This is a genomic window from Cellulosilyticum sp. I15G10I2 (genome assembly GCF_900095725.1).
Lineage (GTDB): Bacteria > Bacillota > Clostridia > Lachnospirales > Cellulosilyticaceae > FMMP01.
Genome location: NZ_FMMP01000014.1, coordinates 1 through 81,516, shown reverse-complemented (window position 1 = coordinate 81,516; position 81,516 = coordinate 1). Strand labels below are relative to the sequence as shown.

The following is an 81,516-nucleotide window of genomic DNA, read 5'->3' as shown; positions in this document are numbered from 1 at the left end:
CACGCGTTACTCACCCGTCCGCCACTAACTAAGAGAGCAAGCTCTCTTAGTCCGTTCGACTTGCATGTGTTAAGCACGCCGCCAGCGTTCATCCTGAGCCAGGATCAAACTCTCATATAAAAGTTTGCCCTACAACTGTTACGTTGTATTTGACTTAATTACTTGTACTTTTAAAGAACATTACTATTCTTTAAGCACTTGATTCGAACTTGCAATGAAACTTAGTATAAGTTTCTATGTGAAGCTCTATGAACTTTGTATAAAGTTCTATTGAATCGACTGGTTTTATGGTTACTATTTTATTTTCAAAGTTCAAACTTTTTTAACCCTTTGAGCTAAATTGGCGGAGAAGGAGGGATTCGAACCCTCGCGCCGCTACTAACGACCTACTCCCTTTCCAGGGGAGCCCCTTCGACCACTTGGGTACTTCTCCTTAGTGCTTCTCCACTTTTTTAAGCTTTCTCAGATTAAAAAACGGAGAGAGTGGGATTCGAACCCACGGAACGCTCTCACGTTCGCCGGTTTTCAAGACCGGTGCCTTAAACCAACTCGACCATCTCTCCACACTATAATATTAGTTAGCTTGCGCCGACCTAATATATTTTATACTACACTTTTCAGCTTGTCAATAACTTTTTTCTATTTAAGAAGCAAGTTTTTGTTGCCCGCCGTAGTGCTTATTTAATATACCATAGCATTTGTCATAGGTCAACACTTTTTTTCAGTTTTTTTAAATTTCCTACATTCTTTATGTTTTTGTAGTTTAATCACTTATCATCATCTAAATTCATTTAAAATAGCTTCTGCAATAATGAGATCTTCTGCTGTTGTCACCTTTATATTTGTATATTCTCCTTGTGTAATATACACCTCTTTTCCAAGTGCTTCTACAATCATACTATCATCTGTTACTTGTAAATGATTAGCCTTAGCATGTTGATAAGCCTTCATTAATAACTCAAAAGAAAAAATTTGCGGTGTCTGTACAGCCCACAGAGTATCTCTGTTAGGTGTTTGCTCTACTTGATGCGTTTTTGTATCACATATTTTGATTGTATCTTTTACAGGAACAGCTACAATGCTGGCTCCAGTTTCCTTTGCCTTTTTAAGGCAATTAAGTATTACTTTTTTTGAAATAAAAGGACGGGCTCCATCATGAATCATAACATAGTTTGTATCTCTATCTACTTTAAGTAATCCATTATATACAGAATCCTGTCTTTCACTGCCTCCTGCTGCTATCTTTTTAACTTTATTGAGATCATAGCGTATAACTATATTTTCCTGCACATAGTCTATATCTTCTTCCGCTACGACCAGAATTATCTCATTTATAAACTCACAATTTTCAAATGCTTCTATAGTATGTGCTAAAATTTCCTTTTCTTTTAATAAAATATATTGTTTCTTTATGGCTAGTCCCATGCGTTTACCGCTTCCACCAGCCACTATAACTACCGATACCTTATCCATGTATTTTTCCCCTTATACCTTGTAAATTTATGCACTTATAAACTTGTTCTAATAGTTTATCATTATTTATACACAATTAACAGATTGATTTGCTAAAAGTATATCCAAATCTTTCTAATTATGATAATGTAGAATAAGCTCTAAGTATGTTTTAGAGTAATTTGCACATATTTATACTATACATTTTTATTTAAGGAGAACGAATATATGACAAAAAATAAGTACGGACTTTTTACTTGCATCGCCATGATTGTTGGGGTAGTTATCGGATCAGGCATATTCTTTAAAAGTGATAATATTTTAGTCGCTACTGGAGGCAGCATTGTCTTAGGTGTCTTAGTCTTTTGTATTGCCGCCATTAGTATTATTTTTGGAAGTCTAACAATCGCAGAGCTTGCTGCTCGCAATGACAAAGCAGGCGGCATTATTACCTATGCTGAAGATTGTTATAATCCTTCAGTTGCCTGTGCTTTTGGATGGTTTCATACCTTTTTATACTATCCTACGCTTACAGCTGTTATCTCTTGGGTAGCTGGCATCTATATTTGTATTCTTTTTAATATAGAAGGAACTCTAGAAATGCAGACGTTGATAGGACTTGGAGTTCTTGGTGTTCTTTATATAACTAACTTAGTTTCATCAAGACTTGGCGGGTACTTTCAAAACGCGTCTACTATTATAAAACTTATCCCTCTTATTCTCATAGGCATCTTAGGATTAGTGTTTGGAAATCCTAGCAGTTTATCACAAGGTGATGTTTCTAATATGAGTTCTACAGGATGGATCGCTGCAATTATTCCTATTATTTTTGCATTTGATGGCTGGATTGTTGCTACTTCTATTTCCCACGAGGTTAAGGATGCGAAAAAAAATATTCCTCTTGCACTTATTTTTTCCCCTTTACTTATTCTAGTAATCTATATTTTATATTTTGTGGGGATAAGCGTATTAATAGGTACAGATAATTTAATGAGCATGGGTGATGCGCACGTTGACCTTGCGGCAAATCAACTTTTTGGTTCTTTTGGTGCTAAACTTATTTTAGTGTTTGTTGTTATTTCTGTCATGGGTACTGTCAATGGTCTTATTATGGGACTGACTCGCATGCCCTATGCCCTTGCTATAAGAAATATGTTTCCTTATTCTAGTAAAGTTAGTACGGTAAATAAGCAGCTTGGCATTCCAGTTGTATCATCTCTCGTGACCTTAGCTATTGTTTTATTTTGGTTTATAGTACATTATGTAACTCAAAAAAATAATCTACTTCCTAACTCTGATATATCAGAAATATCTATTACACTAAACTATGTAGGTTATGTTATTCTATACATTCAGGTATTTAGATACGGCCTTTCTGGCGAAATAAAAGGTTTTTGGCGCAGTAAAGCAAATCCTGTATTTGCTACACTAGGTTCTCTTATTATACTCATAGTAGGTATGAGAAGCTCACTATTCTGGCTATATGCCCTTTTATGTGGCTTAGTTGTTTTAGCAGCTTTCGCCTTTTGGAAAAGAACAAACAAGTAGTTTCTTAATTATATTCGATAAACGAACTGCCCCCTGTCTATGTGAGATGGGGCAGTTCATTTTTTTAGATGTTTTTCTTCTAAATATTTCCCAAACTTACTTTGCTTAGATACTTTCTTGCTGCATCCTCTGCTTGTTTCATAAAGACTAGATCAGTAGGAGGATTTTCAAGTTTATATCTAGGAAAATATCTCGAAAGATGCAAAGGTATTTCATAACTCACACTGTTTAAAAACTTTGCGATTTCTCCTACTTCTTCTAACGTGTCGTTTTCTCCGCTTACCAATAATGTTGTGACTTCAACATGACAAGCTTTTGCAGCTATCTCAATAGTTTTTAGAACTGGATTTAAACTTCCCCCACAAAGACGTTTATAATATTTAGCATTGAAACTTTTTAAATCAATATTCATGGCGTCTACATAAGGAAGAAGTTTTTTTAACGGCGCTTCACTTATATAGCCATTACTTACAATGACTACAGCTTTACTTGGATCTGTTTCTTTTAAAAGCTTTGCACAATCATAAACATATTCATACCAGATACTTGGCTCATTGTAAGTAAAAGCAATACCTGTATTTTCTTTAGTTGTAATTATTGTCTCTACTAAGTTTTCTTTAGGCACAAAATCACTTTTGGCTTTATATTGAGAAACGCTATAGTTCTGACAAAAATCGCAAGTGAAGTTGCACCCAAAGCTTCCTACAGATAAAATCTGAGTTCCTGATCTAAAATAATGGAGCGGCTTTTTTTCTATAGGATCTAAAGAGATAGAAGTGATCTCTCCATAATTAATAGTAAAAAGTTGATCGTTTTCATGAGTTCTTACCCTGCACTTTCCAAACTGTCCTTTTTCAATGATACAATGATGAGGACATAAGTAACAGTGTATTTTATCTTTACGTTTTTCATAAAATAATGCCTCTGTTTTCATCTTAGTTATCCTCTAGTTACTCCTCTTTATGACGTATCACTTGGAATCTTTGCAACATATATTCCTCATAAGGCTTTATCCCTGCTTTCTCTAAAGCAATCTCTAATTGTTTTTCTACCGTATTAACCCCTTCTAAATTTGGAAGCAGCACCCCTGTTTTACCACGGCTTCGTACAATAACACCGTATTCCCTAGCGTTTAGCTCTTCTTTAGAACAATTCTCCGGTTCTGTTAAAACATCCACTGAAAAACCAATCTCTAAAAGTTCCTCTTTTTCTACTTGATTAAACCTAGGATCATGCACCCCTGCTTGTATGGCATTGCGCCTAATCTCTTCTGCAATATTTTCCGTTGTTGGAAATATAGTTCCGATGCACCCACGCAGTTCCCCATGCTTTTTTAGAGATACAAAAACCCCTCTCTTCATACTTTTCATTTCATCTGTGATATAATTTGGAAGCTTCTCTTGAACTTTATCTAAGTTTAAATAAGATGTAAGACTTTCTCTGGCGAGTCTTACATAAGGATCCCTTTGATTTTGCTTTTTTTCATAATTTCCGTTTTTCACTGCTTCTAACTCTCTGAGCTTAGAAGCATCTTCTGCCACAACATTCATCTTCATCACACCATAACCTACGCCAAAAGTTCCCTCGTAACTTAAAAGTTCTCCCTGAAATCTTCTTCCTTCAAGAGTTCCTAATAAAATGGCTATAGAGCGCCTGCCGCACTCTCCGGCATTGCATATGAGCTCCTTATCCATGCCAAAAACCCCCATTACATTTCCCTCTTGTAAATGGCGAACAAATTCTGTATCAAACTTCTCACCAAAAGGGCTGTATTCATAGGGACCTTCTTCTTTTAGCTTATGAGATAAATCTCCGCTTGCAATCAAAACCGCCTCTTCCTTTAACGCTTCACAAGCTTTTTGAATAACCATTCCAAACCGATACAAATCTATATCACCGAGCGTTGCATAAGTAATGTGTACAAGTTTATAGGTCTTATAGTATGTGTTAATAAAGTATAGCGGCACCATCGTCCCATGGTCTAAAAAGACCGAACTTTTATACTCCCTTAAAAGAGAATCTGTAGCTAGTACAACTGGGATATCTTCTGCACTTGCAAGTTCATAGATTTTATGGGTTAGGATTTTATTTATCTCAAGTTTCATAGCAACCTCAGATGCCCCAAACTTTTTGAGATCTCCACCTATTTCCTCCTCATAGCTGAGTGCAATAGCATTTTGAAACATTGTCCCATGCGGTGTGACAAGTATTATCGTAGCAGGTGCTTTCTGTGCAATTTCTTTTCCTATAGCTTGTAAACTCATACTGGTACAGCTAATCTTTTGTTCCTCACCTTTTCCTACTTCTGGAAGTACAATAGGCGGATGGGGCATCAAATAAAAACCTTGTAAACTCAAAACACTCACCTCTCTATCATCTTTACACGCAATCTCTTAATTAGTCTTACCTTTTTTAAAGATTAAATTCTTAAAAACAGCACACACTTCTTATCCTTTAAGTAATTTTCTAGTTAATTCCATAAAAACCTCCATGGCGGGTGAAAGCCACTTATCCTTATGGTAAATCATTAAAGTAAATATGTCGAAATCCGATCCTGTCCAATGTAAATTCTTCAAAGTTCCTGCTGAGAGTTCTTGTTCCACTGTCATCTGCGGCAACAGTGAAATACCAAGTCCGCTGATCACACATTTTTTTATCGTCTCAATGCTACCTATTTCTAAAGTTGAACCTAACTGAACTTCCGCCTGTGCAAGTTGTCCTTCGAATAAACAGCGATAGCAAGCATCTTTTTCAATAAGAATCAAATGTTCTCCTTCTAGGTCACTTGGACTAATATGCTCATGATCACTTAGAGGATGATTCATCGCCACAACAAGCGTTATGTTTTCTGGTTTTAAGCTCTCAATAACAAGATCCTTAATTGTTATTCGATTGTCCATTAAAAGCGCTATGTCTACTACATTATTCCTCGCCCAGTTAAAAATATCAGCACAACTTCCAAGCTTTAAAACAATCTCCACCTCAGGGTACCGTCTGCGATACTCCTGTAGAATTTTTGGCAGACGATAGATACAAATCGATTCTGGCGCTCCGATAATTAACGTTCCTTTCGGAAGATCTGATCCTGTTATAACAGCTTTTGCTTCCTCTTCAAGCTTTAAAATCTGCTCGGCATATGCTAATAGTTTTTCCCCAGGTTTTGTTAAAAAAATTCTTCGCCCTATTCTTTCAAAAAGTTTTACTTGCAATTCTTCTTCCAGCAAACGTATTTGAGCACTAATACTTGACTGTGCGTAATTAAGAAGCTCTGATGCCTTGGTAAAACTATGGGCCTCGGCAACAATGCGAAAGGTTTTTAATTGTTGTAACTCCATCTTAATTATCCTCCCATCAAAAAAAACGATTGATTTAATCAAAACTATCGTCTGCAACGTTTTTTCTTTCATGATACAATTTGTTTAACGAATAAGCAAGAGTACATAAAAAAGGAGGATTTGTCTTATTCACAGGAAAAGTGGATGTTGGTCACTTGGCGAAAAGTTAGGTAAGTCATTCTATATAGGAAAAGATTTTAGGAAAGGGTGTGATAAATAGTGAAAAATAATATTAAAAAGAACAGTAAAAACTATTTTGACCAGATAGCAAGCAGTTGGGACCAAATGAGACAGGGGTTTTTCTCTGAAGCTTTAAGGGATAAAGTATTCTCTCTATCCAATATTCAACCTGGAACATTAGCAGTAGATGTTGGTGCTGGAACTGGCTTTATGACAGGAGGCTTACTTGGCCTGGGCGCCCAGGTTATTGCTGTTGATCAATCTTTAGCAATGCTTGAAGAATTAGATAAAAAATTTAATTATAATGCCAATATTGATTGCCTCGTTGGCGAATCAGAAAAGCTTCCTATAGCTGATAATAAAGCAGATTACGTTTTTGCTAATATGTATTTACATCATGTTAAGACTCCTAGAAAAGCTATTTTAGAAATGGTCAGAATTCTTAAATCAGGCGGTAAACTAATCCTTACTGATTTAGATGCCCATAACTTTCACTTCCTTAGAGAAGAACACCAAGATCGTTGGATGGGATTTGAGCGCAGTTCAGTTCAAGAGTGGTTCTTATCTGCAGGATTAAATGAAGTATGGGTAAACTGCATTGGTGAGAATTGCTGTGCCAGCTCCCTAAGCCATAATGAGGAGGCGTGTATTAGCATTTTTATAGCTTGCGGCGTAAAGATATAATAAACAGCATTATATATACTTGTAGTCGTATATTATTAAAGAAGGAAGTCATCCATGTGACTTCCTTCTTTAATATTTTTTAGATATCAATAGACAAAAAATCTAAGCATTTTCATTTTCGTTCAAAACTTAAGCAATCTGTTTCACTGTAGTGCTCTGCTTCCTTTAAGCTCCCCACTTCTATCTCTTGCAATGTACAATGTCTCTTTGCATGATACGCACACGTATTAACTTCACACAAAATAACATCTGTTTCTCCTTTAGATACTTCCTCGTGGGCTAAATTACTAAACTCTGACTGTTCCTGGTAGGTTTCACAACAAGTTGCTTCTGTTATTTGTGCACCAATTCCTCCTATATTAAGGACATGAGCACCACATATTTTTTCTTGATTATAATAACATGAACGTACGCTGCAGTTTATTCTAGGCATTTTATTCTCCTCCTTTTCTTACTACATACACGTTATTATAACTTAGCTAGATTTATTTTATACTTACTCTCCTATAATTAAACTCCTATAAATATATGAAGTCCAAACTATAAAGCTACTTAAACGCTGCGACTTTATAATTATCTGAAGTCTTCCATATATTTTTCGGCTTCTTTTGGCTCCCACTTTCTATCTACTAGGGCATCCCCTTCTTTTAAGTAACTTATTTTATCCATAAAAGTATCTTTCTCTTCTCGGTAAAGCACACCTATGGGTATGCCATGATCTCCCCACTCCATAGCTTTCTTCATTGCTTCTATTTTATTGGTTGGATCGTAGTCTGAGGTGTCTAAACGATAAACCCTATCCTTATACCATCTAAAATTATTAATATGATTAAATACAACGCAAGGCTGAAGCACATCGATGAGAGCGTAGCCTTTGTAGTTAATAGCTTCTTTTAAAATATTCACAAGATGCTCTTTATCTCCTGAAAAAGATCTTGCAACAAATCCACAGCCAGCAGCAATTGCAAGCAGCAGCGTTTGTAAAGGTTCCATTTTATTGCCATCGAACTGCATACTAGTCTTTTGACCTTTTGCAGTAGTAGGCGATGCCTGCCCCTTGGTCAGGCCATATATTTGATTTAAGTGTACAACATGTGTAATATCAACATTTCTTCTCACCCCATGGATAAGATGATTGCCTCCCTCCCCATAAGTATCACCATCACCTGAGTGTATAATGACCTTCAAATCCTTATTGGCTATCTTTATTCCCTGAGCCGGGGGAACAGCTCTGCCATGCAGTCCATTAAACCCATTAGCATTAATATAATGAGGGGTTTTAGCTGCCTGACCTATGCCAGAAACTATAACGACTTGATGGGGTTTTAGTTCAAGTTCTGCAAGTGTTTGTTTGAGTGCTGGAAGAATACTATGATTTCCGCAGCCTGGGCACCAAGACACTTCATCTTGTGAATCATATATCTTTATATCTAACATTTACAGCACCTCCTTTTTTACTCTTGTGTACACTGTATGCGCACACATCTGCCTGCCGTCATAATTTAATAGGCTATGATCCATAAAAATACCTGTCTCTTGTCTTATGAGTCTTGCAAGCTGTCCTTTATAATTCATCTCAATATTGATTAGTTTTTTTGCATGCTCCGAATATTTTTTTAATAGTTTGATTGGAAGCGGGTATATATCTCCAAAAACAAGCGCTCCAACTGAGATGTTTTCTTTTTGAAGCAGCTGTGTGGCTTCTCTTATAGGGCCATACATAGACCCCCATCCTATAAGCAAAATTTCTGGCGTCTCAGATCCAAAATAATCCGGTTCCTCCATCTCAGATTGTATTAACTTAAGTTTTTTCATCCGTTTATTCATCATCGCTGTACGTACTTCCGCAGATTCAGTTATATGTCCATATTCATTGTGCTCATCACTATCTATAAGGACTACAGCGCCATCTATTTTCCCAGGTATAATTCTAGAAGAAACGCCGCTCTCAGCTCGCTGATACCGCTTATAAGTATCATCCCCCAATGTCTCTTTACTTGCAAAATACCTATCAATACTTACTCTATTAAAGTCATAAGGTGGTATTGTTTGTGTTGCATCAGCCAGATATTCATCGGTAAGTATAATAACCTGTATCTGATATTTATCCGCAATATTCAAAGCTCTTGCCGTTTGGTAAAAAGCATCTTCTGCATTTTTTACTGCAAGCACCATCTTAGGATATTCTCCATGTCCTGAGAACATTACAAAGTCCAAGTCTCCTTGTTCTGTACGGGTGGGAAGCCCCGTTGCAGGCCCTGGTCTTTGAGAATCAACGACAACAATTGGTATTTCAGTGATCCCTTGAAGACTCATCGCTTCTACCATAAGAGCGTAGCCGCCTCCAGAAGTCCCAGTCATCGATCTTACCCCCGCATAGGAAGCACCTAAAACCATATTAATGGCTGAAATCTCATCTTCTACTTGTTCAACTACTATCTTAGCATCACCCTGCCGCTTAGAAAGTTCTGTCATAATACTTGTTGCTGGCGTCATAGGATAGGACGCATAAAACCCTACTCCACCCGCCAGTGCTCCAAGCGCAATGGCACTATTTGCATTAATAAGAATATGATTGTCTTTTTCTGGCTTATCAAGCTCAAACTTCTTTTGGACGTAATCAAAACCTTTTTTAAAAGCCTTAAAATTAGACTCTGCTGTCTCTTTATCAAATTTTTCATTAAATATTTCCATCACGCCATCAACTGATTCTCCAAAAAGTTTAAGTAATGCACCCGCTGCTACTGATCCTGCCGCTCTTTGATTATTAGTCTCTTTTGCAAACTTTGCCATGGGGATATGTATTAACTTGTTGTTATTTATTTCTATAGCTTCATCGCATATAATCACACCCCCTTCACTAAGTCTCTCTACATGCAACTTGGCAGTCTCTTTATCTAGTGCAATAATAACATCTAAAGCTGGCCAATGTGAGTTTATATATTCTGTGCCAAATCTAATTTGAATAAAATTATGGCCACCGCGAATTCTCGACATATAGTCCTTATGAGAATGAATAAAATAACCCTTACGCTTTAATAATTTTTCTATTAATATACTGAGAGTATCCATTCCTTGACCTGCAGCCCCTCCAATTAAAACATTATATTTCATCCCAACACCCCACTTAGAAGATTTTAATACACAATACGTATTACAAGTATCCTACGTATATAATAAAATGTATTCCACAAGAGGCTTAGTTTATCCCAAATTAATTTTTTCTTTTAGCTATTCTTAAACACATAACTTGGACATTGTTAAAAATATATGCTTTAACTACATACATTTTCAAAAATAAAAAAGGAGTTCCAAATACCCCTGTATGTTTTAAGGTTATTTGCAGAACTCCTTACATTTATAAAATACTACTTTTAAAAGACATAATATATTCTGGTTCATTGGTTTCTTCATTTAGCTGCTCATGTTTAAAAACAAATCCAACTTTTTTATAGAAATGAACAGCTTTTTTATTTTCTTTATAGACTGCTAATGTTAACGTCTCATATTTCCCCTTGACATATTCAATTAATTTCCTTCCAATTCCATCTCCCTGAGCGTCTCTAACCACAAACAATGCGCCTATATATGCTCCACTCAATATACTAATAAATCCTTTTATTTCACTGCCCTCAGAATACACATAAGTTTCAGCAAGTGGCAGATACTTTTCTTTAACAATTTTATAACTTTTTAACCAATATTCTTCTGATATAAATTTGTGCGCTTCAATAGTTGCTTCTTTCCAAATCTCCATAATTCTATCGACTTCATGTTCATTTGTTTTTATTCTTCTTATCATAATAAATTGCCTCTTATTTTTAATTTAAAAACTTAATCGCTATACTACACATTTTTATTCCTTATTCAATAAAATATTATTTTAAATCAGTAGCTTCTATTAATACTTATAATTTTTTCTAATCATTCTAAACAACCAACTCGCAGCCACTACCCCTAATATATCTGCCGCTAAATCCCTAAATTCAAAAGATCTAGCGTCTGCAAAAAGCTGCAAAACTTCTGTTAGAAGACCAAAGGCTGATATCCCTATCAGGGCATAAATAAAATCAGGCAGCTTCTTCTTATACCTGTTGTACTCAAAGTAAAAACAAAAGGTCAATACAGCAAACATACCGAAGTGAACTAACTTATCAAGCCCTGGTATCCCTGGATGTGGTACTGCTCCCCCAGGCATAAGTATTCCAATTAGAATAAATATTGTCGAAGCCAGCGTTAACTTGTAATATTTTATAATCCTCATTCTGCTCTCCTTAATTTCTATCTTTCTCCATAAATTTAGTACCCTCTAAGCTTTAAGCACCTTAGCAAAGATCATTCTGCCTGCCGACGTCTGAAGCACTGTACTCACTATAATGCCAATTGTAGATCCTACATATTTTTTGCCGCCTTCTACGACTATCATAGTACCATCACTCAAATAAGCAAGCCCTTGTTCTTGTTCTTTACCTTCTTTGACAATAGTAACTGTCATTTCTTCATTTGGAAGCAGTATTGGTTTGACTGCATTTGCTAAATCATTGATATTAAGAATTTGAACTTTTTGAAGTTTGGCTACTTTATTAAGATTAAAATCATTAGTGACTACTTTGCCTTGAATTTGCTTAGCTAATTTTAATAGTTTACTATCTACTTCATCTAAATCACTATAATCAATATCTAACACTTCAACGGGAATATCTTTTATTCCCTTAATCTCATTTAATATATCAAGCCCTCTTCTTCCTCTGTTTCTTTTAAGTGAGTCAGAAGAATCCGCTATATGCCTTAACTCATCCAGTACAAAAGAAGGTATAATGACTTTCCCTTCTATAAATCCTGTCATCATAATATCTAAAATTCTTCCGTCAATAATAACACTGGTATCTAAGATCTTGGGGTGAGATTGAGATAATATTTCTCCCTTTTTACTCGTCCACCCTTTAATTTCTTCTTTCTTGAGATGCACGAGATAAATACCAAAACAGCCAAGGCCTAAATAGAGCAGCACAACGAACACTTGCGTTATTTCTTTAGTCTTATCCACTATGAATGCTGTACTTACAAGATTAGCAACTGCCAGACCAATGGTCAGACCACTAATATACATCAGAATTTCCTGCATAGGATATTTATTTAATGCTTTCTCCAATTTAACATAGACAATATGAGCTACTGGAATACTTAATGTAAAAAACATAAGTGCAAAAACAATTATAAATACAATAAGTTCTTTATTAACATATAAATTATTAAGTATGCCGCTCACTTGACTTGGTATAACTTTCATGTTTTCCATTTCAGTAATTCCAAGTCCAATAATCCCTGCTATTAGTCCTGAAAATAAGATTCTTATAATCTTTTTCATTTTGTCCTCCTTTTCGGATATTATTTTTTACCAAGAGGCAGATTTGGCACAGCATTAAGATCCATCCCAGCTCTCTTTCCATCTAAATATTCATAATAAGCTGCACAGCCTATCATTGCTGCATTATCTGTACAAAGTAGTATTTCCGGGTAATATAGGGTAATACCATTATCTTGACAGGCCTCAAGCATTGCCGCTCTAAGTCCCTTATTTGCTGCTACCCCTCCTGCAAGTGCAACTTTATTGATTTGCTTTTCTTTCGCTAACTGAATTGATTTTGTAACCAGTACATCCACTACACTTGACTGAAATGCTGCTGCTACATCTTCTGTATTAAGCGTTTCATTTTTCATATTACAGCCATTAATATAGTTAAGTACAGCTGATTTTACCCCACTAAAACTAAAGTCATATCCCACGTCGAGCATTGCCCTTGGGAATTTAATTGCATCTTTATTCCCTTCTTTCGCAAGCTTGTCTACCTTGGGTCCGCCCGGATAAGATAGCCCTATTGCTCTTGCTACTTTATCATAAGCCTCGCCAGCTGCATCATCCCTTGTTCTGCCTATAATCTCATAACTTGTATAATCTTTAACCATTATAAGATGTGTATGTCCACCTGATACTACCAGACATACAAAAGGTGGCTTAAGCTCTGGATGTGCAATGTAATTAGCAGCAATATGCCCCTCTATATGATGTACTGGAACTAAGGGCTTATCTTTTGCAAAAGCTATCGCTTTAGCTGCAACCACCCCTACAAGTAACGCTCCCACTAAGCCTGGCCCATACGTTACGCCTATTACGTCTATCTCATCTAAAGAGACTTCAGCTGCTTCTAATGCTTCATTAATAACTAAATTTATTTTTTCTACATGCATCCTTGAAGCAATCTCCGGTACTACTCCACCGTATTTTTCATGCAGGTCTATTTGAGTAGAAATAATATTAGATAAAACTTCCCTGCCATTTTGTACCACTGCTGCTGCTGTCTCATCACAAGAAGTCTCAATAGCCAGTACTTTTATGTTATTCATCTTTATACGCCTCCAACTCTTTACTATCTATTTGCGAATCATTCCAACCAGTAATTTTCCATCCCTCAGATGTGTTTTCTAGACTATATATTCTGGTGATATCACCACTATTAATATAATAAAGCACTTTAACTTGTGCCATATTCTCATTATCTAAGTAGATCACTTCCTCAATTTTACTTTCTAAGAGCTTAACCATTTTAATTTGATTTTCTTCTTTTTCCAGTAAAATAGTCTCTGCCTGACTTTCTTTGCTGTTTAATGATAGAATATCCTCACTATATAGATTTCTTATGGTATCACTATAAAGGTCTACATACTCGTCCTGCATTTTTTGGCTATACAAATAACTCATAATTTTATTATGCAGTTCAATGAGTTCTTTGGGTGAACCAGGATAATTTTCCGCTATGTTGTTACGGTCCTTTTGAAGTTCACTGAGTATATCTATATTTCGGCTTTCTCGACTTAAATCTGACTTGCGATTACTTACTATAAAGAAAAAAGAGGCACATAAGGCGATCATAAATAATACCAACAACATCTTCTTCATATCTATCCCCCGCTTCTTATCTTAGCATTCTTCTTCAAATTCTAATGTAGTAGTCATTCTATCATATCCAGCGACTGTATTTGCAAATATTTCTTTAATACCTTCTATATTAATATAAGGGCCTATTAACGCCGGGCTAAAATGTGTAAGCCATAATTTTTTAACGTTGGACACACTCGCAAGCCTAGCTGCTTCACTTCCTAACATGTGTTTATGTTTTTTAACCTGATCCAAATACTCATCTTGTATATACATCGCTTCACAAACAAATAAATCTGCACCTTCTATGAACTCTTCTAGTTCACTAATCGGCCTGCAATCTGTACAGTAAGACACTTTTAAACCTTTTCGTGCATCTCCCAGTACCATGTCCGGCGTATAAACTACTTGCTCAAGCGTAATGGTCTGTCCTTGCTGCAACTTTTTCCAATATTTCTGAGGAACATTATTCTGCTTTGCTTTTTCTACAATAAACTTAGGATTTCTTTTATTCTCAATCGTATAAGCAAAGCACCTGACATTATGCGGAACTGGAAGGATACTTATCCAAAATTCACCTATCTGAATACTTTGTTTTTCATAAGGAAGCTCCATGAGTACCAGTTCAAACGCAATATCTCTGCAGATACAAGTAAGTCCATCTACTATCTTTTTGAGTCCAGGAGGGCCAATGATAGTTAAGGGTTCTTTTCTGCCTGAATTACCAATTGTGAGAAGAAGCCCCGGAAGGCCCGTTACATGATCGCCATGATAATGTGTTAAACATATAATATCAATTGTTTTATATCCCCATCCAAGCATCCGCATGGTCACTTGAGTGCCTTCTCCGCAATCTATCAAAAGTTTTCTTCCATTATATCTTGCTAAAAGAGATGTTAAATACCTCTCAGGCAGCGGAAGCATACCACCTGTTCCTAACAAACAAACATCTAACATATTCACTTTCCTTTCTATATGCTTTTATTATAGCCTTTTATAGTCATTGTTACAATCCTATCCCCTACTTTATCCAAAGTAAGTTTATTTTAAAATTGCTCCCTAGTCTTTATTGACAATTATTCTCATTTAAGCTATACTAATAGTGAATTTATAAAGTATTTCGGGGGACTTAAATATGTCAAAAACATTGTGTGACCTACCAATTGGTTCAACTGGCATCATTGCTAATATTACGGCACCATTTCCTATGAAACAACGTTTTATGGATATGGGACTTGTAAAAGGCACTTCTGTTTATATTGAAAAACTAGCACCTCTTGGAAATCCTATTCAAATTTCATTCAAAGGATATAGTTTGTGCGTTCGTAAAGAAGATGCTAAATATATCTTGATTGCATAAAAACTTGGAGGTTCGTATGAACAGGCGTATTACAATCGCTTTAGCCGGAAACCCTAATATAGGAAAAACTACGTTATTTAATGAACTCACTGGTTCAAGATATACGGTCGGGAACTGGGCGGGCGTAACTGTTGAAAAAAAAGAGTCATTATTCACCTATAAAAATACTGAAATTAACCTTGTAGACTTACCTGGAACTTATAGTCTATCAGCTTTTTCTCTTGATGAAAGTATTGCACGTGATTATATTGTTGCAGAAAATCCTGATGTTATTTTAAATCTAGTAGATGCTTCTAATTTAGAAAGAAATTTATATCTTACCCTGCAGCTTTTAGAACTTGGCAAACCTGTAGTTCTAGCGTTGAATATGATGGATATGGCAGCTGAAAAAGGGATACATATTGATATTATAAAGCTATCTTCTTTACTTGGTATCCCCATCGTTCCTATTATAGCTTCTAAAAAAACTGGCATTAACGAGCTACTAGATCAGTTAACACATCCTCTACATAGCCGCTTAATCCCTACATATAAAATTTTATATTCCGGCCTCATAGAGAGCCGCATAACTCATATTACACACTTACTTAAAGACGTATCTTTAAATGTTTCACCAAGATGGATTGCCCTTAAGATACTTGAAGGTGATATGGGTATTTTGAGTTTATTACCAAAGGAATTGCAAGTTCAAATTGCTGATTACACACAAAATGTTATATCCGAACATATACGGCCATTTATAACAGATAAAAAGTATGAATCTATCGCTGATATCATTTCAAAAACCACGACAGTTACTTTATCTACAGCGCCTTCTGTTACATATAAAATTGATCAGATTGTAACAAGTAAATGGCTGGGTATACCTATTTTTGTTGCTGTTATGTTTATCATTTTCTACTTTACTTTTAACTTAGTTGGCAATCCTTTAGCTGGTGTTCTAGAGATAGTTTTTAGTTATATTACTGAATCTTGTGCAGGCCTACTTGTTATTCTAGGTGTAACACCAGGACTGAAGGCTCTTATAGTGGATGGTATTCTTAGTGGTGTTTTTGGCGTACTTACATTTTTACCAAATATTGCATGTTTATTCATTGCGCTGACTATTTTAGAAGATACAGGTTATATGGCAAGAGTCGCCTTTATTATGGATGAGCTAATGAAGAAAATCGGATTAAATGGTAAATCTATTATCCCTATGCTGCTTGGATTTGGATGTAATGTGCCTGCTATTATGGGTACCCGTACCATAGAAAACGAAGAAGATCGTTTCACCTCTATTTTAATTAATCCATTTTTCTCTTGCAGTGCAAGGCTGCCTATTTTTACATTGTTCGCCTCTGCGTTTTTCCCAGGGAAAGAAGCAGTTGTTATTTTTTCTCTTTATTTTCTTGGCATTATAGTTGCTACTTTAGTTGCTTTTATCTTTAAAAAAACACTCTTTAAATCGGATGGTATCCCCTTTATCATGGAACTCCCCTCTTACCATATGCCTTCATTTAGACATATTGCAAGTCAAGTCTGGGAGAAGGTACAAGGGTTTTTGATTAAAGCTGGAACAATTATTTTTGTCGCATCTGTTGTATTATGGTTTATCCTTAACTTTAACTTCAACGGTCCAAGTGAAATGACTAGTAGCCTTGGTGCTATGATAGGAAAAGCAATTGCTCCTATTTTTGCGCCTCTTGGCTTTGGCAACTGGCAGGCTGCATTGTCCCTTATTGCAGGTATTGTAGGAAAAGAAATTGTCGTTTCTAATATGGCTATTGTCTATGGACTTGGTGGCAGTGATCATCTCAGTGGCTTCCAAGCTGCTCTTACAAATACTTTTACACCTCTAAGCGCCTATAGCTTCTTAGTTTTTACACTTTTATACGTGCCTTGCATAGGTACTTTGGGCGCTGTCAAACGAGAAACGAATAGCTATAGATGGGTTGCATTTTCAGCAGCTTACCAAGTAGTGATTGCTTGGCTTGTTTCTTTTATAATAATGAACCTAGGCCTTTTAATAAGAGCATAACAAAAAAACACTTAAACTTAAGTGTTTTTTTGTTATGCTCTTATTTATTTACATAATTCAGCGTGGTAAGCTTCGTTTAATAACTTTAATTCTTCTTCTGAATAAAAATATACATCTTCTATATAAACGTCTTCAACTGGAACGATAAAACTCTCTATCCAATTATCATAACATTTTTCGCAAATATTAAATGAATGCGTTGTTAAGTCTTTAGAAGAAAAGTATCCCCATGATTTTTCAATATGCAAATAGTCCGTATGTGTGTCAACAATTGCGGTTTTAGCAATCTCCTTACCACAACAATTACAGAAGATTTTATCCTCATCCTCTACCCCCGCTGTCTTGTGATTATTCAATCCCGGCCACCCCCTCCGCATAATTTACGGTTTCTAACTTGTAACCTATACAAGGTTGTCTTATGACTTCTTCTATAAAGTCCTGATAACACCTCTAGACTAGGCGTAATCCCTGCCTTTATTATAAGCGTTTGTCCTATATAAGTATATAGGTAAATTTTATGTAATGCCTATCTGCTCATACCTTCTTTTTAATCAGCCGCCTTTAAATGCTAGTCCTAGTAGTATTATATTAACCACTCTAACTTTTAATGCCTCATATTTAATAGAAGATATGAAGGATCTTAAATTTTTGGCATAATTTTATAAGCTTTGGTTATAATAATTTAGAGATAATTATGATTCCTCCCCATTAAATTGTCTCACAAACCCCAATATTAATAGATAGATATGCATATGGTAATGTTTTAAAGCGATAGACTCCCTATCGCTTCTTTTTTATGCACTATCTGTATATAAAAAGATCCCACTCAAGTTATTTTATAAGCTTGAGTGGAATCTTTTGTATATTGGCGCTTAAATTATATAAGCTGTTTTTCCTTTAATTCGCTAAGTACTTTTTGATTATACGTTCTAAATTCAATTGTTCCTCGCTCGCGATCCCCCGGAATACTAGGGCTATAGGCTATATACTCCTGTAATACATCTAATTTTTCCTCTCTGCCATCATTATAAATACGCACATGTGCATGCCCATTTCTGGTATGTATTCCATAATATTCCAAAAACATACCTCTTTCATCTTCCTCTACTACAAATTTAATAGTCCACCCCGCCTTAGGTATAGCTTTATTATTTCCTATAAAAACATCTGCTTCATCAATAGTTATATGCCAAGGTTCAAAGGTTTTAGAAAAGACTTCTTTTATCTTACACATATCTTCCCCTCCAAACTTTCTTATTAATCTCTTCTGGGAGATTCCTTATTATATTATCAAATTGATTATACATACGTTCACTCCTTAATAAGATTTCAATATATATAACTAGTATTTTATTTAACAGCTATTTATATGCAAAAAAGTAGTGCTAAACATTCGTTTTAGAACTACTTTTTTGATAACACATTATTCCATTTCTGTAATAGAAGGCAGATTGTTTAGGTTATTAGATTCATCGTCATCTGGCAAAGACCTGATATATTCATTGCCACTCTTAGATACAGATACGCCAACATTTGAAAGCTCGCCTTCTTTTGCAAGCAAAATAGCTTCTTGAACTGTTACTTTTTCTCCTGAAGATAAAACATAGCCTATAACCTTATTATCCTGCTTAATGAACTTTGTTATTTGTTTTGCATCTGCCCCGCCTTTTGATACAACTTGGTTAATATTATGGGGAAGAATACCTGAATTAAAGGTGTTTTGATTTTCATTCTTCAATATTATCACTCCTTATAAATTTTATACCTTAAAATTAGTATTTTATATAAGGAGGATTTATATGCAGAAATAATAAAAACATAGTTTATTTATTGTCCTAATTTTTCTTCTATAAAACTTGCTAATTTTTTAGCCTCTTCTTCTATAATCTCTTTATCCTTACCTTCTATCATAACCCTAACCAGCGGTTCTGTTCCTGATGGTCTTATAAGGACTCTTCCTTCTCCTTTAAACTTTTCTTCTAAAGCTTCAATTGCCTCTTGAATCTCTAAATCTTCAAGATAAGCATGTTTATTTTCATTTTTCACATGCGCATTAATAAGAACTTGTGGAAAAACATCCATACATCTTTTAAGCTCTGATAAAGACTTGCCGGTCTTTTTCATCACATATAGAAGCTGAATAGCTGTAACTAGTCCATCTCCAGTAGTATTATAATCTAACAAAATAACATGGCCTGATTGTTCTCCCCCTAGATTATAGTTATGTTTAAGCATTTTTTCTAGAACATATCTATCCCCTACTCTAGTCTGAATAAGGTTAATATCTTGTTCTTTACTCATTACACTAAGACCTAAATTACTCATTACAGTTGCCACAATGGTATCTCTCTTTAATCTGCCACCTTTTTTCATATCAAGACCAATGATGCTGAGTATTTGATCACCGTCAATCATCTCTCCATTTTCGTCTACAGCAAGGCAGCGGTCCGCATCACCATCAAAAGCAATACCTACCTCCATACCACGACCAACAACTTGATTTTGAAGATCTTCCATATGTGTTGAACCACAAAGCCTATTGATATTGACACCATTTGGCTTATAATGAATAACTTCCACATCCGCACCCAACCGCTTAAGTGCAATAGGGGCTACCTCAAATGCTGCCCCATTAGCACAGTCTATAAGTACCTTAAGGCCCTTTAAATCTCCTGGAATCGTACTACATACAAAATCAATATATTTTCCTATAACATCATGATCCATATCCCACGTTCCTACTTCTTCTCCTGTTGGCAGAGGAATATTATCACTTCTTGTTAGAATAAGATTTTCTATTTCATCTTCTAACTCATCACGCAGCTTATAGCCTTCTGAATTAAAAAATTTAATGCCATTAAATTCTAAAGGATTATGAGATGCTGAGATCATAACGCCTGCATCTGCTCCAAGTTCTCTTGTTAAATAAGATACGGCTGGTGTTGGCACAACCCCTATAGATATTGCTTTAGCACCAACTGAACATATTCCTGCTACAAGAGCTGCTTCCAACATTGTTCCTGATATGCGCGTATCTCGGGCAACAATAATTTTGGGCTGCTTTTTAGTTTCTTTGGTTAAAACATAGGCGCCAGCTTGCCCTACTTGAAAAGCTAATTTACCTGTAAGCTCCGTATTTGCAACGCCACGTACACCATCTGTTCCAAATAATTTTCCCATCTTAGTTTCCTTCACTTCCTTTAAGTTGTTTTTACTTTACACATTATAATTATAAACGGATTTCCAACTGCTTACAATGTTTTAATCTGCACATAACATAGCTGCCCCTATGAGGCCTGCATCATTTCCAAGCTTTGCTGTTTTAATCTGCGTTTTAAAATCCCCTCCGAAGATATTCTCTTTTACTTTTTCAGTAAGCGGTATAACGAGGTTATCTTCTTGCTTCGAAACGCCTCCTCCTAGCAGTATAACTTGTGGCTTAAACACATTTACAGCATTGGCGATGCCAATTGCTAAGTAAGCTATATACTCATCTATTACTTCTATTCCAACCTGGTCTCCCATTTGTGCTGCATCAAAAGGAATTTTCGCATTCATTTTACTCATATCCCCGTCTACTAACTTATAAAGTTCTGATTCTTTATGTGCTTCGGCTTTTTCTTTTGCAAGATTAATAAGCCCTGTTGCTGAGGCATAAGACTCTAAACAACCTTTATTACCGCAGCTGCAAAGTTTCCCATCCTTTACAATAATTTGATGACCTATTTCTGCACCGCCTGGGAAATAGCCACTGAAGATCTTACCATTTATAATGATTCCACCCCCAACACCTGTTCCAAGTGTAAAGATCATTGCATCACTGCATCCTTTTGCCGCTCCTGCTACTACTTCTCCCAGAGCTGCACAATCTGCATCATTAGCTATACATGCTTTATAACCTATTCGACTATTTATATAGCTGACTGCATCAAAGTCTTTCACTTTTAAATTGTTCGCATAAACAATAATACCGTTTTTACTATCTATTAATCCAGGGGAACCGATACCAACGCCTTGAAGATTTTCACTATTTAATTGAAACTCACTTATAAGCATTTCACACATTTCTATAATATCATTAAATATTTCTTCGATCGTACGCTCTTTTAAAGTAGGCCTATTGTGTGATTTAATAATATTTCCCTCTTCGTCTACTAAACCTACTACAATATTTGTTCCGCCTAAATCTACACCTATATATTTCATCCCATGAGCTCCTTTTAATTATTTTTATAGGATCATCTTCTCTATAAGCTTATGATCCTCCCTGCTTTATATTTTAATACATATTCTTCTATTTGTCCCTATGTATTTTGGTGTTTTATTGTTCTATTTTTTATGATTTTAGACAAAAAAATAAGTGTCAAAGATTAGTCTCTACAAAAACTTTACATCAAAACTTGTAGAAATACTCTTTGACACTCTATAAATTTACATCTTTGCCTTACACTCTCTATGCTTCTGGCTGTATCTCACCTTCTGGCTCGGCCACTTCTTCATTAATATTAATAAGGCGTATATTAATATTAATTGGGTTATTAACAATTGTGAAATTATTAGGGACTGTTAATTCTAAAGGTAAAGTATATTCCCCTTCTGTAAGCCCTACTACATTAATTCTAGCTGTAACATCCTTAAATGTTAATGCTAAAAGTTCTTCCGCTGTAGCGCTTAGGATCATTTCCACTGAGTCTGTTAAAACTTCATATCCTAACCCTTCATCCATTCCTATAACCGTAAGATTAAGTTCATTAGTTGGTATCGTGTAAGAATAAGAATTTTCCTTCTTAATTTCTACTGTAACATTAATTTTATTATCAATATTGTCGATATATTGTACGCCTTTTGGAAGAATGAGCTCCGTTTTTACAACACTTGTTTGTATAATATCATTAAGCTGTATTTCTTTAAGGCGTATCTTTTGTACTGCATCTACCAACTCTGCTTTACCTACTATTGTAATTTGTTTTGGTGTGACAATCGTATTAGTATGCACATAACCTTTGGGCAGAGTCCCTGCAAATGTGGCTTCTAGAGGCACTGTTTTTTTCTTCCCTATTGGGAGTTTTACTTCTACAAGCTGTGGCAGCTTCTTAAGGCCATGTATCTCTTCTCCTTGATCATCATATACCTTAACTGGGACTGTTTGTATAAGCTCATCTTCTGAGAAATTTTCAATATTTATTTCTATTATTGCTTGTTTGATTCGTTCTACATCAGATTTAGCTCCTCCAATCTCAATCACATTTGGACTAATTATTGGCGTTAACGCAGTATACTCGCTGTTATTATTACCTGTTATTGTATACTGTATGGGTGTTGAAACAGTCTTTTCCTTTTCAAGTATAATATTGCTGATATCATATCTCATACCAAGAACACTAATGCCTTCAACGCCACCAAAAGAAACTGCATATTTGGCTATATTTTGAATAGAGTCTGCCGAAAGATCATTCATATAGTGAGATAAATCTAAAGTCACTGATATAAGGGTATTATCTATCTTAAGCTTATCTGTTTGAAGTCTAGGCCCTTTTATTCTTACAAGAAATCTTTGATTTTTGATTTCTTCTTGATTCTTAAGCACAAAACCTTTTTCAGCAAGCTGTGGTAAACCTTTAATAATAATAGATGTCACTCTAACTTCTTCTGGTTGCATAGGATTTTGTGTGTTAATAACAAAAAGCCACAAAATGGAAGCTAATACTAAAGAAGTAATCTTCCATGGAAGATTCTTAGTAAAAAATTTATTCATTTTTTTGCTTTCCTTTCCAGATTCCTTTCTTTTTATCAGAACGTTTTTTTCTTCTTGTAGACATTAATATCTTTTTAATAATCTCCATGTCCAAACCTCTTCTTATTTTTCCGTTTTTCACATAAGAGATAACGCCCGTCTCTTCTGACACTACGAGTACAATAGCATCCGTTACTTCTGAAATACCTATAGCTGCTCTGTGCCTTGTACCTAAATCTTTACTAATTTCCATACTATCAGTAAGAGGTAAAAAACAAGTGGCTGCTGCTATTCTGTTATTTTTTATAATAATAGCACCATCATGAAGTGGTGTATTCTTCTCAAATATATTAATAAGCAGCTGGCTGGTAATAATTGCATCTATGCTGATCCCTGTTCTTTCAACATCTCCCAGCTTTGCGTCTTGTTCTATCACTATAAGTGCACCTGTTTTATATTTAGACATATGAACACATGACTTAGCAATAGCATCTATTGTTTCATCGGTCATGCCTTCTATCATATTATCTGATGTAACCAAAAGAGAGTCGAAAACTCTACCTCTCCCAATCTGTTCTAGCGCCCGCCTAAGCTCTGGCTGAAACACAACTAGTATCGCAATGGTTCCTACTGTTATAGTATTAGATATTACCCACCATAAGGTATGTAGTTGTAATACATAAGAAAGAATGGCTATTACAAGAACAATAACTACACCTTTAAACAGGGTCCAAGTTCTGGTATCCTTGATCCATACGAGTACAATATACATAAGATAAGCCACAGCCAAAATATCTAATACATCTTTTATATCAAGGTAGGGAATATTTACAAATGCTATTTTATCAAGAGCTTCTTTTATGACTTCCACCTAACAAAACTCCTTTATTATTTATTTCTATTTTATTATATCATGTTTTATGTATGAGGTATATGAACTCCTCAAATATTTTATGATATTTGTCTAAAGACATGTAATTGCCAATACAAGCAAGACGCCCTTTCCTATTTCAAAACAAAAGAGGCCTAAGGCCTCTTATTAATCGTCTATACTTCTCTCTTGATCCCTATACATGGTTGGCATCGAGATATTACTCATATAATCTTTATGCTCTACTTTAGTATTATAGATTCTTTTTATTTTTTTATGATTAGTATTAATAAAAAGTTTAGGTACTACTTTAACATAATAATAATTGTCCTCGTCCTCAAAACTTACAATCTCTGCTCTTTGATAATCTAGTACCTTAGAAAAAAATTGAGTCGGTATTGCGATAAATGCAATGATAAGGGTAGTCATTAAGATTCTCCCCATACTTATATCAATATTTAAAAACACCATTGCTAAAACAAAACCTGCTAAATGCATTATAAGACCAATTCCAATTGCGAGGTAAGGCGCATAATCAATAGACTGTTTTCTTATTATGTAGACGATTGAAAAGACACTAAAAAACACTACTATTGTGCAAAGCATTGTTTTGTCTCCAATAATATCTGCTATGCCACCCTCAGTTAAATTTGTAAAAATACTTAATATATCGTCTTTAGTAGCAGCATGTGATTGTATAATAAGTGAGAACTGCGGCAAGGCAAACCATATAAATGTTCCAATAATAATAGCTATGATCGACACATAACTTCCAAATAATCCTGCTATCACAGGCAACAGTCCTTCAAGTCCAATATTAAAACACATCATGGCTGCAATAATAAGTAAGCTTTCCTTTGGAAAAAGCCTCATAAATAATAGATAGAGAACCCATAAAAACACAAAAGAGACAATCCCTAATACTAGATTTACCATAGCGACATAGACAGGTGTTAATAAGACAAAACCGAGTACCATCCATTTTTCTGGTAAGAATGTCCCCAGTAATGCTAAAAACAGCACTACTTCTACTTTATTAAACACCCCAATATAGCCAACTGAAGATCCGATCATCGTTATAACACTAAATACTATAATAAATTTTAAAAGCATCAAAATAACTGTTTCATATTGTTTATAAATTTTAATAAGGTTTTGTCTTATGATAAGAAGTGTCTCATTCAGTTTCATGGCATGCCCTCTCTTCATTCGCTTTATCTTGCTCATAAGCATCTAATTGTTTAAGTAAATCATCATAACCCCTTAATCTTTTTTGTGACAACGCATATCTGTTACCATATACCGCGGTAGATATCATTGTGTAAATAATAAGAACGATAAGCCACGGCATTAAATAAGGACTAATATATAGTTTTATAAAACTCATTATAGAATCTGGAAAAACTACGTTATGATTAATATTTTTCATAATATCCAATATGGCAAATAACATAGCAGCGATAGTCACACTTATTCTTGTCTTGAAGTTATTAACATAAATATAATCTTCTAAATAATAACTATTACGTCTTCTATCTTCCTTGATATATTTTTTTTCATATATAGCCAATTTTGTCATAAGAATGATTTTATCTTGATCAATCAAAAGACCACATCCTTCACTTATCCTCTAATCCTGTTTGCGTATATTTCCCTGCTGCATTCCAAAAAATCCATTCACTAAGTCCTGCATCATAGGCACCTTTTATCTGCTGCTCAATTTGCTCTTTCCCATATACTAAATAAGGTTTTGAACTTGACATTGTAAAATCTTGGAGCCATGGCCTTATAATAGCCCTTCTCTCTTCTCTTGGAATCTTCTTTATTTCATCTTGAGCAAATTCCATTGATCTTAATATTATACCATAAGCGTCAAGATGTGGATACTCTATTCCAAAAGTTCCCTTTGCATAGTGGGAAGGATAAACCATTGGACAAATATAATCAAGGTGTTTACTTAGTTCCTTAAAGTCTTGTCCAACAATATCTGAATCAATCTTACTTGTTATGATCGCTCCAAATACATCCGCTGATACATAGACGCCATAGGCACTTAAATGCTCATACATATATTTTACAAAGGCCGTAATAATTTCTGTCTTTGAGATATTCTCACTTAATATAACAGTTTGTTCATTCATTGATTCATGAAATCTTACATAGTCAAATTGTATTTCTTTAAACCCCATCTGAATAGCTTCTTCGCATATTTGCAGCAAGTATTCCCAGTTTCTCTTATCATAAGGATTCAACCATGTCTCACTCGCTTTGTTTGTATAGGTATTACCCGTTTTATCTTTAACTGCTCTATCTGGAAATTTAGGGGCTGCTACACTATCTTTAAAAGCTACTATTCTGGCTATAGGATAAATGTCTTCCTCATAGAGCCTATTCATTATAAATCTCATATCCTTTATCGGAGGATTTTCTAAAACACATCCCATTTCTATTAGCTTAGGGTTAGTACTATTAAACGTCAAATACCCTTTATCATTTTTAACGTCAATAATAAAAGCATTAACACTTGTATTATTGACAAGGCTAATATATTCTTCATATTGATTGACTCTGCTTGCGGGTATATAAATACCTTTAACAATCTTCGGTGACCTATAAAGGTCATATTTTATATCTGTTCCATCAAAATAGAAATTTTCTGTAATTTCCCCATTTTCTTCTGCTTTAGCAAAAGTTACTTTAGATATTTCACTGATTGTTTCACTCATTTTTCCGCTTAAAATAAAAGTTATTGCAATACACACAAGAACAACAGCTAGTATAAGGAATTTTACCTTCATGTTTTTTTTCTTCTTGTAATAATAGTAACTATTTGTCGGTCGAATCTTATATTTTTTCATAATTTTAAGCACTCCTACCTATATGCTATTTATTATATCATATAAAAAATAAAGTGACGATTATTGATTATGCTCTAATATTATATGTAGTCATTGTGAAGTTTTAAGATTATTCTTATTATATACATTATAGCCTCTTTTCAATTTAATATACAAGAGCATAAAAAAATCACCTTTAATTTTATAAAGGTGATCTTAAGCAGTGTCCTATTTTATTTATTCACTTAAAGGTTTCATAGTTGGAAAATCCTACTGATTTTTTTATAGCTCTTTGCAACTATTCATATCCCTATTTCTAGATGTTCTTTTTTATTCTCCATCTTAGAACTCTATGCTACTCTTTATAAGTAGTCGTATATCTGTCGTAAGATGGTCGTAACTTAGATAATGTCAGCTTGACCAATCTTCTGTGAATTAAAATAATCTTCGAAGTTAATCAACTCTGTACGCTTAAAATCCTTTGTAGCTTCTGCATAAATATCCATTGTAGTCTCTGAATCAGCGTGTCCCAGAATATCCTGCATTGCCTTTATATTCACTCCTGCTTCACACATCCTTGTAGTAAACGTATGCCGTAATGAGTGATTACTGAATCTAGGGAGTGTAACTGCACTCTGCTTCCTGTTATCTAACACATCATAATTGCAATCTCGAATAATTCTTCTTAATGCCTTATTGAGCGTTCCTTGATGCTGTACACCACCAAAACGATTGATGAAAATAAAATCCGTATATCCATCTACAACCGTATTACATTTCAATCCACATTCTTCTTGATACTGTTTTTCTAAAAGAAATGCTTCTTTTACCTTTGGTAACATAGGTATTATTCTCTTTCCAGCTTCTGTCTTTGGTGTATTGATAGCGAATGAACAGCCTTCCTCTTTCCCTCTGCTATAATATACAAGGGTATGATTAATACTTATCATTTCATCCTCTAAATCAATGTCACACCAGCGCAAACCAGTAATTTCTCCTACTCTCATTCCAGTCCATAACAAGACTATGAAAATAGGATACCACCTATGATATTGACCTTGTTTCTGTAAAAAGGCTTCAAATAATTCTTGTTCCGGTACTGTCAGAGCTTTCTTTTTCTCCGAATCGTTATTATGAGCCTTTTTGAGTTCTTTCAATGCATTGTCAGATGGATTATATCTTAAATAATCATCTTCAACCCCTAGCTCTAATACTTGATGCATTACTGTATGAATATTATCTATTGTTGCTGTCTTTAAATGCTGCGCATCTGCCAGATGATTATAAAATGCTCTTACATCTGTTCTTTTTAATTCAGCAATTTTAGTATATCCAAAATCTGGTTCAACAAATTGTGTGTACATATATTTATAGTTTTGAAAAGTATTATCTTTCAACCCTCTTTTAAGTTGCACCCACAAGTTGTATAGGTCATTAATTGTTAAGTCCTTTTTGTCTACCCTGATACCATCTAATGCATCTCGTAAAACATCAACTTCCTTATCTCGAAGCTCTTCAAGCGTCTTTGCGTAAATGGAGTGACGCTTTCCTCTTTTATCTCTCCATTTATATTCAAATGTTCCATTTGAACGCTGATATTCACCTTCTTTTAAAACTCTTTTTTTATTATCTTTGCGTCTCTCTACTGCCATGATAATTCTCCTTTCATAACTATAAAGAGAACACGCTCAACTATATTATAGTTCTGACATGTTTTCATTGTCCATAACAAAATCACATCCATTATTTATATCGAATACTGCTTATCTATGTATTCATCTAATTTTTTACGTTTAATCAACCGCTTACTCCCACACCAGAGAACAAACGAACAATTTTTATTATCAGCAATTTTTCTTAATCTGTTTATCCCAATGCCAGAATATGCAGATGCTTCCTCTAATGTCAGGTTTGCTTTTTCCCATATAGGAATTTCACGTTTTATAATATTCACTCCTTTCATCATAGATTAATTAAAATGGCATTTTCTCCTGTTCATTTTTTCTTAAATTATGAAAATCTGCATCTCGTTTCAGGTATTCATTGACAGAGGAATACACCTTTATGTCTCCTGTGTGTTCATAATGCATCACTTTGTGTATTCGTCTTAAAAATGCTTGCCATGATTCCTTATCCTCTCTCTGTGCTTCTGAGTATTGCTTTTCCAAAGTCCAATTAGAAACAATAAAGACTTTGTTATAACATGCGTATTTGTTTGAATATCTACTTGGAAGTTCTATTGGATATATATCACAATATAAAAGCATTTCTTTCAATTTGAGAGAGGAACGAAATTCATCAAATGCTATTACAGGTTGACAATTATAACTATCAAAAGGATGTGCATAATCTGTCACTCTATATACATTGGCGTATCCATTCTGTTCTAATACCCCACGTGTCTTTCCTGTTCCAGTAGCTCCACTAATATATATCACTTCCAAGTCAAGACGCACTGTTTCTTTGAACCTCTCTGTTAATATTGTAGTACGCACTTTATCCAACTTGTCTATTTGGAGAATATAATCCTGATTTATAGCAAGAATCTCTGCATTTGTCATATCATCTAATACCATCTGATATAATTCTGACATATCATTTCTTTTGCCTTTACTATCTGGTGGCTGTGTTCCATATTCCTCAAAAGAACCTTCTATTTTTGTTTCTTGCTTTAAACTGTTTGCTTCCCATTTACCTTCTTTTTTGATATATAGCACGTTATCTGAAACAGTACCTTTCACTTTTTCTATGTGAGCTTCTGGCAAGTATTTTTTTATCATCGAAAATCGAACTCTTGATGAAAATACCACAAAAACATGACTATGAAATAGCGAACCCTGCTCATCCGAAAGGCACATATAATTTAATGTTTTAAAATTAGTTTTGAAGATTTCAAATATCCGTTGATGCGTGTAACCTTTTTCTAAAGGAGCATTAATTGTCAATTGATATTTAAAAGCCTGCGTATCTATGATTAATCAACTCCTTTTTGTGCATTTTGTTCCATATTGTGAACATACTGCAAACCCTTGTGTTTTCTAATGTTCCATGTATTTGTGCACTGTTGGGTAATACTAACCAACAGTGCGGATGCTTGCGGCTCCGCCGCCGCACCGCTTTTGGTATTATCCTCTTGTCAAAGCATCAATGCATATAGCTTTCAATTTGTCCTCATTTCTAATAACAGGTACTTTTATAAATCGCAAACCTGAGCCTTGTAATAGTACAACCCCTTCACCAGTACCAAACTGTCTATTCCCCACTTTCTCGATTAATTCTTTTGGCATGAGCATGGAGTATACGCTTTCAATAGCTGCTCCTATTACGATGATCACGCCAAAATTCAATCTTGAGCCAGTTGGGAAGGCTGTTGCATCCGGACGCTGGCAAGCAATAATGAGCCTCACGGCTAGAGAGCGTCCAAGCATAAGTATTTCTGAAACCTTGTGCATTACCGCTTCCGCCTTTTTCTTTTCTGTACCGAGTAACGCCAATATATTAGCCATATACTCATCCCAAATGAGTGTAACAGGGGTTCGTAATTTGTCCTCACCAGATTGTCTTTTGTGAAGGATATTGTAAACTATTTCCAAGGCTTCTATCGTCCTATCATACGGATAGTATCTCGGACAATCTCGCAGGTAAGCAAATGTGTCATCTTGCTTAAAGTCCGAGAAGTAACAGACCGAATCATCTCCACCTTGAAGGCATATTCTCGCAAAATACTGGTTAGTTAGATAGCTCTTCCCAGAGCCTGACATACCAGCGATTAAGGTCTGGCTGTTAGTCCTTGTAGACGCATCTGTAACCACAGGTATTCTATCGCCATACCCATACCATGCATCATAATCATATCCAATCAACAGCTCATCAGAAGATGTCATCGTATAACACTTCTTTCTTTGCATTTGCTCGTCCTTTGGCAGATTTCATTACAATTCTATTTCCATTGTATTCCCCGCCATACTCCAAGTCAGCAACAAAATGAATGTTCATTATGTCTGATATCGCTTCTTTCTTTTGTTGCCAGCGTTCCATCGGGATAGTAGTATAAAACTCTCTGACAATTACATTTTTACCCTTTAACTTTTTCTTATAGATAAGTATCGGTGCTTCGTTTTTCACATCTCGCCTATCACTAAAGGCGCGAAAAACATTTGCTTCATCTTTTCTGGCAGTAATTTCTCCTAAACCTTGTATAATTCCTACAGCTATGAATATAGGGACCACTATTATAAAAAACATGATGCTTCCATTAAAAATTGGTGCTAATAGTTCTGGAACATCAACCCCCATTTCAAACAGTTGTTTCAATTTGACTAGCCCCCAAATACCTGCTCCTAGTAACAGCCATAGTGTATTGATTATTGGGTAATTTATTAATTGCCCCATGCCAAGGGTTAATCTGTACCACTGTCGTTTTCTGTTATACCGAATCTGGTTATACTTTATGTTGTCCATTACAACCCTCCTTAAAAATAAGCAAAGGGATGGATGCTAAACCAGCCCTTTGCCCCTCTTAAAACTTATAGTGATTATGCCTTAAAGATTGCTTCGACTTTGCCCTTCATGTTAAAGCTAAGCTCGAGCGTATCGTTAAGCTTTACATCCTTCGGAAGAGTAGTTCCTTCTTTTAAGAACAGCTTGCCGGCTTTAAGACCAGTTACATTCTCATCTTCATAAACAATAAAAAGATTCTTACCAGTTATGGTTTCGCCTTTATCATTCTGAAAATTCAAATCCTGAATTCCAACAAATTTTGCTTTCATTGCTCTTGTCCTCCTTTCTACCAACCTGTCATGAATTACTGGCTATATTTCAAGTGGCCTCTTGATTTAGTCTTATTATAAGGTGTATAATGTCATACATCCACGACATAGTTGCGACAGATAACTTTAATTCAAAGAAGGAATATGTGATATATGTATAACAAATTTAAGTTTGGAGAACGAATTAGTAATTTACGAAAAGAGCGATGGAAGTTATATAAAAACCATATAAATAACAATCCAAATCCCTATGAAAAATATTCATTTTGCGGAACTCAAGAAACTTTAGCAGAAGCCTTAGAAGTCGAAAGGAGAGCAATAAGCGGATGGGAGACTGGTGCAACATCCCCATCTTTAGAAAATCTTGTTAATCTATGCGAGAAGCTCGACTGTGATGTTGATTATCTACTTGGAGCTGATAAATTACCAGACATAAGTCCAATATCATTAGCATCACACTATTCTGGTATATCCACCCCAATTATCAAATACGGATTAGAAAACCCAGATTATCTCGATTGCCTGAACTTTTTTATGAACCCTGACAACTGCTCAGCTTTATTTAACGATATTACATTAACAACATGGAGTGAATACTTAAACAATCGTATACTTGATGAAATCTATGACCCTTTGAAGACTTTGATTTGTAATACATTTCAGCGTTATCAAGCCTTCACACCTTTTAAAGATTATTGTTCAGATGGTTTCAAAGAAGAACTCGCTATTGCTTTACCTAAATCTCAGATGTTTTTCTCACAACAAAAACTAGGTACTGGCATAAATATTAAAGCTTGCATTAGTGCCGATATCTATATAAATTTGAAGTTGTCACCAAAAAACGAATCCAGTTATGATACTCTTTTGAATTTCTTGTCTAGAGAAGTATATGATGCACTTTACACAAAAGCACTTATTGAATTTCAAAAAGATAATCTAGGGAAATCTTTTGTTAATTTGTTTAATAGATATTTAGATGATTAACAAAAAAGGAAATGGAGCTGATTTGTTTCAGATCCATTTCCCTTTTTATTCTTCAATAGGCTTCCAATCATCACTATTCATGACATTCTCATCCTACTATTATTATTTTATTCCTCTATGATTTTGTACTCCTTACTTAGAGGACCATTAAAAAGTTCTTTTGCAGAACTACCAGTAAATTTTTCAATAGCGGTCTGAACAGCTGGCTTCATCAAATCCAAATATCTGCATACTCCACCTTTTCCATCGGTAACTGCCTGTACTGAACCAAACATGTCTGGATGGTCTTTTATGTATGCAATATATCCTTTCAGTTTAGCCACGCTATCACCAAGCCAATCTCCATGTGGGTCAACAATCATACGTACTACATTCCCATTTCCAATCTGCTGGAAGAAAATGAAATCTGGATACATAGGTTCCAACTTACCATTAATTATGTATGGAATTGCAAGAGATGCATTCAAGTTTCTTGCTTGATTTCTGTACCACGCTACATTTAAAGGTTTAGCCAACTCAGTTCTAAGAACCTTTTGTTCCAAAGGATTCAGGTTATGATACGACCAACCCATCTCGTCACTAATGATATGTTTTTCATATGCATCATATTCTTTATTCTGACGTGTGATACTTGCCCGAACGCTAAGATTACGTTCAATATATGGCTTTGTATTACCTTCAATAGCATCCCATCGTTCTCTATGTTCATCTGACACAGCATATCGATGTGGACCATATAAGCTAAGCAATTCTTCTGTCTTATTCTCTGCCCATATTTCCATTGCCTGAACAATTTCCATACAATATCCCACGGCAGCTATGCGACCAATTGCCTGAACATCAGAATCATATTCATCTTCTTTACGCTTATTGATATAATATTTAATCAAATCAGAAGCTCCTGCAAATACACTAACAGCATGCTTATAGTATGCTACCAATCTATCAGCATCATTCTCAACAAGCTCCTCTTTATCTTCGAATTCTTCTCCTGTCAATGGGTCAACTCGTTTTACCGTAACAGTTGTATTTTTGATATCTCCAAGAGAACGCTTAAATTCTGCTGGATGCTTTTTAATTTCACCCTCGATATTATTGTAGAATTCTTCCTGAATCTGACTTTCCAAGTCTGAATCCTCATCCATATCAGATGTAATAATATCAATACAATCCCACAAATCTAAGAAATGATTTGGCTTATCATGACGCACTTGTCTAGTAATGATTCCTTCGAAGCTTGATTTAATGACATCGCTATCTACCTTTGGAATTCGTGCTAAAGCGTCAGTCAATTCCTGTTCAGTTTCTTCGATATCATCAATATTCACAACAAAATCATCTTCTGTATTTACAGCAAATTCTGTTCCAGAAACAACATCTACTGGATTTTCACCATATGTTGATGGCTCACAAATTATACTAACACCTGTAACATCGAATGTAGTAGATACACCTGTTGTAGCAGATGTAGATGTACCTGCAGCTTGTAATTTTGACAGCTTCTTTTCGACTGTTTTCTTCGCTTCACCGAAGAATTTTACATCTGCTGGATTTTTAATAATTGTTGTTCCTGGCAAAGCAACGTTATCTTCTTTTAATCGTTCCACTACAGATTCTATTGTACTTGAATCATACTCAGGAAGATAACACGCTACGGTATTTAATTCTTCCATTGTAGGAACACGTCTTGCCAATGGTGTACGAATCATACGACCAATCAGCTGTGCAATATATGTAGAATCAGTTCGCTTACGTCTTGAATAAATAACCTCTGCACGAGGGCAATCCCAACCCGTTGAAATTGCATCCTTTGCAAAAACAACTCGAATATTAGTACGTTCCTCTACTTCTTCTGGTTTCACATACGGAATCTTTCCTGCAGTGGTAACAATATCCTCATGTTCACCAAATACGTTTGCAAAACAATCAGAAATATCAAGCCATGGAAGAGTCTTATGAATCTGAGCACACAAAGCAGTCAAGGTATCCGTTGTAACCTTATCCTCAACCTGTACAACCATTAATGGAATAACTACTGGCAGAACATCCTTATCCTTCTCTGTACAGTAATCTTTCCACTTCTTTGATGATTCTGCTAATTTCACACATGCCTGTGTTAAATCCTGATGTTTTGTGTCAGCAGCTTTCTTCGGAGTACGAAGTTCAATCGTATCCTTGATAAGACCAGAATCTCTTACTGCGGATACTGGAACATCAACAGATGCTTTCATATCACGATTCTTACGTCCTTGCATTGCATTATTGAATCGTTCTGGAGTAGCTGAAATACCAACTACGCAAGGCATTGGTTTATTCACTCCATCCTGACCATCAATGATAATGCTGTAAATAGTCTTATTAGCACTATCTGAAGTTCCTTTATCATTTCCTGAGCCAAGACCTCTATGTGCTTCATCAATGAACAGATACAAATGAATATCCGAATCATCAATTGTATCGTTCAATACATCATAAAATGAACGTCCACCCTCAGCTTCATTTGACAATTTCTTGCCCTTACCAAGTAACTGTCTATTCAAGAAATAAATGTGTCCAGGCATCAATTTGCTATGATTCTTTGCAAAATCTGGTCCAATAGCTTCCATAGCAGTTGCCCCATTAAGCAAATCAGTTGCTGCATCAAATCTCTTCATAGTCTGTTCATTCAAGCTCGGACTATCAGACAGCCATAAGATTACAGCTCTATCATCTCCCGCATATGTTTCATTACCATAAAATAATCCCTCTGCAACAGCAGCCGAAATAACCGTTTTGCCTGCACCAGTCGGAGCAGTCAACGCTACAGCAGAAAGTGAACCATCTGCTTCATAGCTACGTTGCATGGATTCCATCTTATTCAAAAGAGATTTCACTGCATCCTCCTGAAAACCCTTCAACCCATATTTCATCAGTCTAACCCTCCTTCACCACAAATCTCAAATGTTCTCAGGAATGTCTCGTACAATCTATGTACTTCCACTCCTGGTAGACGTTTACACATATTTGAATAACGTCTCTGGTCATCTGTAACCACAAACACTGTCTTAATTGATTGCGTTTTCTTCACTTTCTCACAGAACTTTGAAGCCTGACCGTAGTCAAAAAGTACTCCGTAGAAATCTGTGGTTAAATAGCTCTTACCAATACGCTTAATAATCGGTCCCTGGCATCCTGCCTGCATCCAAAGAATCGGAGCAATTGCATCAAATGCTCTATCAAGGCGAATAGGCCATGCAGATTCGTATGTCAATTCGCAAAATACGGCATTCGCTTTGAATCCATCTGATATAGGCATGTCATACCCCAAATCAATATCCTTTGATGGTTTACCATAATTTCCTGTCAATGGTTTACCATTCACATCATGACCTTCGATACTACATACTGTTCGAGGCCATGTAACATAATTTGCAATACCATATTTTTCCCATTCAGGGTCTGAAGGACGAAGCCCTTTTTCTGTGTATTTCTTCTCTTCTTCCTCAGATACTTCATTATTTGTTATACAGACACAGCGTCTTTTGCCACCGTCTTCAGCGTTAAGAAGATTCACAGCATGAAGGGTTGTTCCTGACCCAGCAAAAAAATCAACAACAAGAGCGTTTGTATGGTTTTCCAGATAAAACTTCAAAACATCGTGCACCGCATATAACGATTTTGGATAATCAAAACGTGTCCCTATCATACTGTTTAATATGTTGGTACCATATGTTTCCGCATTGTGTGTGCGCATATTCCAAACTCTTTTTGGTGGAGTAGTTCCTTTCTCTATATATTTTGCAATAATTGAACCATCTGTGTTTTTTCCTATAATTGTGGCTTTACCATTCTCAATATCTTCTATTGTTCCAGATGCTAAATAATATACAGTTCCTGTTTTGTTATCTTTATTCCAGTTTTTTATACGAAGATAACCTTTTTTCCAACTAGTTCGAGCTTGTTCTGGAATCAAACTCCACAATCGTTCATCTCCATCTTTGCTTAATGGCCACAATGCTGTACATCCTTCTGGCACAAATACTGTATTTCTATCTATACCCGCTTTAACAACATCTCCTATTTCGTGTATTGTTCCATCGTCATTATTTACATATACAGGATAAAACTGATTTGGACGAGATAAACGTTTTGCTTGTGGTGCTCTTCTTCTAAATCCAAGCCATTCTATTTCTCTATCAGCTTCCTTTTTTACTTTTTCATCAAGCATGTTAACAAGCTGTTGCTGAACAGTAGCTATTCCAAATTGAAGAATAAATATGTATTCTTCTACTCTTGAGAACTGTCCTGCTCGAACAACTCCTTTAGCACTAATTACACTTGTAATCATTTGTATGTTTGCTTCAGGGAAAATCTGCTCTAACAAGAGAGCTAAGCGAGCATATTCTTTCTCATCAATCGTAACAATCAACACAGAATCTTTAGGATTCAGCAGCTGCTTCGCCAGTTTCAGACGACGTTCCATGAAAGCAAGCCACTTGCTGTGCTTGTACTGGTCGTCATCTGAAACATAATTGTTGTTGTATTTCCAGCTGCGGTTTCGGTTATTGTACGGCGGGTCAATATAGATGCAATCCACCTTGCCTGCGTAAGCGTAGGTCAATGCTTCCAGCGCATGATAATTTTCCGAATTAATTACCATATGATACGGGTCATCAGGATTGCCTCTCTCCACACGGTCAATTTCTTTCAAACCTGGATAAATTACATCTCGATAACTTACAAGAACTGCAATATCTTCAATTTCAACCTCTTTTATTTCAACATCATACTCAAGAGTTGCCTTACCTTCTTTGATTGCTTTTACAACCCACGGAATCTTATTTTCATCAGCCTCTTCATTGCCACGTTTAGGAAGAATATTCACGGTATCACCAGGAATCGGTTCTTTCTTGTACAATCTAATCGCTTCTGGCAAATTACGTTCAAACACAAGACCATATGAATGGTCCTTCACATATTTCTGAATCTGACGAGCAAGTTCAGGATTTAACTTTGCTACCTCAGAAATGATTTCATTAATATTAGCCATATTACCTATACCTCCTTCTCCATATTTTCTGCAATAACCCTTGTAGCCTCTTTAAGGGCGGTTCTTCGTATAAATTCACTATACGAAGCATATTCTTCTAACTTTGCCGCCTTTTTTAGCTCTTCAACTTCTTCACTCACACGAATACTCATAGATATTGTTTTATTCATATTAGTTTCCTTCTGTAAGTAATTATATCTACAATTCGCTACATCCTCAACACATTTCTCCATAATTAAGTTATAAAAAAAGAACTCCTAATCAATTTAGAAGTTCTTTTAAGCATGTTCTCTTTAATTGGTCGCAAATCAGTCGTAATTTCCGACTCCTAATGACTCAAACCATTGATTTTACTATACTTATTCACTAAGTGGCTTCATTGTTGGAAATAATAAAACATCTCTTATAGAATAGGAATTAGTAAGAAGCATAACTAATCGGTCAACCCCTATACCAAGTCCACCTGTTGGGGGCATACCATACTCAAGGGCATTTAAAAAATCTTCATCGATTGCGTTGGCTTCGTCATCTCCGGCTGCACGCAGTTCTTCTTGGTGCATAAAACGACCTCTTTGGTCAACCGGATCGTTAAGCTCTGAGAAGGCATTTGCGTGCTCACGGCCTACTATAAAGAGTTCAAATCTTTCTGTGTAATCAGGATTTGAAGGTTTGCGTTTTGAAAGCGGTGATATCTCCACTGGATGATCCATAATGAATGTCGGCTGAATCAGGTGTTCTTCAACGTACTTTTCAAAAAAGAGGTTTAAGATATCTCCTTTGCCATGATGATTTTCATAATTAATATGATGCTCTTTCGCAAGTGATTTTGCAGCTTCTAGATCAGCTACTTCATCAAAATCAACGCTTGCATACTTTTTAACCGCATCTACCATTGTAAGTCTTTCAAATGGCTTTTCAAGGTCAATAGTTATGCCATTATATTCAACAACAGCTGTTCCTATTACTTTCATCGCTGCGTGTCTAATAACCTCTTCTGTGAGATTCATAATGTCATGATAATCTGCATAGGCTTCATATAATTCAAGGATTGTAAACTCTGGATTGTGTCTTACAGACATACCTTCATTACGAAAAACACGTCCTATTTCATAGACCCTGTCAAATCCACCTACAATAAGGCGTTTTAACTTAAGCTCAGGTGCAACACGCATGTACATATCAATATCTAATGCATTATGATGCGTTATAAACGGGCGCGCTGCCGCCCCACCTGCAATAGAATGAAGAACAGGCGTCTCAACTTCAATATACCCTCTATTATCTAAGAAATTTCTCATTTCTCTTATAATCAAACTACGTTTAATAAAAGTATCCTTTACTTCAGGATTAACAATCAGATCCACATAACGCTGACGATATCTAAGTTCTGTATCTTTTAAACCATGATACTTTTCTGGCAATACTTTTAAGCTTTTAGATAAAAGTGTTACTTCCTTAGCTCTTATAGAAATTTCACCTTTTTGTGTTCTGAATATAAGTCCCTTTATCCCTACTATATCACCTATATCATATCTTTTAAATTCTGCGTAGGCTTCCTCGCCTAGCTCATCTTTTCTTACATAAGACTGAATTTTACCCTCTTTATCTTGAATATGAATAAAAGATGCTTTACCCATATCACGTTTGGCCATCAGACGCCCAGCCACTGCTGTTTCAGAGTTTTCTAATGTTTCAAAGTTTTTATGGATCTGCTCGCTATATCCTGTTACTTCAAATTTTGTAATTTGAAAAGGATCTTTACCTTTCGCCTGAAGCTCTCTTAATTTCTCGTATCTTACTTTGATCTGTTCATTAAGATTTTCTTCATTGTGTACTTCATTTTGTTTTTCCATATTATCAGACAACCTGATTCCTCCTCTAACCTTGCTAAGCCTTAGTTTGAAATTTCTAATATCTTATATTTATCTATACCATATGCAGTTTCTACTTCTACTTCTACTCCTACTTTATGATTTAAAAGAGCTTCTCCCACTGGAGACTCATTAGATATTTTGCCATTTGCCGGATCAGCTTCTGTAGAGCCTACTATTAAATATTCTACTTCTTCTTCAAAAGAGTAATCATAAAGTCTTACTCTATAACCTGGCTTTACAACATCTATCTTAACATCTTCTGCATCAATAACAACTGCATTTTTAAGCATATTTTCAAGTTCTGCTATTCTCGATTCTATCTCAGCTTGTTCTTCTTTTGCTGCATCATATTCTGCGTTTTCTGATAAGTCCCCTTGTGCTCTTGCTTCCTTAAGCTTCTCAGCTACATCGTTACGACGAACTGTCTTTAAGTTTTCTAGTTCTGCTTCTAATGTCTTTATCCCCTCGTATGTGAGTAATACCTTTTTGCTTGCCATTTTGTTACTCCCTTTCCTAAAGTATAGACTATTTTTATATGTTTCTAGTAAAAACTATGTTTATCTCATTGACTATATTTTATAATTTAACAATTATAACCTACACTACTTGTATTGTCAACTTACACTCTAAAATAATATAGGAGTACTTATATATTGCCTTTAGTTGAGTAAGGATATACAAGTTGCTCTTTGGTTAAAAATGGTGTCTCAAACTTTCTAAAATCTTTTCTATATCTGCATAACTTTCTACAGTGGTCAAAGCTCTTCTTATATGCGCAGCACCATGAACACCTTTAATATAAGAAGTAAGATGCGATCTCATTTCTCTTATGCCTGTATAGTTTCCTTTATAGTCTATGAGCATCTTAGCATGTTTTAGAATAACTTCTATTCTTTCATCAAATGACGGTTCTTCAAGTAACTTACCTGTCTCTAAATAGTGTAGTATTCTTTTAAATAACCAAGGATTCCCTTGTGCTGCTCTGCCTATCATCAGGGCATCACACTTTGTATAATCCAGCATACGCTTAGCATCTTCTGGTGTTTTAACATCTCCATTGCCTATGACAGGAATCGTTATGTTTGCTTTAATCTGTTTAATAATATCCCAATCAGCAACGCCACTGTAAAATTGTTCTCTTGTTCTCCCATGTACTGTGATAGCACTCGCACCTGCCTCGGCTGCTATTTTAGCTACTTCTACAGCATTAACCGTGTTTTCATCAAATCCTTTTCTTATTTTAACTGTAAGTGGTTTATCTAACTGGCGTACAACCTTATAAATAATATCACCTATTAGTTCTGGTGTTTTCATAAGTGCTGAACCTTCACCATTCTTAGTAATCTTAGGTGCAGGACATCCCATATTAATATCAATAAAGTCTACATCACTTTTAGCAACCTCTTTTGCTGTTTTAGCTAAAATGTCAGGATCACTTCCAAAAAGCTGTGCGCCTATCGGATGTTCTTTTGGGTCAATATATAGTAAGTCATTTGTTTTCTCATTTTTATACAGCAACCCTTTTGCACTTACCATTTCTGTATATACCATACCACATCCAAACTCTTTGCAAATGAGTCTAAAAGGAAGGTCTGTAACACCTGCCATAGGTGCTAAAAATACATTGTTAGGAGTTGTTACATTCCCAAATTTCATTTGTAATCATCCTATCTGTTTTTTTGATAAATAAGTTCTAGCCCTTTTAGAGTTAATAACCCATCATAGTGATCTATTACATTTGTACCATCTTGTATGACTTTTGCAAGCCCTCCCGTAGCGATAATCTTAAGCTGCGGGCAGTTCATTTCTTCTTTTGCCTTATTAACAATGTATTCTACCTGCCCTATATAGCCATACACAAGGCCTGTTTGCATACTCGTAATAGTATTTTTTGAGTCTAAGATTCCCTTTGTTTTTTTTATTTCGATATGAGGAAGCTGCGCTGCACTTCTCCAAAGTGCATCTGCACAAATGCGCATCCCCGGCGAGGTGATGCCCGCTATAAACTCCCCTTTTTCATTTACAATATCATAGGTAGTAGCTGTCCCAAAGTCAATGACCATACAAGGTCCTCCATATAATTCATAGGAGGCTACAGAATTAACGATTCTATCAGCGCCTACCTCCCTTGGATTATCTGTTCTTATAGAAATCCCAGTCTTTAAGCCAGGTCCTATTATAAGCGGTTTTTTATTAAAATATTTTTTGATACTATTGGTAAGTGAATACATAATATCAGGAACAACTGAAGAAATAACAACAGCCTCTATGTCTTGGGGCGTTATACTTTTTTGTCTTAATAGTTCAATCATAGTAATACCATATTCATCGGATGTTCTAGGGATTTGAGTAGTTAATCTATAACTGCCTTTGAGGTGTCCGTCTTCCATAGCGCCAACAACTATATTTGTATTACCAACATCGATTACTAATATCATCTTTATTCCTTCTTTCGTAAATTTTCTTAATCTCTCAAGCATATATATCTCAAAAAGCAGACACTAAAAGTGTCTGCTAAATCTCAATATCTTAATTTCTTCAGCGCATATACAATTGGCGGAACAATAAGCCCTGTTCCTATAGCTTCAACTAAGCCGCTTGTTGATACGATTGTTACCACAAGTGCTACAACTTCTTGTAATTTATCCGGAAATGCAAAGGTTGTAGCAATAGTAAGCGCACCTAATGTAAGAATAGTATTTGTAAGTGAACCTGCTATACTCCCCATAATATAAGCTATAGTATCTTTTTGAGATACATCCTTAATCCATCTATACATATAATATGCTGCAACTCCTATAAAGACTCTTGGTAAGATTGATACTAAAGGATTTCTAAAAAGTTGATCCAGCCACCCTGGTGCCGTAAGCGCTCTTATAAAACTTATTGTCCCCATTACAGTTCCGAGTGCAATTCCTTTTTTAGGTCCTAGTATCATAGCTCCTACGATTACAGGTATATGTATGGTACTCGCAGATATAGGCCCTAAAGGAATAAGTCCTATCGGGGTATAAGCTAGTAACACAATAATCCCACTGAGCATACCTAAAACGGTTAAATCTTTTACACTAACTTTTTTACTTTCCATATTTACACGCTCCTCGTTCTCATTCTCCCCTATTAGGAGATACAAGACATTTTTTTTGCGTCTTAATTATAAAACACGTAGAAGAATTTTTCAAGAAAAACCGTGTAAAAAATATTCTCAGCATAGCTATTCTTCAAGTAGTTGTGCTGCAAACCCTTTGCCCTCACTGCCATATTTATTTTCAATAACTCCCAATATTTCTTCACATGTATTTTTTTTTGCTTTTAAGATCACAATATCTCTTACAATCTGCCCATTTTGTGTACGATAAATCATATACCACATTTTGAGTGACTTTAGAAGTTCAGCTTCTTCTAATTGAAAGTTTTTAATTTCTAATGCCGCTCCTATATCATCATAAAACATAGGGTCTTCATTACGCTCTTCTATGAAGATCTCTCCATCTTTATTAAAGCCTAAGCTAATAATACAATTTGTACTTTCTGCAATAGCTGATAACTTACTAAGTACTTCTTCTTTTATTCCTGCAGGTAGATCTTGGTATTCTTCATTTAAATAATATTTTTGTACATAAGGTGATACTGATACCACTATATCTTTTTCCATAAATATTTCCTTTCTTATTTACATTATTTAACTATCCTATCCTTATCTATACCTTCACTTATAGATTATATATACCCATATATCCCTCTTACCGAGACTTCACCGCTAAAAATAGTCTTTTCATTATTATCACTATCTATAACGACTAAGGCGCCATCTTCTGCAATATCTTTTGCATAGGCGATATATTTCCCCTCAGAAGTTACTACTTGAATATCATGATGGAGTGTAATACAATTTTTTCTATATCTTTTTAAAAAACCAGCTATGCTTTTTTCATCTTTATAATGCATATAATCGGCCTCAAATAAGTGAAGAAATTCCTTAACAATATATCTGCGCAAATAAGTTTTACCACTCTCTAGATAGAGTGACGTTGCATGCGGAAGTTCTCCTTCAAAACTTTTTATATTGACATTAACACCTATACCCAAAATAATATGATTAATGCCATCCATTTCTGCACTCATTTCAGCAAGAATACCGCATACTTTTTTTCCGTTAATAACAATATCATTAGGCCACTTTATTTTACAGTCTAGCCCCGTAACCCTCCTAATAGCTTCACACATATTAAGCCCTGCAAGAAGTGTCAACTGACTTGCTTGTCCAGGTATAATATGAGGTCTTAAAATCAAGCTCATCCATATGCCTGTTCCACTTGGCGAATCCCAAGTTTTACCCAACCTGCCTTTTCCCATAAGCTGTTTATCAGCCATGATAAGTGTTCCTTCTGCGGCCCCTTCTCTAGCAAGAGTCTTTGCCACCTCATTGGTAGAATCAACCTTTTCATAATAGTGTATGTCTTTCCCCAACAGCTTAGTATTTATGATACTTGCTATTTCTGACTGTGTAATCACATCAGGCGTGGCAATAAGCCGGTATCCTCTTTTGGTAATGGATTCTATATGATAGCCATCTTCCTTAAGCTTATTAATATTTTTCCAAACCCCTGCTCTTGTAACCCCTAATTTACTGCTAATTTCTTCTCCAGATACATACTGATCTTGTCCTTTTAAAAAAGCAAGTACTTTCTCTTTCATAGTCCACCTCTTTAAAATGATATGTTAAATGATTAAAAAGCCGAAAGTAGGCTTCGGCTTTTTAATCATTTATTATTCTTCTGTTCCTTCTGACTTAGGTACAGTATTTTCTTCTACTTCAAAATCAAAAATATTAAGTTCTTCTAAATTTTCAGTATCGATCTCTTCACCCTTCATAATCTTTCTGAATTCTTTACCTGTAAGTTTTTCTTTTTTAAGAAGGATTTCAGAGGCCTTATGGAGTATATCCATATTGAGTTCAAGTATTTCTTTAGCTCTGCTATAGCACTTTTCTATAAGTGTTTTTATGTGTCTGTCGATCTGCGTTGCAATATCTTCACTATAATTACGTGTATGATTAAAGTCTCTTCCTAAGAAAACTTCTTCTTGCTCATCTCCAAATTTCATTGGACCAAGTTCACTCATACCATATTTTGTAACCATATCACGGGCAATATGTGTCGCACGTTCAATGTCGTTTGAAGCCCCTGTTGTGATATCTCCAATGACTAATTCTTCTGCTGCACGTCCGCCTAATAGAGATACAATTTCATCTACCATTTTTGTCTTTGTCATATACATTCTGTCTTCTTTAGGTATAGGCATTGTATAACCGCCTGCAAAACCAGTTGGAATTATTGAAATACTATGGACAGAGTCTAAGCTATCTAAAACTTCATGTATAAGTGCATGCCCTATTTCATGGAAAGCTGTAATACGTTTTTCTTTTTCTGTAATGACATGACTCTTCTTTTCTGTCCCTACAGTAATCTTAATAAACGCTTTTTGAACTTCTTCCATATCAATAGCTCGTTTTTTATGTCTAGCCGTAAGGAGAGCTGCTTCATTCATAAGATTAGCAAGGTCTGCCCCTGTAAAGCCTGATGTAGTTCTTGCAATTGTATCAAGATCTACATCTTCTTGCAGCGGTTTGCCTTTTGCATGTACTTTTAAAATCGCACTACGCCCTTTAATATCTGGTCTTCCAACTACAATCTGTCTGTCAAAACGTCCTGGTCTAAGGAGCGCTGGATCAAGAACGTCTGCACGGTTAGTTGCTGCAAGAATAATAACCCCTTCATTTGCACCAAAACCATCCATTTCAACTAAAAGCTGATTAAGGGTTTGTTCTCTTTCATCATGGCCTCCGCCAAGTCCAGCTCCACGTTTTCTACCTACAGCATCTATCTCATCTATAAACACAATAGATGGTGCATTTTTTTTCGCTTGCTCAAATAAATCTCTTACACGGGATGCTCCCACCCCTACAAACATTTCCACAAAATCAGACCCCGATATACTAAAGAATGGCACACCGGCTTCACCTGCTACTGCTTTTGCAAGAAGTGTCTTACCTGTCCCTGGAGGTCCTACAAGAAGCATTCCTTTTGGAATCTTAGCACCCACTTGAATATAACGATTTTGGTTTTTAAGGAAGTCAACGACCTCCGCCACCTCTTCTTTTTCTTCATCTAGACCTGCAACATCCTTAAACGTAATACTTCCTTTTTCATCTATTGTCATTTTGGCCTTACTTTTACCAAAAGACATGATCCGGCCGCCGCCACCGCCGCCACCTTGCATCTGCTGAATAAAAAATATCATAATAAAAATAAACATTCCGACTATGAGTATAATCTGCATAATAGGCAAAAATAAACTCGGCTGCGGATATTTTGTTTCATAGATTAATGCACTTCTAACATCGTCTGCCAAGCTATGATAAAAGGTCATAAATTCTTGCTGTACAACTGGAACAGTTGTTGTCTGCCCATCTTTATAAACTACCTTAGCATGACCTGCACTGCCATCTGAAAGTTCTATAGTTATTCTTTCTACTTGTTTACCTTTAATATCCTCGATGACTTGCCCATAGGACTTCGCATTTATATTTTGAGATACATTTCTATTTGTTCCATAAAAAACTGCTATAAATAATACAGCAACTATAATGAGGTACAGATAGGTTCCCTTAAATGTCTTTTTCAAATTTTATTTCCTCCTTCCCTTTTATTCTATTCTCTGTTAACTGCAATATAAGGTATATTTCTATAATATTGCTTGTAGTCAAGACCGTATCCAATAACAAATTCATTTTCAATTGTAAAACCTGTATATTGTACATCAACATTGGTCTGTCTTTGCTCAACTTTATCAAGCAACGTACATATCTTAATGCTTTGTGGTCCTCTTTCCCTTAAAATACTTTTAATGTATCTAAGTGTTCTTCCTGAATCAATAATATCTTCAACAATTAAGACATGTTTTCCTTCAATGGGCTCATCTAAATCTTTTAAAATTTTAACTACCCCACTGCTTTTATATTCATCTCCATAACTTGATACTACCATAAATTCCATTTTAATAGGCACTTGTATGTGTTTAACAAGATCTGTCATAAACATAACACCGCCCTTAAGTATGCACAAAACAATGATTTCTTGCCCTTCATAATCCTTTGTAATCTGCGCTCCAAGTTCTTTAATGCGTTTTTGTAACTCATCTTCTGATATGAGCGTTTCTAATTTTAACATGGTCCCTCCTGTAACTAATTGAAAATTATTTTTATTTCTAGTACCTGTTTAGTGGCTTCAGTGACATAGTAATTAGCACTTAATCTACTCCCAATAATCCATATAATTTCTTCTCCATCTGCTATAAGCGGTATACTATCTCTCTGAGTTTTAGGAACTTTATCGTCTATAAAAAACTTCTTAAGTTTTTTAGTTCCTTCCTTAGTGGCAATATAATCATGCGGTAATCTTGTACGCATCTCCAATCCAGCCTTTATTTTACCATAATCAATATACTTAGTATACATTTTTTCATTTTTTTGGTTAATTGATTCTTTTTTAACTACTGTAAGTATAACAGTTCCTCTAGCTTCTGGCACTTCTTTTATACCTAGATCAAGAGGATATCTATAAGAAACATCTTCGGACTCTTTATACCCTATAATTAACTCCTCATATTCTTTATATGCCACAATATTGTGCGGGAGACAAATCTTCTTACCACTTTGCAAATCGCAAAGTCCAATGATACTCTCCAAATGCTTTAAAGTAATATCTTTGACAATAGTATTTAATGCTTCAAGGGCTAATAAAATAACTCTTCTCTGAACATACTTATGATACTCTTGAAACTGTGTTAAATTTATGGATATGTTCCCCTTAGACTTTACAGCGCACTTTTCAAATAGTCCATGGGTATGCATCTTAAGAAACGCTTCGCCTTCACGATATAACTCACTATGTTCCCCGAGCAGATTAACAATATTAGGATTAATATTTTGTTCTATATAGGGTATGCACTCTAACCGCACTTTATTTCGTGTATAAATAGTCATAAAGTTTGTATGATCATCTTTATAACTTATACCATGATATAAACAGTAGGCTTCAATTTCTGTTCTTTTAAGACATAGGAGCGGCCTAATAATATTATCTCTCTGAGGGGGTATACCTCCTAAACCATTTATATCTGTTCCTCTTAAGAACCGCATAATCAAAGTCTCAGCCTGATCATTTTTATTATGTGCTGTTACTATTTTACTACAATGATTTGATAAAGATATAAAGAAATTATATCTTTCTATTCTTCCTGCTTCTTCTTCTGATATCCCGTGCGCTCTCGCCAACTGCTTAATGTTACAATTATGTCTATAGTACGGAAGCTCCCACTTCTTACATATCTCTTCAACAAATAATGCATCACGCTCTGCTTCATCACGTATGCCATGATGTATATGCGCTACTTTTATTTGGATATTATAATAACTTTGGTACCTATGCAGAAAGTGAAGTAACATCATAGAATCTGCACCGCCTGATACACCTACTACTAAATTATCCCCATTTTGTATAAGGTTATACTTACGTATAAAATTTCTCACTTTATTTTCTATAGCCTTCAACATTCTAATCTCCTCATACCTCCACTCAAATTCTACTGCTTAAAATATCCTTTTAATAAATTCATCTCTCCATTATAATATAAATTAGGTTTAAGCACTATCTAATTATTTAAAAATTCACTAATAAGAAAGGGTGGTTACTATGCCATATATTGATTCAAAAGTTACAACCCCGCTTACAGAACAAAAAAAAGAAATACTTAAACAAGAGCTTGGAAAGATTATTACACTTATTCCAGGCAAGAGCGAAAATTATTTGATGCTAGGCTTTGAAGATAATTATTCTCTATACTTCAAGGGTATGAAATTAGATTTTGGTGCTTTTATTGAAGTAAAGATCTTTGGTGCTGCTCCTAAAGCTGCACTAGATAAAGTTACACAAGAAATATGTGCGCTCTATTTACGCGAGCTTGACATTCCATCTGACTGTATTTACATTAAATATGAAGAAGTTTCTGCATGGGGATTTGACGGCCGCAATTTTTAAATAAACATAGCTACTGCTAAAGCAATAATCCCAACCCCACAGATAATCAAAGAGATATTAAAAAATTTATCAATCTTTTGGGCCATGATATTGCCCTTTTTTTTATGTGCAGTTTTTCTCTCCATTTCTTTATAAACATAAGGCATGGGATTTTTTTTAAGATGATTTTCTACTATATGCTCTGCATATAAAAATAAATTATCTGGCATATAAGGTTTCTTACTCTCTTTTAATATAAAAATTGCTTTTTCATACCAATCACTGTTTTCACCATCTATTGTAATTTGTTTTTTCATCTTATTCTCCTTAGCATATTAATAATTAGACATTTGCCAAATCACAACAACTTTATTCATTCTCTAAGGACTTTTACTGAATATATTATATTAAAATAGATAAACTATATAGGTATATTCATTTAGAACAATTCTATTTATATACTTTATTAACTTAAGGAGGTTTTATTTATGCCTGATTTAAGATGTCATGTTGATAGTTGTGCCTATCATCAAGATAATTATTGCTCTGCTGGCCGTATCAGCGTAGATGGCAAAAGAGCATCTGATCCTGATGCTACATGCTGCAATACATTTATCCCGCAATCAGCCCAAAACAGCATGTCTTATGAACCTACTCCCCATATGAGTGTTCAATGTGATGCAGTTAAATGTAAGTACAACTCTGATTACGTGTGCGAAGCATCTAGCATTCAAATTTCGGGTGAAAATGCTTGTCACGATTCCGGTGACACATTGTGCGCAACTTTTCATGAAAAATAATAGTTAATAAAAAACCAAAAGATACGCTTTAAGGGTTTAAGCCTTAAAGCATATCTTTTAATTTTTTTGCCATATCCTCGCGACAATAATGGTCATATCATCATTTTCTGCATTACCTAATAAGTCTCTGCTTTTCTTCATAAGATATTCAGCCATATATGAAGGATTATTCGTATTAGCCTCTAGTATAAAATGTTTAAAAGTATCTTCTTTTCCCAAAAGTTCATTCTCTCCTTGCAGCATTCCATCTGTAACCATAATAATTACATCTCCATCTTTAAGCTGCTTTTTACAAACTTCTATATCTACATCATTGAGTATCCCTATCGGCAATGTACTTGCTTGTATCGTCATTACTTCATTATTTCTCAGAATAAAACTAGTTGCTGCCCCTAATTTTAGAAATTCTGCAACACCCGTATATTCATCAATAAGTGTAATATCCATCGTTGAAAAATTTTCAATATCTGATTTAAGGACAAGGACTGAATTAATAATTTTAACAGCAAGATCATTTTTAAATCCTGAGTCCATAAAGTTTTCCAAAAGTTCTATAGTCGCTGTGCTTTCTTCAGATGCCAGCTTACCGCTTCCCATACCATCTGCAAGTGCAAGTAAATACTTCCCTTCTTCAACTTCCATGCAACTGTAAACATCCCCTGATATCTCCCCTTTTGCATGAAATGCGGCCCCCGCAGCTACGCCATATGATTTAGTCACTTTGAACTTAAAGTACAGGTATTTTTCTTGTTCATTACATTCTAATCTTTCTGTTTCAACCTTAACATCAAGTGCCTTATTAATGGCTTTTTTAATACCCTCTTTTATCTCCATATCATTCTTATAATAAGGGGTATACACATGTATTTCTTCTTTTCTTCCATTGTTCTCAAGCACCATAATATCTTTCGTTTTAATACCGTTGCTATGAAGTATTTCTTTAATGAAGTTTTCATCTTCTTTATTGAAATAGAACTCTTTTTCTATATCTACACAAAGCTTTGAAATACTTTCAGCAATAGCTTCAAATTGTTGACCTACAAGACTCCTACTCTCTACAAATCTATTTTTCCACATAAGGTTTTGTTTAAATAAATCTAATTTAAAACTTAGGGTACAAGCAAAACTTTCTGCATTAGGACAAGCCTTCTTAAAACTCTCAGGTATATCCCCTATCTTTAATTGACCTTTTTGCTCTATCAAATCCAACATTTTATAAGCATTTTGATACGTTTTATCAATATAATCCCTCCAGCAAAATTCCTTCATAGAACAATTTTGGCACATTTTTTCTCCGGTATCTTCTATGATATGATTAATATCTTTTTCATCTAGGAACACTTTCTTATCAGATATTTTTTCAAAAGTATGACTCAAATTATAAAAAGCTCTAGAAAATTGGCTTAATTTCTCAGTAATAATCTTCTGTACTCTCATAAGATGTTTCTCTTCTTCTTTTGATGATTCACAGGCAAACCAAGCTGCGATACCAAAATATCTTTTAGGTATTAATATACTTATTATATACGCTGTAAGATATGCTCCAAATATCTGCATATCAATGATGCGATTATTAAATAAAGCAAAACCCAATAATAGTCCTATCCCTGTTGCAAATATAACACCCATTCTGCCTAGTGTAGCGAAGATCGTACCTGTAAGTACTGCCAATGTATAGATGGCAACAAAATGAGGGGGCATATACCCTATAATAACTAACAATGTACTCATGACCAACGTCATAGTTACACCTATATTCGTTCCCCCAAGATACGTGATTGCAATAATGATTACAAAGGTAATAACATCTCTAAAGTAAATACGTGTAAACAGCGGGACTTGTATGTAGAAATCAACTAACCCACCAAGAACACATGCTGCAAAAAAAGCCATGCTAATATTTTCTTTTTGAGTAAGCTGTACTGTTCTATTCTTACTAATGATTTCTGCACTACAGCATAAAATAACAACTAAACCTATACTAATAACCGCTTCTAATAATCCTGTTAATACATCAAATACTTTAAAACCGTTAATAATGACTAATAGCGTATTAATACAAAAAATTGCGCCACATGTAATAATAGCTTGATTTCTTAATGTAAATTTTGTACCGCTCATATACATATAACCTCTGAATAAAACAATGAGTATAATAATAAATAAATATTTAAGTATGTGTGTATCAAATACCCCCAAAGAAATAAGACCTATCAAACTCATAATACTTGTCCACTTTCTAAGTGTTTTATCAAAATATACTGCACCTATATAACACACACTTAAAGTATAAAACGTGTCAAACACAATAATTCTGCTTAGAAAAAAACCTATAATACAAAGCATGACTTGTGCCCACTTAATCATTTTTAAGTTTTCAAATAACTTCTCTCTCTTTTCTTCTTTTGTACGAATCAACATAATCTCTCCCTTCCACAGTAATATTAATTATACAAAGAGAGAGTTTATATTTTTGTAAATATATGGAAATATTTCAAAAAACTTTGCGACAATATACTTTGATTTCATAAACCTATATTTATTTATTTCCTAGGAAAAACAAGTATCCTTCTTCATTTTCACAACTTATTGTCGAAAACCATTATTTATGGGTTATTCCTTATACATTATTCTTTAGATCTTTTTTCTATAGCCAATATACTGCCAGCGCCTACAATAATATAAAGCCAGCCCGAGATAACAATTACTGATACAATAAGTTGCCCAAACCAATTGTAGGCCGAAATATCACCATATCCTACAGTAAAAAAAGTAATTATTGTAAAGTAAATAACTGAGGATAATCCCATATGTCTTCCTTTCACATGATATCTAATACACTGTGGATCCAGGGCTATAGCCCAGTAAACCATATTAACAATATTAAGCAAGAGAATAATGAGCCATGAAACTACCATAAATACTTTAAAACGGTTAAAATTTCTAATCCCCTTTTTATCAAAATCCTTATAGACAATGTATTTTTCTATATTTTTATAAATAGCTATGTAGTTCATAACAATAACTAAGGCATCAAATATAAGAAGACTTATCTGACCAATAACTAAGGCAAGCTTAGTCAAGTTGTTTGTATAAAGCAGTCTCGTATCAGAAAAAAAAAGCATTTTAGTAATAAATATACAGATAACAGGCAGCCAGATCAAATTACTCTCAGACCTTTTGAGATCTTTATTATCAAAAAAATTTTGAGTAAAATAATTGATAATAATAATAATCAGAGTAGGGATAAGAATAATTCCGACATAGATAAGGGCTTTTCCTATAGCAGACAATAACCCTATATGAATCATTTTATCTAAAACAGAGTGATATAAGTCTATGTAAATACTTAAAATAATAATAAGTCCACTGATAATTACTAATGCATAGAGATACCTATCAGGTAAATTTTTCTTTAGGGATATAATATATTGCTTAATAAAATAACTTACTGCATTATAAAGCTGTGTACTATTTAAAATCCATATAAAAGTAAATAAAATGAAAATGAACAATACCGCTATAACAATGATATAAAAACCTATAGTAAAAGTTTTATCATTTTCTCCATTTAACATTTTTAGTATTTCTTGTACTATACTAAGCATCTAATCCCTCCGACTCAAATAACATCCCTATGGCATATTATTCTTATACTGTCCAAGTTATACCTATCAAAAATATCTAGGCGCACACAAAAAGAGCCAGCACAACTTTGAGTTATACCAGCTCTTAATGTATTAAAATTATAATCAAATGGTCGCTATAGGGCTCGAACCTATGACCCTCTGCTTGTAAGGCAGATGCTCTCCCAGCTGAGCTAAGCGACCAGATGGTAGCGGAAAAGGGATTTGAACCCCCGACACCACGGGTATGAACCGTGTGCTCTAGCCAACTGAGCTATTCCGCCGTACTGCTTGTAATCTCAAGCACTTTTGTATTATAGCTTATAGCTTGTCATAATGCAAGTGTTTTTTTACTATTTTTTTATAACTTCTAATGATTTTTATTTTTTCCTTTTTTATGGAGAAATTCTTCAAATTTTTCCTTGTATTTAATCTTTTATTTTACTCATACTATTTCTATAAGATAAATAATCTAAAACCCATAATAATATTCTCTATGCAAAAAATATTCTTATGGTTATTTTTTATCTTAAAAAACAAATGAATTTAGCGCTACCTCGCACTTACTTGGTGATATATAACAGTATCACAACGGCGCATCCTTTTAATAAATAGATAAACATTATGGATATATTTATAATGTTTATCTATTTTATTAGCTAAAGATATTTAATGTTACTTTTAGATTTCAAGTGTATTACCCTTAAGCATCTTATTATAACAACTGCATCTTTTTTAACCTATTTAATATTTGCTCATTATAACGTTCAAATTCTTTTGTGCCTCTTTCTCTATCCCCTGGTACATTTGGCCTATAGGCTATATATTCTTGTAATACATCAAGTATTTGTTCCTGTCCATCATTATAAATACGCCCATGCATATGAATATTCCTTGAGTTCATCCCATAGTACTCTAAAAATATCCCCCTTTCATCCTCGTCTACAACAAACTTAATCGTCCAATCTTTTTGTGGAATCTTTTTTTTATTTCCTACAAATACATCTGCTTCATCAATAGTTATGCTGCATGTCTCAAACTTTTTACTAAATACCTCTTTAATTCTACACATCTATATCCCTCATCCTCTCCTTTAAAATAACCAAATTTATTATATGCAGCATTATGCTGTATATTCATAAAAATTATTATACTTATTGGATATATTTAAAAATCGTATGTTAGGATATATCTAACTATCTTTCACCTTTTTAATTATGCACAATACACAAATTAATATTTTTTCAAATAAAAAAGGACTATAGCCCAAGCTATAATCCTTTTTTATACAACTCTTTTTACGCACTTTTACCGCAGCAGGTTTTATACTTTTTACCACTTCCACATGGGCAAGGGTCATTTCTGCCTATCTTTTCTTTTCTAACAATTGGTTTTGCACCTAAACTTGTATCTTCGTGATTCGTAGCTATTGGTTCTGCTACTCTCTCTCTCTTGATTTCTTTATTCACAATAATCCTTACATGATAAAGTGCTCTTACTGTTTCTTCTTGTATATTTTCTATCATCTCTTCAAAAATATCAAAACTTAAGAAACGGTATTCCACAAGTGGATCTCTTTGTCCATATGCCTGCAAATTAATCCCTTGCTTCATTTGTTCCATATTATCTAAATGATCCATCCATTTCTGGTCAATAACTCTAAGAAGTAATACACGTTCGATTTCTCTAAGCTGCTCACCAATTTCAAGTTCCTTTTGTTCATATAATTTCTCTGCTTTTTCACTTAGAAGTTCTTTTAAGCTTTCTACTGTAAGGTTTTCTTGCTCTTCTTTAGTAAATGAAACTGCTTCAAAAGGAATAATACTGCGAAGATGTTCCATCATACTTGCAAGATCCCACTCTTCTGCATATTCAATACCATTAGTACAATTATCAACAGCCTTACTCACTACTTCTTTAGCCATATCAACTACTTTATTACGTAGATTTTCATTTTTAAGCACTTTAAAACGTTCACCATATATAATCTCACGTTGCTCATTCATTATTTTATCATATTCTAATAAATGTTTACGAACAGAGAAGTTATTGCTCTCTACTTTTGTCTGAGCACGTTCTATAGCACGGGTCAGAATTTTATGTTCAATAGGTTCATCATCTGGAATACCTAATGCATCAAACATTTTAAGTGTTGCTTCTGGTGTAAACAGTCTCATGAGATCATCTTCAAGTGCTAAATAAAATCTTGATGCACCTGGATCTCCTTGACGGCCTGAACGTCCACGAAGCTGGTTATCAATACGTCTTGACTCATGGCGCTCTGTACCAATTATTTTAAGCCCGCCAAGTTCTTGCACGCCTTCTTCAAGCTTAATATCTGTTCCGCGTCCTGCCATGTTAGTCGCTATCGTAACAGCTCCTTTTTTACCTGCCTCAGAAACGATTTCAGCCTCTTTAGCATGGTATTTAGCATTAAGCACTTGATGTTTTACGCCTTCTCTTTTAAGCAGCTTACTTAAAAGCTCAGATGTATCAATGGTTACTGTACCCACAAGAACCGGCTGTCCTTTTTCATTGCATTCCTTAATATCCTGAATAACAGCATCAAATTTTGCAGCCTCTGTTTTATAAACAATATCAGCATGATCTACACGTTTAATAGGTTTATTGGTTGGTATAACAATAACATCCATCCCATAAATATCTCTAAATTCATGTTCTTCTGTTAATGCTGTACCTGTCATCCCTGATTTCTTAGTGTATTTATTGAAATAGTTTTGGAAGGTAATCGTTGCAAGAGTCTGACTTTCTTTTTTAACTTCTACACCTTCTTTAGCCTCAATAGCTTGGTGAAGACCATCTGAATATCTTCGGCCATCCATTAGACGTCCTGTGAATTCATCTACAATGATAATTTCACCTTCCTCACTTACTATATAATCTTTTTCTCTATGCATAAGATTATGCGCTTTAAGTGCTATTGTAATATGGTGCTGAATATCCATCTGATCCGGATCAGCTAGATTTTCTATACCAAAGTATTGTTCTGCTTTTTTTACACCTTCTGCTGTCAGTGTAACTGTCTTTTGCTTCTCATCAACTACAAAATCGCCTTCTTCTTCGATTTCTTCACGCATTAAAGTAGACATAGCCGTTTCTTCACCTAGCAGTCTTCCTTTTTTTAATCTGCGTACAAAAATATCAGCTGCTTTATAAAGATGTGTGGACTTAGAACCTGCGCCCGAAATAATAAGCGGAGTTCTTGCTTCATCTATAAGCACAGAGTCAACCTCGTCAATAACAGCATAGTGAAGGTCTCTTTGTACCATTTCTTCTGCATATAAAACCATATTGTCACGTAAATAATCAAAACCATATTCATTATTTGTTCCATAGGTAATGTCACAGTTATAAGCTTCTCTTCTGTCTGCATTTTCCATATTACTTAATATGCAGCCTACGCTTAGTCCTAAAAACGTATACAGTTGTCCCATCCACTCCGAGTCACGTTTTGCAAGGTAGTCGTTAACTGTAACAACATGTACGCCTTTGCCTTCTAAAGCATTAAGATATACAGGCAGTGTCGCAACTAATGTTTTACCTTCACCTGTTCTCATTTCTGCAATACGTCCATTATGCAGAATAACCCCACCAACTAATTGTACTCTAAAGTGTTTCATATTAAGTACACGGTATCCCGCTTCTCTACACACAGCATAAGCTTCTGGTAAAATATCATCTAATGTTTCACCTTTTTCAAGGCGTTCTTTAAACTCAATAGTTTTCGCTTTAAGTTCATCATCTGTTAATTTCTGCATTGCTTCATCGTAAGATTCTATCTGATTGACAATAGGTTCTATTCTTTTTAATTCTCTTTCGGAATGACTTCCAAAAATCTTCTCAAGTAACTTCAACCTTTTCACCCTCTTCTTATATTTAAACACTCTCTATACTTAGCTATTATTCTAGTTATATATGTAAACACTATCATTAAGTATAGCAAATATTCAAGTTTATTACAACCATACACATTATCCAATTATGCCCACAATAGCATAAAACAATGTATACCAATATTAATGTTTTATTTTTGCAGTATTTTTTACGCTGCGGCTTTAGTTGCACAAGAAATTGAAGTTAAAAACATATCAAACTATCATGTCTTATTGTACACATATATGATAAATAATATATGTAGAAAACTCAATATATTATATTAACCTTTTGTCATATACCTTAATTAGCCTTCTGTAGCAAATAAAAAAAGAGTATTGGCAAGGTTGCTTATAAAAGCGAAACCTCTCCAATACTCTTTTACATTTATTCTATCAATCTAAAGTTGGTTCTATAAGACCATATGTTCCATTTCTTCTCTTATAAACTACATTTACCTCTTCTGTATCTGCATCTAGATATACGAAGAAATTATGTCCTACAAGCTCCATTTGCATAACTGCTTCTTCAGCATCCATAGGCTTAATAGCAAATTTCTTTCTTTTATCTATTTTTATAGCGTCCTCAGCTTCATCAGTTAGATGCATAAATGCTGGTGTAAAACTTGGTGCATTATTTCTATGCTTAGATCTTAATTTATTTTTGAATTTATTAACTTGTTTTTCAATGATAGCTACTGCATCATCAATAATATTGTACATATTCTTGCCTTCTACTTCTGCACGTAGTACAGAACCATTAAAAGGAATTGTTATTTCAATAACATGACTCAATTTTTCTACTATGAGTGTAACTTGAGCTTCTACATTGTCACTAAAATATTTATCAAGCTTATTAAGTTTTTCTACAACTGCATTTTCGAGTGCTGCTGTAAGGTCAATATTTTTGCCAGTAATGTTATGTTTCATCTCTCTCTCTCCTTTCAGCCAAATCACATGTCTTTTGATGACTTGACTATACTTATATTATTCGATAAAAAAAACAAATATCCTTCTTAATATTAGAAAAAAAAACTATTTTTATTACTGATTTTTAAAAATTGTTGTTAATAAATGATTATACTTATTTAAAAGAATAAGAAATATTGGTACCCCAACTAGGGTTATAACTGTAAACTCTCCTGCTGCTACCTCTAGTATCGTTAGTAAAAGCGGCAGGTTAAACATTTTATGCAGCAGATATCCTATTATTAACCCATTAAATACCGTAGGCCACAAAGAAGCTATAAGTAATCCTATCTTACTTTTTTTAGTCACTTTGCCTGTTATAGCAATAGCAATAACACTAATAAACGTAGCTGGCGTACCTATAAGTGCATCCGGCAACCCATTTGGTCCTAATAAATTTGCAAGAAAACATCCAAGTGTTAGTCCCCCAATATAGGTTGGATCAAAAAAGGCTAAAAGTGTCATAATCTCTGATACCCTAAACTGAATGTTTCCATAGCTCATAAAAGCAAGTCCTAATGTAAACACTGTATAAATGGCTGCTACTGCAGCTGTTTTTACAATAATTTTAGTTGTAATTTTCATAATATCCTCCTTGTGATTATTGTGCATATTACTGTTTCCCATTATACTCCTGTTTGAAAAATGAGTTTCACTCTTTTTTTCCACATAATAAAAAAGTCGCAGGATAAATTCCTACGACAAATAGACTTCTTCTAGTTTATTACACGCTTTCTAAATACCTTATAAAGTAATATGTATTGTATTATTTTCTTCTATAAATAGATTTAGCTTAACACATAGGCTCATATATAAACTATGTTTGAATTTAATAAGTATATTTATAACTGATAAATACCAGCGAGGTAGTCAGGGGATGTTTTTTGACTCGACTCGGGTTTGGCTGTGGGTAGGCGGGAGAGGCAAAAAATATCCCCTGGCTGCCAAGCGGCCCTCAATAAAATACTTAATTATAAATCCTAGCAAATATCTAAGTTTATTAACAGAAAATAATCTTTTATAAGACTATGTAAATCAACTTTTTTATTCACCGTAGTTTTATTTAAAGACAGGAGGTTCACGAACTGTCTATATGCAATTTTCCTTTTTCATTATATAGATCCTTATATACTTTTGCAAGCTGTTTATTTTATGCTTTTACAGTTGCTCTTATATGCATGTATTCTGCGAGTACAACACTTCCAAATATAAGTACTGCACCTACTATAATATTAATCGTAACAACTTCTTTTAGAAAAAGGACAGAAAAAACAATTCCAAAAACCGACTCTGTACACAATATTAGTGCAGCTCTTGATGATGAGGTATACTTTTGACCTATGGTTTGGAATAAAAATGCAATAAATGTACTAAACACACCTAAGTATATAATTGGAACAGCCATTTCCATAGTTACTTGCGCCGGTGGTTTTTCAAAGATAAAGGCACAAATAAAGCCCAAAATACAACATACTATCATTTGAAGAACAGCTAATATAATAAGATCATCTTTTTTTGAATAATGTCCCAAAGCTGTAATATGGGCTGCAAAAGCAACTGCACACATTACACCTAATATTTCGCCTATCCCTAAACTTAACCCCGTATCCTTTGTAAGATTCAAAAAGCCAAAACCTATTACAGCTATAAATCCTGCTATAACATTATAGCTTTTAATATGTTCTCTATAAACTATATACACTAAAAAAGGGACTACAAGCACATTAAGTGCTGTTAAAAAAGCAAGCTTACCTATATTTAAGTAAAGAGCTGCTGTTGTTTGAAAAGTAAATCCCAAAAATAAAAAAGCTCCTATTATTCCTCCTGCTAGTAAATCACTTAACTTAACTTTTCTTATTTTTTTCCAAAAAACAATCAGAAGCATTATAGAAGCTATCGCAAATCTAAATCCTATCATATAAAAAGGTGTAATGGTCTCCAATGACTTTTGAACTCCAATAAATCCGCCTCCCCAAACAAGAGCTGTAATAACAAGTAATAAATCTCCAATCCAAGCAGGTATCTTTCTTGTATTATTCATAGTTCCCCCTGTAAACTTTCTACTACACTTAATTTTTAAATTTTCGTATTGATTGACAGTATAACATAATCGCTTTGTTTACTGCAATGTATTCCTATGCACGTATCTTTTAACATAATAATAAACTGTCATACTAAATATCCTAATGACATTTAGTATGACAGCTCTTTAGCTCAATGCATAGCGTTTAAATGTATCTATTCAATGTTTCTATAAAATGTCTTCTAAACGTGGAATAGCTTGTATGGCACCATAGCTTTCTGTCGTTTTAGCGCCTACTTTATTCGCTACAGCAATAATCTCTTTCATTTTTTTAATATTTGCCAAAGTATCTTTTGGATTTTTTTCTTCCGCTATTTGTGCTAGGACTGCCCCTATATAAGCATCCCCCGCTCCTGTAGCGTCAACCATCTTAACAGGTACACTCGGCACAATCACTTTCTCTTTATGAATAGATAGTATTGAACCATCTTTTCCTTTGGTGATCGTTACGACTTTTGCTCCAAGATCATGCAGCTTATCTATCATCTTTATTTCATCGTCTTCTTCTGTAATAAGGTTTGCTTCCTCTAAAGATACTTTGATAATATCTGATACTTTTATAACTTCCTTACATCTTTCTCTAAATAAGCTTGGGTTCTCCCCAAAAAGAGCTTCTCTAAAATTAGGATCAAAAGAAATGACTTTATTATTTTTGAGTGCATAATCTGTAAAAGCTAAATACGTTTTATAAAGTTCTCCGCCGAGTAGTGCTGTGGCACTTCCTAGATGAATAATGGTGCTTTCACTAAAATCTTCAAAGAAAATATCTTCCACTTTTAAATTTTCATCTGCACCCCGCATAAACTCGAAATCTCTTTCGCCGTCTGCTGTTAATGATACAAATGCAAGGGTTGTGTTATATTTATCATCTTCCAGACAATATTTAGTCTCTACCCCTAAGTTTTCTACCATGTCATGTAAAAATCTTCCGAAACTATCTTTTCCTACTTTACCTACAAAAGCCGCCGTGGACCCTAGCTTTACAATAGCTGCACATACGTTAGCCGGAGCACCTCCTGCTTTTTTTATAAAGTGTTCGCCATCTTGAAGTTTTGTATCCCTATCATCACACACAAAATCAATTAACAACTCCCCTGGGCAAATAATCTTAGCCATATCCCATTCTCCTTTGCATCTTTTAATCTTTTTTACAATGTTGTTTCTCTATATTATATCATAATTTCTAAGATTTCTATTTATCATTTTATATCTATTTATTTGAATATCCTCTTCTATTTCGTCAAGTTAGTTATTGTTATTAAAATGTTTTTCCACTTCGTCTAATAATTTAAAATCCGTAAAATCAAAATGAAGAGGCGTTAAGGTAACATATCCTTGTGATAAATAATAGAGATCTGAATCTTCTTCCTCTATTTTGTTTCTTGTTCCCTTTACAGTATAAACCTTATCATCTTTTTCTTCTACTAACACATATTCTGTTTGATACGTAGATTTTCCAAGTCGGCATACCTTTAATCCTTTAATTGCATCTTCATTTATGTGAGGAATATTTAAATTAAGTACTACATTTTTTCTTAGATGCGTATGATAAGCGCAATCAATGATTTTACTTGTCCACCTCGCAGCTTTTTCATATGTTTCATCTTCTTTCTCCCAATCCACTTCCATTGAAACAGCAATTGAAGGAATGTTATAAATAGCACCTTCGATTGCTGCTGATACTGTTCCTGAATACAATATATCTGTTCCGCAATTTAGTCCTCTATTGATGCCTGATAATACTAAATCTATGTTTTTGCCGAGTAAAGATACCCCTATCTGTGTACAGTCAGCTGGTGTGCCGACTACGCTATAAGCTTTACACGCCAGTGCATCTAGCTTTTCTTCCCTTACTCTTATAGGTTCGTGAATGGAAATAGAATGACTCGATGCACTCTTTTGCTCTCTTGGAGCAACAATCAGAACCTCGTGTTTTTTAGCCATCTCTTTAGCTAACACTTGTATCCCTCTTGCATGAATACCATCATCATTAGTTATTAATATTCTCATACGGCCTCCTAGTATTTGTTTTAAAGCTTAATATCTCTTATTAATTATATGAAATAATTTGCCATTTTTATAAGTTAATTATAACATAGTATTGATAATATGTGAGCGTAATATTCTACTAAGTTACACTAAAAAACTCCTATAACCTTCTATGTATAAGAGTTTTAAAATTTATTAACTGTTCTATCATCTCAGTAAGATTATCACTTAAACTCTTTAGAAGCGTATAAACTTACACTTACACTATAGGATATAATATATAATAACATACTTACTAACAGCAACACTAAACTCATCTTATAAGTTAAATTTTGTTCGATAAAAACTTGTGTTCTAGTTAAATTTTCTCCGCCTAATACTCCTACTGCTGCAAATGAACTCACATAAAGTATAAACATAATATACTTCATTTTTATTGTTTCAAAATACATAATTAACGGCAGGATAATCGCATGGTAGGTTAGTGCAATTACAAACAGCATACACATTACACTGGCTGTAAAACTCATAGAATTCTTCCAACTGTCTGTTTCTTGAATGGCAATAGATAATGCAGCCCCTAACATCGTTAGTATAATACTTGCAGCTATATAAATCAGTGCTGTTACATATTTACAAGTACAAAGCTCTTTTCTATTTATAGGTAAGGACATATTGAATAAATGCATTTTATTTTTTTCCTCATATGCAAAAACCGCATATGTAAGTAAATACCCCATCATCAGAGGAACACCAAAAGCAAATACCACATTACTTATTGGAATTACAACTGAAAATATGATTGCTAAAAAAATTAACTTTCTTAAAGAAGTATAAAGGTAAATTAAGTCTTTTTTAACCAACAAACCTACTTTATGCATTCTATTGTACTCCCTTCTTTTCTGATAAAAATAACATGATCTCTTCAATAGTTGGGGTAACATACTTGACTTCTTCTCCAAAAATCTCCTGTATATGTTTTCTACCCACTGCAAGCGCTTCAAATCCTAGACTAGTTTTTCTAAAACCAATTAAGTGCTTTTTAGTATCCTTTTCTAGTAAGCTCTTAGGACCTTTTACGATACAATACTCTGTGACGAGTTGTTGTTTTTCCTGGTTAAGCATAATCTTTCCCTCTTTAATATAAACAATATAGTCAGCTGCTTTTTCGAGGTCTGTGGTAATGTGCGTTGAGTAAAAAACGGAGACCTCTTCATTTTGCATATGTTCCATAAGAATATCTAAAATTTCATTTCTAACCACAGGATCTAGATTAACTGTTGGTTCATCAAGCAATATAAGTTTTGGTCTGTGCGAAAGCGCCATAATAAGCGCAAATTGTTTTTTCTGCCCTGCCGATAGATCTGTATATTTTTTATTGAGATCTATCGCAAAAGACCTAATATATCTATTATATAACGTTTCATCCCAAGTTTTATAAAAAGGTGCAAGCATACGTTTAATGTCTTTTAATCGACTTTCCTCCGGATAGCCCATAGGATCTCCAACATAGCCAATATGTTCTTTAACTAAATCACTTTTCTCTCTTGTATCCATCCCCAAAACTTGGATTTTCCCCTGATCAGCTATCAGCATATCCATAATAAGTCGGATTGTTGTTGTCTTCCCAGCTCCATTTTCTCCAACAAACCCTGTAATATACCCTTGCTTAATATCTAAACTAGGTATATCTAATTTAAAATTCCCTAGCTGCTTTTTTACATGGTTAAATTCTATCGCATACATCTTTTTAAACCTCCCCATAGATTAGTTCTAATCTCTCTTCTAGTTCTTCTAAAGTCATACCTATATTTTTAGCTGAAATAATAAGTTCTTCTAATTTGTTTTCAATCTGGCTCATTTGTATTTCCTTTAATCTTTCCATATTATTAAGAGATACATAGCTCCCTTTGCCTGGTGCTGTCTGTACAAATTCTTCTTTCTCTAATTCTTCATAGGCTCTTTTGACTGTAATAATGCTTACTTTAAGTTCTTTTGCCATCATTCTAATAGAGGGCAGTATTTCTCCCTGCTGGAGCTTGCCATTTAAAATCATATGCTTTATCTGACTTATAATTTGCTCATAGAGCGGAATAGCCGTATCATTAGTGATAATAATATCCATTTTTCATCTCCTCGTGCCATAAGTCTATTGCCTTACCTCTAAACACTGTATCTAGTCTGTATATATTTTATATACACAGATATTACACCCTTGAGACACGTGTGTCAATATAATTTTAAATATTTTGGTCAAACACACACTCTTGTGAAACAGGAAAGTATGATCCCCCGCAAGCAAGACGCACTTTCCTATTTCAAAATAAAAAGATGTCCTATAGCATAGACTTTTTAATTAAGTCTATGCTATAGGACATCTCCTACTCTGCTCCTGTATTTTCTTTATCCCATTCATCAAATTGTCTCATAACTTCATCATAAGTATCTAAACAAATTTGCGGAAGCTTTTGTCCACTCATTTTTTCAAAGTCCATTCCAGCTTGCTTAAAGCCTTGCTTAACAGCATCTTTAAGTATGCCTATTTTTTCTGGATCATTCTCCCCTAGAGCTTTAGCCATCTTCATGATTCTTGCAGCTACTGCACCTATGCTATAGGCACCACCTTCTTCAATAGCTTTTTTAGCTTCTTCTGGCGTAGTAGCAAGAGGTGGAATTCCTTCTTCTAAGCTGCCAAAAATCTCTCTTATAATGTTTTGGCTACCCTCTGACATGCCATAAGCATTGGCTTGATTACTAAGATTAGCTTGTATCATCTTTTTAAGCATTTCTTTCTGACTCTGAGCTTGTTCTTCTTTTAAAACTTTAATCTGCTCTGAAGTCAGTTTTTTAATTTTACCATAAATAGGCTTTTTCTCAGTCTCCTCGGATTTTACAAACTTATCTTCATTATTTTTATTAAGTTCTTCAGTTTCTTTTTTTGATTGTGATGTAGCTCTAGTTTTTTCATAATTTGATATGTAGTCATGGGTTGCTGTTGTGATTTTCATATTCATCCTCCTATTCTTTAAGTCTATTAAATTTATTAAACAACTTAAAATATGTATAAGAATATTTTTAGATCTATTTAAATGTATTTCGGCAGATTGAAATGAAAAATAAGAGCAAATAAAAAAACTTTTCTTAAGTAGCCATCTCTTTTTAAAGATAGAAAACTTACGAAAAGTTTTTATAAGTAGCTGAATGCATTTGATATCTATAGCACCTTGCTTAAAAATGCCTTTGTTCTTTCTTCTCTTGGATTATCGAAGATATCTCTTGGGTTACCTTCTTCTATGATTCTGCCCTCATCCATAAAGAGGAGCCTTGTTCCAACTTCTTTTGCAAATCCCATCTCATGGGTTACAATCATCATCGTCATCCCTTCATGTACAAGTTCTTTAATAACTTCAAGCACTTCTTTAACCATCTCTGGGTCTAGGGCCGAAGTTGGCTCGTCAAAAAGCATGACTTCTGGGTTCATAGCAAGAGACCTTGCAATAGCAATTCTTTGTTTTTGTCCGCCCGAAAGCCTATTTGGATATTCATCAGCTTTTTCCCTAAGTCCTACTTTATCAAGAAGTCTATAAGCAATCTTACTCGCTTCTTCTTTTGACATGTTTTTAAGCTTTATAGGTGCCAAAGTGATGTTTTCCAAAACTGTCATATGCGGAAAGAGATTAAAGTGTTGAAATACCATGCCTACTTTTTGACGCACTTCATTTATATTTGTCTTTGGCGCAGTAATATCAATATTATCTATTAAAATTTGTCCGCTTGTCGGTGCTTCCATAAGATTAACACATCTTAAATAAGTAGATTTACCTGAACCCGAGGGACCTATAATAACAACTACCTCTCCCTTATCGACATAATCAGTAATCCCCTTAAGTACCTGAAGGTCCCCGAAGCTTTTATATAAATTATTTATTTTAATCATCTTTCTGCCTCCTTAATTACTGATGTTAATTTTCTTTTCTACCCTACGCATAATCATTGTAAAGACTCCTGTAAGCAGCAAGTAGCAAGCTGCAACAATAAGTAAAGACTGGGTAACATTAAAGGTACGGCTTATCATAATATTACCTGATTTCATAAGATCAACGCCACCTATAAAGCTGATAATCGCAGTTTCTTTGATAAGAATAATAAACTCGCTTACAAAAGCCGGTAGCATTTGCTTAAAAGCCTGTGGCATAATGATATAACGCATAGTTTCTGTATATTTAAACCCTAAAGAACGCCCAGCTTCCATTTGTCCTTTATCAATCCCTTGTATACCAGCTCTTATAAGCTCAGACATATAAGCCCCGCTGTTAACGCCAAAGGCAATCCCACCAACAACAATTCTAGGTAAACCTGAATTCGCAAATATTACACTCCACATAAATATTATTTGCACAACTGCTGGTGTCCCTCTAATAATATCTATATAGATTTTAGCTATTCTTTTTAAGAGCTTCTCAAGCCATTTCAGTTCTTTAGGAAACTGACTGATTTGTACACTGGCAATAATTATACCAATTAACATACCAACAACTAAAGCAATAGCTGTTAATCCTAATGTCCATAGCATCCCGTTAAATACAAGTATATAAAATCGTTGTTCCATAAATATCCTATAAAAATCTAATGTTTTTTGCAATATTTCTTCCTCCTTATGGTGATTCATCTAGGTCCCTTATCTATTATATTGTCAAACGCACAATTAATCCAGTATTTCTAGTATTTTCTTTATGCAAAAAAGGCTAAAGCATACACCTTAACCTTTTTTATTTAAAAAAATATTTTTTTCTTTTAAACGAACTCTATTCTGCTTATTCTATTTTAAGATTTATGCCTATTCTTCAACATCAAAGAATTTTTCGAATATCTTATCATATTCTCCATTTTGTTTAAGTTCCTCAATTACACTGTTAATTAAGTCAAGAAGCTCTTTATCTCCTTTTCTTACTGCAATCGCATACTCTTCTTCTGTAAATGGTGCATCTAATACTTTAATATCATCTTGACCTTCAACAAGTCTTTTGGCTGGTTCTGCATCGATAACAACAGCATCAACTTTGCCATTTTTAAGCTCCATCACTGCAAGAGGTGCTTTATCAAATTGAAGAACTTCTACCCCATCTGTACCGCTTACAAATAAATCCCCTGTTGTTCCAAGCTGTACCCCAACTTTTTTACCTACTAAGTCATCTGCTGTTTGGATACTTCCATCATCAGCTTTAACAATAATCACTTGCTTAGATGTAAAATATGGATTAGAGAAATCTACTTGTGTTTTTCTCTCTTCTGTTACACTCATACCTGCTGCAATAAAATCCATTTGGTTGTTATTAAGTCCTACAATAAGTGTTCCAAATTCCATATCTTCTATTTTTAACTCTTTCCCAGCCTTAGCAGCTATGGCTTTTGCAATTTCCACGTCGAATCCAACGATTTCACTACCTTCACGGTATTCAAAAGGTTCAAACTCTGCATTGGTTCCCATTACAATATATTTACCGCCATCTGCCGGTGCTTTAGGTTGTTCTGAAGCTGTATTATTGTTGCCTGCTTGAGGCGTACTATTACCAGCACATCCTGCGAGCATACTCATAGAAAGCATTCCAGTCCCTATAAAAGTTAATACTTTTAATAATTTATTTTTTTTCATTTATATTTCCTCCTAATATTTTAATTCTTTAATCATATCACTATGCATAATTATACATTAAAGCGAATTTATAGTCAATAAGTTTTTTTTGTTACTTTTTGTAGCTTTATAGGAGATAATTTCTGGATGCTTTGATACATATAAAAAATGATATTTTTATCCTTTTTATCCTCACGTTTATCACCATTCTATTAACATAAATATCTCATAATTGATTTTAAATCTGTGGATAGTGTGTATAACTTTGTGTATAAGTTGAAAATACGTACAAGTACTTGAGTGGTTCTGTGGATAATATGTTTGTTATGTTACTAATTTAACATATTTATGTCAAAAGAAGTCTTATTCATTTTACATATAATTCCATTAAATACTTTAGTTGTAAATTGATAACTATTAATAAAAATACATTATTTATAGTTAATATTCTTTTAAAAAATTGTTACTCTCTAAATCTCATAATCTACAACTACTCTTTTTATTGCAACTTGTCTAACTAAGTTATCAGCTACTTCTAAGTGTTTCGGATGCTGTTGATAACGCCCAAGTGCCTCTTTATCCTCTAAAACTGAATACAGTGCTATATCATAAGCCATATCCCCTGGATTAAAATTAAAGCCTACTTCTAGATCAATAAGCCCTTCAATTTGTCCCTTAAGCGCTTCTAACTGTTGTTTCATTTTGATTAAAATATCTTGTTTCTTACCATGCTCGTCGTGGTCAGCAACTTGCCACATTACAATATGTTTTACCATTATATCTCTCCTTTTTTTGATACTATAAGTCTAATAGTATCCATTTTCCTATCATTATATCACACCCCTATGAATATTCTAAGTCACAATATATTCATTTATAACTCATTTGCCCCTTGTTACCTCTTTTTTTTGAATTTCTTTCATATACTCAACTATAAGTTCATCTAGACATCTGCTTATAAATAGTTTTTCTTCATGTTTTTTAATGTCATCAGCCATTAGGCATACTTCATTTAAAATTTCTCTTAAGTCATCAATGCACTTATTAAGCCTTTCTAGTTTGGTATATCCCATATCTTTTTTATCCATATCTAACCCCCTCTTTCTAAATAGCATAATGAAATTAAGGTGCTCATATTAAGGATTAGTCTTCTTTAATGATATTATTTGGTCTTTTCTTTTTTGCCCTATATAATTTTTCATCAACACTTGCAATCAGTTCATCAATTGTAATCATTTTATCATAGGTTACAGTTACACCAAAGCTTGATGTTATACTCACTTTAATCTCCCCATATTCAAAGTGCGTATTTTCTATATGTCTTCTTATTTTTTCTACAGTTTTATAAGCCTTATCAATGGGAGTATTATTTAAAACTATTAAAAATGTTTCTCCGCTATATCTTCCTACCCAATCTTTCGAATGATCTATTGAGCTTCTAATAACCTCTGCAAAATCTTTTAAAACCTTTTCCCCTATTCCCTGTCCATAAATATCCTTAACATATTTAAGGTTGTCGATAGTCGTCATAATAACTGATAAGGGCAACTTTTTATTTAAGTGAGTATTAATATCTACTATCAATCTTTCATTAATATACCGTTTATTAAAAGTCCCTGTAATTTCATCTTTAATGAACTTTTCCGTCATTCCATTTAAGATCTGGGTTATAGTATCAACAGCTTGTGTATTAGCTTTTAGAAAATTAGACTCTTGGGATATGTTTTTTATTATTTCTAAGATATAATGATGCTTTTGTAAATTGATAGGCACTGCAATAAGTAATAATATATTTTCATCCTTAAATTCTAACCTTACGCAGGTATCTTTTTCATAATATGCTCTCATAGCAATACAGTTATCACAAAAAGTATCTTTTTTCCAAAAACTATAGCAGCTTCCTTCAATTTCTTTGTATTCATTTTCTTCTATAATAATGCTTTTCTTGTTAATAGGATCAACTAGTCTTAATATATCATAAAGATCTGTAAACATTGAAAAACTTTCTTTAATATCATCAATAATTTCCATCCTACATCATCCCTTCCTTTTACGTTAAGTGATTAGCATGTATTTATCACTTAATGTGCTTTCAAAAAGCTCGTTGTATTATATTTTTCTATTTAGAAAAGGTGCTATGTAATTTTTTAGTCTCTTTATTTTGCAGATCTATTGCTGCAAAACACTATCTATTTGCTTCTCCCTATCTATATTATAGTATATTTTATTACACTATAATACATTTTTATCAACTACTTGCAATTTAATTAGCATGTTTTTATAGAAAAATTTGGGCTGTAGCTTACAATTCAAATTATCTTATTTCACAAGAAAGTGTGCAAAAAACGCACACGCTTGTGAAACAGGAAAGTTTGGTCCCTTGCAAGCAAGACGCACTTTCCTATTTCATAAAAAATAAGACAATAATAAAGTAGGATTTTAAAAAAATAACCCTTTTTATTATTGTCTTATTTTATTCCTGATCTACTCAGCACACGCTTATTGCTTTGCTCTATTCATAGTTTAAGTATTATATTTCAGTCCTGTTAGACTAAAAAGCAACCCCTGCTGTTAGAATAATATTAGGATAAGGCGTAAACTCCCCTGTTCTAACTGCAAACTTAACTTGTTTAGTCATTTCTTTAAACTGAGTATGTGGCATCCTTTCAAACTTTAAGCCATTCAATTTTTCACTGATATATTGATTTAAAATTGGATTGTTTTCTAAAATCTCCTCTGCCAAATAGTAAAATTCAACCTCCGTTTCTTCGAGCACCGCATCTAATACTTGTTTAAAAGTTGGCACGCCGCCAATGACCGCTAAATCAACCATTGGAATCCCCTTAGGTATAGGCATGCCTGCATCGCCAATAAGAAACATATCTTTATGCCCAAGTGCCGCAATATATGCAGCTAACTGACTATTTAAAATCCCCTTCTTCTTCATAAACGTCTCCCCTTATATTTTATTTGTTTTCGTTACGTTGCTGAAGTGCCATTTTAGCCTGAAGGTTGCGCTGAAACTGGTCAATAATAACGGCAAAGATAATAACTAATCCCTTAATAACCATCTGCCAGAACTCAGACACCCCACACATAACCATCCCATCATTAATGACTCCTATTACAAAGGCCCCTACAATGGTCCCCCCTATGGTTCCAATCCCGCCGGCCATTGAAGTACCCCCAAGTACTGCTGCAGCAATCGCATTCATTTCCCACGACTCACCTGTTGCAGGATGAGCAGCTATAAGCTGTGAAGCAGCTATAAGTCCTACTACGGCAGAACATACACCTGAGAAAATATAAACTAAAATTTTGACCCTATTCACTTTAACGCCAGATAGTTTGGCTGCTTTTTCATTACCTCCTATAGAAAAAACATGCCATCCAAAAGGTGTTTTCTTTAAAACAATTCCTGCTAATACTGCAATAACTGCTAAAATAATTGCCCCAATAGGAACATTAAAAACATTTCTGCCTAGTACTTCAAACCCTGTATTTCCAAGAACCTCTTTCCCTACAATATTTGAAAAGGTTTTTCCACCTGAACGCAGCATGGCTGCTCCTCTCGCTACGTACATAATACCGAGTGTTGCAATAAAAGGGGCTACTTTAAACCGAGTGATTAAGAAGCCATTAAGAGATCCAATTAAAGCACCACATATAACGGTAATCAAAATAATAGCTGGGACATTAAAATATAAGGTATATCCAAACATAGATAGGCCTTCATTAATAAGGCCTCCTGCTATCATACCACTTAGACCTACAACTGCACCTACCGATAGATCTATTCCTCCCGTAATAATAACATAGGTCATCCCAATGCTTAAGATACCGTATATGGCAACATGCTTTGCAATAAGCAGTAAATTAGCTGTAGTTAAAAATGCAGGACTTGCAAAACTAAAAAATATCGTAAGTAGAATTAAAACGATAAAGGTTCTTCCTTTTAAAAGAAGCATACCGAGTGAAGTATTCGAGTTGGTTTTCTTTGATAATGCTATATTCGTCATCATTCATTTCTCCTTTTTAATCATATTAGGCCCCTTGGCATATACCGTGTCCTTTATAAGAAGCTAATACCAAATTGTCTTCTGTCACATCTTGATTAATGAGTTCTGCGGTTTTAACACCATTAGATAGCACTAAAATTCTATCTGCAATTGCTATTATTTCTTTGAGTTCTGAAGAAATAACAATAATAGATAAGCCTCTTTCCGCATATTGATTAATAATATCAAAAACTTCTGTTTTAGCACCTATATCAATCCCTCTACTTGGCTCATCAAGAAGAAGAATTTTGGGATTTGTTAAAATGCCTTTTCCGATAACTACCTTTTGTTGGTTGCCTCCTGAAAGTGAAAGAATAGGTAGGTCTTTATTGGGTGCTTTAATATGTATATCTTTAATTTGTTCATAAATGCTTGTATCTTCTTTTTTCTTATTAATAAAGATACCTTTAACATAGTTCTTCAAACTAGAAAGGGTAATATTTTTACCAATACTCATAGTCTGAACAAGCCCTTCCCTTTGCCTATCCTCTGGAACTAAAGCAAAACCTCTGTCTATTTGTTCAGAGATTGTGTTTATATCTATTATTTCTCCCTGTAGAGTAACTTCACCTGTATGTTCTGGCCTAAGCCCCATAAGACACTCAAAAACCTCTGTACGCCCAGCACCCATAAGTCCATAAATACCAAGAATTTCTCCTTGTTTTAGGTTGAAGCTTAGATTATTCAATAAGTAGCCCCCCCCTCTTTTAGGAAGCTTTAAATTTTTAACATCTAAAACTACTTCTTGACTGTCCCAATCTATATGTCTTAGCTTCTTAGGATAAGATTTACCTTCTCCTGTCATTTGTTTTACAATCCAAGGGATATCTATATCAGGCACCTCTGCTTCAGCTACAATTTTACCATCTCTTAAGATAGTTACATAATCTCCGATTCTCATAATTTCTTCTAAACGATGGGAAATATAAACAATAGAAATTCCTTCTTCTTTTAACTCCCTCATAATCTTAAATAAAACTTCTACCTCCTGTTCACTAAGTGACGATGTTGGTTCATCCATAATTAAAATCTTAAGATCGTCCTGAATAAGATTTCTAGCAATCTCAATCATCTGTTGCTGTCCTACTCTAAGATCTCCCACCAAAGTATTTGCATTTATAGGGTGTTCAAGCCTTGCAAGAATCTTATCTGTCAGTTCAATATGTGTTTTATTATCAATACAAAATTTAGCTTTTGTTTTTTCATTAGCCATAAATATATTTTGATAGACTGTTAGATTAGGAAATAAACTTAATTCTTGATGTATGATACCAATACCATGGGCTCTTGCCTCTATAGTATCTTTAAATGAGATTTCCTTATCACCCATAAATATTTTGCCTGATGATGGCGCTTCGATCCCTGCAATAATTTTCATAAGAGTAGACTTTCCCGCACCATTTTCTCCGATCAATACCGTAACTTTTCCTGTTTTTATTTCAAAAGAAACATTGTCTAAGGCTTTTGTGCCAGGATAAATCTGATCAATATCTTTTGCAACTAAACAAACCTCAGGCTTTGTTATATTTTTAGTTTGACTTTTCATCATGCTACCTCCTTTCTTTTATTGCCTAGTTCTATTTAACTGTCATTAAAACAGGTGTAATAATAAGTTCCTCATTTTTACTGAATGTAAAACATCCTACAAATTCAATTTGTTTTCCTGTTAGTGAGGTAACATCCATGTCTCCGTATACAGTTTCTTTGATCTTTCCGTGAATACTGGTTGAAACAGCAGCATAATCTACTTGATTTTTATAATCGTTAAATTTAATGATATCTAGAGAATCCCTTACTGCTGTTCCTTTAAATACTGTACCTGTCTGAAGTTTAATAACCTCAGCTCCAGTATACCCATCAACAGAAATGAGCATATATCCAGCTGCTGATTCTGTAAATACAGAGTCAACCCGTGCAAGTCCCTTAACTGTAAAACTGACAGCTCCCTCTGTTCCTTGAGTTCTTTTACCATACTGATCAGCTAAAGACATCATATCTCCTTTAGCCTCTGTTAAAAATTGACTGAGTTCTACAGCCTTCCCTTGAAGTTCAGGAAGTGCCACAGACTCCCAAATATCCGCTACATTACTTACAGCATCAAAACTACTTTCATTAATTAGAGCAGCTTCTTCTCCTTGCTTTATAATTTTCACACATCCGGTCGTATAAAATGATAAAATCATGCTTATAAACACTGCGATCAAAATTCTTTTTTTCATGATTTCCCTCTCTTCTTTGTTACGATTTCCTCTACCCGAAAGCTCCTTAGTGTTATCTGTATTTCATCAATTAAGGCACGAATGTTTCATCGCACCTTATTGTCTCTTGCATTTATTTAAGTTTGAAATTGCTAAGATTTGCAGCATTTGAGCTATCAATTAAGACACAATCAACAAGCTGTTTTTCATCTAAACCAGTGCTTCCAGTTTTTAAATACTTATCTGCTTGTTCTACTGCCATCTGTGCAATTAAAAAGGCTTGTTGAAGTCCTGTAGCAGTGATATTTCCTGCTATTATTTCATCTCTTACATCATCACTTCCGTCAAAACCGGCAATTATAACATCTTTAAGCCCTGCTGATTTGATTGCTGCTGCTGCTCCCATTGCCATTGTATCGTTTCCACAAATAACACCTTTTATATCCGGATTAGATTGTAAAATGGTTTCCATTTTTTCAAAAGCTTCCGTTTGGCTCCAGTTTGCTGTTTGTTGTGTTACCATTACAAGATCTGGATATTGATCAATAACTTCATGGAACCCTGATGATCTTACACCTGCATTAGTATCTGATTCTTTTCCTAGAAGCTCCGCATATTTGCCTTTTTCACCCATAGCTTCTACAAATTTTTCTGCTACAAGTTTAGCCCCTTGATAGTTATTAGCAACAATCTGAGAAATAGCAACCCCTGTTTCGTTAATCTCTCTATCAATAAGGAATGTAGGTATTCCTGCATCCTTTGCTTTTTTAACTGCTGCTACTGTTGCATCAGCTCCTGCATTATCACAAATAATAGCTGCTGCTTTTTGTGCAATGGCTGTATCAAATAATTGTGATTGCTTTGTTGGATCATCATCATGGGATACAACTAAAACTTCATAACCAAGCTCTTTTGCTTTTTCTGCTGCTGCATCTGCTTCTGTTTTAAAGAATGGATTATCATGAGAAGGTGTAATAATAACCATTAAGTTAGAACCCCCTCCTTTTAATGTTGCTTCTCCTGCTGGTGCTTCTTTGGCTGTTGCTTCTTGTTTTGGTGCTTCTGCTTGTTTTGCTGGTTCAGCTGCTGGCGTACTTGTTGGTTCTGTTTTTGCGCCACATCCTGTAAATAATGTTGCAGCCATAGCAGCTGCTAAAAAAATTGTAGTTACTTTCTTAGAAATTTTCATACTTGATCCCCCTGTTACATTAATAGTTTTATAATTAAGAAGACGCTTATCTTCTTATTATCATTATTGCATTTCATCTCTTGTAAGTACTAAGCCCACTGCTTTTTTCCACCCATTATAACGTTCTTCTCGTTTGTCAGCTTCCATTTCAGGTGAAAATTTTATCCGCTTCATCCGTTCAAATAGCTGCGTTTTATTGTAAAGTCCAAGCGCAATGCCTGCAGCATATGCGGTACCTGCTCCTGAAAGTTCTTCTATACTTGGAACTTGTACAGGAATATCTAATATATCACTTTGGAACTGCATTAAATACTTATTCTTAGTCGGACCTCCATCTACTCTTAGTTCATTAATGGCTATTTTAGATTCTTCGCTCATAACCTTAACAATATCTGCAATCTGATAAGCAATGCATTCTACTGCAGCTTTCACAAGCTCTGCCCTTCCCGTCGTTCTTGTCATACCACATATATGCCCAGTTGCTTGACTATCCCAGTACGGCGCCCCAAGACCTGTAAAAGCGGGTACAAGGTAAGTTTTGTCTTCTTGGTTTGCTTCTTTTGCATACCTCTCAGACTCTGCCGGTGAGTGAATAAGCTTTAAATCATCCGTTATCCACTTTAAAACGGCACCTGTATAATTAATGTTACCTTCTAGTACATAGCTTACTTTGCCATCTATTCCCCATGCAAGAGAAGTAACAACTCCCTTCTCACTGAAAACAGGATGATGTCCAATATTCATCATAATCGAAGATCCTGTACCATAAGTAGCCTTAATCATTCCCTTATCCAGACATCCCTGCCCAAATAAAGCACCATGCGAATCACCAAATACTGCATGTATTGGAATTTTTTTACTTAAATAGCCAGCAAAATCTGTTTCTCCGAAATTTGTATCAGAGTCACAAACTTCAGCAAGCATAGTAATATCAATATCAAATAAATCACAAACTTCTTGATCCCACTTCAAATCCACTATGTTAAACAGTTGAGTCCTGGATGCATTAGAGTAATCTGTTTTAAAAGCTTCCCCATCTGTCAGCTTATACACTAAAAAACTATCCATCGTACCAGCTAAGAGTTTTCTTTCTTTTCTTTTTTTCTCTGCACTTGTTATATTTCTCAGAACCCAACTGATTTTTGCAGCTGAAAAATAGGGAGAAAGATGTAATCCTGTACGCCTTTTAACTAAATCCTTATTACCATCTTTTGCAATTTGATTACATATTGCTTCTCCTCTTGCGCACTGCCAAACAATTGCATTATACTCAGGTTCACTTGTCTCCTTATCCCAAACCACAGCCGTTTCTCTTTGATTGCTGATGCCTACCCCAATGATTGCTTCTTTATCAATCCGAGCTTTCTCGACGACCATTTTGACAACCTTAATTGTATTATTAAAGATCTCTACAGGATCATGTTCTACCCAACCTTTAGCATCAATAATCTGTTTGTGAGGCAAATCACTTCTTTCAATGATGTTTCCCTCTGCATCTAAAAGCAAAGCTTTTGTCCCTGAAGTACTTTGGTCAATAGCTAATATGTATTTACTGCTCATCATTTATCAACTCCATACCTGCTTTTACAAGTCCATCTGTATTTAATCCATAATAATCAAACACTTCTTGAGATTTGCCTGTAATAACCGGTTCATCAGGCAGCGAAAGATTAATGACTTTTTTAGGATGATGTGATGATACAATTTGACTCACCATAGAGCCCATCCCGCCAATACCAGAATGTTCTTCAATGGTAATAATTGCTTTTGTTTCTTCTGCTGCTCGTATTACCGCTTTTTCATCTATTGGCTTAACACAATACATATCCAGTACTCTTACATCAATACCCATGTTTTTTAATAAAACAGCTGCGTCTTTTGCCGGTTTCACCATTTCTCCACAAGCGATAATAGTAAGGTCAGTTCCTTCTGATACTACAATTGCTTCATCCATCTTAAAAGGTATGTTTCCATCTGTATAAACGTCTTCTACAGGATTACGCCCTACTCTTATGTAAGCTGGTTTATCATCTTGAAGAAGGGCTTCTATTAAAACTTTGGTTTGAAATCTGTCACTTGGCAGATAAACTCTCATATTAGGTATAGAGGCAAGTGCTGCAATATCTTGAGCCGAGTGATGGGTCATACCAAGCGCTCCATAACTTATCCCACCACTTATACCTATTAGCTTTACATTAGCATTGGAGTAAGCGACATCCACCTTACATTGCTCCATACTTCTTGTAGAAAGGAAACAGGCAGGTGAAGCTGCAAAAGATTTTTTTCCGCATTTAGCAAGACCTGCACTAACAGAAACTAAATTTTGTTCTGCAATGCCCATTTCTACAAACTGTTCAGGATAAGACTCTGTAAAGGGTCCTAAGGAAGCCGATCCTCTTGAATCGCTGCAAAGCACAACTATATCTTTATCTTCTTTTGCCTTTTCAAGAAGCACTTCACAAATGACTTGACGATTAGGTATCTTATTCATACTCTTTAAGCCTCCTTTCTTCAAGCTCAACTATGCCTTGTTCAAATTCGTCCTCTGTAGGCACTCTATGGTGCCAGACTACTTTATTTTCTATAAAGGAAATACCATAACCTTTAATGGTATCTGCTATAATCATAGTGGGCTTGCCTTTTGTATTTTTAGCTTCTGTAAAAGCTCTATCAAGAGCATCTATATCATTGCCATCAGCATGAATCACATGCCAGCCAAAACTCTTCCACCTGTCATCTTGGCTGTCTTGCGCCATCACTTCCTCTGTAGGTCCTGAGATCTGCAGTCTGTTTCTATCAATAACAGCTGTTAAATTATCCAGCTTAAAATGTCCTGCTGCCATAGCCCCTTCCCATACAGAACCTTCTGCCAGCTCGCCGTCTCCCATAACAGTGTAAACACGATAAGCTTTCTTATCCATTTTCCCTGCAAGAGCCATGCCTACAGAAACTGAAAGGCCATGACCTAGAGAACCTGAGTTCATCTCAATGCCATTTACTTTATTAGTAGGATGCCCTATATATTTTGACCCGTACTGGGATACGGTTTCTAAATCTTCTTTTGGAAAAAACCCTCTGTCTGCAAGTACACTATAGTATGCTTCAACACAGTGACCCTTACTTAATATAAATCTATCACGATTTGGGTCATGCATCATCTGCGGTGAAATATTCATGTGCTTATAATACAAACTAATAAGAATATCACATACACTAAAATCTCCGCCTGTATGACCTGTTTTAGCTTTATAGATCATCTTCCAAATGTCTTTTCTAAGTTCATAAGATTTTGCTTTTAAGTTTTCCATGTTTACCCTCCCCTTAGATACTGCCTCTTAACCATGCTTTAATTTCTGGTTCTTTTGGATCTACTGGATCTGGCATTAAACCTGGTATATACTTGCAAGCTTCATATAAGGCCGGTACAACATCTTGGTGTACACCACTGCAATGATGGATATAAGGACCTGTTACAAGTTTATCTTCCCATTCCAACCAATCATTTACCTCAACCCACACATAAGTACCACGGGTAAACTTCCCTTCGATACCTCTGGCTTTTCCTAAAAAGAGCTGATAATTGCCATGGTCTCCATCAAATCTTACAATGGTCATTTCTCCGCCTTCAATCTCTCCTTCATGGGTTCCTGGTTCATGGCCATCAAATAAGAAATGTGTATTGAACTTCGTTTTACAATTACATTTTGTAACACTTGTAGGGAAGTTCCCACAATGAAAAAGTAATTCTCCATTATCATTTGAAGCATGCCTTACTGTAATATCTGCAAAAAATGGTGCTTTTTGATTCATCGTTGCTGCATAAGCCATTACAGAAGAAATTGCGCCGTGAATATCTGTTTCACAGGCTACCGGAATACCCTCATCTGTCAAAAGTGCATTTGCAAGACATGGCATAATTTTAAGACTATCCTGCAGTGCTGACCAACACTGTATAGCTGCGCAGTTGCAAAGTTCTTTGTCAACATAAAACCGCATAGCGAGTTTTAAAGCCGCCACTCTTCTCAGTTGTTCTTCACCAGCTCCTGTGCAGTCTACAGCTAACTTAATTTTTTCAACTTCAGCTGCTACTTCAGCGCCACTAGCCGCTTCAATCTCCAATGTCTTCATTTCAATTTCTTTTAAGCTTATTGGGAAGATCTGAATATTAAATCGTTCCAGTAATTCCCCTTCATTACAAATAACTGACCAAAAACCTGCAGGCCTTGTTGAAATCTGCAATATTCTAATATTATTAAAAGCTTTTACTATATTAGCCGTTCTTAAGAAATTCTCAAATCCTCTTATAAAAATAGGATCATCAACTGCTGTATTTGGAATATATGTAAAGGGCACATTAAATCTTCTAAGGACAGAGCCTGTCGCTAAGAGTCCGCATTGACTATCTCTTAAACGGAACCCATCCTCGAGCGGATCTTCGTCTCTTGGTCCCCAAAGAAGAACTGGTTTTCCTACCTCTCTGCATAGTTTTGCTACGGTGTCCTCTGTTCCAAAGTTGCAATGGGGTACAAATAGCGCATCTACTTTTTCCCGAGTAAATTTATCTGCAATTTTGTAAGCCATGGCTGTATCATCAAACAAAAGTCCTTCTTCACTTATGTCTTCGATGTCCACAATATCAATATCATAGCCATCCATGAATTTTCTTATTAAATTTTTATATTTATGAGCATCTTCTTTACTAAATACAAATCTTCTTGTGGGGGCAAAGCCTATTTTCAATTTACTCATATCCTATCTCCTTTTTATCTATTACTCACTGTTTAATTCTTTTACACTATCTCTTTCTATAAACTCAGTACAAATTTCAGTTTTTGTATGGATACTGCTTCCATGCTGCATTTTATCAATAAGCCGTTTAACCGCCATACGTCCCATATCTTGTTTAAATACGCGAATTGTTGTAAGACTTGGCGATGAGATATTGCAAAAAGGAAGATCGTCAAACCCAATAACAGAAATATCCCTTGGAATTTTATAACCATGCTGCTTAAGTGCTTTAATTGCCGCAAGAGCTATAATATCATTATCTGCCACAAAAGCACTTGGCAGCTTTGGATTTGTATTTAAATATTTATCCATATCTCTATAAGCCCCATCCATAGTAGGCCTAAGTATTACTTGATACTCCTCATTAATGGGTATTCTTTTTTGAATAAGTGCCCGTCTATAACCTTGGGCTCTGTAAGTAAAATTCCTAATGCGAAATTCACTTTTAAGATAGCCAATTTCGTGATGACCCTTTGAAATCAAGTAATCAACTGCATTATGCACAGAATCCGTATTATTGATTAATACAGAATCAAAATTTAATTTCCCATACCAACTATCAACCACAACTACAGGCGAAACAGCTTTTTCAAATACTTTAACATCTTCTTCATTAAGCTCCGTGGCAAGTAGTAATATACCCGAAGTAGAATCATTTAAAATTTGCTCTAAAAGATGTTCAAATTCTTCGCTGCCCTTATCTAGATTACATATGATTGTTTTATAACCTGAAGCTCTGCTCTCCATCTCAACCCCTTCTATAAGAGAAGAAAAGAAGGGTGTATCTGAGATTATTTCACCACTTTTTTTATAAATCACAAATTTTATATTAGTAATCTTAGTTTCGTTTATATACCCCCTTTCCTTTGCTACCTCTAAAATTTTTTCTGCTGTTTCTTTATTTACGCCTCTTTTGCCGCTAAGTGCGTTAGAAACTGTTGCTGGGGAAAACCCTGTAATTTTACTAATCTGTCTTATACTTGTTTTCAATAGTATCTATCTCCTTCTTGTTTTAAATTATATTGTGTTTATATAAACCATTCAACTGTTTTGGTGGTTACAGAGGGCCCTTCCTCGCTATTTCGTAAAAAACCTCCAAGCAAATTGCCCAAAAACCACGCTTTAGAACTTATATTTGACTATTTTTTTATGCATTTTGTATATCTGACTCTATATAAACGTTTACATAAACGTTTATATAGAGTGTTTTGTTTTATTATAGCCATAAAATATATATTTTGCATAGTTATTTTAAAAATTTAATATCTATTTATGCCTTTTTGCATATATCAAATCTATGTAGCAAAACAAAAAGCCACTCCCTATCATTCTAAGCCCATTAAAAACGGTACCTAAATTCACAGGGAGCAGCTTATTGCTTACTCTATATCAGGTGAAACTTATAATATTCCTTTAGCTGCCTTTACAACATTATCTGTTGTAAAACCATGTTTTTTAAAGATTACATCAGCTGGTGCTGATTCTCCAAAGGTATCTATGGAAATGATTTTGCCTTCAAAACCAGTATATTTGTGCCATCCAAAGCTGGTTGCAGCTTCTACCGCGACTCTTTTTACTTTATTTGATGGTAATACAG

80 protein-coding genes, 4 tRNA genes and 1 rRNA gene are annotated in these 81,516 nt (G+C 34.6%); 7 read left to right on the top strand and 78 right to left on the bottom strand.

Annotated features, from left to right (window positions below):
- From BN3326_RS14120 to ispD, 4 genes are all read right to left on the bottom strand, one after another.
- Positions 1 to 120: ribosomal RNA gene (locus tag BN3326_RS14120) — 16S ribosomal RNA — on the bottom strand; the annotation flags it as partial.
- 221 nt (positions 121 to 341) lie between these two features.
- A tRNA-Ser gene (locus BN3326_RS14115) sits at positions 342 to 433 on the bottom strand.
- 42 nt (positions 434 to 475) lie between these two features.
- Positions 476 to 563 (bottom strand) — tRNA-Ser (locus tag BN3326_RS14110).
- 214 nt (positions 564 to 777) lie between these two features.
- Positions 778 to 1,473: a 2-C-methyl-D-erythritol 4-phosphate cytidylyltransferase gene (gene ispD, locus BN3326_RS14105; protein ID WP_069999889.1), complete on the bottom strand. Its 696-nt coding sequence runs from the start codon at positions 1,471 to 1,473 to the stop codon at positions 778 to 780.
- A 207-nt stretch (positions 1,474 to 1,680) separates the two neighbouring features.
- Here ispD and BN3326_RS14100 point away from each other — a divergent pair, with 207 nt between their 5' ends.
- Positions 1,681 to 3,000 carry an APC family permease gene (locus BN3326_RS14100; RefSeq protein ID WP_069999888.1) on the top strand — a complete coding sequence of 440 codons (1,320 nt, stop codon included), beginning with the start codon at positions 1,681 to 1,683 and terminating at the stop codon, positions 2,998 to 3,000.
- Between the two features lie 79 nt (positions 3,001 to 3,079).
- Here BN3326_RS14100 and amrS read toward each other — a convergent pair whose 3' ends face one another.
- The 3 genes from amrS to BN3326_RS14085 form a co-directional block, all read right to left on the bottom strand.
- Entirely contained in the window at positions 3,080 to 3,934 is an 855-nt protein-coding gene (amrS, locus tag BN3326_RS14095) for an AmmeMemoRadiSam system radical SAM enzyme (RefSeq protein WP_069999887.1), read from the bottom strand.
- A gap of 16 nt (positions 3,935 to 3,950) precedes the next feature.
- Entirely contained in the window at positions 3,951 to 5,357 is a 1,407-nt protein-coding gene (amrA, locus tag BN3326_RS14090; protein WP_069999886.1) for an AmmeMemoRadiSam system protein A, read from the bottom strand.
- A gap of 90 nt (positions 5,358 to 5,447) precedes the next feature.
- Positions 5,448 to 6,335, bottom strand: coding sequence for a LysR family transcriptional regulator (locus BN3326_RS14085; RefSeq protein WP_069999885.1), 888 nt, complete (start codon positions 6,333 to 6,335; stop codon positions 5,448 to 5,450).
- Between the two features lie 219 nt (positions 6,336 to 6,554).
- Here BN3326_RS14085 and BN3326_RS14080 point away from each other — a divergent pair, with 219 nt between their 5' ends.
- Positions 6,555 to 7,199, top strand: a complete 645-nt coding sequence (locus BN3326_RS14080; RefSeq protein WP_242876006.1) for a class I SAM-dependent methyltransferase — start codon at positions 6,555 to 6,557, stop codon at positions 7,197 to 7,199.
- Positions 7,200 to 7,311: 112 nt separating this feature from the next.
- Here the strand turns inward: BN3326_RS14080 and BN3326_RS14075 are convergent, their stop codons facing one another.
- The 9 genes from BN3326_RS14075 to BN3326_RS14035 all read right to left on the bottom strand — a co-directional run bounded on the left by BN3326_RS14075 (position 7,312) and on the right by BN3326_RS14035 (position 15,093).
- Complete coding sequence (locus BN3326_RS14075) at positions 7,312 to 7,632, bottom strand: DUF1540 domain-containing protein (protein WP_069999884.1); 321 nt, start codon at positions 7,630 to 7,632, stop codon at positions 7,312 to 7,314.
- Between the two features lie 140 nt (positions 7,633 to 7,772).
- Positions 7,773 to 8,636, bottom strand: coding sequence for a 2-oxoacid:ferredoxin oxidoreductase subunit beta (locus tag BN3326_RS14070; protein WP_069999883.1), 864 nt, complete (start codon positions 8,634 to 8,636; stop codon positions 7,773 to 7,775).
- Positions 8,637 to 10,313: a 2-oxoacid:acceptor oxidoreductase subunit alpha gene (locus tag BN3326_RS14065; RefSeq protein ID WP_069999882.1), complete on the bottom strand. Its 1,677-nt coding sequence runs from the start codon at positions 10,311 to 10,313 to the stop codon at positions 8,637 to 8,639.
- 244 nt (positions 10,314 to 10,557) lie between these two features.
- Complete coding sequence (locus BN3326_RS14060) at positions 10,558 to 11,001, bottom strand: N-acetyltransferase (RefSeq protein ID WP_069999881.1); 444 nt, start codon at positions 10,999 to 11,001, stop codon at positions 10,558 to 10,560.
- A 99-nt stretch (positions 11,002 to 11,100) separates the two neighbouring features.
- Positions 11,101 to 11,463, bottom strand: a complete 363-nt coding sequence (locus BN3326_RS14055; protein ID WP_069999880.1) for a VanZ family protein — start codon at positions 11,461 to 11,463, stop codon at positions 11,101 to 11,103.
- A gap of 45 nt (positions 11,464 to 11,508) precedes the next feature.
- Positions 11,509 to 12,567: a PIN/TRAM domain-containing protein gene (locus BN3326_RS14050; RefSeq protein WP_069999879.1), complete on the bottom strand. Its 1,059-nt coding sequence runs from the start codon at positions 12,565 to 12,567 to the stop codon at positions 11,509 to 11,511.
- A gap of 20 nt (positions 12,568 to 12,587) precedes the next feature.
- Positions 12,588 to 13,604 carry a tRNA (adenosine(37)-N6)-threonylcarbamoyltransferase complex transferase subunit TsaD gene (gene tsaD / locus BN3326_RS14045; protein WP_141722929.1) on the bottom strand — a complete coding sequence of 339 codons (1,017 nt, stop codon included), beginning with the start codon at positions 13,602 to 13,604 and terminating at the stop codon, positions 12,588 to 12,590.
- Complete coding sequence (locus BN3326_RS14040; protein ID WP_069999877.1) at positions 13,597 to 14,157, bottom strand: DUF6715 family protein; 561 nt, start codon at positions 14,155 to 14,157, stop codon at positions 13,597 to 13,599. Before BN3326_RS14040 ends, tsaD begins: the two co-directional genes overlap by 8 nt.
- Before the next feature lie 21 nt (positions 14,158 to 14,178).
- Complete coding sequence (locus BN3326_RS14035) at positions 14,179 to 15,093, bottom strand: ribonuclease Z (RefSeq protein ID WP_069999876.1); 915 nt, start codon at positions 15,091 to 15,093, stop codon at positions 14,179 to 14,181.
- Positions 15,094 to 15,271: 178 nt separating this feature from the next.
- Here BN3326_RS14035 and BN3326_RS14030 point away from each other — a divergent pair, with 178 nt between their 5' ends.
- Both BN3326_RS14030 and feoB read left to right on the top strand, forming a co-directional pair.
- The gene (locus tag BN3326_RS14030; RefSeq protein WP_069999875.1) at positions 15,272 to 15,496 is read left to right on the top strand and encodes a FeoA family protein; all 225 of its coding nucleotides are present in this window, start codon (positions 15,272 to 15,274) and stop codon (positions 15,494 to 15,496) included.
- Between the two features lie 16 nt (positions 15,497 to 15,512).
- On the top strand, positions 15,513 to 17,516 hold the full coding sequence (gene feoB / locus BN3326_RS14025; protein WP_069999874.1) for a ferrous iron transport protein B: 2,004 nt from the start codon (positions 15,513 to 15,515) through the stop codon (positions 17,514 to 17,516).
- 44 nt (positions 17,517 to 17,560) lie between these two features.
- On the opposite strand, the gene BN3326_RS14020 is transcribed toward feoB, so the two are convergent.
- From BN3326_RS14020 to BN3326_RS13945, 16 genes are all read right to left on the bottom strand, one after another.
- The gene (locus BN3326_RS14020) at positions 17,561 to 17,872 is read right to left on the bottom strand and encodes a hypothetical protein (RefSeq protein ID WP_069999873.1); all 312 of its coding nucleotides are present in this window, start codon (positions 17,870 to 17,872) and stop codon (positions 17,561 to 17,563) included.
- Positions 17,873 to 18,393: 521 nt separating this feature from the next.
- Complete coding sequence (locus tag BN3326_RS14015) at positions 18,394 to 18,750, bottom strand: hypothetical protein (protein WP_069999872.1); 357 nt, start codon at positions 18,748 to 18,750, stop codon at positions 18,394 to 18,396.
- Positions 18,751 to 18,939: 189 nt separating this feature from the next.
- On the bottom strand, positions 18,940 to 19,254 hold the full coding sequence (locus BN3326_RS14010) for a DUF3892 domain-containing protein (RefSeq protein WP_083258729.1): 315 nt from the start codon (positions 19,252 to 19,254) through the stop codon (positions 18,940 to 18,942).
- Between the two features lie 89 nt (positions 19,255 to 19,343).
- Complete coding sequence (gene glmM, locus BN3326_RS14005) at positions 19,344 to 20,696, bottom strand: phosphoglucosamine mutase (RefSeq protein ID WP_069999871.1); 1,353 nt, start codon at positions 20,694 to 20,696, stop codon at positions 19,344 to 19,346.
- Between the two features lie 81 nt (positions 20,697 to 20,777).
- The gene (locus BN3326_RS14000) at positions 20,778 to 21,722 is read right to left on the bottom strand and encodes an ROK family protein (RefSeq protein ID WP_069999870.1); all 945 of its coding nucleotides are present in this window, start codon (positions 21,720 to 21,722) and stop codon (positions 20,778 to 20,780) included.
- A gap of 247 nt (positions 21,723 to 21,969) precedes the next feature.
- Positions 21,970 to 23,271 carry a CdaR family protein gene (locus tag BN3326_RS13995; RefSeq protein ID WP_069999869.1) on the bottom strand — a complete coding sequence of 434 codons (1,302 nt, stop codon included), beginning with the start codon at positions 23,269 to 23,271 and terminating at the stop codon, positions 21,970 to 21,972.
- Positions 23,264 to 24,121 carry a diadenylate cyclase CdaA gene (cdaA, locus tag BN3326_RS13990; protein ID WP_069999868.1) on the bottom strand — a complete coding sequence of 286 codons (858 nt, stop codon included), beginning with the start codon at positions 24,119 to 24,121 and terminating at the stop codon, positions 23,264 to 23,266. Before cdaA ends, BN3326_RS13995 begins: the two co-directional genes overlap by 8 nt.
- A 168-nt stretch (positions 24,122 to 24,289) precedes the next feature.
- Positions 24,290 to 25,312: a hypothetical protein gene (locus BN3326_RS13985; RefSeq protein WP_069999867.1), complete on the bottom strand. Its 1,023-nt coding sequence runs from the start codon at positions 25,310 to 25,312 to the stop codon at positions 24,290 to 24,292.
- A complete protein-coding gene (locus BN3326_RS13980; RefSeq protein ID WP_069999866.1) occupies positions 25,299 to 25,727 on the bottom strand; it encodes a hypothetical protein in 429 nt (142 codons plus the stop codon). The genes BN3326_RS13985 and BN3326_RS13980 overlap by 14 nt, the downstream gene beginning before the upstream one ends.
- A gap of 13 nt (positions 25,728 to 25,740) precedes the next feature.
- Entirely contained in the window at positions 25,741 to 26,979 is a 1,239-nt protein-coding gene (locus tag BN3326_RS13975) for a putative glycoside hydrolase (RefSeq protein WP_069999865.1), read from the bottom strand.
- A gap of 380 nt (positions 26,980 to 27,359) precedes the next feature.
- Positions 27,360 to 28,610 carry a tyrosine-type recombinase/integrase gene (locus tag BN3326_RS13970; RefSeq protein ID WP_069999864.1) on the bottom strand — a complete coding sequence of 417 codons (1,251 nt, stop codon included), beginning with the start codon at positions 28,608 to 28,610 and terminating at the stop codon, positions 27,360 to 27,362.
- 95 nt (positions 28,611 to 28,705) lie between these two features.
- Complete coding sequence (locus tag BN3326_RS13965) at positions 28,706 to 28,921, bottom strand: excisionase (RefSeq protein ID WP_207646350.1); 216 nt, start codon at positions 28,919 to 28,921, stop codon at positions 28,706 to 28,708.
- 10 nt (positions 28,922 to 28,931) lie between these two features.
- Positions 28,932 to 29,903 (bottom strand): hypothetical protein, encoded by a 972-nt coding sequence (locus BN3326_RS13960; RefSeq protein WP_171903839.1) that lies wholly within the window; start codon positions 29,901 to 29,903, stop codon positions 28,932 to 28,934.
- Between the two features lie 180 nt (positions 29,904 to 30,083).
- Complete coding sequence (locus BN3326_RS13955) at positions 30,084 to 30,866, bottom strand: hypothetical protein (RefSeq protein WP_242876005.1); 783 nt, start codon at positions 30,864 to 30,866, stop codon at positions 30,084 to 30,086.
- Positions 30,829 to 31,419: a hypothetical protein gene (locus BN3326_RS13950; RefSeq protein ID WP_069999862.1), complete on the bottom strand. Its 591-nt coding sequence runs from the start codon at positions 31,417 to 31,419 to the stop codon at positions 30,829 to 30,831. The genes BN3326_RS13955 and BN3326_RS13950 overlap by 38 nt, the downstream gene beginning before the upstream one ends.
- 74 nt (positions 31,420 to 31,493) lie before the next feature.
- Entirely contained in the window at positions 31,494 to 31,727 is a 234-nt protein-coding gene (locus tag BN3326_RS13945; RefSeq protein WP_069999861.1) for a hypothetical protein, read from the bottom strand.
- Between the two features lie 153 nt (positions 31,728 to 31,880).
- Here BN3326_RS13945 and BN3326_RS13940 point away from each other — a divergent pair, with 153 nt between their 5' ends.
- Complete coding sequence (locus BN3326_RS13940; RefSeq protein ID WP_069999860.1) at positions 31,881 to 32,711, top strand: helix-turn-helix domain-containing protein; 831 nt, start codon at positions 31,881 to 31,883, stop codon at positions 32,709 to 32,711.
- A 107-nt stretch (positions 32,712 to 32,818) separates the two neighbouring features.
- Here the strand turns inward: BN3326_RS13940 and BN3326_RS13935 are convergent, their stop codons facing one another.
- The 13 genes from BN3326_RS13935 to tilS all read right to left on the bottom strand — a co-directional run bounded on the left by BN3326_RS13935 (position 32,819) and on the right by tilS (position 48,231).
- Positions 32,819 to 35,620: a DEAD/DEAH box helicase gene (locus tag BN3326_RS13935; RefSeq protein WP_069999859.1), complete on the bottom strand. Its 2,802-nt coding sequence runs from the start codon at positions 35,618 to 35,620 to the stop codon at positions 32,819 to 32,821.
- The gene (locus tag BN3326_RS13930) at positions 35,620 to 37,740 is read right to left on the bottom strand and encodes a site-specific DNA-methyltransferase (protein WP_069999858.1); all 2,121 of its coding nucleotides are present in this window, start codon (positions 37,738 to 37,740) and stop codon (positions 35,620 to 35,622) included. Before BN3326_RS13930 ends, BN3326_RS13935 begins: the two co-directional genes overlap by 1 nt.
- A gap of 5 nt (positions 37,741 to 37,745) precedes the next feature.
- Positions 37,746 to 37,910: a type II toxin -antitoxin system TacA 1-like antitoxin gene (locus BN3326_RS21515; RefSeq protein WP_083258727.1), complete on the bottom strand. Its 165-nt coding sequence runs from the start codon at positions 37,908 to 37,910 to the stop codon at positions 37,746 to 37,748.
- A gap of 189 nt (positions 37,911 to 38,099) precedes the next feature.
- Positions 38,100 to 39,593, bottom strand: coding sequence for a lysine--tRNA ligase (gene lysS / locus BN3326_RS13925; RefSeq protein ID WP_069999892.1), 1,494 nt, complete (start codon positions 39,591 to 39,593; stop codon positions 38,100 to 38,102).
- 41 nt (positions 39,594 to 39,634) lie between these two features.
- Complete coding sequence (greA, locus tag BN3326_RS13920) at positions 39,635 to 40,111, bottom strand: transcription elongation factor GreA (RefSeq protein ID WP_069999857.1); 477 nt, start codon at positions 40,109 to 40,111, stop codon at positions 39,635 to 39,637.
- Positions 40,112 to 40,307: 196 nt separating this feature from the next.
- Positions 40,308 to 41,270, bottom strand: a complete 963-nt coding sequence (dusB, locus tag BN3326_RS13915; protein WP_069999856.1) for a tRNA dihydrouridine synthase DusB — start codon at positions 41,268 to 41,270, stop codon at positions 40,308 to 40,310.
- A gap of 11 nt (positions 41,271 to 41,281) precedes the next feature.
- Entirely contained in the window at positions 41,282 to 42,052 is a 771-nt protein-coding gene (locus tag BN3326_RS13910; RefSeq protein ID WP_069999855.1) for a type III pantothenate kinase, read from the bottom strand.
- 83 nt (positions 42,053 to 42,135) lie between these two features.
- Positions 42,136 to 42,702, bottom strand: a complete 567-nt coding sequence (locus tag BN3326_RS13905; protein ID WP_069999854.1) for an ECF transporter S component — start codon at positions 42,700 to 42,702, stop codon at positions 42,136 to 42,138.
- A 126-nt stretch (positions 42,703 to 42,828) separates the two neighbouring features.
- Complete coding sequence (locus tag BN3326_RS13900; protein ID WP_069999853.1) at positions 42,829 to 43,269, bottom strand: DUF6145 family protein; 441 nt, start codon at positions 43,267 to 43,269, stop codon at positions 42,829 to 42,831.
- 65 nt (positions 43,270 to 43,334) lie between these two features.
- Positions 43,335 to 44,312, bottom strand: coding sequence for a biotin--[acetyl-CoA-carboxylase] ligase (locus BN3326_RS13895; RefSeq protein ID WP_069999852.1), 978 nt, complete (start codon positions 44,310 to 44,312; stop codon positions 43,335 to 43,337).
- Between the two features lie 72 nt (positions 44,313 to 44,384).
- Positions 44,385 to 46,301, bottom strand: coding sequence for an ATP-dependent zinc metalloprotease FtsH (ftsH, locus tag BN3326_RS13890; protein WP_069999851.1), 1,917 nt, complete (start codon positions 46,299 to 46,301; stop codon positions 44,385 to 44,387).
- 26 nt (positions 46,302 to 46,327) lie between these two features.
- Positions 46,328 to 46,846, bottom strand: coding sequence for a hypoxanthine phosphoribosyltransferase (hpt, locus tag BN3326_RS13885; protein WP_069999850.1), 519 nt, complete (start codon positions 46,844 to 46,846; stop codon positions 46,328 to 46,330).
- A 14-nt stretch (positions 46,847 to 46,860) separates the two neighbouring features.
- Positions 46,861 to 48,231, bottom strand: a complete 1,371-nt coding sequence (gene tilS / locus BN3326_RS13880; protein ID WP_069999849.1) for a tRNA lysidine(34) synthetase TilS — start codon at positions 48,229 to 48,231, stop codon at positions 46,861 to 46,863.
- A 139-nt stretch (positions 48,232 to 48,370) separates the two neighbouring features.
- Here tilS and BN3326_RS13875 point away from each other — a divergent pair, with 139 nt between their 5' ends.
- Entirely contained in the window at positions 48,371 to 48,715 is a 345-nt protein-coding gene (locus BN3326_RS13875) for a phenylpyruvate tautomerase MIF-related protein (RefSeq protein WP_069999848.1), read from the top strand.
- On the opposite strand, the gene BN3326_RS13870 is transcribed toward BN3326_RS13875, so the two are convergent.
- Positions 48,712 to 49,011 carry a hypothetical protein gene (locus BN3326_RS13870; protein WP_069999847.1) on the bottom strand — a complete coding sequence of 100 codons (300 nt, stop codon included), beginning with the start codon at positions 49,009 to 49,011 and terminating at the stop codon, positions 48,712 to 48,714. The genes BN3326_RS13875 and BN3326_RS13870 overlap by 4 nt on opposite strands.
- Before the next feature lie 171 nt (positions 49,012 to 49,182).
- Between BN3326_RS13870 and BN3326_RS13865 the strand changes: the two genes are divergently transcribed.
- Complete coding sequence (locus BN3326_RS13865) at positions 49,183 to 49,494, top strand: DUF1540 domain-containing protein (protein ID WP_069999846.1); 312 nt, start codon at positions 49,183 to 49,185, stop codon at positions 49,492 to 49,494.
- 57 nt (positions 49,495 to 49,551) lie between these two features.
- On the opposite strand, the gene spoIIE is transcribed toward BN3326_RS13865, so the two are convergent.
- The 32 genes from spoIIE to BN3326_RS13710 all read right to left on the bottom strand — a co-directional run.
- Positions 49,552 to 51,912 carry a stage II sporulation protein E gene (gene spoIIE, locus BN3326_RS13860; protein ID WP_207646349.1) on the bottom strand — a complete coding sequence of 787 codons (2,361 nt, stop codon included), beginning with the start codon at positions 51,910 to 51,912 and terminating at the stop codon, positions 49,552 to 49,554.
- 209 nt (positions 51,913 to 52,121) lie between these two features.
- Entirely contained in the window at positions 52,122 to 53,102 is a 981-nt protein-coding gene (locus BN3326_RS13855; RefSeq protein WP_069999844.1) for an ion channel, read from the bottom strand.
- A gap of 149 nt (positions 53,103 to 53,251) precedes the next feature.
- Positions 53,252 to 53,324 (bottom strand) — tRNA-Val (locus BN3326_RS13850).
- 3 nt (positions 53,325 to 53,327) lie between these two features.
- Positions 53,328 to 53,404, bottom strand: a tRNA-Met gene (locus BN3326_RS13845).
- Positions 53,405 to 53,835: 431 nt separating this feature from the next.
- Positions 53,836 to 54,192 (bottom strand): hypothetical protein, encoded by a 357-nt coding sequence (locus BN3326_RS13840; RefSeq protein WP_069999843.1) that lies wholly within the window; start codon positions 54,190 to 54,192, stop codon positions 53,836 to 53,838.
- Positions 54,193 to 54,418: 226 nt separating this feature from the next.
- Positions 54,419 to 56,995, bottom strand: a complete 2,577-nt coding sequence (gene secA / locus BN3326_RS13835) for a preprotein translocase subunit SecA (RefSeq protein ID WP_069999842.1) — start codon at positions 56,993 to 56,995, stop codon at positions 54,419 to 54,421.
- Positions 56,996 to 57,409: 414 nt separating this feature from the next.
- Positions 57,410 to 57,943, bottom strand: coding sequence for a ribosome hibernation-promoting factor, HPF/YfiA family (gene hpf / locus BN3326_RS13830; RefSeq protein WP_069999841.1), 534 nt, complete (start codon positions 57,941 to 57,943; stop codon positions 57,410 to 57,412).
- A 114-nt stretch (positions 57,944 to 58,057) separates the two neighbouring features.
- Positions 58,058 to 58,567 (bottom strand): QueT transporter family protein, encoded by a 510-nt coding sequence (locus BN3326_RS13825; RefSeq protein ID WP_141722928.1) that lies wholly within the window; start codon positions 58,565 to 58,567, stop codon positions 58,058 to 58,060.
- 565 nt (positions 58,568 to 59,132) lie between these two features.
- On the bottom strand, positions 59,133 to 60,023 hold the full coding sequence (locus BN3326_RS13820) for a DMT family transporter (protein WP_069999840.1): 891 nt from the start codon (positions 60,021 to 60,023) through the stop codon (positions 59,133 to 59,135).
- 210 nt (positions 60,024 to 60,233) lie between these two features.
- Complete coding sequence (locus tag BN3326_RS13815) at positions 60,234 to 61,181, bottom strand: carbohydrate kinase family protein (protein WP_069999839.1); 948 nt, start codon at positions 61,179 to 61,181, stop codon at positions 60,234 to 60,236.
- Between the two features lie 129 nt (positions 61,182 to 61,310).
- Positions 61,311 to 62,075 (bottom strand): 5'/3'-nucleotidase SurE, encoded by a 765-nt coding sequence (surE, locus tag BN3326_RS13810; RefSeq protein ID WP_069999838.1) that lies wholly within the window; start codon positions 62,073 to 62,075, stop codon positions 61,311 to 61,313.
- Positions 62,076 to 62,278: 203 nt separating this feature from the next.
- Positions 62,279 to 62,935, bottom strand: a complete 657-nt coding sequence (locus tag BN3326_RS13805) for an ABC-2 transporter permease (protein WP_069999837.1) — start codon at positions 62,933 to 62,935, stop codon at positions 62,279 to 62,281.
- 1 nt (position 62,936) lies between these two features.
- The gene (locus BN3326_RS13800; protein ID WP_069999836.1) at positions 62,937 to 63,800 is read right to left on the bottom strand and encodes an ABC transporter ATP-binding protein; all 864 of its coding nucleotides are present in this window, start codon (positions 63,798 to 63,800) and stop codon (positions 62,937 to 62,939) included.
- Between the two features lie 4 nt (positions 63,801 to 63,804).
- The gene (locus tag BN3326_RS13795; RefSeq protein ID WP_069999835.1) at positions 63,805 to 64,179 is read right to left on the bottom strand and encodes a GntR family transcriptional regulator; all 375 of its coding nucleotides are present in this window, start codon (positions 64,177 to 64,179) and stop codon (positions 63,805 to 63,807) included.
- A gap of 256 nt (positions 64,180 to 64,435) precedes the next feature.
- The gene (locus BN3326_RS13790; protein WP_069999834.1) at positions 64,436 to 65,062 is read right to left on the bottom strand and encodes a hypothetical protein; all 627 of its coding nucleotides are present in this window, start codon (positions 65,060 to 65,062) and stop codon (positions 64,436 to 64,438) included.
- A 206-nt stretch (positions 65,063 to 65,268) separates the two neighbouring features.
- Positions 65,269 to 65,991, bottom strand: a complete 723-nt coding sequence (locus BN3326_RS13785; protein ID WP_069999833.1) for an amino acid ABC transporter ATP-binding protein — start codon at positions 65,989 to 65,991, stop codon at positions 65,269 to 65,271.
- A 12-nt stretch (positions 65,992 to 66,003) separates the two neighbouring features.
- Positions 66,004 to 66,696: an amino acid ABC transporter permease gene (locus BN3326_RS13780; protein ID WP_242876003.1), complete on the bottom strand. Its 693-nt coding sequence runs from the start codon at positions 66,694 to 66,696 to the stop codon at positions 66,004 to 66,006.
- 195 nt (positions 66,697 to 66,891) lie between these two features.
- Entirely contained in the window at positions 66,892 to 67,707 is an 816-nt protein-coding gene (locus BN3326_RS13775; protein ID WP_069999832.1) for a basic amino acid ABC transporter substrate-binding protein, read from the bottom strand.
- Positions 67,708 to 68,156: 449 nt separating this feature from the next.
- Entirely contained in the window at positions 68,157 to 68,462 is a 306-nt protein-coding gene (locus BN3326_RS13770; protein ID WP_069999831.1) for a Dabb family protein, read from the bottom strand.
- Between the two features lie 105 nt (positions 68,463 to 68,567).
- Entirely contained in the window at positions 68,568 to 68,774 is a 207-nt protein-coding gene (locus BN3326_RS21510; RefSeq protein ID WP_171903838.1) for a Spo0E family sporulation regulatory protein-aspartic acid phosphatase, read from the bottom strand.
- A gap of 55 nt (positions 68,775 to 68,829) precedes the next feature.
- Positions 68,830 to 69,717 carry a GGDEF domain-containing protein gene (locus tag BN3326_RS13765; protein WP_083258722.1) on the bottom strand — a complete coding sequence of 296 codons (888 nt, stop codon included), beginning with the start codon at positions 69,715 to 69,717 and terminating at the stop codon, positions 68,830 to 68,832.
- Positions 69,718 to 70,237: 520 nt separating this feature from the next.
- Positions 70,238 to 70,633: a D-ribose pyranase gene (gene rbsD / locus BN3326_RS13760; RefSeq protein ID WP_069999830.1), complete on the bottom strand. Its 396-nt coding sequence runs from the start codon at positions 70,631 to 70,633 to the stop codon at positions 70,238 to 70,240.
- A gap of 19 nt (positions 70,634 to 70,652) precedes the next feature.
- Positions 70,653 to 71,705 carry an ABC transporter permease gene (locus tag BN3326_RS13755; RefSeq protein WP_069999829.1) on the bottom strand — a complete coding sequence of 351 codons (1,053 nt, stop codon included), beginning with the start codon at positions 71,703 to 71,705 and terminating at the stop codon, positions 70,653 to 70,655.
- A gap of 25 nt (positions 71,706 to 71,730) precedes the next feature.
- A complete protein-coding gene (locus BN3326_RS13750) occupies positions 71,731 to 73,290 on the bottom strand; it encodes a sugar ABC transporter ATP-binding protein (RefSeq protein WP_069999828.1) in 1,560 nt (519 codons plus the stop codon).
- A gap of 31 nt (positions 73,291 to 73,321) precedes the next feature.
- Complete coding sequence (locus tag BN3326_RS13745) at positions 73,322 to 73,963, bottom strand: DUF2291 domain-containing protein (RefSeq protein ID WP_069999827.1); 642 nt, start codon at positions 73,961 to 73,963, stop codon at positions 73,322 to 73,324.
- A gap of 112 nt (positions 73,964 to 74,075) precedes the next feature.
- Positions 74,076 to 75,131, bottom strand: coding sequence for a D-ribose ABC transporter substrate-binding protein (locus BN3326_RS13740; protein ID WP_069999826.1), 1,056 nt, complete (start codon positions 75,129 to 75,131; stop codon positions 74,076 to 74,078).
- A 63-nt stretch (positions 75,132 to 75,194) separates the two neighbouring features.
- On the bottom strand, positions 75,195 to 76,691 hold the full coding sequence (locus BN3326_RS13735) for an FGGY-family carbohydrate kinase (protein WP_083258731.1): 1,497 nt from the start codon (positions 76,689 to 76,691) through the stop codon (positions 75,195 to 75,197).
- Positions 76,681 to 77,622 (bottom strand): transketolase family protein, encoded by a 942-nt coding sequence (locus BN3326_RS13730; protein WP_069999824.1) that lies wholly within the window; start codon positions 77,620 to 77,622, stop codon positions 76,681 to 76,683. Before BN3326_RS13730 ends, BN3326_RS13735 begins: the two co-directional genes overlap by 11 nt.
- Entirely contained in the window at positions 77,615 to 78,439 is an 825-nt protein-coding gene (locus tag BN3326_RS13725) for a transketolase (protein ID WP_069999823.1), read from the bottom strand. Before BN3326_RS13725 ends, BN3326_RS13730 begins: the two co-directional genes overlap by 8 nt.
- A gap of 13 nt (positions 78,440 to 78,452) precedes the next feature.
- On the bottom strand, positions 78,453 to 79,880 hold the full coding sequence (locus BN3326_RS13720; RefSeq protein WP_069999822.1) for an L-fucose/L-arabinose isomerase family protein: 1,428 nt from the start codon (positions 79,878 to 79,880) through the stop codon (positions 78,453 to 78,455).
- A 21-nt stretch (positions 79,881 to 79,901) separates the two neighbouring features.
- The gene (locus tag BN3326_RS13715) at positions 79,902 to 80,909 is read right to left on the bottom strand and encodes a LacI family DNA-binding transcriptional regulator (protein WP_069999821.1); all 1,008 of its coding nucleotides are present in this window, start codon (positions 80,907 to 80,909) and stop codon (positions 79,902 to 79,904) included.
- A 410-nt stretch (positions 80,910 to 81,319) separates the two neighbouring features.
- Positions 81,320 to 81,516, bottom strand: a 197-nt coding sequence (locus tag BN3326_RS13710) for a transketolase-like TK C-terminal-containing protein (RefSeq protein WP_141722927.1), incomplete at its 5' end; no start/stop codon positions are given.

Bases quoted from the DNA above. Each gene is read 5' to 3' on its own strand.
- BN3326_RS13765 (WP_083258722.1), bottom strand. From the start codon at position 69,717: ATGGAAATTATTGATGATATTAAAGAAAGTTTTTCAATGTTTACAGAT.
- BN3326_RS14055 (WP_069999880.1), bottom strand. From the start codon at position 11,463: ATGAGGATTATAAAATATTACAAGTTAACGCTGGCTTCGACAATATTT.
- dusB (WP_069999856.1), bottom strand. From the start codon at position 41,270: ATGAAATTTGGGAATGTAACAACTCCTAACAATGTATTTTTAGCACCT.
- hpt (WP_069999850.1), bottom strand. From the start codon at position 46,846: ATGTTAAAATTAGAAACGCTCATATCAGAAGATGAGTTACAAAAACGC.
- BN3326_RS14065 (WP_069999882.1), bottom strand. From the start codon at position 10,313: ATGAAATATAATGTTTTAATTGGAGGGGCTGCAGGTCAAGGAATGGAT.
- BN3326_RS13720 (WP_069999822.1), bottom strand. From the start codon at position 79,880: ATGAGTAAATTGAAAATAGGCTTTGCCCCCACAAGAAGATTTGTATTT.
- tilS (WP_069999849.1), bottom strand. From the start codon at position 48,231: ATGTTGAAGGCTATAGAAAATAAAGTGAGAAATTTTATACGTAAGTAT.
- BN3326_RS13770 (WP_069999831.1), bottom strand. From the start codon at position 68,462: ATGGTAAAACATATTGTAATGTGGCAAGTTGCTGACCACGACGAGCAT.
- greA (WP_069999857.1), bottom strand. From the start codon at position 40,111: ATGGCAAGCAAAAAGGTATTACTCACATACGAGGGGATAAAGACATTA.
- BN3326_RS14100 (WP_069999888.1), top strand. From the start codon at position 1,681: ATGACAAAAAATAAGTACGGACTTTTTACTTGCATCGCCATGATTGTT.
- BN3326_RS13730 (WP_069999824.1), bottom strand. From the start codon at position 77,622: ATGAATAAGATACCTAATCGTCAAGTCATTTGTGAAGTGCTTCTTGAA.
- BN3326_RS13895 (WP_069999852.1), bottom strand. From the start codon at position 44,312: ATGAAAGAGAAAGTACTTGCTTTTTTAAAAGGACAAGATCAGTATGTA.
- BN3326_RS13955 (WP_242876005.1), bottom strand. From the start codon at position 30,866: ATGCAAAGAAAGAAGTGTTATACGATGACATCTTCTGATGAGCTGTTG.
- BN3326_RS13930 (WP_069999858.1), bottom strand. From the start codon at position 37,740: ATGGCTAATATTAATGAAATCATTTCTGAGGTAGCAAAGTTAAATCCT.
- BN3326_RS14075 (WP_069999884.1), bottom strand. From the start codon at position 7,632: ATGCCTAGAATAAACTGCAGCGTACGTTCATGTTATTATAATCAAGAA.
- BN3326_RS13825 (WP_141722928.1), bottom strand. From the start codon at position 58,567: ATGAAAATTACAACTAAAATTATTGTAAAAACAGCTGCAGTAGCAGCC.
- BN3326_RS13725 (WP_069999823.1), bottom strand. From the start codon at position 78,439: ATGGAAAACTTAAAAGCAAAATCTTATGAACTTAGAAAAGACATTTGG.
- BN3326_RS13795 (WP_069999835.1), bottom strand. From the start codon at position 64,179: ATGGATATTATTATCACTAATGATACGGCTATTCCGCTCTATGAGCAA.
- BN3326_RS14050 (WP_069999879.1), bottom strand. From the start codon at position 12,567: ATGAAAAAGATTATAAGAATCTTATTTTCAGGACTAATAGCAGGGATT.
- BN3326_RS13935 (WP_069999859.1), bottom strand. From the start codon at position 35,620: ATGAAATATGGGTTGAAGGGTTTTCAGGAGGATGCAGTGAAATCTCTT.
- surE (WP_069999838.1), bottom strand. From the start codon at position 62,075: ATGAGAATATTAATAACTAATGATGATGGTATTCATGCAAGAGGGATA.
- BN3326_RS13985 (WP_069999867.1), bottom strand. From the start codon at position 25,312: ATGAAACTGAATGAGACACTTCTTATCATAAGACAAAACCTTATTAAA.
- rbsD (WP_069999830.1), bottom strand. From the start codon at position 70,633: ATGAAGAAGAAGGGGATTTTAAATAGTCAGTTAGCTGCATATATTGCG.
- BN3326_RS13820 (WP_069999840.1), bottom strand. From the start codon at position 60,023: ATGAATAATACAAGAAAGATACCTGCTTGGATTGGAGATTTATTACTT.
- BN3326_RS13815 (WP_069999839.1), bottom strand. From the start codon at position 61,181: ATGGCTAAGATTATTTGCCCAGGGGAGTTGTTAATTGATTTTGTGTGT.
- ispD (WP_069999889.1), bottom strand. From the start codon at position 1,473: ATGGATAAGGTATCGGTAGTTATAGTGGCTGGTGGAAGCGGTAAACGC.
- BN3326_RS13875 (WP_069999848.1), top strand. From the start codon at position 48,371: ATGCCATATATTGATTCAAAAGTTACAACCCCGCTTACAGAACAAAAA.
- BN3326_RS14040 (WP_069999877.1), bottom strand. From the start codon at position 14,157: ATGAAGAAGATGTTGTTGGTATTATTTATGATCGCCTTATGTGCCTCT.
- BN3326_RS13755 (WP_069999829.1), bottom strand. From the start codon at position 71,705: ATGACGAATATAGCATTATCAAAGAAAACCAACTCGAATACTTCACTC.
- BN3326_RS14085 (WP_069999885.1), bottom strand. From the start codon at position 6,335: ATGGAGTTACAACAATTAAAAACCTTTCGCATTGTTGCCGAGGCCCAT.
- BN3326_RS13865 (WP_069999846.1), top strand. From the start codon at position 49,183: ATGCCTGATTTAAGATGTCATGTTGATAGTTGTGCCTATCATCAAGAT.
- BN3326_RS14015 (WP_069999872.1), bottom strand. From the start codon at position 18,750: ATGTGTAAGATAAAAGAAGTCTTTTCTAAAACCTTTGAACCTTGGCAT.
- BN3326_RS14035 (WP_069999876.1), bottom strand. From the start codon at position 15,093: ATGTTAGATGTTTGTTTGTTAGGAACAGGTGGTATGCTTCCGCTGCCT.
- BN3326_RS14070 (WP_069999883.1), bottom strand. From the start codon at position 8,636: ATGTTAGATATAAAGATATATGATTCACAAGATGAAGTGTCTTGGTGC.
- amrS (WP_069999887.1), bottom strand. From the start codon at position 3,934: ATGAAAACAGAGGCATTATTTTATGAAAAACGTAAAGATAAAATACAC.
- BN3326_RS13785 (WP_069999833.1), bottom strand. From the start codon at position 65,991: ATGATTAAAATAAATAATTTATATAAAAGCTTCGGGGACCTTCAGGTA.
- feoB (WP_069999874.1), top strand. From the start codon at position 15,513: ATGAACAGGCGTATTACAATCGCTTTAGCCGGAAACCCTAATATAGGA.
- BN3326_RS21515 (WP_083258727.1), bottom strand. From the start codon at position 37,910: ATGAATAAAACAATATCTATGAGTATTCGTGTGAGTGAAGAAGTTGAA.
- hpf (WP_069999841.1), bottom strand. From the start codon at position 57,943: ATGAAACATAACATTACTGGCAAAAATATTGACCTTACAGCAGCACTC.
- BN3326_RS21510 (WP_171903838.1), bottom strand. From the start codon at position 68,774: ATGGATAAAAAAGATATGGGATATACCAAACTAGAAAGGCTTAATAAG.
- BN3326_RS14000 (WP_069999870.1), bottom strand. From the start codon at position 21,722: ATGAAATATATAGGTGTAGATTTAGGCGGAACAAATATTGTAGTAGGT.
- BN3326_RS13750 (WP_069999828.1), bottom strand. From the start codon at position 73,290: ATGAAAAGTCAAACTAAAAATATAACAAAGCCTGAGGTTTGTTTAGTT.
- BN3326_RS13800 (WP_069999836.1), bottom strand. From the start codon at position 63,800: ATGTATGCGATAGAATTTAACCATGTAAAAAAGCAGCTAGGGAATTTT.
- BN3326_RS13870 (WP_069999847.1), bottom strand. From the start codon at position 49,011: ATGAAAAAACAAATTACAATAGATGGTGAAAACAGTGATTGGTATGAA.
- BN3326_RS13910 (WP_069999855.1), bottom strand. From the start codon at position 42,052: ATGATATTAGTAATCGATGTTGGTAATACAAATATAGTTGTTGGCGCT.
- BN3326_RS13965 (WP_207646350.1), bottom strand. From the start codon at position 28,921: ATGAAAGGAGTGAATATTATAAAACGTGAAATTCCTATATGGGAAAAA.
- BN3326_RS13950 (WP_069999862.1), bottom strand. From the start codon at position 31,419: ATGGACAACATAAAGTATAACCAGATTCGGTATAACAGAAAACGACAG.
- BN3326_RS14060 (WP_069999881.1), bottom strand. From the start codon at position 11,001: ATGATAAGAAGAATAAAAACAAATGAACATGAAGTCGATAGAATTATG.
- lysS (WP_069999892.1), bottom strand. From the start codon at position 39,593: ATGGAAAAACAAAATGAAGTACACAATGAAGAAAATCTTAATGAACAG.
- BN3326_RS13855 (WP_069999844.1), bottom strand. From the start codon at position 53,102: ATGCTTAGTATAGTACAAGAAATACTAAAAATGTTAAATGGAGAAAAT.
- BN3326_RS13805 (WP_069999837.1), bottom strand. From the start codon at position 62,935: ATGCATAAAGTAGGTTTGTTGGTTAAAAAAGACTTAATTTACCTTTAT.
- BN3326_RS13740 (WP_069999826.1), bottom strand. From the start codon at position 75,131: ATGAAAATTTCTAAGAAAGTAACTACAATTTTTTTAGCAGCTGCTATG.
- BN3326_RS14030 (WP_069999875.1), top strand. From the start codon at position 15,272: ATGTCAAAAACATTGTGTGACCTACCAATTGGTTCAACTGGCATCATT.
- tsaD (WP_141722929.1), bottom strand. From the start codon at position 13,604: ATGAATAACATAAAAGTACTGGCTATTGAGACTTCTTGTGATGAGACA.
- BN3326_RS13790 (WP_069999834.1), bottom strand. From the start codon at position 65,062: ATGAAAATCACAACAGCAACCCATGACTACATATCAAATTATGAAAAA.
- BN3326_RS13940 (WP_069999860.1), top strand. From the start codon at position 31,881: ATGTATAACAAATTTAAGTTTGGAGAACGAATTAGTAATTTACGAAAA.
- BN3326_RS13775 (WP_069999832.1), bottom strand. From the start codon at position 67,707: ATGAAAAAAAATAAATTATTAAAAGTATTAACTTTTATAGGGACTGGA.
- BN3326_RS13900 (WP_069999853.1), bottom strand. From the start codon at position 43,269: ATGGAAAAAGATATAGTGGTATCAGTATCACCTTATGTACAAAAATAT.
- BN3326_RS13970 (WP_069999864.1), bottom strand. From the start codon at position 28,610: ATGGCAGTAGAGAGACGCAAAGATAATAAAAAAAGAGTTTTAAAAGAA.
- BN3326_RS13975 (WP_069999865.1), bottom strand. From the start codon at position 26,979: ATGAAAAAATATAAGATTCGACCGACAAATAGTTACTATTATTACAAG.
- glmM (WP_069999871.1), bottom strand. From the start codon at position 20,696: ATGGGAAAATTATTTGGAACAGATGGTGTACGTGGCGTTGCAAATACG.
- BN3326_RS13995 (WP_069999869.1), bottom strand. From the start codon at position 23,271: ATGAATAAATTTTTTACTAAGAATCTTCCATGGAAGATTACTTCTTTA.
- BN3326_RS13745 (WP_069999827.1), bottom strand. From the start codon at position 73,963: ATGAAAAAAAGAATTTTGATCGCAGTGTTTATAAGCATGATTTTATCA.
- BN3326_RS13735 (WP_083258731.1), bottom strand. From the start codon at position 76,691: ATGAGCAGTAAATACATATTAGCTATTGACCAAAGTACTTCAGGGACA.
- BN3326_RS13905 (WP_069999854.1), bottom strand. From the start codon at position 42,702: ATGGAAAGTAAAAAAGTTAGTGTAAAAGATTTAACCGTTTTAGGTATG.
- BN3326_RS13945 (WP_069999861.1), bottom strand. From the start codon at position 31,727: ATGAAAGCAAAATTTGTTGGAATTCAGGATTTGAATTTTCAGAATGAT.
- BN3326_RS13840 (WP_069999843.1), bottom strand. From the start codon at position 54,192: ATGTGTAGAATTAAAGAGGTATTTAGTAAAAAGTTTGAGACATGCAGC.